This is a genomic window from Nevskia ramosa DSM 11499, assembly GCF_000420645.1.
In the GTDB taxonomy this organism is placed as follows: Bacteria; Pseudomonadota; Gammaproteobacteria; order Nevskiales; family Nevskiaceae; genus Nevskia; species Nevskia ramosa.
Genome location: NZ_ATVI01000013.1, coordinates 1 through 112,959, shown reverse-complemented (window position 1 = coordinate 112,959; position 112,959 = coordinate 1). Strand labels below are relative to the sequence as shown.

Here is a 112,959-nt window from a genome sequence, read left to right as displayed (position 1 = left end):
GTTCGGCAGCGGCAGTCAGCGGGCTCAGATCGAGATCGACCTGGCTGATCGCGGTATCGGCCTGCAGTGCTGCCAGCGCCGCTTCATAGGCGGCAGTCGCCTGGGCATCGGCAAAGAATTCGGGCCGGGCATCGAGACCGATGCGCACGCCGCGTGGCAAGGGCGCGGCCATCGGCAAGCTGCGCGAGCGAGAGTCGTCAGCATCCGGCCCGGCGATCACCGCCAGCACCTGCCAGGCATCGGCAACGCTGCTTGCGAACACCGACACGCAATCGAGACTGCGGCAGGCCGGCACCACGCCGGCCGTCGACACCAGGCCGATACTCGGCTTCAGGCCGACGATGCCATTGAAGCCGGCCGGCACCCGGCCCGAGCCGGCGGTATCGGTGCCGAGCGCGAACACCGCGAGGCCAAGCGCGACGGCAACCGCTGAACCGGAACTCGATCCACCCGACACGTATTCAGGATCGACCGCGTTGCGCACCACGCCATAAGGAGAGCGAGTGCCGACCAGGCCGGTCGCGAACTGATCGAGATTGGTCTTGCCGACATACAGCGCGCCGGCGGCCAGCAGGCGTTCGACGGCGGTCGCCGAGCGCTCGGGCGTATAGGCAAACGCGGGACAGGCGGCGGTGGTCGGCACGCCGGCAACGTCGATGTTGTCCTTGACTGCGAACGGCAGGCCGAACAGCGGCAGGCGATCGAGAATCGCGACGCCATGCTCGGCCAGCAACACATCGAGCCTCGCGGCTTCGGCCAGCAGTGCTTCATCGGAGGGCTGCGAAATCCAGATTTCGGGACGGGCGAGGGTTTCACGCGCAGCCAGCAGGCGCTGAATCAACGCAACGATGCTGAGCGCGCCAGAACGCAGTTCAGCGTGCAGCACCGCTGCCGAAAGCTGCGGGGAATTTGCGATGTCGATTCCTGCGTCTAGCGCCACGATCGCCTGCCGATGGTTTATGTATACAAGTAAGCGTACATGACCTCGCAAGCCATGTGCCAAACGCCCTCATCCCGGCCTTCCCACTCGCGGAAGAAGGAGCGATCACCCAGCTACGTCATCTGACGTACTCAGCTGCCCGTTCCGAGGCTCGGTTCTTGCGCCCGTATTCGGACAATGAGCAGCCGCCCGACCACCACCAGTGCAGCACCGCAGGAGCAGCGGATCATCAAGATCCGTCGCGACTACAACACCTGGGTGGCCAACGAAACGCTGGAGGACTACGCGCTGCGCTTCACCGCGCGCTCGGCGCGCAAGTGGAGCGAGTTCCGGGTTGCCAATACCGCCTTCGGCGCGATTTCCTTCTTGCTGCTGGAAGCGATCGGCGGCTCATTGCTCGTTTCGTATGGCTTCACCAACACTGTCTGGGCGATCGCCGCGGTATCGATGGTGATCTTCCTGACCGGCCTGCCGATCAGCTGGTACGCCGCCAAGTACGGCGTCGACATGGATCTGCTGACCCGCGGTGCCGGCTTCGGCTATATCGGCTCGACGATCACCTCGCTGATCTACGCCTCGTTCACTTTCCTGTTCTTCGCCCTCGAAGCGACGATCATGGCGCTGGCGCTGAAGCTCTGTTTCGGCATCCCGCTGACGCCGGCCTATCTGATCTGCGCGCTGGTGGTGATCCCGCTGGTGACCCACGGCATCACCCTGATTTCCCGCCTGCAGGCCTGGACCCAGCCGCTGTGGCTGGTGCTGCTGGTGCTGCCGTTCATCTTCGTGATGGTCAAGGCGCCGGAGCTGGCCCGCGAGCTGCCCGATTTCGCTGCACCAGGCGGGAGCACGGCGTTCTCGCTGATCCAGTTTGGTGCGGCCGCCAGCGTGCTGATGGCGATGATCACGCAGATCGGCGAGCAGGTGGATTTCCTGCGCTTCCTGCCGGAGAAGACCGCGCACAACCGCAAGCGCTGGATGGCTTCGCTGATCTTCGCCGGCCCGGGCTGGATCGGCATGGGCGCGATCCGCCTGATCGGCGGCGCCTTCCTCGCCTTCATCGCGCTGCGCGCCGGTGTACCGCAGGCCAATGCCCTGGAGCCGACCGAGATGTACCGCATCGGCTTCGGCTACGTGTTCGACTCACCGGCCGTGGCACTCGGCGCGATGACGCTGCTGGTGGTGCTGAGCCAGCTGAAGATCAACGTCACCAACGCCTATGCCGGCTCGCTGGCCTGGTCGAACTTCTTCGCCCGTGTCACCCACAGTCATCCGGGCCGGGTGGTCTGGGTGGTGTTCAATGTCGCGATCGCGCTGATTCTGATGCAGCTCGGCGTCTTCAAGGCGCTGGAGCAGGTGCTGGGGCTCTACTCGAATGTCGCCATCGCCTGGGTCGGCGCGATCGTCGCCGATCTGGTCATCAACAAGCCGCTGGGCTTGAGCCCGCCGGGCATCGAGTTCAAGCGCGCCCATCTGTACGACATCAACCCGGTCGGCGTCGGCAGCATGCTGATCGCGTCGATCCTGTCGATCACCGCGTTCACCGGCGTGTTCGGGCCGCTGGCGCAGGCGTTTTCCTCGTTCATCGCGCTGGTCACCGCCTTCATCTGCGCCCCGGCAATCGCCTATGCGACCAAGGGCCGCTATTACCTCGCGCGCCAGCCGGACGCCTCGCTGAAGGCCGCCGCCGAGCACCGCTGCGTGATCTGCGAAAAGGTCTACGAGCGCGAGGACATGGCTTTGTGCCCCGCCTATCGCGGCAACATCTGCTCGCTGTGCTGCTCGCTCGATGCCCGCTGCCATGACGCCTGCAAGCCTGGCGCAAGCCTGCGCGAGCAGATCGCCGCGACCTTGGCGAAGCTGCTGCCGAAGGTCGTCTCGACGCGACTGGACTCGCGGCTCGGCCACTATCTGCTGCTGCTGACCATCGTTACCGGCGTGCTGACCGCTGCGCTGGTGCTGATCTGGGTGCAGGAATCCTCGCTGCTGATGTCCAGCAACCTGGTGCTGCACGAAGCGCTTCGCGCCGGCTTCCTGAAGCTCTACGCAGTGCTGGTGGTGATCGCCGCCGTGCTCTGCTGGTGGCTGGTGCTGAACGGTGAAAGCCGCAGAGTCGCGCAGGAAGAATCGAACCGCCAGACCTCGCTGCTGATGCGCGAGATCGATGCCCATCGCAAGACCGACATCGAGCTGCAGGCCGCCAAGCTCGCCGCCGATCGCGCCAACCAGGCCAAGAGCCGTTATGTCACCGGTATCAGCCACGAGCTGCGCACACCGCTGAACTCGATCCTCGGCTATGCCGAGATGCTCGATCACGATCCCTCGATTCCGGTGCACCGCCGTGATGCCGTCGCGGTGATCCGCCGCAGCGGCGATCACCTGCTGTCGCTGGTCGATGGTCTGCTCGATATCGCCCGCATCGAAAGCGGCAAGCTGGCGCTGGAGATCGACGAGCTGCGCTTCCCGGAATTCCTCAACCAGACGGTCGGCATGTTTCGGCTGCAGGCGCACAACAAGGGCATCAACTTCGCGTACGACGAGCAGGGCAAGGTGCCGGCCGTGGTCCGCGCCGACAAGAAGCGCCTGGGCCAGATCCTGATCAACATCGTCGGCAACGCGGTGAAGTTCACCGAAGCCGGCGGCGTCAACTTCCGGCTGCGCTGGCGCGGCGACATCGCGACGTTCGAAGTGCGCGATTCCGGCATCGGCATTCCGGCCGACGAGATCGATCGCATCTTCCAGCCGTTCGAGCGCGGCAGCATGGCCTCGGCGCGGGGCGAAACCGGCACCGGCCTGGGTCTCACGATCGCCAAGATGCTGACCAGCCTGATGGGCGGCGAGATGACGGTGGAATCGACCCCGGGCACCGGCAGCCGCTTCGAGATCCGCCTGTTCCTGCCAGAAGTGCGCGAGCCGCGCGCCGCACTGCCGGCGACGATGCCGGAGATCAACGGCTATGCCGGCCCGCGCCGGAAGATTCTGGTGGTGGACAACGAAGCGGTCGATCGCCGCTTCCTGTTCAACGTGCTGGAACCGCTCGGTTTCGAACTCAGCGAAGCGGCTTCCGGCATCGAAGCGCTGCGCATGGTGCCGCACGTGCGGCCCGATCTGGTGCTGCTCGACATCGGCATGCCAGGCATCGACGGCTGGGAAACCGCACGCCTGCTGCGGGCTCATCATGAAAGCCGGGGCGAGCCGCAGTTGCCGATCATCGTCATCTCGGCCGATGCCTTCGAGTCCGGCCGCGATGCCGGCGCCGGCATCGCGCCGCGCGACTATCTGCTCAAGCCGGTCAGCGTCACCACCCTGCTCGGCCGCATTCGCGCAGCGCTGAATCTGGTCTGGATCGCCGGCACGCCGAGCATCGACGGCAACGAGCCGCCACTGCCCGAACATCTGGTGCGGCCGCTGCGCGATCTCGGTGCGCTCGGCCACGTGCGCGGCATTCTCGACAAGCTCGACGAGATCGACCGCATCGACACCCGCTATCGCCAGCAGACCGAACGCCTGCGCAGCTCGGTGAAAGCCTTCCAGCTCAGCGACTACCTGCGCGCGCTGGGCGCGGAGGCGAAATGAAGATGAACAGCAATGCGATGGCCACGATCCTGATCGTCGACGACGTCGCCGAAAATCTCGCCGTGGCCCATGACGCGCTCGACGGCGCCGGCTATCGCGTCCGTGTCGCCACCAGCGGCCTCGCCGCTCTGGAAAGCGCGCGCCTGCAGCCGCCGGATCTGATCCTGCTCGACGCGATGATGCCCGGCGTCGACGGCTTCGAGACCTGCCGCCGCTTCAAGGCCGATCTCGCCACGCGGCCGATCCCGATCGTGTTCATGACCGGGCTCACCGATACCGATCATGTGGTCCGTGGCTTCCAGGCCGGCGGCATCGACTACATCACCAAGCCGATCCGGCCGCAGGAAGTGATTGCCCGCATCGCCTCCCATCTGCGCAATGCCCGGCTGGTCGCCGAGACTCAAGCGGCTTCCGACGCCGCCGGTGATGCGATCGTCTCAATCGACGATGTCGGCCGGGTCAGCTGGGCAACGCCGCTGGCACGCAGCTGGCTGGCCGGCGTCTGTGGTGTCGACCATCGCCTGCCCGAGGCGCTGCTGCGCTGGCTGGCGATCGGCGAAGGTGCTTCGCCCAATTTCAGCCTGCAGGGCAACGGCCAGCGGCTGGCGTTCTCGAAGCTGGGCGAACGCCGCCTGCTGGTGCAGCGCCACGAAGCGGTGCCGGAGCCGGATGCGTTGATGCGCCTGCTACCGCTGACCGCCCGCGAAGCCGAGGTTCTGTACTGGGTGGCGCTCGGCAAGACCAATCCGGAAATCGCCGGCGTGCTGGAAATGAGCCCGCGCACGGTCAACAAGCATCTCGAACACATCTTCACCAAGCTCGGTGTGGAAACGCGGACGGCTGCAGCCACCGTCGCGTTGAACCGCAGCCGCTTGGGCGTCGTGCCGAACTGAGGAACGACACGACCAGAGACCAACAAGAAAAGGAGCAGCAGCAACACGGTGCGCGGCTCTCGAAAGAGAGCAGCAGACGCACCGGATCAGGGCAAATAGTGGGGCAAGCGGCAGAGCGGGGTCACGTCGACCCGGCGGGGCGGAGCTATGTCCGCGATTCGAAACAGGCAATCCCAGTTCAACACTTAACCAGGGGAGTTACACGATGAAAGCGACGACCAACAACAAGGGGCAGCAACAGGGAATGGGGAACAACACGATGCTCAAGCTCACTGCGATGAGCGCCATCGCCGCAGCAGCGACGATCTGCGCCGCGCCGGTCAAGGCAGCCGATCTGAAGCTGCCGCCGATCAGCCTGGGCGCCGGTCTGCGCACCCAGTTCGAAAGCACCAATCCGAGCGGCGGCGGCGACACCGTCAACGACTTCAACGTCAACAACGCCCGCGTCTACATCGGTGGTTCGGTGACCGACAACATCAAGGTCATGTTCAACACCGATTACTCGTCGGCCAGCAACAATCTTCAGGTGATGGACGCCGCCGCCCGCTTCGAGTTCGGCGACAAGTTCAACATCTGGGCCGGCCGCTTCCTGCCGCCGTCCGACCGCGCCAACCTCTACGGCCCGTTCTACGCCAGCAACTGGAACGTCTACGAGGACGGCGTGCAGGACGGCTATCCGGGCATCGTCCAGGGCCGCCAGAACGGCGTCGCGTACTGGGGCACCTTCGGCATCGCCAAGGTTTCCTTCGGCCTGTTCGATGCGCCGGGCACCTTCGGCGAGGGCACCGTGCTGACTTCCGGCCGTGTCCAGCTGAACTTCTGGGATGCCGAGCCGGGCTACTACCTGAACGGCACCTATTACGGTGCGAAGGATCTGCTGTCGGTCGGCCTCGCCGGTCAGACCTCGGCCGGCAAGCACGCCTATACGCTCGACGGCTTGATGGAAAAGAAGCTGCCGAACGGCGGCGTCGTCACCCTGGAAGCGGAAGCGGCGCGCTACGACAAGCTCGGCGGCTACGGCGGCTTCGACGGCAGCTTCACGGACTCCAACGGCTGGTACGGCCTCGCTGCCTACCTGTTCCCGCAGCAGGTCGGCATCGGCAAGGTCCAGTTCCTGGGCAAGTACGGCGCCGCGCGCTTCAACGACTCCACCGGCCTCGGCCCGGAGTACGAGCAGACGACGATGGAATTCAACATCAACTATCTGATCAAGACCTTCGATGCCCGCATTTCGCTGTTCTACAAGGACAGCAAGCTCGATGCCGGTTTGCCGGACACGACCCAGATCGGTGTGGGTCTGCAGGTCCAGATCTGAGCCCCTTCGACTCCACTCCTGAACATCACTCCGTTTCGTAACAAGAGGATCAACCGATGAAGATGCCGATGAAGATGAACCTGATCAAGACCGCACTGCTGGCAACCGCCGCAGCGCTGAGCTTTTCCGCACAGGCTGCCGACGACACCATCAAGGTCGGCGTGCTGCATTCGCTGTCCGGCACCATGGCGATCTCCGAAACCACGCTGAAGGACACCGTCCTGATGCTGATCGAGGAGCAGAACAAGAAGGGCGGCGTGCTCGGCAAGAAGCTGGAAGCCGTGGTCGTCGATCCAGCGTCGAACTGGCCGCTGTTCGCCGAAAAGGCTTCCGAGCTGATCGACAAGGACAAGGTGTCCGTGGTGTTCGGCTGCTGGACTTCGGTGTCGCGCAAGTCGGTGCTGCCGGTGTTCGAGAAATCCAATTCGCTGCTCTTCTACCCGGTGCAGTACGAGGGTGAAGAATCCTCGAAGAACGTGATCTACACCGGTGCCGCGCCGAATCAGCAGGCGATTCCGGCGGTCGACTATCTGATGAAGGATCTCAAGGTGAAGCGCTGGGTGCTCGAAGGCACCGACTACGTCTATCCGCGTACCACCAACAAGATTCTCGAGGCCTATCTGAAGGCCAAGGGCGTGAAGGCCGAAGACATCATCGTCAACTACACGCCGTTCGGCTTCAGCGATTGGCAGAGCGAAGTGTCGAAGATCAAGGCCTTCGGTTCGGCCGGCAAGAAGACGGCGGTGGTCTCGACGATCAACGGCGATGCCAACGTTCCGTTCTACAAGGAACTCGGCAACCAGAAGATCTCGGCCGAAGACATTCCGGTGGTCGCGTTCTCGGTGGGTGAGGAAGAACTGTCGGGCATCGACACCAAGCCGCTGGTCGGCCATCTCGCCGCCTGGAACTACTTCGAGAGCGTCAAGTCGCCCGCCAACACTGCCTTCATCAAGGCCTGGCAGACGTACATCAAGAACCCGAAGCGCACCACCAATGATCCGATGGAAGCGACGTACATCGGCTTCAACCTGTGGGTGAAGGCCGTCGAGAAGGCCGGCACCACCGACACCACCAAGGTCATCGACACCTTGCCGGGCCTGGAAGTGCCGAACCTGACCGGCGGCACCGCCAAGCTGCTGCCGAATCACCACATCACCAAGCCGGTCTACATCGGCGAGATCAAGGAAGACGGCCAGTTCGAAACCGTCTGGCAGACCAAGGCCGAAGTCCCTGGCGATGCCTGGTCCGACTTCCTCGACGGCTCGAAGGATCTGGAATCCGATTGGGTGAAGCTGAAGTGCGGCAACTACAACACCAAGCTGAAGAAGTGCTCGAACTGAGTCTTCGCAGCCCGACGCTCAGGCGCTGAGCGCTCGGGCTGCACCTGAAGCAAGCAGCACCTGCGGGGGGCAAGTCTCCGGGCCGGAATTGGCCCGGCCCGGAGCTTGCTTTGCATCCCCTGTCGTCACCCTCTTTTCAGGAGCATCCCCGCGATGATTCCGCTACCTCCCCTTCTGCGACTACTGATGCGACTGCCGCTGCGACGATGCCTGCTGGCGGCAATCGTGGCCGTGAGCCTGCCGCTGCAGGCGGACGACGCTGTCGCGCCCGCTGCTGACGCTGCCGCCGAGACCACCGCCGAAGCGGCTCCAGCTGCGCCGACCGCGTTTCCGGAGGTCGTCCGCGCACTCGGCACCGCATCTCTCAGCGAACGCACCGCCTTGCTCGAAGCATTGCTGGCAACCAAGAACCCGAACACGGCCGCCATACTGACGGCCTGGCTCGAAGATCACCTGCATGTCCGCGACGCCGATGGCGCCGTGTTCATCACCGCGGAAGCGGAAACGAACTACCAGCTGACCGATCCGCTGACCCTGGCCACGGCCGGCAGCGAGCCGAGCGAAGGCTTCACCAAGATCGGCAGCAACAACAATCTGCGCAAGCTGCTGCGCAGTGCCCTGGCCTCGTTCAAGCTCGGCAACCCCGATGCCGAGGTACGCCTCGCCGCGGTGCAGGAAATGCTCCGTGCGCCGGATGAGCTGACGCTGACCATGCTCCGCGAACACGCCAAGACCGAGCAGGATCCGGCCGTGCTGAAAGCGATCGCCGCCGGCCTCGCCTACGCCGATCTGACCTCAGACAGTGCCGACACACGCCTGGCTGCGGTGAACGTACTTTCCGGTGCGCTTGACGGCGAAACCCTGGCCAAGCTCGAAGCATTGCGCGAAGAAGCCAACGAGCCCGATGAACGAGTCCGCAGCGCGGCCTCGGTGGCGATCTCGTCGATCGCCCTGAAACGCAAGTTCTTCAGCGCCATCGAAACGCTGTTCTTTGGCCTGAGCCTCGGCTCGGTGCTGGTGCTCGCGGCCATCGGTCTGGCGATCACCTTCGGCGTGATGGGCGTGATCAACATGGCGCACGGCGAGCTGATGATGATCGGCGCCTATACCGCCTACGTCGTGCAGCAGTTGATGCCGACGCATCTGGCGGCCTCGATCTTGATCTCGATTCCGACGGCGTTCGTGGTCTCCGGTCTGGTCGGCATCGCCATCGAACGCGGCGTCGTCCGCTTCCTGTACGGCCGGCCGCTGGAAACGCTGCTGGCAACCTTCGGCATCAGCCTGTTCCTGCAGCAGTTGGTGCGTTCGATCTTCTCGCCGCTGAATCGCTCGGTGGCCACGCCGGAATTCATGAGCGGCCAGTGGGTGATCAACGATGCGCTGTCGCTGACCTGGAACCGCATCTACATCGTCGTCTTCACGATGGTCGTGTTCGCCGCGCTGCAACTGATCCTGCGTCGCACCTCGCTGGGCCTGAAGGTGCGTGCGGTGTCGCAGAACCGGGCGATGGCGCGTTCGATGGGCATCAACTCCGATCGCGTCGACGCGATCACTTTCGGCCTCGGCTCCGGCATTGCCGGTGTCGCCGGCGTGGCGCTGTCGCAGCTGACCAATGTCGGCCCGAACCTCGGCCAGAGCTACATCATCGATTCGTTCATGGTCGTGGTCTTCGGCGGTGTCGGCAATCTCTGGGGCACGGTGATCGGCGGCATGACGCTCGGTGTTGCCGGCAAATTGCTGGAGCCGGCGGTCGGTGCGGTGATGGCCAAGATCGCGATGCTGGTGTTCATCATCCTGTTCATCCAGCGCCGCAAACAGGGCCTGTTTCCCCAGAAAGGCCGCGCGGCGGAGGGCCACTAATGAGTACGCAATCGATGACTGGGCAAGGGGTACTAATTCCGGCCCTCAAGGCTGACCGTGGTGGCCAGGTGCTGCTGTTGCTGCTGCTGATCGCAGCGGTGGTGGTGCCGGTCTTCAATCTGCTGATTCCGGAAGGCTCGTTCTTCCACCTGTCGACCTACACGGTCACTTTGTTCGGCAAGTACCTGTGCTACGCGCTGCTGGCGATCGCGGTCGATCTGGTCTGGGGTTATTGCGGAATCCTGAGCCTCGGTCACACGGCGTTCTTCGCGCTCGGCGGCTATGCGATCGGCATGTATCTGATGCGCCAGATCGGCCCGCGCGGCGTCTACGGCAACCCGATCCTGCCGGACTTCATGGTGTTCCTGAACTGGACCGAGCTGCCCTGGTTCTGGGAAGGCATGAACCACTTCCCGGTGGCGCTGCTGATGGTGGTACTGATCCCGGGCCTGCTGGCGCTCGGTTTCGGCTGGCTGGCGTTCCGCTCGCGGGTCACCGGCGTCTATCTGTCGATCATGACCCAGGCGCTGACCTTCGCCCTGCTGCTGGCCTTCTTCCGCAACGAGATGGGCTTCGGCGGCAACAACGGCCTGACCGATTTCAAGGAACTGCTCGGCTTCGATCTGAAGACGCCCGGCATGCGAGTGGCGCTGTTCATCACCACGGTGATCGCGCTCGCCGTTGGCTACATCGGCTGCCGTTACGTGATCGCTTCGCGCCTCGGAAGAGTGGTGCAAGGCATCCGTGATGCCGAAGGCCGCACGCGCTTCATCGGTTATCAGGTGGAGTCCTACAAGCTGTGGATCTGGGTGTTCTCGGCGATGCTCGCCGGCATTGCCGGTGCGCTGTACGTGCCGCAGGTCGGCATCATCAACCCGGGCGAGTTCGCGCCGATCAACTCGATCGAAGTGGTGATCTGGGTCGCCGTTGGCGGACGCGGCACGCTGTACGGCGCAGTCGCCGGTGCCGTGCTCGTGAACTACGCGAAGACCTGGTTCACCGCGGCGTTCCCCGAGATCTGGCTGTATGCGCTCGGCGCGCTGTTCGTCGGTGCAACACTGTTCCTGCCGAAGGGCGTGGTCGGCTTGATCCCTGCGAGAAAGGTGAAAACCGCATGAGCACTTCTCCCGCCACGACGGGCCCGATCGGCCTGCGCACCAAGCCGACCGGCAAGCGCCGCAGCACCAATGCGCCGAGCCCGGATCTGTCGCACAACATCATCCTGTACGTCGAAGGCGTGACCAAGAGCTTCGACGGCTTCAAGGCGCTCAACGATCTCAGCCTGTACATCGAGACCGGCGAGCTGCGCTGCGTCATCGGCCCGAACGGCGCCGGCAAGACCACGATGATGGACGTCATCACCGGCAAGACCACGCCGGACACCGGCTCGGTCTGGTTTGGCCAGACCATCGATCTGCTCGGCATGAGCGAACCGGAAATCGCCCAGGCCGGCATCGGTCGCAAGTTCCAGAAGCCGACCGTGTTTCCCGAGCACAGCGTGTTCGAGAACCTCGAACTGGCGATGGCCTGCGACAAGTCGGTGTGGAAGATCTTGTTCGCCAAGCTCAATGCCGCGCAGCGCGAACGCATCGACGAAGTGCTCGGCATCATCGGCCTCAAGGATCATCGCTTCGGCAAGGCGGGAGCCTTGTCGCACGGCCAGAAGCAGTGGCTGGAGATCGGCATGCTGCTGATGCAGGACCCGCTGGTGCTGCTGGTCGACGAACCGGTGGCCGGCATGACGCCGCAGGAAACCGAACGCACCGCCGAGCTGCTGGTGAGCCTCGCCGGCAAGCATTCGGTAGTGGTGGTCGAGCACGACATGAACTTCGTCCGTTCCATCGCCCGCAAGGTCACGGTGCTGCACGAAGGCCATGTGCTCGCCGAGGGCACGATGGACGAAGTGCAGAACGATCCGCAGGTCAAGCGCGTGTATCTCGGTGAGTAAGGGGGCGAGTGAGATGACAAGCGGAAAGAGCGATTCGATGGTGAAGATCAGCGGCCTGAACCAGTTCTACGGCGGCAGCCACACGCTTTGGGATCTCGATGTCGACGTACCGAAGGGCTCGCGCATGTGCCTGATGGGCCGCAACGGCATGGGTAAGACGACGATGCTGAAATGCCTGATGGGCCTGATCCCGACGGCCTCCGGCAGCATCAGCTATGACGGCGGCAAGGAACTGCGTGGCGTCGCCGCCGACAAGCGCGCCGGCATGGGTATCGGCTATGTGCCGCAGGGCCGGGAAATCTTTTCGCAGCTGACCGTCGAGGAAAATCTCAGAGTCGGCCTCGAAGCCCGTGGCCTGAAAGCCGCGAAGAAGAAGGAACTGACCGACTACGTGCACAGCCTGTTTCCAGTGCTGAAACAGATGAGCCAGCGCCGCGGCGGTGACTTGTCCGGCGGTCAGCAGCAGCAGCTGGCGATCGGCCGCGCGCTGACTCTGGAACCGAAGCTGCTGATCCTCGACGAACCCTGCGAAGGCATCCAGCCGAACATCGTCGCCGACATCGGTGACCTGATCCTGCGGCTGAACAAGGATCTGGGCCTGACGGTCCTGCTGGTCGAGCAGAAGCTGCCGTTCGCTCGCCGGGTCGCCAGCGATTTCGTGATTCTCGACAAGGGCCGCGCCGTGGCCAAGGGCGCAATCGGCGAGCTCACCGATGAGATGGTGAAGCAGCATCTGACCGTGTAGGCGAAACGGGCACACTGCGGCATGACCGCCAACCAACACGGCCCCGTAGGGTGGGCAGGCTTCATCTGCCGACGCGGGCGCGCAGTCCGTCGAAGCTTGGCGAATCGGTGGGCAGGTGAAGCTTGCCCACCCTACGGGTTGCCATGACCGCCGCGCTTCCGGAATCGGCGGTGCCGTCGGCAAGTCGTGGCTGGCAGGCCGAACTTGAGCTTGGCTTCATCGGCGGCGCGGCACGCACCACCCTCGCCCATCGCCGCCATCTCGGCCCGCTGCGGGTACAGCGGCCGTTCTATCCGGACGGCCCGGTCTGCAATGTCTATGTCGTCCATCCACCGGGCGGCGTCGTCGGCGGTGATCGCCTGGACCTGCGCTTCAACGCCAGCGCTGGCGCCCATGCGCTGCTGACGACGCCGGCCGCCGGCAAGTTCTATCGCAGCGCCGGGCCCGAAGCGCGGCAGAAGATCGATATCCGCCTCAACGCCGCAGCGCTCGAATGGCTGCCACAGGAAACCATCTACTACCCGGGCGCCGTCGTCCGTCAGCAAACGGTGATCCGGCTCGATGCCGACTCGCGCTACATCGGCTGGGATCTCGGCGCTTATGGTCTCGCCGCACGCGGCGAGCGCTTCGACAGCGGTGTCAGCCACCAGAGCCTGGAGCTGTGGCGGGATGATCGACCGCTGCTGATCGATCGCCTGCGGCTGGCGGGCGGCGGCCCGGCGTTCAAGGCCGCCTGGGGCCTGGCCGATCTGCCGGTGCTCGGCACCTTCGTCGCGTGCCCGGCAAGCTCGGCGGATGTCGATGCGGCGCTTGCGTCAGTCGCCAGTCATGATGACGTGACCCTCGGCATCAGCCTCGTCGATGGTGTGCTGATCGGCCGCGTGCTGGCGCGACAGACCGACGCGGCGATGCGAACCTTGATGCATCTGTGGCGAACCCTGCGGCCCCGGCTGATGCAGCGCGAAGCGGTGCTGCCGCGCATCTGGGCGACGTGATACGAAACTGTAGGTCGGCCACGGGCCGACCTACAAGAACTTGTGACATCAGAGACGGTGCGAAATGGAACTGAGTCCCCGCGAGAAGGACAAGCTGCTGATCTTCACCGCCGGCCTGGTCGCCGAACGGCGCAAGGCGCGCGGCGTGAAACTGAACTACCCGGAAGCGATCGCCTACATCTCGGCAGCGATCCTCGAAGGCGCGCGCGACGGCAAGTCGGTCGCCGAGCTGATGAGCTATGGCACCACCCTGCTGAGCCGCGACGAGGTCATGGACGGCATCGCCGAAATGATTCCGGACGTGCAGGTGGAAGCGACTTTTCCGGACGGCACCAAGCTCGTGACCGTCCACAACCCGATTCCTTGAGGCGCGACAGATGATCCCCGGCGAACTGCTGCCTCTGGATGGGCCCGACATCGAACTCAATGCCGGCCGCGAGACCGTGAGTCTGCGCGTGGCGAATGTCGGCGACCGGCCGATCCAGGTCGGCTCGCACTATCACTTCTTCGAGACCAATGACTCGCTGCACTTCGATCGCGCCGCTGCGCGCGGCTTCCGGCTGAACATTCCGGCCGGCACCGCAGTGCGCTTCGAGCCGGGCCAGGAACGCAATATCGAACTGGTCGCCTATGCCGGTGATCGCATCGTTCACGGCTTTCAGGGCAAGGTCGAGGGCGCCCTGGAGAAAGCCTCGTGAAGATCAGCAGAGCCGACTACGCCAGCCTCTACGGCCCGACCACGGGCGACCGTCTGCGCTTGGCCGATACCGCGCTGATCATCGAGATCGAGCGCGATCACACGATCTACGGCGACGAGGTGAGCTTCGGCGGCGGCAAGGTGATTCGCGACGGCATGGGCCAGAGCCAGCGGCTCAGCGCGTTCACCGCCGATACCGTCATCACCAACGTCGTGATCGTCGATCACTGGGGCATCGTCAAGGCCGATATCGGCATCAAGGCCGGGCGGATCAGCGGCATCGGCAAGGCCGGCAATCCGGACGTGCAGCCTTGTGTCGACATCGTCATCGGCCCGGGCACCGAGATCATCGCCGGCGAAGGCCAGATCATCACTGCAGGCGCGATCGACGCTCACATCCACTTCATCTGCCCGCAGCAGGTGGAGGACGCGATGATGTCCGGCACCACGACGATGATCGGCGGCGGCACCGGCCCTGCGACCGGCACCAATGCGACCACCTGCACGCCAGGGCCGTGGCATCTCGCGCGGATGCTGCAGGCAGTGGAAGGCTTGCCGATCAACTTCGGTTTGCTCGGCAAGGGCAATGCGTCGTTGCCCGGCGCGCTGGAGGAACAACTCGAAGCCGGCGCCATGGGCCTGAAGCTGCACGAGGACTGGGGCACCACGCCGAAGGCGATCGACAACTGCCTGAACGTTGCCGAGCAGTACGACGTGCAGGTGGCGATCCATACCGACACGCTGAACGAGTCCGGCTTCGTCGAAGCCACGCTCGCCGCGTTCAAGGGTCGTGCGATCCACACGTATCACACGGAAGGCGCCGGCGGCGGTCACGCACCAGACATCATCCGCGCCTGCGGCGAAGCCAATGTGCTGCCCTCGTCGACCAACCCGACGCGGCCGTACACGGTGAACACGGTCGACGAACACCTCGACATGCTGATGGTCTGCCACCACCTCGATCCGGGCATTCCGGAAGACGTGGCCTTCGCCGAATCGCGCATCCGCCGCGAGACCATCGCCGCCGAAGACATCCTGCATGACCTCGGCGCGTTCTCGATGATCTCGTCCGACAGCCAGGCGATGGGCCGGATCGGCGAAGTCATCACCCGCACCTGGCAGACCGCGCACAAGATGAAAACCCAGCGCGGCCCGCTTGGGCCCGATCCGGATCGTCACGACAATTTCCGCGTCCGCCGCTACATCGCCAAGTACACGATCAACCCGGCGATCACCCATGGCGTGGCCCATGAGGTCGGCTCGATCGAAGTCGGCAAGCTGGCCGATCTGGTCATGTGGCGACCGGCGTTCTTCGGCGCCAAGCCGTCGATGATCATCAAGGGCGGCATGATCGTCGCCGCGCCGATGGGCGATCCGAATGCCTCGATCCCGACGCCGCAGCCGGTGCACTACCGGCCGATGTTCGGCGCCTTCGGCCGCGCGATCGCCGAGACTTCGGTGAGCTTCGTGTCGCAAGCCGCACTCGATGCGGGGCTGCGCGACAAGCTGGGCTTGAGCAAGCGCCTGGTCGCTTGCAAGAACACCCGCGCGATCCGCAAGCGCGATCTGATCCTCAACGACTATCAACCGAAGATCGAGGTCGACGCGCAGACCTACGAGGTGCGTGCCGATGGCGTGCGCCTGCGTTGCGAGCCGGCGGCGGTGTTGCCGCTGGCGCAGCGCTATTTCCTGTTTTGAATGCCCATCCATCGATAACTGATGCTCACCATCACCAAACGCCTCGGCGACGGCGCCCACGCCGCGACCATCAAGATCGAACTGCCGTTCGATCTGCGCACTCGCAGCCGCCAGTTGACGAAGCTGTCGACCGGCGAGGAAGTGGGCCTGCGCCTCGAACGCGGCCTGGTGCTTCGCGGCGGCGATCACCTGATCACCGACGACGGCCGCGTGGTCGAGATCGTCGCGATGGACGAGGTGGTGTCGACCGTCACTTGTGATGATCCCTGGCGGCTGGCGCGCGCCAGCTATCACCTCGGCAACCGCCATGTGCCGGTGCAGATCGGCGCCGGCTGGCTGCGCTTTCGCCACGATCATGTGCTCGATGAAATGCTGCGCGGCCAGGGCTACACGGTGACTGTCGAGGAAGCGCCGTTCGAGCCGGAAGGTGGTGCGTATGGTGGCCACGGCCACGGTCATTCGCACGGGCACGGCTGAACGGCATGTACGGTCATGGTGCCGCCGGCGGCACGGCGCTGCTGCGCTTGCTGAATCTGACCAGCCCGGCGCTGCCGATCGGCAGTTTCCATTTTTCGCAAGGGCTGGAGGATGCGGTCGAACGGCGGCTGGTCGTCGATGCGGCGACCGCCGGCGACTGGATCGCCGGCCTGGCGGCGCAGTCGGTCGGCACGCTCGATCTGCCGATGCTGCTGCGCCTGCACAGCGTTTGGAGCGACGGGGCCTGGACCGACAAGCGCCCGGCGCGCGCCATGCGGCTCAGCGCGCGGCTGATCGCCGCCCGCGAAACTGCCGAGCTGCGCGCCGAAGACCGGCATCTGGGTTCGGCCCTCGCGCGAGTACTGATCGAGCACGGCATCGAGGAAGCCAAGGCCTGGATCGGCAATGTCGACGCCAGCCATGCCGCGCTGTTCGCGCTGGCCGCCGTGCGCTGGGATATCTGTGCCCAGGACGCAGCCACCGGCTATCTGTGGAGCTGGTGCGAGAACCAGGTGCTGGCCGCGATCAAGCTGGTGCCGCTCGGCCAGAGCGCCGGCCAGCGCCTGCTCGGCCAGTTGATCGAGCGGATTCCGGAGATCGTCGAAACCGCGGCAACCATCGATGACGACGACATCGGCATCGCCAGCCCGATGCAGGGCATCGCCAGCGCCCGCCACGAATCGCAGTATTCGCGGCTGTTCCGCTCCTGAGCACAGGGCGGGCTGGCAGCCGGGAAATCGGCTGGCACACGAGCCGTTCGGCGCCTACAAAAGCCTTGCAGAACAAAGGAGTGATCCCGGGCCAGCGGGCGTTTCGGCTGTGGCCGTGCACAGATCCCCAGCGCTGCGCTCTTCCCCGAGCGGCCGAAAGCGGGTCGAGGCGTTAGAGTCGGGGCAATAGAATTGAGGGCGCCTCCATGGCCAAGCTGAATCGACATCCACTTCATCATCGCTGCGCGCGACGCGACAAGTTCGTTGCAAGCTTGCGTATTACAGCCGCCTCCTTGATCGCAGGAACACTGATATCGCTGCCCAATGCGGCCTCTGCGCAGCAGGCCGGTTTGCAGCTCCAGCCGAGCGCCGCGGCGCAGATCGCCGTGCTCAATCAGATCAAGGCATCGAAGACCGCGACCCAGCAGAAGATCGACTCGCGCCTGTTCCTGGCCCTGAAGAAGCAGCGTGGTGATGTGGAAACGTCCGCGCTGCCGGACTTTCGTTATGTCACGCCGGAAGCCGATGGCCGCGTGCTGGTCGATCTGATCATCACCAGGCCCGATGCCGTGCGGGCGGTGTGGCAGCAGCTGGTCGAGCTCGACGCCACGATCCTCACCGACAAGGGCCTGGTCTACGGCAGCCGCACGGTGCGCGCCAGGGTGCCGATGAAAGCCGTCGAAGCACTGTCGGCAATGGACGAAATTCTCCGAGTCCGCCTCGCGATCCCAGCGCGGACCCATGCCGCGCCGCAGACGCCAGGCCCGGTCGCCAGTTCGTCGAGCCGCACGCCTGGTGCCTTCACCAATGCGCTGAATCGCTCGCAGGGGCTTCGCGTTCATGACGCGGATACCGCCCGGAACAGCTTCGGCACCACCGGTGCCGGTCAGACCATCTGCGTGCTGTCCGATGGCGTGACCTCGCTGGCGGCATCCCAGGCATCGGGCGATCTGCCGGACGGCGATCGCCTGTTCGTGCTGCCGGGGCAGACCGGCACCGGAGATGAAGGCACGGCGATGCTGGAAATCGTCCACGACCTCGCACCGCAGGCGCGTCTGGGTTTCGCCACCGCCTTCACCAGCGCACCCTCGTTCGCGCAGAACATCCTTGATCTGGCCACGGCCGGCTGCACGATCATCGTCGACGACATCCTCTATCTCGACGAATCACCGTTCCAGGATGGTCCGATCGCCCAGTCGGTGAATACCGTCACCGGCAATGGCGTGCTGTATTTCTCGTCGGCCGGCAACGAAGGCAATCTGAAAGACGGCACTTCCGGCACCTGGGAAGGCAATTTCAAGCCCAGCGTCGCAGCTGTTCCGCCGGTGTTGGCCAGCGCCGGCGTGCTGCATGATTTCGGCGATGGCAGCAACTCGATCCGGGTCGAAAGTGGCAACGCCGGTACGCCGGCCATCCTGATCTGGGCCGAGCACTACAACGCGACTCAGGGCCTGGCCTCGACCGACTACGATCTCTATGACCTGGACGGCGCGCTGACCAAGGTCTTCGACGCCAGCACCGATACCCAGAACGGTTCGGGCGGCGACGACTTTCCGGTCGAGATGCTGGACAAGGGTGCGTTTCCCGGCGAGCGCCTGGTGGTCGCCCGGGTCAGTCAGGGGAACACCAGCAGTGCTCCGGCATTCAATCTGATCCTGTTCCGCGGCCGGCTGGATCGGGCGCTGGCAACCTCCGGCGCCACCCGCGGCCACAGCGCGACGATCAATGCCTTCAGCACCGCCGCCACGCCAGCCGGCGAGGCGTACAGCACGCCACCAGGCGAGGGACCGTTCCCGAATCTGTTCAGCAGCGGCAATGTCTCCGAAACCTTCAGCTCGGATGGCCCGCGCCGGATCATCCTGAGTCCGGGCGGCGCGGAGCTGACGCCGGGCAATCGCACGATCACCGGCGGCCGTGTCCGCCAGAAACCGGATCTGACCGCCGCTGACGGCGTATCGACCGCGGCCCCGGGCTTCTCGACTTTCTTCGGCACTTCGGCCGCAGCCCCTCATGCCGCAGCGATTGCCGGCCTGCTCAAGAGCGCGTTGCCGACATTGTCGATGGCGGAAATCCGCAACCTGATGATCTCCACCGCGATCGATATCGAAGCCCCTGGCGTCGACAACGTCACCGGCGCCGGCATCGTCATGCCGATGCCGGCACTGCAGGCTGGCGGCGCGCAGCCACGGCCCCTGCTGTTGCCGGGCAAGGCGGTGTTCACCCAGGTCAGCGGCGATGGCGATGCCTTCATCGAGCCCAACGAAACCTGGTCCGTGTCGCTGCCGTTGACCAACCAGGGCGGCGCCACTGCCAGCTCGGTAAGGGTCAGCCTGAGCAGCTCGACGTCGGGCGTCACGATTGTCAACGCCGACTCGGCCTACCCGAACATTGCGCCGGGATCCAGCGCCGCGAATACCAGCGGCTTCACCTTCCGCGTCGAATCCACCTTCCCCTGCGGCCGCGTGATCAACTTCTCCGCAGCTTCCAGCTATGCCGGCAGCGTCATCACTCCGCCGGCCTTTCCGCTATCAGCGAACACCGGTGCACCCGGTACGCCGGTGACCTTCCGCTATACCGGCGCTGAAGTCCCGATTCCGGACGGCGGCGCGGCGGGTATCGACATCCCGCTGGCGGTTTCCGGCCTCAGCGGCGCGGTGAACGATATCGACTTCCGCATCGATGGCAGCAGCTGCACGGCGAATCTCGGTGCGACCACCGTCGGCATTGCCCACAGCTTCGTCGGCGATCTGATCGTCCGTCTGGTATCGCCCGCAGGCACGGTGATCCGGCTGATGAACAGCCCGGGCGGCACCGGCAATGGCGGCAACAACTTCTGCCAGACGACGCTGGACGACGAAAGCGCCGGCATCAGCATCCAGAACATCGCCGCCGCCAATGCGCCCTGGCGCGGCTCGTTCCGGCCGGCATCGGCCCTGTCGGGTTTCGATGGCGAGAACGGCAACGGCACCTGGCTGCTGCGGGTGACCGATACCACCACGCAGGACAGCGGCCGCGTGAGAGCTTTCTCCCTGCTGATCGCCGGTGCGGCTTGCGACGTGCAGGCCGCGCCTGGCGGCGCCTTCCGCTTCGTCGATCAGCGTGATGTTGCGCGGAGTAGCCGGATCACCTCCGCACCGGCAAGCATCACCGGCCTCAAGGCTGACGCGACGATCTCGGTCGACGGCGGCAGCTACTCGATCGGTTGCACCGCCACCTACACCACCGAGCCCGGCATCATCGGCAAGGATCAGACGGTATGCGTGCGCCACACCTCATCGGCGCAATTTTCCACCGATACCGACACCCGGCTGACGGTGGGCGGCGTATCCGACACCTTCACCAGCACCACCCGGACACCGCCGGTGGGGCCGGCCATCGAGACCAGTGTTTCGAGCTACGACTTCGGCACGGTGAAAGTCGGCAACAGCAGCGGCCACCGCAATCTGCTCATCACCAGCAGCGGTACCAGCGCGCTGGAGATCCAGGGCATCGTGGTCACTGGTGATTTCTCCGGCACTCACAACTGCCCGCGCTTCCTGGAATCTGGCAAGACCTGCACATTGATCGGAGCCTTCAAGCCCACCGTCACCGGCAACCGCAGCGGCAGCATCACCATCACCAGCAACGCGCCGGGCAGTCCCACGGTCGTCACGCTGACCGGCAAGGGCAGCTGATCAAGTCCGGTTTCCGACCCTCGCCGCTGCCTGGAGGCGGGGGTTTTTCATGGGCGCGCGAAGGGTAGCGGGGCTGATGGCACCTGTTTTGCTCGATCTCCGGACATAGCGACACGGCGATCCGCCGTGTGAGGAGACGCCCATGCACACGAGCAGGAAACGCAGCGCCACGCTGCCGCCGCAACCATGACCGGCCACGTCGACGCCGCCTGGCGTTTCGGCCGCAAGACCGGTCTGGTGCTGACGGCCGGCGGTTCGCGCGGCGCCTATCAGGCCGGCGTGCTGAAGCGGATCGGCGAGATTCCGGCCTTGCGCGGCGGGCCGTCGCCGTTCCCGATCGTCACCGGCGCTTCGGCCGGCGCGATCAACGGCACCCTGATCGCCGGTGGCAGCGAAGACTTCCATGACGCCACGCGCCGCCTGGCCAGGCTGTGGTCGCAGCTGCGCACCGAGCAGGTCTATCGCACCGATGTCCGGGCGCTGCTGCGCAATGGCTGGAAGCTCGGGCTCGACGTGGTGACCGGTGCGAACTTCGGCGCCGGCCGGGTCGCGTCGCTGCTCGATACCTCGCCGCTGCCGGCGTTCCTGAAAGAGCATCTGCCGATCGGCGGCGTCGGCCGGGCCATCGATGCCGGCCGGCTGTATGCCCTGGCGGTCACCGCCACCGGCTATCACTCCGGCAAGTCCTACACCTTCATCGAAGGCCGCAAGGGCCATCCGTTATGGTTGAAAAGCCGGCGGGTGGCGCTGGCGACCAAGATCGGCATCGAGCACGTCTGTGCCTCGGCCTCGATTCCGGTCGTGTTTCCGCCGGCGCCGGTGATGATCGACGGCGTCACTGCCTGGTTCGGCGATGGCGCGCTGCGGCTGACCACGCCGATGAGCCCGGCGATCCGCCTCGGCGCCAACCGGCTGCTGGCGATCGGCATCCGCTGCTCCGCCGCCGCCGACAACCTGACCCGCGCCGAACTGGCGCACGCCGGTGACGACGATGCGATGACTCTGCGCCGGCCGCCGCTGTCGCAGATCTGCGGCGTGTTCATGAACGCAGTGTTCCTCGATCACCTCGACGCCGATCTCGATCACCTGCGCCGGATGAACGAACTGATCGCGGCGATGCCAGAGGCCAGCCGCGAAGCCGTCAACGGCAAGATGCGCGAGCCGATCAAGGTCGTCGAACCGCTGGCGATCGCGCCCTCGGAAGACCTGGCGGTGATCGCCAATGCGCTGAAGCATCGGATTCCGGCCACCGTCCGCTATCTGCTCGACGCGCTCGGCACGCCGGACGCACGCAGCGCCGATCTGACCAGCTACCTGTTGTTCGACGCCGAGTACACCCGCGAACTGATTCGCATCGGCTACCAGGATGCGTCGTCCCGGATCGACGAAATCGAAGCGTTTCTGCGTCAGCCGGCAACGGCGGCGAGCCGCGGCGAGACTGCCGAGGAGTAGTGCCGGTCTCTGCAATCATCGTCATCCCCGCGCAGGCGGGGATCCAGTTCTCTGTAGCCAGCGACGCGCAAACGTCAGAACTGGATTCCCGCCTGCGCGGGAATGACGAATTCCTCGGGCCAGACTTTTTCCGGCTCAGGCTGTGGCTGCCAGCATCCCCTGCCGAACAATGAACGCGACCACCTCGTCCAGCCCCACGCCGGTCTTCAGGTTGGTGAACACGAACGGCCGCTCGCCGCGCATCTTCTTCGCGTCGCGATCCATCACTTCGAGCGACGCGCCGACGTAGGGCGCCAGGTCGATCTTGTTGATGATCAGCAGATCGGATTTGGTGATGCCCGGCCCGCCCTTGCGCGGAATCTTGTCACCGGCGGCGACGTCGATCACGTACAGCGTGAGGTCGGACAACTCGGGGCTGAAGGTCGCGGCGAGGTTGTCGCCGCCGCTCTCGACGATGATCAGATCGAGGTCGGCGAAGTCCTTGTTCAGCTCGTCGATCGCCGCGAGGTTCATCGAGGCATCTTCGCGGATCGCCGTGTGCGGGCAGCCGCCGGTCTCGACACCGCGGATGCGCTCCGGCGCCAGTGCTGCGCTGCGGATCAGGAATTCCTGATCCTCGCGGGTGTAGATGTCATTGGTGACCACGGCGATGTTGTAGTCGGCGCGCATGCGCTTGCACAGGCTGTCGACCAGCGCGGTCTTGCCCGAGCCCACTGGCCCGCCCACGCCCAGCCGCAGTGCTTCGGTCCGTGTCGTCATTGTTCGTTCGTCCTGATTCGGTGCTGAAGAAGTCACTGCAGCTTGCAGCAATGGTCATACCACGGTGGCCGTGCTGCGCGGGGGCGGATGACGTATTGCCCTGCGTCCCTCAGGCTCAAAGCAGCAGCGCGCCTTCATGGCGCAGCAGCCATTCCTTGCGTTCCAGGCCGCCGCCGTAACCGGTGAGATTGCCGTTGGCGCCGATCACCCGATGGCAGGGCACGATGATCGAGATCGGATTGCGGCCGTTGGCGAGGCCTACGGCGCGCGAAGCCTTGGCATCGCCGAGCCGAGTCGCCAGTTCGCCGTAGCTGGTGGTGACGCCGAAGGGAAGCTCCAGCAGTGCGGTCCAGACTCTTTGCTGGAACGCGGTGCCGACCGGCGCCAGCGGCAGATCGAAGCTCGTTCGCTTGCGATCGAAGTATTCGCGCAGCTGCGTGATCACCGCCTTGAACGGCGCCTCGTCCCAGCGCCAGTCCGGCTGCTTCTGTGGCCAGACCTCCTGGCTCTCCATATAAAGGCCCTGTAAAGCCCGACCATTGCCGAACAGCAGCAGCTCGCCGATCGGGCTCGGCGTGATGCAGTAGATCGTTGCCGGCTTCGCTGTCGTCGCGGTCACGCCGGCCACTGCCTGCTTCAGTTCGTGCTTGCTCAGGCTCATCCGCCGGCCTCGGTGTTGGTGCCCATGCGCAGCAAGCGCCACAGATACAGCGCCGCGTAGGCACGGTACGGCCGCCAGGCTTCGGCGGCGGCATCGGCCGCTTTCGGCTTGATGCCGCCGAGGGCGTTGCACAGCGCCAGATCGCCGGTCGGGAACGCGTCCGCATCACGGAGCGCGCGCATCGCGACATAGTTCGACGTCCAGTGGCCAATGCCGGGAATCGCGCGGAAACGTTCCAGCTCGACGGCGTGATCGCAGCCCGGCTCGAGCACCAGTTGGCCGGCGACATAGGCTTTGGCGACGGCGTGGATGCTGGTCGCGCGACGCTGGGTCAGGCCGAGATTGATCAGGGTCTGCAGCTCGGCGTCGGCGATCAGCGCGGCCTTGGGACTGAAGAACTTCAGCTCGGCGAATGGTGTTGCCACCGGCTCGCCGAACGCTGCGGCGAAGCGGCTGAACAAGGTGGTCGCCGCCTTGACCGTGACCTGCTGGCCAACGATGGCGCGCAGCACCAGCTCGAAGCCGTCGAAACCGCCGGGCACTCTCAGGCCAGGTGTTGCATTGATCACCGGCGCCAGCCGCGCATCCCGGCCGAGCACGGCGGCGATTGCGATCGGATCGGCTTCGAGATCGAGCAGCTGGCGCAGCTTCGCGGTCAGCAGCGGCAGCACCGGCTCCAGCGATGGCGACAGCTCGACGGCCAGCTGATCGACCCTTTTCGTGGCCGACACCGCGAGCCAGCCACGCGCGCCGGCCAGATTGACGGTGCGCAGATAACGGCCATCGACCACCGCTTCGACACCGGCCGCACCACGGCCGCCGAGAAAGCCGAGCAGCGCGTCCCAGGCCAGCGGCGGCTGATAGTCGAGCGTCAGCCGCAAGGAGTCACCGCTCACGTCTTCGGCTTGGCCAGGGCTTCGCCGGACAGCAGACGTGCGCGCAGACGGCGCAACAGTTCCGGGTCGGCCTCGTCACCGAACAGCGCGCGGCTGCGGCGCACGCCGTCAGCGAGCTGGAAGTTCAGCAGCATCAGCTGGCTTTTGACGATGCTCGACGGCAGCAAGGTCGCCTCGAAGGACGCGCCGTTGCCGTTCTCGACGGTCCACTTCGCGCTGCCGGTGTGGTCCGCTGCATGCCAGGTCAGCCGGGTCAGCGCCTTCGGCCCGAAGCCGAGCAAGGTATGCCGGCGCAGGCTGAACCAGGACAGCATCAACAGGCCGGACAGCAGCAGGCCGGAGCTGTCCGGCGGCTGCGCGGCAAAGACCAGCGCCGCGGCGACGATATGGACGATCACCAGCCCCTGCAGACCACGCAGGCTGGCGCGCGGACGCAGATCAATCGTTGCGCTGAAGCTGTTCGATGACATGGGCGTATGGGGTAGGAGGCGGGGTCTGGCCGATGATCCAGGCCCAGAGATCCGGGTCTTCGCATTCGAGCAGGCGCAGGAATACCCACTGGTCGTCGGGGCTGGCGGTCTCGTAATGGCGGGCGAGATAGCCGCCGAACAGCACATCGAGTTCCTTCATGCCGCGGCGGCACAGGAAGCGGAGACGGGCGAGATCGCTCATGGATGGGAGGGGTGGAAAGGGGGTGGCGGATTATCGCCTGATGGTGCGGTCGCTACACCAGCACCTGCCGCGTGCGCCGCGCAAACCAGTGAATCTGCTGCTCGACTTTCGGATCGATCATCACTTCCGGCCGCGCGCCATTCGGGCACGGCAGCCGCGGCGTGGTGCCGAACAGGCGGCAGATCAGCGGCCGCTCGTCGTAGACCGTGCAGCCGTTCTCGCCGAGATGCGTGCAACTCAGTTCGGCCAGCGCTGCATCGCGCGCCGCTGAACTCTTGCGCGGCAACCGCGCCATCTCGGTCGACGACGCAGTGACCGGGCCGCAGCAGTCATGGCAGCCGGACCGGCATGCGAATGACGGAATCTGCTTGCGCAGCGTGTCGATCTCACGATCGTCGTCGCTCAGACTCATGTCGATGGTTCCCGCTGCACTTTGGCCCGGGCACAGGCTACCTATTTCGCGGGCCAGGGATCGGCCCAGGCCGGAATCTGCATCAGGCCGTCGAGCCAGCGAACGATGTTGGTGAAGCCGGACAGCGGCATCTGCGATTCCCGCCAGTAGCGCGCCATCGAAGCCAGCTGGAAGTCGGCGATGGTCAGCCGGCCGCAGGCGACATGGCTGCGGCCGGCCAGATGGCCGTCCAGCACTCTCGCGAATTTGAGGACATCCGCAACGCCCGATTTCAGGCCTTCGACATCCGCCGGCCCGATACCAAACGTTGCCTTGACGACGTGCTCGAAGTAGAACGGCCCGACCGCCTGCGCCCAGTGACCGTCGTTCCACGATAGCCAGCGCAGCACTTCCACTTGCTCCGCCGGATCGTTCGCCGGCCACAGATCGGAGCCCGCCCTGATGCACAGCGCCGCCATGATCGCCGACGATTCCCACAGCGCCTGATCGCCGTCGACCAGGGTCGGGGCTTTCAGGTTGGGATTGAGCGCTGCGTAATCCGGCGCCCTGAGCCCGCCGGCCATCATGTCGACTTCGACCAGCTCGGCCTCGATGCCGAGATGCTTGACCAGCGCCAGGACCCGCAGCGGCGCCTGCGCCTTGAACCAGTAGATCTTCATGCTCGTTCTCCGTTCGAATGGTGATGGCTTCCATGACTCGACGAACGGGCAGACCCGAAATCGACAGGGGTGCGCGCTTTTTCTGCGCCAACGAAAAAGGCGGCCCGAAGGCCGCCTCTGAGGGCAACGCATGCTGCTTCTAGCCGCGACGCTCGACCAGCATCTTCTTCGTCTCGGCAATCGCCAGCGCCGGGTTCAGACCCTTCGGGCAGGTCTTCGCGCAGTTCATGATCGTGTGGCAGCGATAGAGCTTGAACGGATCTTCGAGCTGGTCCAGACGCTCGCCGGTGGCTTCGTCGCGGGAATCGACCAGCCAGCGGTAGGCGGCCATCAGCACGGCTGGGCCGAGGTAGCGGTCGCCGTTCCACCAGTAGCTCGGGCAGCTGGTCGAGCAGCAGGCGCACAGGATGCACTCGTACAGGCCGTCGAGCTTGGCGCGGTCTTCCTCGCTCTGCAGGCGCTCGCGGGTCGGCGCTGGCGTGTCGGTCTTCAGCCACGGCTCGACAGACGCGTACTGGGCGTAGAAATGGGTCAGGTCCGGAATCAGGTCCTTGATCACCGGCATGTGCGGCAGCGGGTAGATCTTGACCTCACCCTTCACCTCGTCGCAGGCCTTGGTGCAGGCCAGGGTGTTGGTGCCGTCGATGTTCATCGCGCAGGAGCCGCAGATGCCTTCGCGACAGCTGCGGCGGAAGGTCAGGCTGGCGTCCATCTCGCTCTTGATCTTGATCAGCGCGTCGAGAACCATCGGGCCGCACTTGTCCATGTCGATCTCGTAGGTATCGACGCGTGGATTGGCCTGGGTGTCCGGATCGTAGCGATAGATCTTGAACGCGCGAACGTTCTTGGTGCCGGCCGGCGCCTTGAAAACCTTGCCGGCGCTGCGGTCGATCGTCGAGTTCTTCGGAAGGGTGAGCTGTGCCATGAGGTTGCTCCTAAGTTGAATCTGAATTTGAATCTGATTGGGAATCTGAAAAGAAGTGCTAGTTCAGGACAGCATCTTTGAGCTGGTCATAGGCGGCGGCCGGCAACACGATGTCCACCAGCCGCCAGCGCAGGCCGGCGCGATCCATGACGATGGTCGCCGCGACCTGACCACTGCGGCTCAGCGCGGCGCTGAAACGATTGGCGGATTCGAAGCGGACATCGCCCAGACCACCGTGAATGTCGCAATTGGTCGGCACCGTGCCCTGCACCGTCAGCGCGCCGCCATCGCAGATCGCGGCGACCAGACCAGCCGGTGTCAGCAGGCGTTCGACCAGCGGCTCCACCGGCACCTTGACGCCGGTCTGCGCGTAGCGCGCGTGGATGCGCGCGCCGACGTTGCTGCGCAGACGATCGGCATCGACATGCTCGGCCAGCGCTTCGCCGTTGCGCGACGCCAGGGCATCGCGCAAGCCCTGCAGGCCGAGCAGCGGCGACACCAGGACCGCCATCACGGCGATCAGCAGCACCACGACCACGCCGATGATCAGGCCGCGATTCATGAGTGCTTTCCGGTCATGCTCGTTCGCGGACCTTAGTAGGTGCGCTTCTGCGGCGGGATGACCTTGGCTTCGTCATCGAGCACGGTCATGTGCACCGGGCGATAGCCGAAGGCAACGCTCGTTGCCTCAGGCCGCCAGGCCAGCGTGTGCTTGGTCCACTCGCTGTCGCTGCGATCCGGGAAATCCTCGTGGGCGTGGGCGCCACGCGATTCATGGCGGTTCTCGGCGGAAGCCACCGTGACCAGAGCCTGACCGAGCAGGTTGTCGAGTTCCAGGGTTTCCATCAGGTCCGAATTCCAGACCAGCGAACTGTCGCTGACTTTCACGTCGGCGAACGATTCGATGGTCTTCTTCATCTTCGCCACGCCTTCGGTCAGCGAAGTCGAGGTGCGGAACACCGCCGCGTGGCTCTGCATCGTCTTCTGCATTTCCAGACGAATTTCCGCCGTGCCGCGCGCACCGGTGTTCGAGTGACGCAGCTTGTCGAAACGGGCAATCGCCTGCTCTTCCGACGCGGCCGAAATCTTGCCGTGCTTGGCACCCGGCTTGACGATGGTCGCCGCGTGCAGCGCAGCCGCGCGGCCGAAGACGACGAGATCGAGCAGCGAGTTCGAGCCGAGGCGGTTGGCGCCGTGCACCGACACGCAGGCCGCTTCGCCGACGGCCATCAGGCCCGGGATGATGGTATCGGTCTGGCCGTCATGGCTGGTGACCACTTCGCCGTAGAAGTTGGTCGGGATGCCGCCCATGTTGTAGTGGACGGTCGGCAGCACCGGGATCGGCTCCTTGGTGACGTCGACATTGGCGAAGATCTTCGCCGTCTCGGAAATGCCCGGCAGACGCTTGTGCAGCACGTCCGGACCGAGATGTTCGAGATGCAGATGGATGTGATCCGATTCGGCACCGACGCCGCGGCCTTCGCGGATTTCGATGGTCATCGAGCGCGAAACGACGTCACGCGACGCGAGATCCTTGCGGTTCGGCGCGTAACGCTCCATGAAGCGCTCGCCCTTCGAGTTGGTGAGGTAACCACCCTCGCCGCGCGCGCCTTCGGTGATCAGGCAGCCCGAGCCGTAGATGCCGGTCGGGTGGAACTGCACGAACTCCATGTCCTGCAGCGGAATGCCGGCGCGCTGCGCCATGGCATTGCCGTCGCCGGTGCAGGTGTGCGCCGAAGTCGCCGAGAAATATGCGCGGCCGTAGCCGCCGGTGGCGAGGATGACCTGCTTGGCGCGGAAGCGATGCAGGCTGCCGGTGGCCAGATCCCAGGCCAGCACGCCGTGCACCGAGCCATCGGCATCGGTCAGCAGATCCAGGGCGAAGTATTCGATGAAGAACTCGGCCTTGTTCTTGAGGCTCTGCTGGTACAGCGAGTGCAGCATCGCGTGGCCGGTGCGGTCAGCGGCAGCACAGGTGCGCTGCGCGGTGCCTTCGCCGTAGTTGGTGGTCATGCCACCGAACGGACGCTGGTAGATTTTGCCTTCCGGGGTGCGCGAGAACGGCACGCCCCAGTGTTCGAGTTCGATGATCGCCGGGATCGCTTCGCGGCACATGTACTGGATCGCATCCTGGTCGCCGAGCCAGTCGGAGCCCTTGATGGTGTCGTACATGTGCCAGCGCCAGTCGTCCTCGCCCATGTTGGCGAGTGCGGCGGAGATGCCGCCCTGGGCTGCAACGGTGTGCGAACGGGTCGGGAACACCTTGGTCAGGTTGGCGGTGCGCAGGCCGGCCTGGGACAGGCCGACGGTGGCACGCAAGCCAGCGCCGCCGGCGCCGACGACAACGACGTCGTATTCGTGATGAACAATGTTGTAAGTCATTTGAATCAGGCTCCGAAGGCGATCTTGAGCACGGCGAAGATGGCCGCTGCGCCGAATGCGAACAGCGCGAACTTGGTCACCACGATGCTGACCAGCTTCACGCCTTCATTGCCGACGTAATCCTCGATCACCACCTGAACGCCGAGGGCTGCGTGATAGAACATCGCGAGGAAGAACAGCACCAGCGCCACGGCGACCAGCGGCGCGTGAATCCAGGCAACCATCGTCGCGTGGTCGAGCAGCGGAAAGCGGACCAGGCTGAACACGAACCACAGCGACAGCGGAATCAGGGCGATGGCGGTCATCCGCTGCATCCACCAGTGACCGACACCGTCCTTGGCCGAACCCAGGCCGCGGGCCTGGGACAGCGGGGATCTAAGACTCATAGCACTCTCCCAATAAAGTGATTTTTTGAACATTCCGCGCCGTGGATGGCGCTATCTCGACCAGAATGTTCCATTGAACAGTCCAGGCCATGGATGGCCGGGTCTTGGACAGGAAATTCAAACGTAGGCGGCGATCCAGATCACGGCGGTCAGCACCACCGAGGCGCCGACCACGGCGTAGCCGCTGGCGTAGGCCGATTTCAGCGCGAAGCCGCGGCCGGTGTCCCAGAACAAGTGGCGAATGCCATTGCACAGGTGATAGACCAGTGCCCAGGTGTAGGCGATCAGCAACAGCTTGCCGATGATGCTGTTGGCGGCCCAGGCGAACTGACCGTAAACCTCCGGGCTGGTCGCGGCGGCGGTGACCCAGGCGGCGATGAAGATCGTGCCGAAGGCCAGCGCGAGGCCGGTCAGACGGTGGGTGATCGACAGCATCGACGTCAGCTGCGGCTTGTAATACGGGCCGATCATGAACGGCGACAGCGGGCGATTGGACGACGCGGGCTTCACGGACATGGCATCAAGGTTCCTGTGGGGGATTGGCGTGCGGACGCTGGTATCGATGGTCCGCGGCTAGAAGTCGATGCAACGACCACCCTTTTCCCAGTCACCGAAGCGCGTCGGATCGGTGCCATCGCGGCGCCCTCCGAGTTCGGGAACCACAGCCGGAGGAACGATAGTCGTTCCCTGCGGAGTGGCAGATGCCGATCCCGATACGCTGGACACGTCCTGCGGTACGACGACCGACGCGTTGTCGGTCACGGCAGGGGCAGCGGGTGGGATAGTGGAGGTCACGATCAATGAGGTCTGCTTAACCCCGCTAGTGTGACAAAATTCACGCATTGATGGCAACGAAATGTGTCACTTGAACGCTCTAATGCCCCATGAGACGCCGCCGGTCGCCGCCCCCCTACCCCCGGGTTTGCCCTCGGGGCTGCCCCCCGGTTTCGACTGGCTGAATCAGTTCGGCGCCAGCATCGGCGCCGATGGCCTGCCCGATTTCGGCGATCGCCGTGCCGAAGCGGCGGCCGCACTGAGCGCCGATGTGATCGCCCCGCTCGCCGATCGCGGCACCATCCGGGTTCGCGGTACCGATCGTGATGCCTTCCTGCAGGGCCAGCTGAGCAGCGATATTCGCGAGCTCACCCCGAGCCGCGGCCAGCTCGCCAGCTATTCGACGCCGAAAGGTCGCGTGCTGGCGATCTTCGTGGCCCTTCGCCATGGCGACGACATCTGGCTGGAAACCAGCCGCAGCGTCCTGGCAGAGACCCTGAAGCGCCTGCGCATGTTCGTTATGCGCTCGAAGGTGACGCTGGAAGATGCGGGCGCCGAGGCGATTTCGATCGGCGTCGCCGGCCCGAATGCCGATCGCGTGCTCGAAGCCGCCGGCCTACTGGTGCCGAGCGTGCTGTGCCTGTGTGCGGAGGTCGACGGCATCGTCATCATGCGTCGGCGCGGGCCGCAGAATCGCTATTCGCTGCACGGCCCGTCCGAACGTCTGGCAGCGCTGTGGCCGAAGCTGGCCGCTCATGCGCAGGCGGTCGGCACCGAGGCCTGGCGGCTGACCGACATCCTCGCCGGCTTCCCGGCGCTGCACCCGGAAACCCGCGAGCAGCATGTCGCCCAGATGATGAACATCGATCAGCTCGACGGCATCAGCTTCACCAAGGGCTGCTATCCGGGCCAGGAAATCGTCGCCCGGCTGCACTACCTCGGCAATCTCAAGCGGCGCATGTTCATCGGCCGCAGCTCAGCTGCCACGATCGCCCGCGGTGCGCCGGTGGTGCTTGCCGGCAGCGAAGGCCAGAGCGTCGGCGATGTCCTCGACACCGCCCTGCACCCGGACGGTGGCCAGGCCCTGCTGGTGGTATTGCAGACCAGTCAGCAGGATTCCACCGCCCTGCGCATCGGCAGCGCCGACGGCCCGGAACTCGCGCTGCTGCGCTGATCCGGCCGCGGCGCCCGTTCAGAACGCGCTGAACGTGAACTGCGCGAAGAACAGGTTCGACGTACCGCCCCGGCCGGCGTTCTCGGCGAAGGTGCCGGACTTGAAATAGGCGTACAGCAGCTCGGTCTGGAAGTAGCGCGACGGTGTCCAGACCAGCCGCGTATCGGCCTCATGGCCGACGTAGGTGCCGCTCTGGCCGGTCGGATCACGCAGGCCGGCGTTGTTCCAGCGATCGGTCGCCGAGTTCAGCGAGTACCAGCTGAAACCGGCATCCCATTGCACGGTCTTCGACGGCGTCAGCTCGAAGTGCAGCTTGGTCGCTTCGATGTTCTCGAACTGGAAGTAGTCGTCCTGCGAGAACGGCCGGGCGAAACCGAACAGGCGTTCGAAGCGGCCGCTCTGCTGATCGTTGGGATTGTCGTCGCCGGAACCGTAGTTCCAGGCGGCGCTGAGTCGCGGTTTCCACGGCTGCGCGAAGGTGTAGCCGAGTTCCCCGGTGTAGCCGAGCGCATCGTGCTCGCGCGGGCCATCGTTGCCGACCTGCTTGTTGTACGAGAAGTCGTAGTCGAAGCCGGTCTTGCCGACGATGCCGTAGCCGCGCAGGCCGATCGTGTGGATTTCGCGCTCGATGCCGGTGGAAACCTTCTTGCCGTCCTGCTTCAGCACCAGGTACAGCGGCTGCAGGGTGATGTACTGGGAAATGCCGCGGTAGTCGCCGATCAGGCCAAGCAAAGTGTTGGCCTTGTCACGCTTGTCGAAGCCGTTGTCATCGCGAAGGATCGGCTGCAGCAGCAGCGCGTCGAGCTGCCATTCATCCGACTGCTTGCCGAGGATCGCCCGGATGCCATCGAAGTTGTTGGTGGTGTTGCGGAACTCGTTGCGGGCCAGCAGGCGGCGATCGGTGTACTCGAATGCCTGGCGGCCGAATTTCAGACTGAGTTGCTTGTCTGCGACCCAGGACTGCTTGAAGAACAGCTCGCCGCAGAGCTGGATCGGTTCCTGGAAATTGGAATCGCGGACGTCGCGCGGGAAGTCGCTGTTGAAGCGGCGGGCGTCGCTGATCTCGACCGTGAAGCGCAGCGGATCGAACTTGTTCTTCACTGCCAGGTAAGCGCGCGTGCGCAGCAGGAACGGCTGATCGACCGTGTTGATGTTGCGGCGGAAATCGTTGTCGCGAATCTCGAAGCGGGTGCGGTGATCGAGGCCGATGTCGAGCCAGTCGATGTCTTTGAAGCCGTCGATCTCGCCGAGCCAGGTCTGGTTCAGCTGCTTGACGTACGGCGGCGGTTCGCTGACCCGCTTGGTGCCGTAGCTGCGCCGCTCGACGTAATAGTTATGCGACTCGGGCTGTTCCGCTTTCGCTTCCTGTGCAGGCGCGGTCTCCGCTGGTGGTGCCGCGACGACTTCGGTTGCGGCAGGGGCGTCTCCGGCAACCGGTTCGGCATCCGTGGCCGATGCCGTCAGCGGCGCGAAACCGAGCGCCGAAAAGGCAAGCACCGACACCGTCAGGCGCAGCATGGGCGAGATTTTCGCGAAACTTGCAGAACTCTTCATCGCTTTCCGGAATTAAAGATAAATTCAATATTCATATTTTGCATTTTTTCCAGGTCGATATGCCAGCCCTTCAGTCGGCAATCGCATAAAAAAGCCCGCCCCCGGTGTTTCCGGAAGCGGGCCTCTCGAGCCTCTTGGACCAGCTTCAGAACTCGGCGCGGAAGGTCACGCCGAAGGTGCGCGGATCGCCCGGCTGGCCGACGTACAGACCGGTGCCGCCAAAGCCCGGCGACAGCAGTTCGTAGTAGTGCTTGTCGAACAGGTTGCGGGTCCAGAAGTACAGATCCCAGCCCTTCGAGCTGCGGAAGCCGATCCGGGCGTTGACCAGTTCGTAGCCGTCCACGTTCAGGTAATCCGAAGGCGTGGCCGACGACGAGAAGCCGGAGCGGTAGCTGAAATCGGCGCCCGTGAAGTAATCGCCAGCGCGGCCCAGGAAGCTGCCCGGCGTGAACAGTTCGCCTCCGAGGCTGGTCGCAAACTTCGATATGCCCGGCAGGCGGCTGCCGGAGATGTCCTCGACATCGTTCGGACGCGGCCTTCCCGTGTTCTCGAGTGACAGCGGAGCGTTGGTGAACTTGCGGTACTTGCCGTCGGTGTAGGTCGCCGCCGCGTAAACGCTGACGTGCTCGCCGAAGCGGGCGTTGCTGTCGAACTCGACACCGCGGACCCGCACCTTGTCGGCATTGGCGAGGTAGCCACGCGAGGTCGCCGCCGAGTTGTCCTGCACCTGCGCCTGGAAGTCCTTGATGTCGGTATTGAATGCCGCCAGGTTGACGGTGACTCTACGGAACGGCCGGGTCTTGATGCCGATCTCGTAGTGGGCCACCTTTTCCGGCTTGATCGTGGCCAGGCTCAAATCCGGATTGCTGGTGCCGGGAATGTTCGGAACGCCCGCCGTGTTCAAGCCCACCGTCTTGAAGCTGCGCGAATAGGTGGCGTAAGTGTCGACGTCCTCGATCGGGTTGTAGGCCAGCGTGATCTGCCCCGAGACATTGGTGTCATCGATATCGTCAGCGTAGGTCTGCTGCGGCAGCTGGGCGAGCTGCACGGCACGCAGTGCAGGATCGTTGGAGGTGTCCTGACCGCCGGAGACCTGTGCGTCGTAGTTGATCTTCTTGCGGTCGTAATTCAGCCGGAGGCCAGGCAACACGCGGATCTGGTCGGTCAGCTTCCACTCCAGCTGGCCGAACAGTGCGGCGCTGTCGAACACGGACCGGACGCTGAGACGCTGGGTCAGGCCATCGAGCAGGGCCGAGTTGCTGGCATTGGCAGTGCCGGCCAGCAGCCAGCGTGAAGCGGCCGAGCCGAGCGCGGTGGTCTGCACCGGGTTGGACTTGATGACCTGATGGAAACCGAACAGGCCGACGACGTAGTTCAGATCGTCGTTGATGTCCCCGGCAAAGCGGAATTCCTGCGACAGCTGCTCCTGGTAGGACGTGGCGGCCGAAACGGTATTGACCGGCAGACCGATGAAATCGCGATCATTCGACGGACGCCAATCCCAGACGCGATAGGCGGAGATCGAGGTGAACTTGCCGTATCCCGTGTCCCAGTCGGCGGTCAGCGAGCCGCCACCGAGGTCCTGGTAGGACTGGATCGGCGAGCCGACATCAGTCAGACGATCGAAGGCATTGAAGCTCGGCGGCGTGTAGTTCAACGAGGCCGCGATGGCGGCGTACTGGCGGTTCTCTGCACGCAGGGTCGGCGCGACACCCGCCACCACCTGCGTGTAGCCCTCGGGCCGCTGGCGCGTCCAGTCACCGGCGAAAGTCAGGCTCAGGTTGTCGAGGACGTTGTAGAGAATCTGCCCGCGAATGCCGAGATTGCTGAGGTCGTTGACGTCATCCTGGGTGGCAACGTTGTAGAGGAAGCCGTCGCGCTGGGTGCCGGAGAACGAGATGCGGGCGGCGATATCGTCGGTCAGCGGGCCGGTCAGCGAGGCCTTGCCCTGCACGTAGCCGTAGTTGCCGTATGACAACTCGACCGCCGAACCCGGCGTGAAGCTCGGCTTCTTGGTGGTGACGTTGACGGCGCCGGCCGTGGTGTTCTTGCCGTAGAGCGTGCCCTGCGGGCCACGCAGCACTTCGATCTGCTCGACGTCGATGAAGTCGAGCGTGGCAGCGGCCGGACGGGCGAAATAGACGCCGTCGATGTAAAGGCCGACGCCCTGTTCGATGCCGTCGTTGGTCAAGCCGTACGGCGCACCGAGACCACGGATGTTGAGCGCGGAGTTGCGCGGATTGGTCGAGTAGAACTGCACGCTCGGCAGCGCTTCCTTCAGGCGATTGACGTTGAAGGCGCCGGTCTGGTTGAGGAAATCGCCGTTTATGACCGATACCGCGATCGGCACTTTCTGCAGGCTTTCGGTCTTGCGGCGCGCGGTGACCTGCACCTCGTCGAGCACGGCGGGGCTGTTGCCGGGCGTTACCTCGGCTTTCGCGACCTCGGTCTGCGCCACTTCGACGCCGGCTGCCGATTCCGAAGCCGGCTGGGCGGCGTCGCCAGGCTGCGCGGCAGGCGGCACCACAGCACTCTGGGCGAGCTCCTGGGCAAGGGCCGGCGCTGCCCAGAGATAGAGCAACGCAACCGAGGCGGCTGAGCCCAGGGTCAGGCGCCGGCGGGGCTGGCGAGCGTCCGGCTTGCCGGAATTCGGCGTGGTCGCCGCTGCAATCGAAATCGTTTGGTCTTGGCTTTTCATCGTGGTCAGGGCTGGAGATCAATCGGAGGGGGAACCCGATGGGCGCTGACATTAACGATATTAAAAGCAAAATTTTAATATCCATTATCTCTATATAAATAAGTTCCCTCCTTTCGTCGAAAACTTGACCTTTGCTTGACCTGGCCGGTCGTCATCGGCCCGCCGGACGGACGATCTAGGCAGCCAGCACGGTCTTGCAATGACCGCATCGGGTTTGTCAGCATTATTCGATTGAAAGCTTAAAAAGAACTTTGTAAGTCTTTTGAATTACATAATGGTCTGCGAATAATTCACCGTCTTCCGCTGCCGTCAGCGGCGAACACCCTCGTCCCAGTCCTTACAGAATTCCGGAATCTCCATGACCACCCGCCTGCTGGCGCTCCGCGCCGTCCGCCTCGCTGCCGCTGCCTTTCTGCTGGGCGGCGCGGCCGCTCACGCCGACCTGCTGAATGTCAGCTACGACCCCACCCGCGAGTTCTACAAGGACATCAACGCGCAGTTCGCCGCCGACTGGAAGGCGAAGACCGGCAAGTCGACCACCGTGCAGGCCTCGCATGGCGGCTCCGGCAAACAGGCGCGTGCGGTGATCGACGGCCTCGAAGCCGATGTCGTCACCCTGGCGCTGGCCTACGACATCGACTCGATCTCGGAAAAGGGCGGCCTGTTGCCGGCCGACTGGCAGAAGCGCCTGCCGAACAATTCTTCGCCGTACACCTCGACGATCGTGTTCCTGGTCCGCAAGGGCAATCCGAAGGGCATCAAGGACTGGTCCGATCTGATCAAGCCGGGCATCTCGGTGATCACCCCGAACCCGAAGACCAGTGGCGGTGCGCGCTGGAACTACCTCGCCGCCTGGGGCTACGCGCTGAAGAACAACGGCGGTGACGCCGCCAAGGCCCAGGCCTTCGTTACCAGCCTGTACAAGAACGTGCCGGTGCTCGATACCGGCGCCCGCGGTTCGACCACCACCTTCGTCCAGCGTGGCCTCGGCGACGTGCTGATCTCCTGGGAGAACGAAGCCCTGCTGTCGATCGAGGAACTGGGCCCGGACAAGTTCGACATCATCACCCCCAACTATTCGATCCTCGCCGAACCGCCGGTGGCGCTGGTCGACAAGAACGTCGACAAGCATGGCTCGCGCGCCGAGGCCGAGGCCTACCTGAACTTCCTGTACACGCCGGTTGGTCAGAAGCTGGCGGCCAAGCACTATCTGAGGCCGTTCAAGCCGGAAAGCGCCGCGCCGGCCGATCTCGCCCGCTTCCCGAAGACCACGCTGTTCAAGCTCGACGACGTCTTCGGCTCCTGGGCCAAGGCGCAGAAGACCCATTTCGCCGATGGCGGCGTGTTCGACCAGATCTACCAGGCCAAGTAGGCCCAAAGCCCAAGATCAGGCTTCGCGGCCCCGCAAACGATGAAAACTCTCTCCTCCATTGCCGGGCTGCTGCTCGCACTCGCGACCAGCTCGCCGGGTGCCGCCGAACTGCTCAATGCTTCGTTCGATGTCGCCCGGCCTTTCTACAAGTCGTACAACACCGCGTTCGCCGCTGAATGGAAGCGGCGCACGGGCAGCGAGCCGACCTTGAACGTCTCCCACGGCGGCTCGTCGAAACAGGCGCGTGCGGTGATCGACGGCCTCGAAGCCGACGTGGTGACGATGAACAGCCCGCTGGATATCGACGCGATCGCCGCCAGCGGCTTGCTGGCCAAGGACTGGCAGACGCGCTTTCCGCAGGCTTCCAGCCCGTCGTGGTCGACGATCCTGTTCATCGTCCGCAAGGGCAACCCGAAGGGCATCCGCGACTGGTCCGATCTGGTCAAACCCGGCGTCAAGCTGGTGATCCCGAACCCGAAGACGTCGGGCAACGGCCGCTACAGCTACCTGGCTGCCTGGCAGTACGCCAAGACGCGTCCAGGCGGCAATGACGATGCGGCGAAAGCCTTCGTCGGCAAACTGTTCGCCAACGTGCCGGTGCTCGACACCGGTGGCCGTGGCGCCACCACGACCTTCGCGCAGCGCGGCGTCGGCGATGTGCTGCTGACCTTCGAGAACGAGATCGCGCTGACCCGAGAAGAGTTCACCCAGGACGGTTTCGAAGTCGTGGTGCCCTCGTTGACCGTGCGCGCCGACAACCCGGTCGCCGTGGTCGACAAGGTTGCTGCCAAACACGGCACTGCCGAACTGGCCCGCGCCTATCTCGAATACCACTACAGTCCGGAAGCCCAGGCGCTGTTCGCCGCCAACGGTGTACGCCCGGCCGATGACAAGGTGCTGCAAGCCAATGCGGCCCGCTTCCCGGCCGTGAACGTGTTCACCGTCGAACAAGGTTTCGGCAGCTGGGCACAGGCACAGTCCGTGCATTTCTCGGACGGCGGTCTGTTCGATCAGCTGTTCGCCAAGAAATAAGTCCACTCACCGATGACCGCCACTGCCTTGCCCCGGCCGCGCCGGACCCGGCGCACCATGCCCGGATTGACGCCGACCCTCGGCTTCACGCTGTTCTATCTCGGCCTGATCGTGCTGATCCCGCTGGCCGGCGTGTTCTTCAAGGCCTCGGGACTGGGCTTCGCCGGGCTGTGGAAAGTCATCACCTCCGAGCGCGTGCTCGCAGCGCTCAGCTTGAGCTTCGGTGCCGCCGCGATTGCCGCCGTGCTGAATGCGGTGTTCGGCGCCATCGTTGCCTGGGTGTTCGTCCGCTACGAGTTCCCCGGCAAGCGCCTGTTCGATGCCTTCATCGATCTGCCGTTCGCGCTGCCGACCGCGGTCGCCGGCATCGCGCTGACCGCGCTGTACTCGGAGAACGGCTGGATCGGCTCGGTGCTGGCCTTGGCCGGCATCAAGGTCGCGTACACGCCGCTCGGCATCATCGTGGCGATGACCTTCATCGGCCTGCCGTTCGTGGTGCGCACCGTCGAACCGGTGCTGCGTGAGGTGGAACGCGATCTCGAAGAAGCGGCCGCGACGCTGGGCGCCCGGCGCTGGCAGACGGTGCTGCGGGTCATCGCGCCGGCGGTGTTTCCCTCGCTGGTCACCGGCTTCGCGCTGTCGTTTGCGCGCGCCGTCGGCGAGTACGGCTCGGTGATCTTCATCGCCGGCAACTTCCCGATGGTTTCGGAAATCGCGCCGCTGCTGATCATCATCAAGCTCGAAGAATTCGACTACAAGGGCGCGACTGCCGTCGCCGCGACGATGCTGGTGTTGTCCTTTTTGCTGCTTCTGACCATCAACTTGTTACAGGCGTGGGTGAGGCGACGTGTTTAGCGAGCACCGCTCGCTACGGCGTCGAACGCCCAGCCAGGGATGGCTGGGCCAGCGGTCGTCGATCGCGCGAAGTCGCGGCAGGGACGCCGGGCAGCAGCTCACAAAACCAAGACTGGTCTCGGGAAGCAGGTCATGAATCACACCGTCAAGGACGCGGCGTTTCTGCCATTCGAACCGCTCAAGCAAACCAACTCGGTCATCAATGAACCGCGGCTGGTGCGCTGGCTGCTGATTGCTGCGGCGCTCGGTTTCCTGTCGCTGTTCCTGCTGCTGCCGCTGCTGTCGGTGTTCGTCGAAGCGCTGCGCAAGGGCGCAGGCGCCTACTTCGCCGCGTTCGGCGATCCGGAAACGCTGGCCTCGATCAAGCTGACCTTCATCGCGGCGGCGATCGCCGTGCCGCTGAATCTGGTCTTCGGCCTGTGCGCGGCCTGGGCGATCACCAAGTTCGAGTTCCGCGGCAAGCAACTGCTGATCACCATGATCGATCTGCCGTTCTCGGTCTCGCCAGTGGTTGCCGGCCTGATCTTCGTGCTGATCTTCGGCGCGCAGGGCTGGTCTCAGCCCTGGTTCGGCGATCACATCGGCAAGGTGCTGTTCTCGACGCCCGGCATCGTGCTGGCCACGATCTTCGTGACCTTCCCGTTCATTGCCCGCGAGCTGATTCCGCTGATGCAGGAACAGGGCACCGAGGATGAACAGGCTGCGCTCAGCCTGGGCGCGACCGGCTGGCAGACTTTCACCAAGGTCACCCTGCCGAACATCAAGTGGGCGCTGCTCTACGGCGTGCTGCTCTGCAATGCCCGCGCGATGGGCGAGTTCGGCGCGGTCAGCGTGGTCTCCGGCCACATCCGCGGCCTGACCAACACGATGCCGCTGCACATCGAGATTCTCTACAACGAATACCAGTTCGTTTCCGCATTCGCGGTCGCGTCCCTGCTCGCGCTGCTGGCGATGGTGACCCTGGCGGTGAAGTCCTTCCTCGAATGGCGCTACGCCGATCAGCTCGCGGCCACGCGCCGCCATTGATCACGCCTCAACTCCCGACAAACATGGATATCCAGATTCGCCGCGTGCAGAAACACTACGGCAGCTTCCACGCGCTGCGCGGCATCGATCTCGACATCGCCTCCGGCGAACTGCTGGCGCTGCTCGGACCATCCGGTTCGGGCAAGACCACCTTGCTGCGCGCGATCGCCGGCCTGGAGCCGCTCGACGGCGGCCAGGTGCGCTTCGGGGAGATCGATGCGACGGGCCTCACCGTACAGGAGCGCAAGGTCGGCTTCGTGTTCCAGCAGTACGCGCTGTTCAAGCACATGACCGTGTTCGACAACATCGCCTTCGGTCTCAGCGTCCGCCCGAAGAAGGAGCGCCCGGATACGGCGACGATCAACAAGCGGGTGCGCGAATTGCTGGAACTGGTACAGCTCGGCGGGCTGGAGAAGCGTTATCCGGCACAGTTGTCCGGCGGCCAGAAGCAGCGCGTGGCACTGGCGCGTGCGCTGGCCATCGAACCGCGGGTCCTGCTGCTCGACGAGCCGTTCGGCGCGCTCGACGCCAAGGTGCGCAAGGATCTGCGTCGCTGGCTGCGCAGCCTGCATCGCGAAACCGGCTACACGACGATCTTCGTCACCCACGATCAGGAAGAAGCGCTGGAACTCGCCGATCGCGTGGTGGTGATGAACCGCGGCGTCATCGAGCAGGTGGGCACCACCGACGAAGTCTGGGACGCGCCGAGCACGCCATTTGTCTACGACTTCCTCGGCACGCCGAACGTGCTGCCGGCGCGGGTGGAGCGCGGCGCGCTGCTGCTCAACGGCGCGACGGCGGTGCTGGCCACCGCCGGTGCCGAGCCGGAGGGCCCGGTCAATGTCTACACCCGGCCGAACGAGCTGCGCGTGGTCGGTGACGACGATATCGCCGCGCTCGCCGGCAAGGTCGTCGAGACCCAGCGCACCGGCCTGCTGCTGCGCCTCGGCGTGAAGCTGCTGAGCAGCGGTGACGTCATCGAGATCGAATTGCCGCATCCCGATCCCGATGTGCAGCGCTGGCAGATCGGCGATGGCATCAGAGTCCGGCCATCGCGCTACAGCCTGTTCCCGCGGGCTGTGGCTGCTGTGGCCGAGGAATCCGGCTACGACCCGACCCTGACCGTGACCGAGCGTCGCGAACGCAGCCGGACCTGAAGACGGTACAGCCATGAAAAAGCCCGGTCAGCGATGACCGGGCTTTTTTTGTACGACGTCCTGATCAGACTTCCGGCCGCATCGCGGGGATGACTGTTTAACTTTCCGGCCGCATGGCCGGAAAGAGCAGAACGTCGCGAATCGACGGCGAATCGGTCAGGAACATCACCAGGCGATCGATGCCGATGCCGACGCCAGCGGTTGGCGGCAAACCGTATTCGAGCGCTCGGATGTAGTCGGCGTCGTAATGCATGGCTTCGTCGTCGCCGGCATCCTTGGCTTCCACCTGCTTGAGGAAGCGCTCCTTCTGATCGTCCGGGTCGTTCAGCTCCGAGAAGCCGTTGGCGACTTCGCGGCCGCCGACGAAGAACTCGAAGCGGTCGGTGACCTCGGGATTCGAGTCGGAACGGCGCGCCAGCGGCGAGACTTCCGTCGGGTACTCGATGATGAAGGTTGGCTGCACGAGCTTGGCTTCGACGGTCTTCTCGAAAATCTCGGTCAGCAGCTTGCCCGGGCCCATGTCCGGCTTGACCGGGATGTGCAGCGCCTTCGCCGCAGCCGCCAGATAGTCGCGATCGAACAGCTGGCTGGCGTCGAGATTCGGGTTCTCGGCAGCCACCGCGTCCTTCATCGAAACGCGCGTGAACGGCTGCGCGAGATCGAAATCGACGCCCTGATAAGTCAGCTTCGTGCTGCCGAGCGTGGCCTGAGCGGCATTGCGGATCAGCGCTTCGACCAGATCCATCGCATCGAGATAATCGGCATAGGCCTGATAGAACTCGAGCATCGTGAACTCGGGGTTATGGCGTGTGCTCAGCCCCTCGTTGCGGAAATTGCGGTTGATCTCGTAGACCCGCTCGAAGCCGCCGACCACCAGGCGCTTCAGGTACAGCTCCGGCGCGATGCGCAGGAACAGGTCGCGATCGAGCGCGTTGTGATGGGTCACGAACGGCTTGGCGGTGGCACCGCCGGCGATCGGCTGCAGCATCGGCGTCTCGACTTCGACGAAGCCAAGGCCATCGAGGTGGCTGCGGATCGAACGCACGGTACCGGCGCGGATCTGGAACGTGCGGCGCACGTCCGGATTGACGATCAGATCGACATAGCGCTGGCGATAGCGGATTTCGGTATCGGTGAGGCCGGCCCACTTCTCGGGCAGCGGCCGCACGGTCTTGACCAGCAGCTCGATCGCATCGGCCTTGACCGACAACTCGCCAGTCTTGGTGCGGAACATGGTGCCGGACACGGCGATGATGTCGCCGACATCCCAGGTCTTGAACTCGGCATAGCGTTCGAGGCCAACTGCTTCGTTCTGCACGAAGGCCTGGATGCGGCCGCTCATGTCCTGGATCTGCGCGAAGCTGGCCTTGCCCATCACCCGCTTGGCGATCAGGCGGCCGGCGAGCTTGTGGCGGTTGCCGAAGGCTTCGACGTCCAGCGCTTCGCCTTCGAGCGCGCCGTAGCGCGTGTGCAGCGCTTCGGCCAGCGCATCGCGACGGAAGTCATTCGGGAACGCCTGACCGGCGGCGCGCAGCTTGTCGAGCTTCTCGCGCCTGGTCGCAATGATGTGGTTTTCGTCCTGCGGCTTCTGTTCGTCGGTCATGTTTTTCTTGGAGATTTACAAACCCGACTTCAGGCTCGCTTCGATGTACGGATCGAGGTAGCCATCGAGCACCTTCTGGGTGTCGGCGATTTCCACACCGGTGCGCAGATCCTTGATCCGCGACTGGTCGAGCACGTACGAGCGGATCTGGTGACCCCACTCGATATCGCTCTTGGAGTCCTCGATCTTCTGCTTCGCGACATTGCGCTTCTGAAGTTCCTGCTCGTACATCCGCGAACGCAGCATCTTCATCGCCGCATCGCGATTCTTGTGCTGGCTGCGCTGGGTCTGGCAGGCGACGACGATGCCAGTGGGCACGTGGGTGATGCGGATCGCCGATTCGGTCTTGTTGACATGCTGACCACCGGCACCCGAAGAACGGAAGGTATCGACCTTCAGGTCCGCAGGATTGATGTCGATCTCGATCTTGTCGTCGATCTCGGGCGACACGTAGACGCCGGCGAAACTGGTGTGGCGGCGGTTGCCGGAATCGAACGGCGATTTGCGCACCAGGCGATGCACGCCGGTCTCGGTGCGCAGCCAGCCGTAGGCGTAGTCACCCTCGATCTGCAACGCGGCGGACTTGATGCCGGCGACGTCGCCATCGCTCAGTTCCAGCAGTTCGACCTTGAAGCCCTTGCCTTCCGCCCAGCGCGTGTACATGCGCAGCAGCATCGACGCCCAGTCCTGCGCCTCGGTGCCACCGGCGCCGGCCTGGATGTCGAGGAAGCAGTTGTTGGCGTCGGCTTCGCCGGCGAACATGCGCTTGAATTCCATGTCCTCGGCGGTGGCGCGATAACCGTCGACTTCACGGGCAATCGCGGCAACCGAACCCTCGTCGCCTTCCTCGGCCGCCATCTCCAGCAGCTCGGCGGCATCGATGAGCGCAGTGCGGACCTTGGTCAGCGGCTGGACGATGTTCTCGAGCATCGCCCGCTCGCGGCCCAGGGTCTGTGCGCGCTCGGGGTTGTCCCAGACATCATTTTGTTCGAGTTCCTTGACGACTTCGTCCAGGCGCTCACACTTGACATCGTAGTCAAAGATAGCCCCGGAGCGCGTCGAAACGCACTCGCAGGGCCGTAATCTCACTCTTGATCGGGTTGATTTCCACGCTATGGGCCACAGTTCGGCGATGCTCGACGGGCGCGCAGTATAGTCGGCGACGTCCAAGGGTTGAACCTCACATGCGCCCTATAGTTGTCGCTGCCATCTGGCGCGTGATAAAAACTCGTTCGTACGGCTACTTTCTCAACAGCCGTGGCTCGCACCACCACTAATAAAGCGCAGGGGAGAACGATGATCAATTTTCGCATCCGTCCAAACGGCTTGCTCGTGCTCGCCCTCTGGTCGGGCGTGGCAACGGCAGTCCACGCAGACGACACGGACCGCCGTTTCTACGTATCGCCGATGGGCAACTACACGATCGGCGACAGCGATCGCAGCAAGGATGATGGCGTTGGCGGTAGCATTTCCGTCGGCAAGCGACTGACCAACAACCTTGACCTCGAAGTCTTCGGTCATTTCACCAACTATCCGAACGGCTCTTCCGGCAAGGATGCGAAGCTGTTTGGCGCCGGTGCCGGCGCCAACATCTTCCCGTTCCCGACCCATCCGCTGCTCGATGGCGCCTACATCCGCCTCGCCGCTTCGCGCGGCCAGGGCAAGGATCTGCCGGGTCTGGTCAAGGACTACACGTCGACGATTTTCGACGCAGGCCTCGGTTACCTGTTCACGCTGAGCAATGCCCCGCTGGGTCCGTTCGCACCGGGTATTGCACTGCGCGTCGAAGCACTGTATCGCCATGACGCCCACGGCCGCAGCGATGTCGGCATCAGCCCGTCGCGCGACCAGTACTTCCAGGACATCGCGATCAACGTCGGCCTGCGCATTCCGCTCGGCGGTCGCGGCTCGGCTCCGGCCGTCGAAGCGCCGAAGGAAGAAGTGGCAGTCGTGCCGGTCGAGGAAGCAGCAGCTCCGCCTCCGCCGCCGCCGCCGCCGCCGTGCGAACCGCCGGTCCCTGGCCAGCCGATCAACCTCGACGGTTGCAAGGAAGGCGACACCCTGGTGCTGCGCGGCGTCAACTTCGAATTCGACAAGGCGAAGCTGACTGTCAATGCCAAGGCACTGCTTGATCCGGTGGCCGATGCGCTGATCGCGCGTCCGGACATCAAGGTCGAGATCGACGGTCATACCGACTCGAAGGGCAGCGACGCGTACAACCTGAAGCTGTCCGATGCGCGTGCCGCCTCGGTCGTCGCCTATCTGGTTGGCCGCGGCGTCTCTGCGGACCGCATGACCAGCAAGGGCTTCGGCGAATCGATGCCGGTGGCCGACAACGCCACCGACGAAGGTCGCGAGTTCAACCGTCGCGTCGAACTGAAGATCACTGAAATCAGCGGCGGCGGTGTCAGCGTCGCTCCGGTGGAAGGATCGACGGAAGCCGCGCCTGCTGAAGCAGCACCTGCTGACGCCGCCCCGGCCGAGGCAGCGCCTGCCGAAGCCGCTCCGGCGGAAGCGGCACCTGCTGAAGCTGCGCCGGCCGAAGAAGCACCGGCTGCCGAAGCTGCCCCGGCGGAAGCAGCGCCTGCAGAAGAAGCGCCGGCTGAATCGGCGCCTGCCGAAGCCGCCCCGGCCGAGGAAGCGCCAGCTGAAGCACCTGCTGAAGCCCCGGCCGAAACGCCGCCGGGCTGATGCTTGACGGATCAGCCGGCCTGCACAAAGGCCGGCTGATCAGATTCGAAAACCCCGCATCGGGAAACCGCTGCGGGGTTTTTTATGGCCGACGCATCGGCGCGACTGGCTTAGCTGGCGCGACGGCCAACCACGCGGATCGCCGGCAAGGTGCCGAGATCGGCCACCGTGCCCGACAGCTCGACACTCTGCTGCGCATAGATGCGCTCGGCATCGGTGCCGCTGCGGATCAGCGCCACGGCGAAACTCATGTGCAGGGCCAGCGCGGCCATGATGGCGGCGGTCGTCTGCAGGCCACGGCCTTCTTCACGGGCGGCCAGACGGCGGCTCGCATAGGAAACCGGCTGGGCGGTGGTTGGGGTGGTGATGGGGGTGGTGATCGAATTCATGGTCGTCCTCGCATGCGTCAGTTGAGTGGTGCCGGATCGGCGTGCTTTGCGCCGTTATCGTTTCGGCACCTCTGAGATGCAGCGAGATCGCCATCTGGATTAAAGCGATTGCAAAAAAATTTCCATGCAGACAAACACTTGTCGCACAGAACCTGTCCGCGGACAGAGTCGGACGGGTCCGGACACCTGCGGTCACTCGCGCAAAAGAACCGCCATCCAGGCGTCGCGGATGCGTCCGTTATACTTCGCGCCTCCCAGATCCACGCCCGGAATGACCCAAGCACCGCCCTCCAAGGTCTTCATCAAGACGTTCGGCTGCCAGATGAACGAGTACGACTCGTCGAAAATGGTGGACGTGCTGAAGGCCGCGCGTGGCTACGAGCGGACCCTGGATATCGACGATGCCGATCTGGTGTTGCTGAACACCTGCTCGGTGCGCGAGAAGGCATCGGAAAAAGTGTTCTCCGATCTCGGCCGCCTGAAAGCCTGGAAGGCCGCGAAACCCGGCAGGCTGGTCGGGGTCGGTGGCTGCGTCGCCAGCCAGGAAGGCGATGCCATTGCCAAGCGTGCAACCGCTGTCGATCTGGTGTTCGGCCCGCAGACCCTGCACCGCCTGCCGGAGCTGATCGACCAGACCCGCGCCACCCTGCGCCCGGCGGTCGACGTCCGCTTCCCGGAGATCGAGAAGTTCGATCGCCTGCCGGAGCCACGCGCAGAAGGCCCGACGGCGTTCGTGTCGATCATGGAAGGCTGCTCGAAGTACTGCACCTTCTGCATCGTGCCGTACACGCGCGGCGAGGAAATCTCCCGGCCGCTCGATGACGTGCTCGCCGAAGTCGATTCACTGCTCGGCCAGGGCGTGCGCGAAATCACTCTGCTCGGCCAGAATGTCAACGCCTACAACGGCGTCATGGCCGATGGCTCGCACTGCGATCTGGCGCTGCTGCTGCACATCCTGGCGCGCTTCGATGGCCTGGGACGGGTGCGCTACACCACCTCGCATCCGGCCCATTTCAATGACGCACTGATCGATGCCTTCGCCTCGATCCCGAAGCTCGACAACCAGTTGCATCTGCCGGTGCAGAGCGGTTCCGATCGCATCCTGGCGATGATGAAGCGCGGCTACACGCAGGCCGATTACCTGCGCAAGATCTTCAGGCTGCGCAAGGTTCGCCCGAATATCAGTCTGTCGACCGATCTGATCGTCGGCTTCCCGTCCGAGACCGATGAGGACTTCGAGCAGACGATGGCGCTGATCGAAGCCGCGCGCTTCGATGCCGCCTACTCGTTCATCTACTCGCCGCGCCCGGGCACGCCGGCGGCGAACCTGCGCGATGGCGTGCCGCTGGATGTGAAGCAGGCGCGCCTCGAACGGGTGCAGGCGCGCATCCGCGAGTTCGGTGAACAATTTGCCGCGCGTCTGGTCGGAACCGTGCAGTCGGTGCTGGTCACCGGGCCGTCACGCAAGGGTGGTAGCCAGTTGACCGGCAAGACACCTTGCAACCGCTCGATCAATTTCGATGGCCCGGCTCACGATGCCGCCCGTCTCGTCGGCCAGTTCGTCGACGTGCAGGTGACCGCCAGCATGGCCAATTCCCTGCGCGGCGAAATCGTCACCGCCGACGCTAGGGGTCTGCTGCCATTACTTTGATCGCTGCGTTGCGAGTCAAAAAGCCGCCAGGCAAGGCGCGAGCCGCAGAGAATAGTTGTTCTATTCTCAAGGCTCGCAACGCGGCATGGCGGCTTTTTGGCCGCAACCCTTCGGGGCGGGGCCGTTTTTCCGCATTGCTGCCTTGCTCGTCGCGCCAATGGGTCGGCCATTGGCCGCTCCTCGCAAGTTGCACTGCGGAAAAACGACCTCTGCCGCAGCGACCAAAGTAATGGCAACAGACCCCGGACCCCGCAAACTATTGAATACCTCTGACCCCGTTGCGATCTCCCGGCGCGATTTCTCGCTGGACCCGGACGATGCCCCGCGCATCGCCAATCTGAACGGCAGCTTCGACGCCCATCTGCGTTCGCTGGAAGTCGGCTTCGGCATCGAAATCCGCAACCGCGGCAATCGCTATGTGGTGATCGGCCCGGCTGACGAGGCCGAAGCCGGAGAAAGCGCGATCCGTTCGCTGTTCGACCAGACCGAATACGGCGCGATCGACGGCGAGAACGTGCACATGGCGCTGCACGAGTTCGCGCCGCGCTCGAAGCTCGCCGCGATCCCCGGCGCCCGCAATGGCGACGACGTGGTGATCCGCACCAAGCGCGGCGTCGTGCGTGGCCGTTCGCCGCTGCAGAAGGCCTATCTCGACGATATCGCCAATAACGTGCTGAGCTTCGGCATCGGCCCGGCCGGTACCGGCAAGACCTATCTCGCCGTGGCCAGCGCCGTCGAAGCACTGGAGCGCGATCGCGTGCGCAAGCTGGTGCTGGTGCGACCGGCGGTCGAGGCCGGCGAGAAGCTCGGCTTCCTGCCCGGTGACATGGCCCAGAAGATCGATCCCTATCTCCGGCCGCTGTACGACGCGCTGTACGAAATGCTCGGCTTCGAGAAGGTGGCCCGGCTGATCGAGCGCAGCGTCATCGAAGTCGCGCCGCTGGCTTTCATGCGGGGCCGCACCTTGAATGAAGCCTTCGTGATTCTCGACGAAGCGCAGAACACCACGGTCGAGCAGATGAAGATGTTCCTGACCCGCATCGGCTTCGGCTCAGTGGCCGTGGTCACCGGCGACGTCACCCAGATCGATCTGCCGAAGCACGTCCCCAGCGGCCTGATGCACGCGATGAACGTGCTCAGGGGCGTGCCGGAAATCGGCTTCACGCAGTTCGGCTCCAACGATGTCGTCCGTCATCCGCTGGTGCAGACCATCGTCCGCGCCTACGAGGCTTACGAGGCCAGCGAGCGGGCCGCGAAGGATTTCCGCTAGGGCAATGAGCGTCAGCCACAACATCACCATCCAGCGCCGCGTGCCGCCGGCGGGTGTGCCGGCACCGGCGGCACTGCGCGAATGGGCGCTGGCGGCCCTCGGCCACACGCATGGCGAACTGACCATCCGCATCGTCGACGAAGCCGAAAGTGCCGCGCTGAACAGCCGCTATCGCGGCAAGGACTACCCGACCAACGTGCTGTCGTTCCCGTACGACTCGGAAGGTTTCGAGGAAACCGACGACGGCCCGCCGCTCGGCGATCTGGCGATCTGCGCGCCGGTAGTAATGCGCGAAGCCGACGAGCAGGGCAAGGAAACGCGCGCCCATTGGGCGCACATGGTGGTGCACGGCGTGCTCCATCTGCTCGGCCGTGACCATCTCGAAGATGGCGAGGCGGAAATGATGGAGTCCGAAGAACGGGCGATTCTGGCCGGGCTCGGCTTCCCTGATCCTTATTGACGTCTTGTCGACGCGCCACGGAAGCGCAAAGCGATTGCGCTAGACTGGTCAAAATTCGATCGAAACCTGTAGCGCCTCAAGGAGAGGCCTAGCGGGTCAAGGCTGCGCGCACACCAACACGCTGCGCGCGGCATGGTTCTTGGTACTTTTTTCCTGGTTATGAACGACGGCCCCAGTAGCTCCTACTCCGAACGCGAAACCGAAGCCAGCCCTTCCAGCTGGTGGCGGCGCCTGACCCAGCGCCTCGCTGGCGGCCCGCGGACCCGCGAAGACCTCAACGATCTGCTCGACGGCGCCCACGAATCCGGCCTCGTCGATTCCGATGCCGCCTCGATGATCCGCGGCGTCTTCGAGACCAGCCAGCTGCAGGTGCGCGACATCATGGTGCCGCGCGCGCAGATGGTGATCGTCGAGCGCGACTGGCCGCTCGATCAGCTGATGCGCGAAGTCGTCGAAGCCGGCCACTCGCGCTATCCGGTGATCGGCGATTCCCGCGACGAGATCGCCGGCATCCTGCTGGCCAAGGATCTGCTGCGCTTCACCTCGGCCGACAGCGAACGCTTCGACCTCGCCCGCTGGCTGCGGCCGGCGGTGTTCGTGCCGGAGTCCAAGCGAGTCAACGTGCTGCTCAAGGACTTCCGCAAGAGCCGCAACCACATGGCGCTGGTCGCCGACGAGTACGGCGGTGTGGCGGGCCTGGTCACCATCGAGGACGTGCTCGAACAGATCGTCGGCGAGATCGACGACGAGCACGACGAATCGGAAAGCGCGCAGATCCTCAAGCAGGACGATCGCCGCTTCCTGGTCCAGGGCCTGACGCCGATCGCCGAGTTCAACGAATACTTCGGCGCCGATTTCTCGGATGAAGATTTCGACACCGTCGCCGGGCTGGTCATGCACGAGATCGGCCACATGCCGCGCCGTGGCGAAAGCGTGCAGATCGACCGCTTCCAGTTCATCGTGCAGCGCGCCGACAGCCGCAGGGTGCACCTGCTGCAGGTCACGCTGTCGCAGACCTGAGGTCGGCTGACTCCGCGATGCCCAAGCTTCTTTCGGGTCTGCGCATGAAGCTCGCAGTCGTATTGCTGTTGCTGCTGACGATGGTTGCGCCGCGGCTGCAAGCGGCGCCGTTTGTGCCCAGCGGCCAGCCGGCGGAAAACCTGACGGCCAGCATCGTCACCTTCCAGCCGGGCTCGCTGTACTGGCAGCGCTTCGGCCACAACGCGCTGCTGATCCGCGATACCCGGAGCGGCCGGGCGATCAGCTTCAACTACGGCATCTTCGATTTCTCGGCGCCTAACTTCTTCCTGAACTTCGCGCGCGGTCACATGACCTATCGCGTGGTGCCGAATTACCTCGAACGCGATCTGCTGAACTACCAGGCCGAGGGCCGCTGGGCGCTGGAACAACAGCTGAATCTCGATGCCCGCCAGATCGGCCTGCTGCGCGACTACCTCGAATGGAACGTGCAGCCGGAGAACGCCGAGTACGGCTACGACTACTTCATCTCCAACTGCTCGACGCGGGTGCGTGACGCGCTCGACTACGCGATGGCCGGCGGCCTGAAGCCGCAACTGGTCGGCCACGCTACTGAAGCAACCTGGCGCAGCGAAGCGACCAAGCTGATTTCGCCCGATGCGCTGCTGATGGTGGTCATGGATCTGGCGCTGGGCCCGACCGCCGACAAGCCGATCGATCTCTGGCAGCAAAGCTTTGCGCCGCTGGTGCTGATGCAGGCGCTGCGCGGCGCCACCGTCACCGATGGCGACGGCCGCGTGCTGCCGCTGATCGGTCGCGAAGTGCGGTTGCTGCCCGGTGGTGGCGTCAGCGATCCGCCGGACCATGCACCGGATCTGCGCCTGCAGTTCCTGCTCGCCGGAGTCGCGTTGGCGGCGGTCCTGCTCGGCCTGGCGAAGTTTCGCGGTGCAGTCACTGCACGCTGGCTGCTGATGCCGATCGCCGTCGGCTTCTCTCTGCTCTGTGGCCTCGGCGGTGTGCTGCTGGCGCTGCTCTGGGGCGCGACCGAGCACTGGGCCGGCTGGCGCAACGAAAGCCTGCTGCTGGTCAATCCACTTAGCCTGTGGCTGGCGGGCTCGCTGCTGCTCTATCCGCGGCCGCGCTGGCGGCCGGCGCGGCTGACCCGGCGCATCGCCATGCTGCTGGTGGTCACCAGCCTCATCGCCGTGCTGCTGCGCTTTGTGCCCGGCGTCGCGCAGCAGAACCTGCACTGGGCCCTGCTGTTGCTGCCGGTGCATGCGGCGCTGGCCTGGATCTTCTGGCATGCCAAGTCGCCACCGGACGAGCTCTGATGAACGCTGAAACCGATCCGGCGCTGCCAGCGGTCAGCGTCACGCCGATCGACGAGCTGAACCCGAACGAGCGCGCGCTGGTCGGTGCCGCACTCGCGGCCACGGCCACCGCCTATGCGCCGTACTCGCGCTTCCACGTCGGCGCCACCCTGCTGTTCGCCGACGGCAGCCGGCACAGCGGTGCGAACTTCGAGAACGTGTCCTACGGCCTGAGCCTGTGCGCCGAAACGGTCGCCATCGCCAGCGCCAGCAGTGCCGGACGGCTGCACGAAATCGTCGCCATCGCGATCGCCGCCGTCGGCGAACTGGAAGCCGCAGTGACCGGCGACTTCATCGCGCCCTGCGGCCGCTGCCGCCAAGTGCTCGCCGAAGCGGTGAACATCTGCGGTCACGACATCGAGGTGCTGATGCTCAGCCGCGATGGCCAGCGCGTGCGCAAGACCACGGCCCGGGCGCTGCTGCCGCTGGCCTTCGGGCTTTAGCTTCGGAGCGGAACGAACGTCACCGGGACAAGGCGGTCTGAACTTCAGCCCCTTTCCCTTGCCGGAGCATTCCCTGATGAATCGCCTGTTGCGTCTCGCTACCTCGCTGTGTGCTGCAACGCTGGCTGCCTGCGCTTCCACCTCGCATCTGCCGCCGATCGAACGCGCCGCCAAGGTCGATCTGCCGCGCTTCATGGGCGACTGGTACGTGATCGCCTATGTGCCGACCTTCATCGACAAGGACGGCTACAACCAGATCGAGAACTACAAGCTCAACGACGACGGCAGCATCGCCACCACCTTCACGTTCCGCGACGGCGGCTTCGACGGCAAGCCGAAGAAGTACACGCCGAAGGGCTTCGTCGTCGAAGGGACCAACAACGCCGAATGGGGCATGCAGTTCGTCTGGCCGATCAAGGGCGAGTACCTGATCACCGAACTGGCGGACGACTATTCGAGTGTGATCGTTGCCCGCACCAAGCGTGATCTGGTCTGGCTGCTGGCCCGCAAGCCGGACATGAGCCAGACCGAGTACGACCGCCACCTCGCCAAGATCGCGGCGATGGGCTACGACCTGAAAGAGGTCAAGCGCGTGCCACAGCGCTGGTAATAGAAAAGACGATCAGCGCCGGGTGTCGAGAATCTCGGCACGCGGATCGCGCGGGATGCGCGGTGGCGGGCGGGTCGGTCGCGTGCCCTCACCCGGTACCGGTGCGACCACGGGCGGGCGCGGATTGATGACTGGCGGCCGTGGCCGGAACGGTCCCCGATACGGCACGAAGACCGGATAGATGCGCTCGGACGACCAGCCCCGATCACGGCAGCGCTGATCGGCTTCGACGACGTAGGGATCGTCACAGACTTCATCCCGTTCCTCCGGCTGCGAGTTGGCCGCCGCTTCGGCTCGCAGACGATCGGCAGCGGCGCTATCGGCAGCCGCCTGCTCGCGGCGATCGTTGCCGGCTTGCTCCAGATAGCGGCGATAACGCTCGGCAACGACCGCCGCTTCCTCCGCCGGTGGTGGCGCCGACGGCAGGCGGACGCCTTCGCGGCCATCACGCGCTTCACGAGTGCCGTCCGCCTGGTTGCAGGGCTGGTCCTGGAAGATCGGCGTGCCGTTCAGAGCCTGGCAGCGATAGATGTCACCCCCGGCCGCGACCGGCCGCAGCACGCCGGTCAGCGCCAGCAACAGCAGCGTCGAGACCGACAGGATGGGCAGAGCCTTCATGCCTGTTTCGACCCGTGGCTGCTCGCGACGTTCAAGCCCGGTCGCCCCGCATCGCCCGCACCTTCTCCTCCAGCACCGCCGCAGTCGCGTCCTCGGGCGCGATCGGCGCAGCCGCCAGCAGTTCGATCTCGGCGCGAAAGCGGCGCGGCAGGCGGGCCCGGCGCAGTTGCGAATCGATGCGCGACCACATGCTGCCCCAGAGGCCACGCACCGCCAGCGGGACGACCGGCACCGGGTTCGCGGCCAGAATCTTTTCGATGCCGGACTTGAATGGCTGGATGCTGCCATCCGGCGTCAGCCGGCCTTCCGGGAACAGGCCGATGATCTCGCCATCCTTCAGCGCCTGGTCGATCTCGGCGTAGGCGCGTTCGAGCATTTCCGGGTCTTCCTTCGCTGGTGCGATCGGAATCGCCCGCGCGGTGCGGAACAGGAAGTTCATGCCGGGAATCCTGAAGATCCGGTGATCCATCACGAAGCGCAGCGGCCGGCGCACGCTGCCGCCGACGATCAGCGCATCGACGAAGCTGACGTGGTTGCAGATGACGATCGCCGGGCCTTCCTCGGGAATGTTTTCCAGCCCTGAAACGCGGATGCGATACAGCACGCGGATCATCATCCAGGCGATGAAGCGCATCAGGAATTCCGGCACCAGGCCGTAGATGAATATCGCCACACCGGCGTTGAGGATCGCCGCCGCCAGAAACAGTTGCGGGATATTCAGACCAAGCTTCAGCAGCGCGATCGCCAGCATCGCCGAGGCGACCATGAACGCGGCGTTGAGGATGTTGTTGCCGGCGATGATCCGCGAGCGGTGACTGGCAGCGGAGCGGGTCTGGATCAGCGCGTACAGCGGCACGATGAACAGGCCGCCGGCAACACCGATCAGCATCAGATCAACCAGCACGCGGACGCTGCCGGCTTGCGCCAGCCAGGCCGCCGCACCGAGGCCAATCGTCGTGGCTTCACCCGGTGCCGCGAAGTACAGATCGGCCCCGAACAGGCTCAGGCCGATCGAACCGAGCGGCACCAGACCGATCTCGACCCTATCGCCGGACAAGCGCTCGCAGAGCAGCGAACCCAGGCCGACGCCGAGCGAGAACACGGTCAGCAGCAAGGTCACCACCTGCTCGTTGCCGCCCAGGTTCAGCTTGGTCCAGTTCGGCAACTGGGCGAGGAAGGTGGCGCCGTAGAACCAGAACCAGGAGATACCGAGCACCGACAGGAACACCGTGCGGTTGCTGCGCATGAAGGCGATGTTGCGCCAGGTTTCGCTGAACGCGTTCCAGTTGATCTTCAGATCGGGCGCGGCCGCCGGTGCCGTCGGAATCGCCCGCGCGGTGAGATAGCCGAGCACCGCGATGGCGACGATCACCACACTGACGCCAGGCACGCCATAGCTGCGCGCGATCAGCCAGCCGCCGAGCATGGTCCCGAGCAGGATCGCCAGGAAGGTGGCCGCTTCGACCCAGGCATTGCCGGTGATCAGCTCGGCGGGATGCAGCGCCTGCGGCAGGATCGAATACTTCACCGGGCCGAACAGCGCTGACTGCGCGCCCATCAAAAACAGCACGCCGAGCAGGAACGGCACCTGGCCGAGATACAGGCCGATCACGCCGAGACCCATGATGCCGATCTCGACGAACTTGATGATCCGGATCAGCCGCGATTTCTCGTACTTCTCGGCCAGCTGGCCAGCCGTTGCCGAGAACAGGAAGAAGGGCAGGATGAACAGGCCGGCGGCCAGGTTCACGTACAGGTTGATCTGGTCCTGGCTCAAGCCGGCGATGCCGAAGCTGACCAGGATCACCAGCGCGTTCTTGAACACGTTGTCGTTGAACGCGCCCAGCGTCTGAGTCCAGAAGAACGGGCCGAAGCGATGGGTGCCGAGGAGCTTCTCGCGAGGGGCGTCTTGCATGCGCAGTCTCATCGTTCAGATGCGCCAGCCTCGCATGAAGATTGGGGCACGACCACGTGCAGCCCGATGTGCGTGCGCTTCAAGGGCACGCCCGGTGCCATGGCGCCGCCCTCGCCGCATCGCTATCGTGTCGGCCCAGATTGAGGAGAACCACAATGGATTTCGCCCCCAGCCCGCGTACGCAGGATTACCTTCGCCGCATTCGCGCCTTCATCAAGGACCGCGTGCTGCCGGTGGAAGCGCAGCATCTGCGCGAGATCGCCGAGCGCAAGGTCGGCGGCGACTGGACGCAGTGGACGGTCAGCCCGGAGTTCGAAGCGCTCAAGGCCGATGCCAAGGCGCAAGGCCTGTGGAACCTGTTCCTGCCGGACCCGGATCTCGGCGGCGGCCTGAGCCATGTCGAGTACGCAACGCTGGCCGAAGAGATGGGCAAGAGCCTGCTGGCGCCGGAAGTGTTCAATTGCTCCGCACCCGACACCGGCAACATGGAAGTGCTCTACAAGTACGGCAGCGATGAGCAGAAGGAAACCTGGCTGAAGCCGCTGCTGGCTGGCGAAGTCCGCTCGGCGTTCTGCATGACCGAGCCCGATGTCGCCTCATCCGACGCCACCAACATGCGCGCCACGGCAATCGTCGAAGGCAACGAAGTCGTGCTCAACGGCCGCAAGTGGTGGTCGTCCGGCATCGGCCATCCGAACTGCAAGGTGGTGATCTTCATGGGCCTGTCGCAGCCGGATTCGGCGCGCCACAGCCAGCATTCGATGGTGCTGGTGCCGATGGACACGCCGGGCATCACCATCAAGCGGATGCTGCCCGTGTTCGGCGAGTACGACCCGCCGGCCGGCCATGGCGAGGTCTGGTTCGACAACGTGCGGCTGCCCGCCTCGGCGATCATCAAGGGCGTCGGCAAGGGCTTCGAGATCGCCCAGGGCCGGCTCGGCCCGGGCCGCATCCATCACTGCATGCGCTGCCTCGGCGCTGCCGAACGCGCCCTGCAATTGATGATCGAACGCGGGCTTGATCGCGTCGCCTTCGGCAAGCCGCTGATCAACCTCGGTGGCAACCGCGAACGGATCGCCGATCTGCGCATCGCCATCGATCAAGCGCGCCTGCTGACCTTGTACGCCGCGTGGAAGATTGACAAGGTCGGCGCGCTCGCGGCACTGACGGAAATCTCGGCGATCAAGGTCGTCGCGCCGAACGTGCTGCAGACCGTCGTCGACGCGGCGATCCAGATTCACGGTGGCGCCGGTGTCGCCTACGAAACCATTCTGCCGATGCTTTATGCGCAGGCGCGTGTGCTGCGCCTGGCGGACGGCCCGGACGAAGTCCATCGCGGCATGATCGCCAAGGTCGAACTGGCGAAGTACGGCAGCCGCCTGGCCAAGCTGAAGGAGTCGCAGTCTTGACTCGCGTCTTCATCACCGGCGGCGCCTCCGGCCTCGGCCGCGCACTGGCCGAAGCCTATGCACGCAAGGGCGCGCGGGTCTGTATCGGCGACATCAACGCCGCGCGCTGTGCGGAAACACTGGCGGCCCTGACCGCACTCGGCGCCACCGCGCATGCCCTGCCCTGCGATGTCACCGACGAGGCCAGCCTGCAAGCGGCGGCCGATTGGTTGCAGGCGAACTGGGGCGGTGTCGATCTGGTGTTCAACAACGCCGGCGTTGCCGATGCCGGCGGCATCGATGAAATGCCGATCGCCGACTGGCAGTGGATGATCGACATCAACCTGCTCGGCGTGGTGCGTGGCTGCAAGGTGTTCACGCCGATGCTCAAACGCCAGAAGTCCGGGCATCTGATCAACATCGCGTCAATGGCCGGCTTGATCCATCCGCCGATGATGTCGGCCTACAACGCGACCAAGGCCGCCGTCGTCGCGCTCAGCGAAACCCTGCACGCGGAACTGCATCCGCATGGCATCAAGGTCAGCGTGGTCTGCCCCGCGTTCTTCCGCACCAATCTCGCCGAGTCGGTCCGCACCGCGAATGCCGACATGGCAAGGCTGACCTCGAAGCTGATCAACAAGTCGCAGATCGGTGCCGACGAGATTGCCGCGCAGGTCTTGGCCGGTGTCGCGAAAGGCGATTTCCATGTGCTGACCCACGTGAAGGAAAAACGCATCTGGTTGTTCAAGCGCGCGGTGCCGTTTGCGATCTATGCCGCAGCGATGCGCCGGCAGATGGCGAAGATGATGGCCAAGCGGAAGCCGCTGTCCTGAAGCCAGCGATCGACTCGATCGGCCGTCTTCGTTTTTCCATCGCTATGTAAACCACCTAATATCGGCGCTCCCACATCGCTCCGGTTTCATCCATGCGCCTGTCCTTCGCCTTCGTCGCCCTGTTCGTTCTCAGCTTCACCGCCCGGGCGGAGGAAGCCGTGCGCGTGTTCGCGGCCGCCAGCCTGAGCAGCGCGCTGAACGAGATCGGCAAGCAGTGGCAGCAGGCCGGACATCCGGCGCCGAGCCTGGCCTACGCGGCGTCGTCGGCGCTGGCCAAGCAGATCGAAGCCGGCGCGCCGGCCGATCTGTTCGCCTCGGCCGATCTCGGCTGGATGGACTACGTCGAGCAGAAGACCAAGCTGGCGCCGGGCACGCGCATCAGCCTGCTCGGCAACGCCCTGGTGCTGATCGCGCCGAAAGGCCGCAGCTTCAAGGTCGACATGCGCGCCGGTGGCGATCTGGCCAAGGCCTTCGAGGGCAAGCTGTGCACCGGCGAAACCAGCTCGGTGCCCGCTGGCATCTACGCCAAGCAGAGTTTGACTGCGCTGGGCTGGTGGGACGCGCTGCAGGGCCGCATCGTCGGTGCCGATGACGTGCGCACCGCGCTCGCCTTCGTCGAACGCGGCGAATGTGCGGCCGGTATCGTCTACGCCACCGATGCGGCGATCAGCGACAAGGTCGAAGTCGTCGCGACCTTCCCGGCCGACAGCCACAAGCCGGTGATCTACCCGTTCGCGCTGATCGCCGACGCGCGGCCGGAAGCGGCGGCGTTCCTCGACTATCTGAAAACCTCGTCTGCAGCAGCCACGGTCTTCCAGCGCAATGGCTTCGTGCTGCTGACACCCCGATGACCCCGGCATGACCTTGACGCCGGACGAGTGGCAGGCGCTTGCGCTGTCCGCGAAAGTTGCGAGCTGCGCAACCCTGATCTGCCTGCCGGCCGGCATCGCCCTCGCCTGGCTGCTGGCCCGTCGCGAGTTTCGCGGCAAGCTGCTGGTCGACGCACTAGTGCAGTTGCCGATGGTGCTGCCGCCGGTGGTGCCCGGCTATCTGCTGCTGCTGTTGCTCGGCACCCAGGGGCCGGTCGGTGGCTGGCTGCAGGCGCAGTTCGGCATCGTCCTCGCGTTCACCTGGAAAGGCGCGGTGCTGGCCTCGGCGGTGATGGCCTTTCCGCTGATGGTTCAGCCGGTGCGGCTGGCGTTCCGGATGATCGATCGTCGTCTGGAACAGGCGGCGAGCACGCTCGGTGCAGCACCCTGGCGCGTGTTCCTGAGCGTCACCCTGCCGCTGGCACTGCCCGGCATCATTGCGGGCGCCATGCTGTGCTTCTCGCGCAGCCTCGGCGAGTTCGGCGCGACCATGGCTTTCGTCGGCAACATCCCTGGCGAGACCCGCACCCTGCCGCTGGCGATCTACAGCTTCACGCATCTGCCCGATGGTGAAGCGGCGGCACTGCGGCTGACCTTGCTGTCGATCGCGCTGGCCTTCGCGGCCTTGATCGCCAGCCATCTGATCACCCGTCGCACCGAGCGCCTGCTCGGCCAGCTTGAACCGCGAGGCCGCGATGCTGGCGCTTGATGTGGTGCTGTCGCGTGGCAGCTTCACCTTGCACGCGAAGACCACGATCGGCCCCGGCGTCACCGGCATCTGCGGCCCGTCCGGCGCGGGCAAAAGCACCTTGCTGAGCCTGATCGCCGGCCTGCTGAAGCCACAGCGTGGCTCGCTGCATTTCGGCGATGACTGTCTGGTCGACGTCACCCGCCAGCATTTCCTGCCGCCCTGGCAACGTCACTTCGGCCTGGTGTTCCAGGACGGCCAGCTGTTCCCGCATCTGAGCGTGCGCGACAATTTGCTGTACGGCTGGAAGCAGCTGACGCCCGATGCGCGTCGATTCACCCTGGCGCAGGTTGCGACCCTGCTGGAGATAGACGGCCTGCTCGATCGCCGGCCGCTGCAGCTATCCGGCGGCGAGCGCCAGCGGGTCGCGCTCGGTCGGGCACTGCTGTATTCGCCGCGCCTGCTGCTGCTTGATGAGCCGCTGTCGTCGCTGGACGAACGCCTGAAGCAGCAGATCCTGCCGTTCCTGAAGCGGATCAAGACCGAGACCGGCGTGCCGATGATCTATGTCAGCCATTCGCGCGCCGAGGTCGACTACCTCGCCGATCGCGTGCTGACCGTCGATGCCGGCCTGCTGCACGACTGACGGCGACGTGGCCCTCGTTGGCCCGGCGACCGGATGACACCGCGGATCCGCGATCGCCCCCATTATCACTGCGGCATCGATCCCTCATTTGCGTGAGTGAGAGATTCGCCGATGCTGCGCGGGTAACCTGCCACGGCGCGGGACGATAGATGCGGGCAAGACTCTGCACTGCCCCATCGGGAACCACTCGGCCAGGCGGGGCGTGCAGGCGCAAGTGCGCGCCGCGGCGTCTTCCGCTCGGCTGGTTCTCAAGACTCCTGATCTCCGCGCAGTCATAACAAGACCACCGCAAGGACTTCGAGGAGAGAGGATATGAAGGCAGCGATCTACTTCGGCGCGGGCGATATCCGTTGCACCGACATCGCAGACGCGCGCATGCAGGCCGATCACGAGATTCTCGTTCAGGTCACCGGCACCTCGATCTGCGGATCGGATCTGCACCTCTACCGCGGTGCGCTCGATGCGATCATGGAAAAGGGCAAGTCCCAGACCGGGCATGAGCTGATTGGCGAAGTCGTCGCGGTCGGCAAGGCCGTCACCCGCTTCAAGCGGAAGGACCGGATCAGCATGGGCTACTCGGTATCCTGCGGACACTGCTTCATGTGCGAGGCCGGTCAGACCGCCCATTGCGAGACCACCCACAGCGCTGTCTACGGCTTCGGTGTGCCGTTTGGCAACATCAATGGCACACACGCCGAAGCCCTGGTCATCCCTTACGCGGAAGGGCACGCGATGCGGATCCCGGACGGCATATCCGACGAGGCGGCCGTGACGCTGTCATGCAACCTGCCGTCGGCCATCATCGCCAACCGTCTGGCCAACATCGGCATCGGCGAGACCGTCGCCCTGATCGGCTGTGGACCGACCGGCCTGATGACCCTCGACATCGCCCTGCAGCGTGGGCCCGGCCGCCTGGTCGTGCTCGACAAGCTGGAGTACCGCCTCGATATAGCGAGGCGCAAAGGCGCGATCGGCATCAATACCGGCGACGAGGACTGGAAGGAACGGGCGCTCGCCGAAACCGGCGGCCGCGGCTTCGACAAGGTGATCGAGGTCGTGGGGCTTCCGGAATCCCTGCAGATGAGCCTCGACCTGGTGCGCGCCGGCGGCATGGTGGCCGCGATCGGCGTGTTCTGCGATTCCACCTTCAACCTGGACCTCGCCAACGTCTTCCTGCGCAACATCAGCCTGCACATGAACGGCTTTGCCTCGGTGCAACCGTTCATGGCGGAAGCGCTGGGCCTGATCGAGTCCGGTGTGATCCAGCCGGAACACTACTTCTCGCACAGCTTTCCGCTGATGCGGATCGATGAAGCCTTCCGTGTGTTCCACGACAAGCAGGACTCGGCGATGAAGATGCTGATTCGTCCCTGAGCCACTGGGTGGGCGCGGTGGAACATCGTCGAGGCCATCTGGTCAACGGCCGCGACCTCACATCACGCCGGACGCAACCTCCGGCATCTGCTCCAGCGCGTCCTCGATGATCTCCAGCGAATGCCGGCATTCCTGCTGGCTGGAGATGCCGCCGAGGCAGACGCGCACCGCTTCCGGCGCCGGACCGGTGACGGTGAAGGCATCGGAGACCACCACGCCGACACCGCTCGAACGCAGATGGGTGGCGAACTCGATGCGGTTCCATGGCGCCGGTACCCGCAGCCAGAGGTGGAAGGCTTCGGGCTGCGCCGAATAGTCGGCGCGCTTCAGCACTTCGGTGGCGATCGCCTGTCGCGCCCGGGATTCTTCGCGGATCGCTTCGGTGGCCAGTTTCACGGTGCCGTCGTTGATCCATTGCGTGGCCAGCATCGTGGTGATCGGCGAAGCCATCACGCTCGAGGTGCGCAGGCTCGACGACAGCCGCGCCGTGTAGCGCGTGTTCGGCGCCGCCAGATAGCCGACTCGCAAACCGGCGCCGACGCACTTCGCGAAACCGGTGACGTGGAACACCAGTTCCGGCGCCAGCACGGCGAGCGGCACCGGCGCGATGCTGGGCAGGAAACCGTAGGCATCGTCCTCGATGATCGGCACCGAGTAGCGGCGGGCAATCTCGACGATCGCTTCGCGGCGCGCCTGCGACATGGTCGCCGTCGTCGGGTTCAGGAAGGTGGGATTGCAGTACAGCGCCTTCGGCAGCAACGAGGCGCAGGCAGCACCGAAGGCTTCGGGGTCGATGCCTTCATCGTCGCTGGGCAGGCCCATCAGGCGAATGCCGAGCTGCGCTGCCAGGCCTTTCACGCCGGGATAGGTGATCGCTTCGCAGCAGATCGTTTCGCCGGGCCGCGCCAGCACCGAGAACAGCGCCAGCAATGCCGACTGCACGCCGGGCACCACCAGCACGCGGTTCGGCTGCAGATCCGGGATGCGCTCGCCGAGCCAGCGCGCACCGGCCTCGCGATCCGCCGGGCCGCCGCCGAACTCCTGATAGCGCAGCAGCGCGTGCAGATCCGGCACTTCGCGCAGCGCGGCGAAACCGGCGCGCAACCGCTGCTGGGTGATGCCGTCCTGTGGCTCCGGCGGCATGTTCATGGTCATGTCGATCAGACCGACCGCGGCTGGCGAGCGGACCACGGTCGGCGTCGGTGTCGCCGGAAGCACGAAGGTGCCACGGCCGGCCTGGGAGTCGATCAGCTTGCGGCGCTGGGCTTCGGCGTAGCCGCGCGAGACGGTGGTGAAGTTGAGATCGAGATGCTTGGCCAGCGCGCGCAATGGCGGCAGACGCTGCTCGGCGGCGAGCCGGCCGGCCTGGATGTCATCGGCAATCGCATCGGCAATCGCCAGATAGGCCGGCTTGCTGCTGGCCCGGACCATCGCAGCCCAGCGGTTCGGCGTCGTGCTCATCGAAAGGGATCTCGGTTTCGGTGCAGCCGGGTCATTCGTCGCTCGGATCGTGCAAGGGGCAAGCCACAGCGACTGTCCAGCGCCGTGATACGACGAAGGCATGCAACAGCGCCTCATCGGGCTACAAGTAAATTTCTCATCAATTCATCAGCCTGCGGTGATGATCGCACGGTGATTGCATCGTGGAAAGCCGGTAATGGCATATCGATTGCTGCAGCTTCCGGGACTGCGCCGTACGGCGTGGCGGCGGTCTGCATCAACCACGGAGCCGGGTCATGCCCGAAGTCCACTTTCGCGTTCGCTGGCCGGATCAGTCGGCCACGCGCTGCTACTCGCCATCGACCACCATTCGCCGCGCGCTGGGGCCGGGGAAGAGCTATCCGCTCGGCGAGTTCGTGGCGATCAGCCGCGCAGCGCTGGAACGTGGCAGCGAGCGGGTGCGCCGCAAGCATGGCTTTGCCTGCGGCCATGCCGAAATGCAGATCGCGATCATCGAAAGCTTCGCCGCTCGCTTCGCCGACCAGCCGGATGCGCAGGTGACGATCGAGGCCTACGAGGATTGATCGTTGACGCAAAAAGCCGGACACCTGCAGCGGCCATTTCGCAGCAGGTGTCCGGGTACCGCGACAAGCTTGTGGACAGCGATCAGAACGAGATGAAGAAGCCGACGTTGTAGTTCGAGGTATTGATCGTCGCGCCGCTGTTGGCTTTCGACTTGGCGTCGGTGTACTCGGTGGTCAGGGTCAGGTTGTCGAGCAGCTTGTGATACAGGCCGATCGTGTACTTGCTGTTTGCCTTGAGCAGATCGCCGCCATCGGCATCGCCATCGGTGGTGTTCAGGCGGCTGATGCCGTAGTTCGCGCCGAGCGTGGTCTTGGCATAGGTGTAGGTCGCCTGGATGTAGCCGCCCTGGGAGACGCGTGCCTTGCCGGTCGGCGAAAAGCCTTCGATGAAGTACGAATACGCGCCCAGACCTTCGCCGTAATAGTAGTGGCCGACCAGCGCGGCACCGGCGTAAGCGACCTTGCTGGTGACATCGAAACCGAGTGCCACCGGATTGCGGTCGGTCAAGGTAGCGCCGGCACCGGCCACTGTCAGTTCCTGCTTCTGGTAGAGGCCGTCGGCGGACACGAAGCCGTTGAGGCCCGTGGTCGCGCCGAACTTGTACTTGACCTGCCCCTGGATCTGCGGCGCTGGCTTGGCCGACGCAGTGGAACCCGCGCCGATGCCGGTCAGCGCGATCGCATCGAGCGGCTGATAGATGCCGGCCGATACGGTCAGGCCGCTGAAGCTCGGCGTGGTGTAGGTGATGCCGGCGTTCGGCGTCGAGAACAGATGGCCGAAGCCGATCGTGCCGAGCGTGGTGTTGGCCGGCGAGGTCGCGGTGCGCACGCTGGCGACACCGACGGCGATCAGCGTGATGTCGTTGACGATCGCGTCGAAGCCGAGCATCGAGTAATCGCGGCCGACTTTCAGCGTGCCGAGTTCGGCGGTGCTGAACGTGGCGTAGACCTGTCTGATGTCGAGGTTCGGACTGCCGAGCGCAACGTTGCCGGCACCGCTGCCCAGATTCGGGCCGTTGCCGAACGCGAAGTCGTTGTTCGCCACACCCGGATAGAAGCCATAGAACACGGCGGTGTCGACGCCGGAAACCTGGGTCTTCACGCCGAGCACGATGCCATTCGGCAGATTGCCGGAGTTCAGGCTGGAAGCCTTGCCCGAGGCGCCCGCCGGCGCTGCGCACAACAGACTGCCAGCCACCACGCCGGGGTTCTTGTCGCAGTTGGTGAAGGTGTAGTTGGTGTTGACGTTGCCGGACACGCTGAAGGTGATGCCGCCGGTTTCAACGGCAAATGCCTGCGCGGCGCCGCTGCCCAGGCTGGCGCCGAGAAACATCAGTGCGGCGCTGCCGCGCGCCAGAATGCGAGTGTTGCTGGTCATGGTGTAGCTCCCTAGTTGATCGATCGAACGCCGCGAGACGGCTGGGAACCCGAAGCGCTCGCTGGCGGGTTCGGCGATCGCAGGAGCAAACGATATGCCAACTGTTGCAAATAATTAGCGATCAATTTATCTGATTGTTCTGCAATGTGTTGCTCTTCAAGGGAATTCCTGCACGCGACAATTTTTCGCGGCATCGGCGGCGTCTGGGTTCACGAAAACCGGCCGCAAAGGATGCGATCACTCAGCCAGACCGGTTGAAGATCGATATTTAGCCATTGTTTTTGATCGATTTTATTCGCCAGCCAGCAATCGAAAAGCGCTTCGATGCAATGCGATCACTGCTGCAGAAGACCAATCGGGGCCGACCGGAATCCCCAAAATCACTGCGCAACAGTTCTGATCGTTCGAGCCAGATGCACCTTTTCGCAGCATTCACTGCGCTGATCTGTCGAATCCAGGCCCGATAGAGCAATACAATTCCGAAACATCACAAACACTTGCAAGCAGTGTTTCGAACTGGTGCAGACATTCCGCGATCACCGGGCATCTGCCGAAGCGGCGCCTGAAGCGCTTGAGAACCCGGAAAGAATCGATAGCCGCCGCGCAGGTCGCCATCAAAGAACGGTCTTTTCGCTTCCGATAGGCCATGAACAAGGCCTCTTACTCGGCACACATCATGAGAATCGAATCGGCACGGAAAGCTTCTGCAACGCTGTCCGCACTGTTCTGGCGCGCTGAATCAGGGCGCGCGCCCTGATTTCAGGCGAAAAATTCCTGCCCTAGCAGCACTCACTGTGGCGATCTCAGCCGAGGCTTCTGCGCCGGCTGATCGAACTGCCAATCAAAACTTCAGGGAAACCAACAATTTCCCATACTGATTGCACAGTGATCGCATTTTTTTGCCGATCTATGGCACGTGGATTGCGATACCCCTGGCGTGACGCCGCCCTCTGGCGCACTGCCCTTCACCCGCTTTCCACCGTTCCCATTGCGTCGCTCATTCGCGCCGCCATCAGCCAGGAGTCGATCCATGCCAGCAGTCACCACCACCCCGACCAAGAAAGGCGATTTCTTCGTCGATTACGAAGAGAAGGTCTTTGAAGACGTGAAGGCCAAGCCAGGCGAGAAAGCGCTGGTGACCTTCCACACCGTGGCTTTCGAAGGCTCGATCGGCCTGGTCAACATTCTTCAGGCCAAGCGCCTGCAGCGCAAAGGCTTCGAGACCTCGATCCTGCTTTACGGTCCGGGCGTCACCCTGGGCATCCAGCGCGGCTTCCCGACCATCGGCGATGAAGCCTTCCCGGGCGCGCAGAACTTCGCCGGCCAGCTGAACGCGTTCATGGCCGAAGGCGGCAAGGTTTATTGCTGCCGCTTCGCGCTGCAGATGCTCTACGGCCACGGCGAGCATTCGCTGCTGCCGGGCATTCGGCCGATCAACCCGCTCGACGTGCTGGACCTGTGCCTGCTGCATCGCGAAGGCGCGTTCGTCATCCACACCTGGACGGTCTGATTCCCGCCGAACGCTTTTGCTCCAGCCCCACCCGCTGACTGCCGAGCTGCGAGCGCCTCCTCAACGCGCGCAGTTCCCGGTCAGCCGGGTGGTGGCGTTTTCAGCTCACACCGCATCCTGATGCACCCAGAACGGATCTCCGTCATGCCCGCCAAGAACATCGTCCGAGTCGCCGCCGCCCAGCTGAACCCGGTGCTCGACTCCGCGACCGGCACTGTCGACAAGGTGCTGAAAGCGATCGCCGACGCCGCCATCGAGGGCGCGCAGCTGATCGTGTTTCCGGAAACGGTGGTGCCGTATTACCCCTATTTCTCGTTCGTCATGCCCGCGGTTTCGATGGGCGCGACGCATCTCAAGCTGTACGAAGATTCGCCGACCATTCCCGGCCCGGTCACCGATGCGATTGCCGCCGCCGCGAAAGCCGCCGGCATGGTCGTGGTGCTCGGCGTCAACGAGCGCGATCACGGCACGCTCTACAACGCCCAGGTGATCTTCGACGCCGACGGCACCCTGCTGCTCAAGCGCCGCAAGATCACGCCGACCTATCACGAGCGAATGATCTGGGGCATGGGCGATGGCTCCGGCCTGAAAGTCGTCGAATCGGCTGTCGGCCGCATCGGCGCGCTGGCCTGCTGGGAGCACTACAACCCGCTGGCTCGTTATGCACTGATGGCGCAGCACGAGGAAATTCACTGTTCGCAGTTCCCGGGCTCGCTGGTCGGCCCGATCTTCGCCGACCAGATGGAAGTGACGATGCGCCACCACGCGCTGGAATCCGGCTGCTTCGTGGTCAACGCCACCGCCTGGCTGACGCCGGAACAGAAACGCTCGCAAGCGCCGACGCCCGAGCTGGAAAAAGCCTTCGCCGGCGGCTGCTACACCGCGATCATCACGCCCGAAGGCCGCCACGTGGTCGAACCGCTGCGCGGCGGCGAAGGCCTGCTGATCGCCGACTGCGACATGAATCTGATCACCAAGCGCAAACGGATGATGGATTCGGTCGGCCACTATGCGCGCCCCGAACTCCTGAGCCTGGTGCTCGATTCCCGCGCCACGGCTCCTGTTTCAGGCTTGCCGACGCCGGAGGTTTCGACGCCGCTGAGCGGTCCTGAAACGCAGCCGCTCGATGCACCAAGTTCAGACCGCGTCATCCCCCTGCCCGACGCTCGCAAGGCGGCGCTGCGCTGATTCTTGCTTGAAGCCCTTATTCATTCGTCATCCAGGAGCCGTCCATGGAAACCGCCAACACTTCTCAGCTGCTGACCGAACTGCAATCGCAGGGTCTGCGTCTGGCGGATGCTTCCGCCGGCGCGCCCAGCCGCCGCGGCGGCGCCGGCCCGAGCGACCACAAGGCGGTGACCGTCGACGGCCGCACGATCATGGTGCCGGTGCACTCGGCGGGCGCGATGGCATCGGCCTACGAAGTCAGCGCGCCCGGTGCTGACGGCAAGGCCACGCTCAAGCGCAACGCGATTCCGATCAAGGAAATCTCCTTCCCGAAGCAGCCGCGCTTCTACAAGATGCAGACCTTCGACGGCATTCCGTACTGGAAGATCGCCACCCTGCACGGCGCCGACGTGCTGGCGACGACAGTGCTGCAGACCTGCGTGCGCTATGGCCGCCGCGCCACGTCCTGCCAGTTCTGCGCGATCGGCGAATCACTGGCCGGCGGCCGCACGATCAATCGCAAGACGCCGGAGCAGCTTGGTGAAGTGGCCCGCGCCGCGATGCTGCTCGACGGCATCAAGCACATGGTGATGACCACCGGCACCCCGAACTTCACCGATCGCGGCGCCGAGATTCTTTGCGAGTCCGCGTTCGGCGTGAAGGCGGCCACCGTCGCTCACGCCGGCTTCGCCAGCGGGCTGCCGATCCAGGCGCAGTGCGAGCCACCGGACGACGCGCGCTGGTATCAGCGCATGAAAAACGCCGGTGTCGACACGCTGGGCATGCACATCGAAGCGGTCACCCAATCGGTGCGCGAGCGGATCATGCCGGGCAAGGCCACGGTCGACATCGAGCAGTACCTGACTGCCTTCGACGACGCCGTGCAGGTGTTCGGCCGCGGCCAGGTTTCGACTTATATCCTGTACGGCCTCGGCGATACCCGCGAAGCCGTGCTGGAGATGAGCGCGAAGCTCATCGCCCTCGGCGTCTATCCCTTCGTGGTGCCGTTCGTGCCGATCCAGGGCACGCCGCTGCAGGACCAGCGCTCGCCGAATCCGGTCGAGATGCGCGAGCTGCTGGAACCGCTCGGCAAGATGCTGGTTGCCGGCGGATTGAAGTCCGCGGACATCAAGGCCGGCTGCGGCAAGTGTGGCGCTTGCTCGTCGTTGTCGGCCTATGAAAAGGCTTGACGCCATGATGACCGCCGACTGGATTCCCGCCTGCGCGGCCAGCGAAACAGTCGCCGCGTATCGGCCAGTGGAATACCGCGTGAAGCTGGCGACCGACGGCTGGGAGCTGCGTGAAGCGCTGGCGCTGCGCCGTGCCGTGTTCTGTGCCGAGCAGCGCTTGTTCAACTTCACCGATGCCGACGACATCGACGAGGCCGGCGCGCTCACGCTCGTCGCCGTGTCCTGCATCCACAGCATGGCCGAGGACGTGGTCGGCACGGTGCGCGTCCATGCCTTGGGCAACGGCGTCTGGCAGGGCTCGCGGCTCGCCGTGCGGCGTGACTACCGCGGCCAAGCCTGGCTCGGCAGCGAGCTGATCCACCTCGCCGTCAGTCTTGCGCATGCGCGCGGCGCGACGCGCTTTCTGGCCCAGGTGCAGCAGCAGAACGTGGCGCTGTTCGAGCGCCTGCACTGGCGCGCGATCGAAGCCATCGAGCTGCGCGGCCGGCCGCACATGCGCATGGAAGCGGACCTCGCCCATTACCCACCGTGCACCACCTTCGAGCTGGGTTTCCTGACCACCTTGCGGAGTGCTGCGTGAGCGACAGCCTCGACAGCCTGATCGCCGAACTGCGCAATGGCCGCGGCGTGGCCCACAAGCGCGACATCGGCGCGGTGGTCGCCGCGCTTGGCGTCGGTGGCGACAGCGCGATTGCCGTCGGCGATGACTGCGCGGCGATTCCCGATCCTTCCGGCAGCGGCTGGTTGCTGCTGGCGATCGAAGGTTTCCTCAGCGAGTTCGTCGAACGCGAGCCGGTGTTCGCCGGCTGGTGCGGCGTGATGGTCAACGTGTCGGACATCTACGCGATGGGCGGCCGGCCGATCGCCGTCGTCGATGCGATCTGGAGCCGCGATGCCGTACGCGGCGGCGCGATCCTCGAAGGCATGGCGGCGGCCGCGAAGGTCTACGGCGTGCCGGTGGTCGGCGGGCACTCGAATGCGCGGGCCGGCAACGAACAACTGTCGGTTGCCATCCTCGGCCACGCCAACGCCTTGTTGAGCAGCTTCGAAGCGAAGCCCGGCGACGTGCTGATCTCGGTCGTCGATCTGCGTGGCGGCTATCGCCAGCATTTCTCGAACTGGGATGCCGCCAGCGGCAGCGATCCGGAACGCCTGCGCGGCGATCTGGAAATCCTGCCCAAGCTCGCCGAAGACAAGCTCTGTTGTGCGGCGAAGGACATCAGCAATGCCGGCCTGCTCGGCACCTTGCTGATGCTGCTCGAATGCTCGGGCGTCGGCGCAGAAATCGATCTCGACCAGGTGCCGATGCCGGCCGATGCCGACCCCGCACGCTGGCTGCTGCACACCTTCCCCAGCTACGGCTTCGTGCTGGCGGTGCGGCCGAGCCGGGTCGATGAAGTGCTGGCCCGCTTTCAGGCGCGCGATCTCTCGGCGTCGGCCATCGGCCGCTGCACGGCGTCTCGTCAACTCCACTTGAGCGAAGACGGCGACACCGCGCTGGCTTGGGATTTCAACGAGGAAGCGCTGATTGGCTGCGGGCCGGATGCCGCGCCCCACGGTCCAACCGAATCACTCCTTTCCAACCTGGCGCCCACTCATGCCTGAAGTCCGCTTCGAAGTCCGCTGGCCCGACGACTCCACTTCGTTGTGCTACTCGCCGTCATCGACGATCCGCGATTACTTCAATCCCGGCCAGCCATATCCGCTCAAGGACTTCGTGCGCCTGAGTCAGGCCGCGCTGAATCACGCCAGCGAGCGCGTGCGCCAGCGCTACGGCTTTGCCTGCTCGAGCGCGGCGCAGCAGCTTTCCGAAATCGAACGTCGCGCCCTGGCCTACGAAGCCAGCGCTGGCGCCACCGTCACTGTGCTGCGCTTCGAATAAGCGCCAGCACCTATCCCGTCCGGAACACGATGAACGACATGAACCGCCATCTTCCCCCCAATCCCCAGCCCAACCCCCAGCCGAACCACTACCCCGTCATCGTCATCGGTGGCGGCCAGGCCGGCCTGTCGGCAAGCTGGCATCTGAAGCAGCGCGGTATCGCGCATGTGGTGTTCGAGAAGAACCGCATCGCCTACGAATGGCGCGAACGGCGCTGGGACTCGTTCTGCCTGGTGACGCCGAACTGGCAATGCACCCTGCCGGGCTTCCCGTATCAGGGCAACGATCCCTACGGCTTCATGCTCAAGGATGAGATCGTCGCCTACCTCGAAGCCTTCGTGGCCAGCTTCGACCCACCGGTGCTGGAAGGCGTTGGCGTGACCAAGCTCAGCCGCAATGACAACGGCGGCTATCTGGTCTCCACCTCGATCGGCGAATACTCCGCCGACGAGGTGATCATTGCCGTCGGCGGCTATCACCTGCCGACCAAGCCGAAGGCTGCCGAGCGCTTGCCGGCCGACATGCTGCAACTGCATGCGCCGCAATACCGCAATGCCGACGCGCTGCCGCCGGGCGCGGTGCTGGTGGTCGGCACCGGCCAGAGTGGCTGCCAGATTGCCGAGGATCTGCATCTTGCCGGTCGCAAGGTTCATCTCTGCGTCGGTGGTGCGCCGCGCGCACCACGCCAGTACCGCGGCAAGGATGCCGTCGAATGGCTGAACCAGATGGGCTATTACGACATCGGCATCCACGAGCATCCGAACAAGGAACGAGTCCGCGCCAAGGCCAATCACTATCTCACCGGCCGGGACGGCGGCCGCGAGATCGACCTGCGCAAGTTCGCCAGCGAAGGCATGGAACTGTATGGCCGCCTGAACGACATCGTCGGCACCAGGATGAGTCTGAAGCCGGACCTCGAACAGAATCTCGATGCCGCAGATCTCACGCTGGAATCGATCAAGGACACTATCGACGCATTCATCGCCAAGAGCGGCATCGATGCACCGGTGGAACCGCGCTACGTGCCGCTCTGGAAGCCGGCTGCGGAACGCACGGAACTCGATTTCGCCGAAGCCGGCATCACCAGCGTGATCTGGTGCATCGGCTACAAGGCGGACTTCACCTGGGTCGACGTGCCGGTATTCGACGGCCGTGGCTACCCCGGTCACGACCGCGGCATCACTACCGTGCCCGGCCTCTACTTCCTCGGTCTGCCCTGGCAGTACACCTGGGGCTCGGGTCGCTTCTCCGGCGTGGCGCGCGACGCGGCGCATCTGGTCGAGCGCATTGCATCGCGGCTGTACACCGCACCTCGCGCGACGGCCGGGCTCAACGCGCTGGCCCTGGGTTCCTAGGCGGCAGCCGCGCGTGGAAGCGCAGGAAGGCGTCCAGCACCACCTCCGGCGCTTCGGTCTGCGGGTAATGCCCGATGCCTGACAGCAAGCTGACGTCTGGATTCGGAATCAGCTGTTTGTAGCGCTCGACCATGTGCGCGCCCGAGATCGGATCGAGCGCGCCGTCGATCAGGTGGAGCGCCACCGTGGTGGTCTGCAGCGCGCCGACCCAGCGGTCGCGGTTGGCGCGTCGTTCGAGGATGTAGCGGATCAACCAGTGCAGCTTGCGATGACCGTTGTCATGCGCGAGCAGCGACCAGAACACCTTCGACTCTTCGGCTGAAGGCTTGGTCTGCGGCCCGAACACCAGCGCGAAGCTGGGCATGAAGCGCTGCTCAGTCATTACTGCAGCCACCAGCGGGCCGAGCATCGACAGCAGCAGTTTCTGCGCGCGCGAAGCGCGATGGGTTTCCGGAAACAGGCCGCCGTTGAGCAGCACGCAGGAGGCAATTTCCAGCGAGGCATCGCCGGCGGCGCGGCGTGCGGCATCGCGCGCCAGCAGTTCCTGCGCCACGGTATCGCCGACGTCATGGGCAAGCAGATGCACGCGCCGGACGCCGCGATCACGCAGCAGCGCTTCAGCGATATCGGCCTGCACCGCGATCGGATAATCCTGACCCGAAGGCTTCGCGGAGAACCCGTAGCCGAGCATGTCGAAGGCCAGCAGATGCCCGAAGCTCATGTTCAGGCCGGCCCAGATCGGGTACCAGTCGAACGACGCGGTCGGGAAACCGTGCAGGCACAGCAAGGAAGCATCCTCGTCGCTTGCCGTACCGGCTTCGCGAACGAAGATCGGCTGGCCCCGGTGATCGAAGCGCAGGCCATCGCTCCGCCATTGCGCCAGCGCGGCGAGGCTCAGACCCGGGCAGGCGGTCACGTGCGGTACGAGGGATCAGCCTTGTCGAGCTTGCGCAGCAGCCCCGGCCAGACCAGGCCAGCGCCCTGCCCACGCGTCGCTTCCTTGAGCTGGCGCATGCCGCCATCGAGGATGTTCTGCGGAATCATCAGCAGGTTGTCGACATTGGCGCCACCGGCGCCCATCGCCCGCACCTGGATGTTGCAGGCGCTCTCGAAGATGTACATCGCCACCCAGGCTTCGGCCACCGAGGTGCCGACGGTCAGCAGGCCGTGGTTCTTCAGCATCAGATAGGTGTTGGTGCCGAGATCGCGGACCAGGCGCGGCCGCTCGTCCTCGAGCAGGGCCACGCCTTCGTAGTCGTGGTAGCCGAGATTCGACATCACGAAGATCGACTGCTGCGAGATCGGCAGCAGGCCTTCCTTGCGTGCCGACACGGCCACGCCGTTCGCCGAATGGACATGCAGCACGCAGTGCGCATCCTCGCGCGCCGCGTGCACGGCGCTGTGGATGACGAAGCCGGCCGGGTTGATCGGGTAAGGCGACTCCATGACCTTGTTGCCTTCAAGATCGACCTTGACCAGGCTCGACGCGGTGATCTCGTCGAACAGGAAGCCGTAGGGGTTGATCAAAAAATGATGTTCCGGCCCCGGCACCCGCGCCGAGATATGGGTGAACACCAGATCGCTCCAGCCGAACATCGCGACCAGCCGGTAAGCGGCGGCGAGATCGACTCTTAGCTGCCATTCCTCGGGCGATACCTTGCTGCGGACTTCAGGGATATCGAGTTTTTCGTGAGCGGTCATGGCGGTCTCCTCCCTCATTGCCGTGCGTTGCCAATTGCCGTGGACGATGCCACAGCCAACGAGAAACGGGCAGCCGGGTCATCCCCGTGCTGCCCGTCGGCAAGCGCGCCGAATCTAGATTTACGCATTGACTTCCAGCACGCGGCGAATCGAACGGCTGCGGCCGCTGACCTTGGCCAGTGCGTTCAGCAGCAGTTCGACGTGGCGCTCGCTGCAGCTCTGACCCATCAGGCCGATGCGCCAGACCTTGCCGGCGAAATCGCCGAGGCCGGCGCCGATCTCGACACCGTGATCGTTCAGCAGCTGGCCGCGGCCGGCGGCGTCATCGACACCTTCCGGAATCCAGACGCTGTTCAGCTGTGGCAACCGCTCGCCCTGCGGCACCACGTAGCGGAAGCCGAGATCTTCCAGACCTTCGGCGAGCAGCGCATGCACGCGCGCATGGCGCGCCCAGCTCGCTTCCAGACCTTCCTCGTGCAGCATGCGCAGCGCTTCATGCAGACCGAACAGCGCATTCACGGGGGCCGTATGGTGGTAGGTGCGGCGCGCTGTTGCATTGCCGCCGCTGCCCCAGTAGCTCATCACCAGCGCCAGATCCTGGAACCAGGAGACCACCGGGGAATTGCGCGTCTTCAGGCGTTCGACGGCAGCCGCCGAGTAAGTGACCGGCGACAGACCCGGCGGTGCCGACAGGCACTTCTGGGTCGCCGAGTAGGTTGCGTCGATGCCCCAGGCATCGACTTCCAGCGGTACGCCGGCCAGCGAGGTCACCGCGTCGCAGAGGCTGAGAGCGCCATGGGCGCGGGCAATCGCCGCGATCGTCTTGGCATCGCTGAGCGCGCCGGTGGAGGTTTCCGCGTGTACGAAGGCGACGACCCGGGTGCCCGGGTTGGCCTTGAGCGCGGCTTCGACATCGGCCGGATCGACCGCGCGGCCCCAAGGGGTATTGACCTTGACGACCTTGGCACCCGCGCGCTCGGCCATCGAGCAGATGCGGCCGCCGAACACGCCGTTGACGCAGACGATGATGGTGTCGCCCGGCTCGACCAGATTGATGACGCTGGTCTCCATGCCGATCGAACCCGGTGCGGAGATCGCGAAGGTCAGATCGTTCTCGGTACGAAACGTTGCGCGCAGCAGCAGCTTGATCTCGTCCATCAGGCGGACGAACTCAGGATCGAGATGGCCGATCGTTCCCTGGCTGGCGGCAGCGAGGACACGCGCATGGACGTCGGATGGACCCGGGCCCATCAGCACCCGCTTCGGCGCCACGAAGCCGCCGACCATCGGCACGGCGGCGCTCACGACGCGCGCTCCGTGGTCGGGAGGAAGGCCACATCGAAATATGGATTGCTGGGGAATTTGCTCATCGGATGACCACCGCTGTCTGGCGCCCGGATATAGGCTTTTATTTGCCGAAATAATCGCGTACAGCGCGTTTCGGACGCGCAGTACATGCGCGCCGCTGCTTGGCGTCAAGACCCCTCGTGGAATCCTGTGGCCTGCGGACGGTTTCACCATCGGCTGTCTTCAGCCAGATCCAACGGCAATGGCGCTTGGAATGGGGCCGCACATCCGGCATCGTCGCGGCACTCCCGGAGACCGATCCCGATGGCCAAAGCCGCCCCGTATTTCTCGACCCAGACCTTCGCCTTCCTGCGCGCGCTCGATGCCAACAACAGCCGCGAATGGTTCCTCGCCCACAAGCCCGAATACGAGCAGCACGTGAAGCTGCCGTTCCTGCGCCTGATCGGCGATCTCGATGCGCCGCTGAAGGAGATCAGCCCGCATTACGTGGCCAATCCGAAGCCGGTCGGCGGCTCGATGTTCCGCATCCATCGCGACACCCGCTTCGCCGCCGACAAGACACCGTACAAGCCCTGGGCCGGCGCCAGCTTCTACCACCAGGCAACCCGTGCGGTGATCCGTGGCGGCGATGCCGATCAAGGCACGATGGGTCGGCTCGATGCGCCCGGCTTCTACCTGCACATCAAGCCCGGCGACAGCTTCCTCGGCGGCGGCATCTGGCATCCGCAACCGGAGACCTTGAAGCGCATCCGCGCCTATATCGTCAACAACCCGGCGAGCTGGAAATCGGCAACGCGCTCGGCTGCTTTCAAGAAGGCTTTCGGCACGCTGGGCGGCGACAGCATGAAGCGCGTGCCGCTGGGCTACGACCCGGCCCACGAGCTGATCGAGGACATCAAGCGCAAGGACTACATCGCTTCCGCTGCGCTCGACGACGAAACGCTGCTGGCGCCCGATCTGCCGAAGCGGATCATCAGGCAATACCAACTCGCCAGCCCCTTGATCGACTGGCTGTGCGGGGCGCTGGATCTGGATTACTGAGCGGCGAGCACGACGCGACTGTTAGTGGCGCGCCGTGCTCGCCGTTGCTGCTGCGACCTCAAGCCGCCATCTGCAGCGCCGGATTGAACAACGCGAGGAAGCGACGACGCGCCGACGACGGCACGGCGGACTGCTGCAGGGCGTCGTCGAGGCCATCGGCGAGCACGGTCAGCACGTGGAGATCGGCCTTGTCTTCGCGGCGCTCGCTGCGCGCCGGCACGAACAGCACATTGAGCTGCGGGCCACCGGCCAGCCAGCTGAAATGGCGCACCAGCATCAGCCGCAGGCGGACGATATTGATGCCGCTGAAGTGATGGTTGATGCGGCTATCGGCAGCGACGATGCCGATGTAGCGCTCGACGATTCCGGCGATGCCGGATTCGCCACCGAGCGCGGCGTGCAGCGTGGCATCACCGCGATGACCGGCGGCGCGGGCAGCGGCGCACAGCGAATCGAAGCCGTAGATGGCGTGACGGGTGTTGCTGGACCTGTAGTACATGACGATTGCTCCTGGCATGCGCACCACTCAGGGCACGCAGCTTCCACGACAAACATGAACGAACGGCGACGCTCCGCGGGCCGTCATCGAATGCATTGCAAAAGCTGCGCCGGGTGGCGGCAGCCCTTGCGTCAGCTTGCGCAGCGCGCAGACCGACATCGGGCGCCGCAACAGCGGCGCAACGACATTCGGCAGCGAACGGGCAAGAGGTTCATGGGCGGATCGAGCTGGGAATCGGCGGTAGCGGCTTCGCTTGCGCAGAGCCACAAGGACTGCACGCATGCTGCCGATCACGAGCCGCGGCGGGAAGTGGTTTTGCGATCAAAGCTCAGATCGTTTTCGTGCCTTCACAATCAAGCGCGACGACGTTCACAGAGCGCCGGTGAAAGGACGGTGCAAGGCGCGAGCGACTGGCGTATCACTTCACTCCCCTGCCGAGGACTGCTGACATGCCTGCCAAGATCGATCTGATGTCTCTCGAACGCGCGCTGCGCAATACCGACGATTTTCCGAAGCTCGCTCGCCAGTACTTCAAGGAAGTGGAAGGCAGCGCCGGCAAGCTGAGCTTCGATCTCGTCGATCCCGGCCTGATCATTCCGCCACCTGCCGGCACCGATCGGCGCGAGACGCACTACGAGTTCAAGGACATTCCCGGCGGCATTGCCGGCTGGCTGATCCGCTGCGAGGTCAATAACCGGCTGGATCGCTACGACGAAAGGAAACTGACGCAACCGAACGCGATTCGCGTCGTCGCCGAAGGCGATTCCTGGTTCCAGCATCCGCTGATCCACGATCTGATCGATCACATCAACAACGACCCCGAATTCAACGTGCTGAGCCTGGCCAGTGCCGGTTCCGAACTGAGCCAGATGGTCGATCCCGCGGACTACCTGAAAGCAGTCAGAAAAGAGCAACCGAAACTGTTCCTGCTCAGCGCTGGCGGCAACGATTTCCTGGGCGACATCCGCCCGTTCGTGCGGCCGGACCGCGCACCGTTTCCAGACACGCCGGCCGGCTACATCAAACAGCAGCCATACCGCGCTTTACTGGAGAAGCTGCGCGGTTGGCTGCAGGAAGTCTTTGCCGCGGTGCTGAAGAAGGGCACGAGTGTGGAGCGGGTGCTGATGCATACCTACGCTCATGTGATTCCGGTGCCGCCGGCCAATCCGTCGACGCCGGTTCCGCACAACGATGATCGCGCCGGGCCCTGGCTGGGCCTGCGCTTCGACGAACTCGGCTTCCGGGACGACAACACTCGTTACGAAGTCGCCAAGGCAATGCTCGACCAGTACCGCTCGCTCTGTGCGGAAGTGGCGGCCGAGGCGCGCTGGGGCGGACGAGTCGAGGTGTTTTCGTTCAAGACCGATCTGAGCAAACCCTCTCAATGGTTCGACGAGATTCATCCGAAGAACGGCCCCGCCGGAAAGCTGGCTGCCGAGTACCTGAAGCGGATGAAGGCCGCCTGAGCCTGGCCTGAATGGCTGGCGCTCAGCTCAAGCGCAGCGCCAGCAGATCCTTCGAGCGCCGCCAGACGCCGGCGACGATCGCCAGGGTGATCGTGCCGCCGATCAGCACGGAACGAGTGGCGCCAAAGATCGCCGCCGAGGTACCGGCCTGGAAGGCGCCGAGTTCGTTCGAGGAGCTGATGAAGATGCTGTTCACCGCGAGCACGCGTCCACGCAAGTGATCCGGCGGCATCATCTGCAGGATGGTGCCGCGGATCACCACGCTGATCGAATCGAAGGCGCCGCTGGCGCACAGCGCCGCCGCTGACAGCCACAGACTGCGCGAGAAACCGAACACCAGGATCGACACGCCGAAGCCGGCGACCGCGATCAGCAGATTGCGCCAGGCCTTGAACATCGGCGGATAACGGGTGCACAGCAGCACGGTGACCATCGCGCCAACCGCGGGTGCAGCGCGCAGTACGCCGAGGCCCTGGGCGCCGATCTTCAGCACGTCCTCGGCGAACACCGGCAGGACCGCGACGACGCCGCCGAACAGCACCGAGAACAGGTCCAGCGAAATCGAATACAGGATGATCTTCGACTGGAACACGAAGCGGATGCCGACCGCGAGACTTTCCCAGACCGATTCCAGCTGCTCGGCTTCGCTCAACTGCGGCGGCCGCGGCTTGATCCGTGCGTACATCACTGCTTGCAGCAACAACAGCGTGCAGACGCCGAGCAGACTCGCCGACAGGCCAACGCCGGCGTAGAGGAATCCACCGGTCACCGGGCCGAGAATCGCGCCGGCCTGCCACAGGGTGCTGCTCCAGGCGGTAGCGTTGGCGTAGTGCTCGCGCGGCACCAGAAAGCCTTTCAGAGAACTCACTGCCGGCGTCAGAAAGCCGCGCGCCAGGCCGAGTGCTGCGACCACGCCGTAGCAGCAGGCCAGCAACATGTTCTGGCTCAAGCCGCTGCGGATATGCGGCTGCAGCAGCCAGGTCAGGAACATCGAGCCGACCAGAATGAAGCTGAGCGCGAAAAGCATGATGCTGCGCTTGTCGCGGCGATCGGCAACATGGCCGCCGAACAGGGCCACGGCCATGAACGGCAGCGCTTCGGCGAGGCCGAGCAGGCCGAGCACGAACGGATCATGGGTGATCAGGTACAGCTCGTAGGCGATGGCGATTTCCTGCACGGTCATCGCGATCGTGAACAGGAAATTGCCGACGATCAGATTGCGGTACTCGGGGAAACGCAGGGCGGCAAAAGCATCGGCGCGCAGCGGCGGTGTGGCGGGCGTTTCGGTCAAGGCAGGCTCAGGCAGATTCGTTGTCGTCGCGATCGCTGTCGCCGGCAAGCTTCAGCGCCAGTTGGTACAGCGGCTTTCTGGCCGCGCCGGTGATTTCGACTGCCAGTCGGACCGCGCGGGACGCCGGCAGTTCGGCCAGCAGCAGACGCAGCACGCGCTCGGCCTCGGCATCGACCCGGTCATCGTTCTCGGCTTCCGGCGCACCTTCGACGATCAGGACGAACTCGCCGCGGCCACGGTTCGGATCTTCGCGTTGCCAGGTCCGCAGTTCTGCAGCCGGCAGGGTGATGCTCTGCTCGAAGCGCTTGGTCAGCTCGCGCGCCAGGCAGACCCGGCGCTCGGAGCCGAGCACGGCGACCAGATCATCGAGACTGTCCTCGATGCGATGCGTCGATTCGTAATAGATCGCCGTGCGCGGCTCGGCCTTGATCCGCTCGAAGGCAGCGCGACGGGCGCCCGATTTGGCCGGCAGGAAACCGGCGAACACGAAGCGATCGGTCGGCAAGCCCGAAACCGACAGTGCCGCGATCGCCGCACAGGGCCCAGGCACGGTGTAGACCGCGCGGCCGGCCGCACGTGCGGCACGAACCAGCGCATAGCCGGGATCGGAAATCAGCGGCGTGCCGGCATCGGAAACCACGGCCAGCGTGGCGCCATCGGCCAGTTCAGCGATCAGGCCTTCGGCGATCCGCGTCTCGTTGTGATCGTGCAGCGCCACCAGTCCGCCGGGCGGCGTGCGGATGCCGAAGTGCGCGAGCAACGCCGAGGTGGTGCGGGTGTCCTCGGCGGCAATGCGGCTGACCGCGCCGAGTACCGCTTGCGCACGCGGCGACAGATCGCCGAGATTGCCGATCGGTGTTGCCACGACATATAGAGCGCCGGGTTCGAGACCAGGGTCACCGGGGAGGTTCACGGGCATCCCCCGGCGGAGGTCAACTGCAAAAAGGCCATGTCATACTTTACTTGATGACTTCCCAAGACTCTGTTTCTGCCCCGGCCCAAGCACGCCTGCGGCGCGCGCTGCCGGCGCTGATGCTGCTCGGCTTGACGGCCTGCTCGACCAGCACTGGCATCGTCAAACGCTATCCAGGCAACTACGGCAGCGAGCCGGCGGCGTCGACGTCGCCGAGCTATGGCAGCAGCACCGCGGCCGATGCCGACGCGGCGCTGGCGCGGGGCGATGCCGCCGCAGCCGCACGCAGTTATCAGGCTGCTGCCGCCGATGCGACGCCGGAGCAGGCCGCTGACCTGCGTCTGCGTGCCGCCGATGCCTCGCTGGCCGCGCGCGATCCATTCCGTGCCGACCAGATCCTCGACCAGATTCCGGCGCAGACCAGCGATCCGGTCCTGCAGACCCGTTACCGCCTGCTGCGCGCCCAATCGGCATTGATGCGCAACGACTCGGCCCGGGCCTTGCGCCTGCTGCCGGCCGGCGATCCGGGTGGCGATCCGCAACTCGCCGAACGCCAATTGCTGGTCCGCGCCCAGGCCCAGGCGCGCGGCAACGATCCGATTGGCTTGACCCAGAGCCTGGTGCTGCGCGAGCACTACCTGAACGGCATCGTCGCCCTCAACGCCAATCGCGAAACCCTGTGGAACCTGTTGCAGGGCGCCACGCTCGACGCCGCCACCCTTGGCCGTGCGGCCAGCCAGCCGCCGCTGGTCCGAGGCTGGCTGGATCTGGCGGCGCTGCATCGCCGCCGCGCCACGCTGGGCGAGTTCGATCTCTGGCGCAAACGCTATCCGCGTCATCCGGGCGAGGAACGCCTTGCCGCGCTGTATGCCCCATCGCCCTCGCTGACCATGGCACCGGCGTTGACGCCGGCCGAAGCCGCGCAGCAGCCGCTGGCGCCGTATGCGCCGCTCGGCACCGCGCCAAACAACGGCTTATTCCCGGACGTGACCGCCGGCGCGCCGCTGGCCCACGGCCGCAGCATCGCCCTGCTGCTGCCACAGACCGGTCCGCAGGCCGCCTTCGCCGACGCGCTGCGCGCCGGCTACGCGAGTGCCGCTTCGGCGGGTTCGGCTCCGCCAGCCCGCATCTACGAGCCGTCCGCCTATGGGCAGGCGGTCAGCGACGGCGCCGGCGTGGTGGTTGGCCCACTGCTCAAGGAAAACCTCACCGTGCTGGCCCAGTCTCCGGCGCTGCCGGTGCCGGTGCTCGGCCTGAACTATCTGGATGGCAACCGCATCGCCCCGCCGGGCCTGTACCAGTTCGGGCTGGCGCCCGAGGACGAGGCCCGTGCCGCTGCCGAGGACGCCGTGTCGCGTGGCCTGCGGCGGGCGCTGTCGATGACGCCGTCCAGCGACTGGGGCAACCGCGTGCAGTCCGCGTTCGAGACCCGCCTGCGCGAACTCGGTGGCGTGGTCGTCGACTCCGGCCGCTACTACGGCGAGCCGCAGGCCTGGGCGGATCCGGTGCGCAAGCTGCTGCGCTACGTCGCCATCGACGACAAGAAGAAAGCTGCCGAAGCGCGCGCCAAAGCCGGGCCCGACATCGACCCGCAGCGCCGCAACGATTTCGACTTCGTGTTCATCGGTGCCCGAGCCTCGCAGGCGCGAGTGCTGTGGCCGCTGTTCCGCTACTACCACGCCGACCGCACGCCGGTGTACGCCACCTCGGCGGTCAACGAAGGCCCAGGCGATGGCGATCTCAGCGGCATCCGCTTCTGCGACGTGCCCTGGCTGCTGGACGGCATCAGTGGCGCCCTGCAACCGTTGCGCGATGCCGCCCAGAACGGCCGCAGCAGGGAAGCGGCGCGCTTCTATGCTTTCGGCGCCGACGCCTGGCTGCTGGCCAACCGCATCGCCCAAAACGCCCTGCGGCCGGGCGATCTGGTGCAGGGCGCGACCGGCGCGCTGGCGGTCGAGACCAATGGCGCGATCCGCCGCAAGCTGGTCTGCGCCCGGATGACCAACGGCGGCGACCCTTCCGTGATGGCGCCAGGCATCGAACCCGCGCTGAATTCGCTCAGCCCACCGCCGTGAACTGGTTGCGCGGTGCCGACGCCGAAACGCGGGCACTGCGCCACCTGGAACGCCAGGGTCTGAAGCTGGTCGCGCGCAACTGGCGCTGCAAGGGCGGCGAGCTGGATCTGGTGATGCGCGATGGCGACGCGCTGGCGATCATCGAAGTGCGCAGCCGTGGACGCAGTGATTACGGCTCGGCGCTCGAATCGATCGATGCCCGCAAACGCGGCCACCTGGTACACGCCGCGCAACTGTTCCTTGCCGCTCACGCCGAACACGCGCAGCGCGAAATCCGCTTCGATGTCGTCGCGCTCGACGGCGATCAACTGCACTGGCTGAAGGCGGCGTTCGATGTCGACGCCTGAAACCGTCGGTCCCGAAGTCGAACTGCCGGCCGGCGTCGCTCGCCAGTTGCGTGCGCTGCTGCCACCGGATCGGCTGCTGCTCGATCCGGCCGATCGCCTCGCCTACGGCTACGACAACAGCCGCCGGGTGGCGATGCCGCAGGCGGTGGCGCTGGCCGCTACCGTCGATGAAGTACAGGCGCTGATCGACTGCTGCCGCGAGCACGCACTGCCGCTGATCGCCCGCGGCCGCGGCACCAATACCACCGGCGCCACGGTGCCGATCCACGGCGGCGTGGTGCTGTCGCTGGAGCAGATGAACAAGGTGCTGCGGGTGTCGCCGGGCGATCGCCTGCTCGAATGCGAAGCCGGTGCGCTGAACGGCGACGTCCAGCGCGAGGCCGCGAAGCACGGCCTGTTCTGGGCACCGGATCCCACCAGCAGCGGCTTCTCGACGGTCGGCGGCAATCTCGCCTGCGGCGCTGGCGGACCACGCGCAGTGAAGTACGGCACGGCACGCGACAACGTGCTCGGCCTGCGCGCGATTGCCGGCACCGGCACCCGGCTGAAGACCGGCTGCTACACGACCAAGGGCGTGGTCGGCTATGACCTGACGCGCCTCTTGATCGGCTCCGAAGGCACGCTGGCGGTGATCACCCAGGTGGCGCTGAAGCTGCTGCCGAAACCGGAAACGACACGCACCTTGCGTGCGGCCTATCGGAACGTCGAAGCCGCTGCCGCTGCCGTCGCCCGGCTGATGGCGCAGCCGGAAACGCCGAGCGCGCTGGAATTTCTCGATGGCGATGCCGTTCAACTGGCGCAGGCACATCGCGACTGTGGCCTGACCGCCGACTGCGGCGCGTTGCTGCTGATCGAATGCGATGGCAGCCATGCCGGCATCGCCGCCGTCGTCGCGGCGGTCAGCGCAGCGGCGAGCGGCGATGGCCTGATCGATCTGCGTGCCGCGCAGTCGGAAGCCGAGGCCGAAGACCTGTGGGCGGCGCGCAAGGCGCTGTCGCCAGCACTGCGCAGCCTGGCGCCGAAGAAGGTCAACGAAGATGTCGCGGTGCCGGTGTCGCGATTGCCGGAACTGATCCGCGGCGTCGCGGCGCTGTCGCAGCAGCATGGCATCCGCATCGTCTGCTTCGGCCATGCCGGCAACGGCAACATCCACGTCAACCTGCTCGCCAATCCGGACGATCCGCTGCAGATGGTGGCGATCGAAGCCTGTCTGCATGCGGTATTTCGCCTTGTGCTGAGTCTCGAAGGCACCTTGTCCGGCGAGCACGGCGTCGGCATCGACAAGCGCGCTTTCGTTGCCTGGGAAATCGATGCTGCGACCTTGTCGATGATGCATGCGGTGAAGCGCGCCTTCGATCCCGCCGGCATTCTCAATCCGGGCAAGGCGCTGCCGGCGCCGCCGGCCTGACCGAGCGAGAAAGATGGCTGCGAGCTTGAAAGACTTGATGAACGGACCGATGCGTGCCGGCCGCCTCGACTGGATCGGCCTCAGACCAGCACGCCGCGAGACCTTGCAATCCGTGTCGACTGCCAGTGTCGAGATCGGTGGCGGCCTGGTCGGTGATCACTACACCGGGCCGCTCGATGGCAAGCGCATGGTGTCGATGATCCAGGCCGAGCATCTGGCGGCGGTCGCCGGCATCCTCGGTCTGCGCCAGGTCACGCCGTTGATGACGCGGCGCAATCTCGTCGTCTCGGGCTTGAATCTGCTGGCTTTGAAAGGCCGGCAGTTCACCATCGGTGACGCGCTGTTCGAGTTCACCGGCCCTTGCGCACCCTGCTCGCGGATGGATGAGAACCTGGGACCCGGCGGCTTTCAGGCGATGCGCGGCCACGGCGGCATCATCACCCGCGTGCTGCGTGCGGGGCCGATCAAGGTGGGTGATGCGGTGGTGGTGCTTGACGTCAGTCAGCACCTGTCGAACGGCGCGACGCTGCCGTTATTTGATGACTCGTAGCTTCGGCCGGCCGCTCGGCTTCGGCGGTTCGGGCGGCAATTCCGGCGCATCGGTCGCTGGCTCGCCGGTTTCAGGCTCGCCGAAGACGATGCCTTCGCCGTTCTCTCGCGCGTAGATCGCCAGCACCGCGCCGCTCGGCACGACGATCTCATAGGGACGACCACCGAAACGCGCCGAGAAGAAGATCGGATCGTTCTCGATGTTCAGTTCGCGCACCGCCATGCCGCCGATATCCAGCGCGATGCGGCCGTCCTTGACGAACGGCAGCGGCACGGTGACGCCGGGCTGATCAGCCGCCACCAGCAGATACGGCGTGAAGCCGTTGTCCAGGGTCCACTGATAAATCGCGCGGATCAGGTAGGGGCGGCGCGATTTGGACGGATTGGCCATCGGTCAGCGAACTCAGCTGCGACGACGGCCAGTGGCCGGCGCGATCGTCGACGGATGGAAGCAGCGCTGGAAACCCGGGCGTGCGAACAGCCGCGCACCGTAGGCACCGACGCTCGCCGCTTCGGGCGGCAAGGCCAGCTTGGCCATCTGCACCCGGCGCAGCAGCACCGCCCAGGCAGTATCGGCGAGCGAGCATTCCGGGCCGAGGATATGACCGCGCGCCGGGAAGAAACGGGCTCCGGCCTTGAGGCCTTCGATCAACTGCTTGCGCGCCGCATTGGCTTCCGCGCCGGTGCCGGTCATCGCGACGGCGAGCGGAAACAATTCGTGCTCGATGCGATGCAGGCTCATCCGGACGCGCGCACGGCCGGCAGGTTCCTGCGGCATCAGCGGTGGATGCGGGTAGCGTTCGTCGAGATATTCGACGATCACCCGGGCGCTGGAGATCACGCCTTCGCGATCCGCCAGCGTCGGCAAGGTCTGCGCCGGATTGAGCACCAGAAAATCTTCATCGACCTTGCCGGGCGTGATGATCTTGACAACGGCAGTGTCGACGTCCTTTTCGGCGAGGACCAGACGAGCCCAGTCGCCATGCAGCGAGTCAGGGCCTACGTAGAGGGTCAAACCCGCGTTGGCGGCGGGCTTGATCGGGGGCATCGGAACTCTTGCTCGCAGACGCAGGGCCATGTCAGACCCTGCGTGCTGCGTGAACTGAAAGGCAGTGCGTCAAGGTGATCAATGAATGTCGCGCCAGAATTCCTTCTTCAGCAGATAGGTCAGACCCAGCAGCACGAACAGGTACAGCATGACTTTCAGACCGGTGCTGATGCGCGCCTGCTTGCCCGGCTCGGAAGCGTAATCCAGGAAGTTGACCAGATCACCGACGAAAGCCTGATATTCGGCCGGCGTCAGGCTGCCCTTGGTGACTTGCTCGAAACCACTGCCTTCGTGATGGCCGCCACCGTGTTCACCTTCCTTGGCACCTTCAGCAGCATGCTCGGCCTTCTTCTGCCAGCCCTGAAGTTCCCAGAGCACGTGCGGCATCGAAGCGCCCGGCAGCACCGGATTGTTGACGCCGGTCGGACGGGTATCGTCGAGGTAGAAGCTCAGCAGATAGGTGTAGACCCAGTCGGCACCGCGAGCGCGGGTTTCCAGCGACAGGTCCGGCGGCACTCGGCCGAACCAGTCACCTGACGCTGCCGGCATCGCGATCTTGATCTGGTCGCCGAGCTTGTCGCTGGTGAACATCAGGTTCTGCTTGAGCACATCCGCCGGGATCTTCAGATCCGCGCCCATGCGCTCATAGCGCAGGTACTTCAACGAATGGCAGCCCGAGCAATAGGCCATGAAGTTGCGCGCGCCGCGCTGCGCCGATGGCAGGTTGCCGGAGTTCGCCGAGAAGTGCTGCAGCGCCACGCCGGTGTTGGCGTTGACGGCCTGCGGCAGCAGTGCGACGGCCGCCAGGGCTGAAACCTGGGCCAGACGAGTGATGAGACGAGTCATGGTGCGATTCGAGCGGGATGTCATTCGGTCACCCGTTCTGGCACGGGCTTGGTCTTGTCGATCTTCGAGTACCACGGCATCAGCAGGAAGAACGCGAAGTACAGGATCGTGCCGATCTGCGAGATCAGCTGCACGGTGGCGCTCGGCGGCTGCAGGCCGTAGTAGTTCAGTACCACGAAGTTGATCGCGAAGATGGTCAGCGCAATCTTCGACAGCGCACCCTTGTAGCGGATCGACTTGACCTTGGACTTGTCGAGCCAGGGCACGAAGAACAGGATCACCACTGCAGCGCCCATCACGATCACGCCCCAGATCTGGGTGCCGGCGAAGCTCGGCGTGGCGCGCAACATCGCGTAGTAGGTACCGAAGTACCAGGCTGGCGTGATGTGTTCCGGCGTGTTGGTCTGGCTGGCCGGCGTGAAGTTCGGCGCTTCCAGGAAGTAGCCGCCACCGTCCGGCATGAAGAACAGCACGGCGCAGAAGATGATCAGGAAGCCGGCAACGCCGACCATGTCCTTGACCGTGTAGTACGGGTGGAACGGAATGCCGTCGAGCGGAATGCCGGTCGCCGGATCCTTCTTCTTCTTGATCTCGACGCCATCCGGGTTGTTCGAACCGACTTCATGCAGCGCCAGGATGTGGGCGACCACGAGGCCGACCAGCACGAACGGCAGCGCGATGACGTGGATCGAGAACAGGCGGTTCAGCGTCGCATCCGACGGCACGAAATCGCCCTGGATCCAGGTCACCAGGTCCGGACCGATGAACGGAATGGTGCCGAACAGGTTGATGATCACCGCCGCGCCCCAGTAGCTCATGTTGCCCCAGGGCAGCACGTAACCACAGAAGGCTTCGGCCATCAGCACCAGGAAGATCAGCGCGCCGAACACCCAGATCAGTTCGCGAGGCTTCTGGTACGAGCCGTACATCAGGCCGCGGAACATGTGCAGGAACACGACGACGAAGAACGCCGAGGCGCCGGTCGAGTGCATGTAGCGGATGACGTTGCCCCAGGGCACGTCGCGCATGATGTATTCGACCGAGTCGAACGCCGTTTCGGCGCCCGGCTTGTAATGCATGGTCAGGAAGATGCCGGTCAGCAGCTGGTTGACCAGCACCAGCAGTGCCAGCGAGCCGAAGAAGTACCAGAAGTTGAAGTTCTTCGGCGCGTAATACTCCGACAGATGCTCCTTCCACATCTTGGTGAGCGGGAAGCGATCGTCGATCCAACCGAGCGCGCCGGTTGTCTTGTACGGGTTTGGCGTGATGGCCATGGAGAACTATCCGTAGATAAGGGAAGCGGGTGTCGAACTCAGGCCGTCTTCGGGTCTTCGCCGATGACGACGACGGTATCGGTCTCGTAGCGGTGCGGCGGCACGACGATGTTGGTCGGTGCCGGCACGCCCTTGTAGACACGTCCCGCGAGATCGAACTTCGAGCCGTGGCAGGGGCAGAAGAAACCGCCCTGCCAGTTCGCCGCGATCTCCGGTGCCGGGTGATCGGTACGCAGGATCGGCGAGCAGCCGAGGTGCGTGCAGACGCCCTTCATGACCATGTATTCCGGCTTCAGCGCGCGCGACTTGTCGGTGATGTACTTCGGCTGCTGCGCGACCTTGGAATCCGGATCGACCAGATCGCCGGTGACCTTGTCGAGACCGGCCAGCATCTCCGGCGTGCGACGCACGACCCAGATCGGCTGACCGCGCCAGAGATAGGTTGCGCGCATGCCCGGTTCGAGCGTGCTGAGATCGGCGATGACCGGCGCACCAAGCGCCTTGGCGCGGGCACTGGGCTTCAGCGATGCGAGGAACGGCCAGGCGACGGCAGCGGCACCAGCAGCGCCGACTACCGAAGTCGCTGTGGTGAGGAAGCGACGACGGTTGCCGTCGACACCTTCATTGCTCATGTATATGCGACCTTTTGAGTGCTTGCAGGCAAGCGGATTCGGGGCAGATTCGGGGGCATGTTCTGAGGCTGTCCGAGGACGGCCGCAAAACCCGGCCATTATACCGGCCGCCGAACGGGATCGTCATCAAGACTGATGCCATCTTCGTCGAACTTGCTGTCGAAAGTTTCTGCCGACGCGGGCCGGCCCAGCAGATGACACTCGAATCAGGGTTACAGAGTCAGTCTTTCGCAGGCTGCGGAGCGCTCGCCGGCCAGGTCTTGCAGCACCGGCACACGCTTGCGGCACACCGGCAACACTAGGGTGCAACGCGGTGCAAAGGCGCAAGCAATCGGGCGCTGCGCCGGATCGGGCGGCTGACCCGCGATCGATGGCAGCCGTTCCAGGCGTGGCCCAAGCAAGGATGGCCGTGAGGCCAACAAGGCCGCCGTGTACGGATGCGAGGGACTCGCGAGCACCGCCGTCGATGGCCCCGCTTCGACGATCCTGCCGGCATACATCACCGCCACGCGATCGCAGTGGCCAGCGACGACGCCGAGATCGTGGGTGATCAGCAGCAGGGCCAGATTCAGCTCGCGGCGCAGTTCATCGAGCAGATCGAGAATCTGCGCCTGGATGGTGACATCGAGCGCAGTGGTCGGCTCATCGGCGATCAGCAACTGCGGCTTGCAGAGCAGCGCCATCGCGATCATCACCCGCTGGCGCTGACCGCCGGACAGCTCATGCGGATACTGCTGCAGCCGCCGCATCGCATCCGGGATACGCACGGCCTCGAGCATGCGCGCGGCTCCGCGCAGCGCATCACGGCGACTGGCACCGCGATGCACTTCGAGCACTTCGGCCAACTGCAGCCCGATGTTCAGGCTCGGATTCAGGCTGATCATCGGATCCTGGAAGATCATCGCGATCCGGCTGCCGCGCAGGCGATCCATCTGCTGGCGACTCGCGCCGAGCAGTTCATTGCCATCGAAAAGGATCGAGCCTTCGGCCGCTGCACTCGCCGGAAGCAGGCCGAGAATGGCAAGCGCCGTCTGACTCTTGCCGGAGCCGGATTCGCCGACCAATCCCAGTGATTCGCCGGCAGCCAGCGACAGGCTGACACCATCGAGCACGGTGACCGGCACGGCTGCCCTGCCCCGTCCCGGATGGCGAACCCGCAGGTCCTTGATCTCGAACATCGCTAGCTTCGCGTGCGGCGCAACGCGCCGCCATCGAAGACTTCACGCAGGGCATCGCCGAGCTGGTTGAAGCACAGCAGGGTCAAGCCCAGAAAGCCGGCCGGGAAGATCAGCCCCCAGGGGGTGACCTCCATCGCCCGCGCGCCGTCGTTGACCAGGGCGCCCCAACTGGTCGCCGGCTCCTGGATGCCGAGGCCGAGAAAGCTGAGGAACGATTCGACCAGGATCGCCTGCGGGATCGACAAGGTCGCACAGACGATCACCACGCCGATCAGGTTCGGCACGATGTGCTGGCGAATGATCGCCGCCGGACCCAGTCCCGCAATCACTGCGGCGTCGATGAACTCGCGCCGCCGCAGCGCCAGAGTCTGGCCACGAACGATGCGCGCCATGTCCAGCCAGTTGACCGCGCCGATCGCGACGAAAATCAGCAGCCAGTGGCGACCGAACAGCACCATCAGCAGGATCACGAAGAACATGAATGGCAGCGCGTACAGGATGTCGACGATGCGCATCATCAACGCATCGATCCGGCCGCCGAGATAACCCGCCACCGCGCCCCAGGCGATACCGATCAACAGCGCGACGAGCGTCGATACGAGGCCGACCGCCAGCGACAGCCGACCGCCGACGCAGACCCGCGCAAACAGATCGCGGCCGAGCTCATCGGTACCGAACGGATGCGCCAGGCTCGGCCCACGACCCCAGTCGGCTTCGAAGTCGATCGCATCAAAGGGCTGCGGCGCGAACCACGGTCCGATGATCGCCAGCAGCAGGATCAGCATCAGCAACAAGGCCGGCATCGCCACACCGGGTTGCTTCAGCAGTTCGCGCAGCTTCATGCGAGCCGCGCCCGCGGATCGAGCGCGCCGTAAGCGAGATCGACGATGAAGTTGAAGGCGATCACCAGCGCGCCGTAGAGCAGCACCACGCCGAGCACCAGCGTGTAATCGCGATTCAAGGCGCCCTGCACGAAGTAGCGGCCGATGCCGGGAATGCCGAATACCTGCTCGACCACCACCGAGCCAGTCATCAAGCCGGCGGCTGCCGGACCGAGATAGGACAGCACCGGCAGCAGCGCCGGCTTCAGCGCGTGGCGCAGAACGATCAGGTGCTCGGGCAGGCCTTTCGCACGCGCGGTTCGGATCCACGGCGCATCGAGCGCTTCGGCCAGCGCGCCGCGCGTCAATCGTGCGATCGCCGCCAGTTGCGGCAAGGCCAGTGCAATCGACGGCAGCACAGCGGCCGCGATGCTGCCGTCCCAGCCACCGGCTGGCAGCCAGGCCAGGCCCAGCGCAAAGATCAGGATCAGCAGCGGAGCGACCACATAAGAGGGCACCGACAAACCGGTCAGCGCGATCAGCATCAGGCCGCGATCAATTCGGCTGCCGGGCCGCATCGCGGCGATCGCTCCCAGGGCAACGCCGCCGCTCAAGGCCAGCAGCATCGCGGCCGCACCGATGGCCGCCGATACCGGCGCGCCGCTCGCGATCAAGCCGCTCACGGTCTGGCCTTCGTACTGGAACGAGGGGCCTAGATCACCGTGCAGCAGGCCACCGAGATAACGTCCGAACTGACGCCACAGCGGTTCATCGAGATGGAACTCGGCCGCCAGCCGCGCTTCGATCTCCGGTGGCAGGCTGCGCTCGCTGTCGAACGGCCCGCCGGGCGCGGCGTGCATCAGGAAAAAGCTCAGTGCGATGAGCACGAACAAGGTCGGCACCGCCGTCAGCAGACGGCGGCCGGCGTAGCTCAGCATCGAGCGAACTCAGTGCGCATGTAGCCGCAGATCCTTCGTGTAATGCCAGTCGAGCAGGTTGTCCTGCCAGCCCTCGACGTACGGCTTGACCAGGTGCTTCGAAGCATAGAAGTAGATCGGAAGGATTGGCGCGTCTTCCAGCAAGCGTCGCTCGGCAGCTTCGAGCGCAGCGCGGCGTCGTTGTGGATCGGCCTGCTCGGCCGCAGCTTTCAGCAACTGATCGTAAGCCGGCTCGGCATAACCGGAATCATTGCGTGGATGCCGAGTGCCGAACAGCTCGACGAAGCCCAGCGCGTCATCGACATCACCGATCCAGGTGTTGCGGAAGGCTTGCGTGACGACTCGGCTGCGGCGGTGCTGCAGGAACACTTTCCACTCCTCGTTGACCAGCTTCACGCGCACGCCCAGTGTCTGCTTCCACATCGCCGCGATCACCACGGCAAGGCGCTTGTTGTCGTCGGACGTGTTGTAGCGAATCTCGACCTCGAGCGGGTGCTCCATCGAATAACCGGCTTCCGCATACAAGCGCCTTGCCTCAGCCAATTGCTGCACGCGCGGCAACGCGGCCCAGGCAGGCAATTGCACGGAATAGTGGCTGATGCCAGGCGGCACCAGACTCCAGGCCGGCGTCGCCAAACCATGCAGCACCTTGTCGACAATGAGTTCGCGATCCACCGCCATCGACAAAGCCAGTCGCAGCTTGGGCTGAGCCTTGAACGGCGGCTGCGTCAGGTTGTAGCCGTAGAAGTAGCTGCCGAGATAGGTCGCCACATGCAGTTCGCTGCCCAGCTGCTCGCGTATCCATTTCGCCTGTGCCGCAGGAACGGTCGAGGTGATGTCGAACTCACCCGCCCGATAGCGCTTCAGCTCCGAGTTCAGGTCCTCGGTCGGAATGAACTCCACGCGTTCGATCGTCGTGGCAGCGGCGTTCCAGTACAGCGGATTGCGCGCCAGCACGACGCGCGACTGCGGCGTCCATTCGACGAGCCGATAAGCACCATTGCCGATGCGTGCCTTACCAGGCTTCGCAAGCCGATCGGCCGGATGCAGCGGCGATGCGGCTGGATGCGCGAGCAAGCCCGGCAGGCTGGCCAGCGGACGATCGAGCCGGATCCGCAGACTGCGCGCGTCATCAGCCATCACGCCCAGATCGCCCGAGGGACGACGTCCGGCGATGATCTCCGCGCCGTGCTCGATTGCCGCAAACAAGCTTGCATAGCCAGAATTGGTCGCCGGATCGAGCAGATGCTGCAGCCCCGCCGCATAGTGCTCGGCGAGCAGCGGATCGCCGTTGGACCAGCGCAGCCCTTCACGCAACTGGAGACGCAGCTCGCGACCATCGGCCGACCAGGTCCAGGATTCAGCCGCCGCAGGAATCAGCTCGCCGCTCGGCGACACGCCGGTCAAGCCTTCATACAGATCCCGCAGCACATTGCCGGCGCTGACGCTGGTGGCTTTCTGAGGATCCAGCGATTCGGGTTCGGGGCCGTTGCCGATACGGATTGCTGCCGCGGGCTCTGTGGTGGTCGCCGGAGTACTTATTGTTCCGGCTTGACCGCTGGCGAGTACCAGACCTAACACCGCCCCGAGACAACGCCGAGTCAAATCGGACGAGCGCGGGCGACAGCCATTCTTGATGTCGTTCAGATTTATTTGATCCGTCTGGCGCGGATGCGAATACCTGAATTCGGGAATGCCATCCAGTAAGTGCCGATAACGTTGCGATCAATGGTGACTTCGGGGCTATCGGCCTCGTAGTCGTAATCGCGGTCATCGACAGATCGCCACTGCTGGCCATTGTCGAGTTGGATCAACAGGCCTTTGCGAATACCGCGGATGTTGCCGAGTACTTTCGCTTTCAAGCTTTTCGGCTGATCGACAATCGCCTTGGGTACCGATTCCGCACCGAAAGCCGTAGCCCCGGACAGCGGTTGCTGACGGACAGTAGTCGACGCTTTCGGCTGAACGCTGGCCGCTCGTTCGTCGATGGCGCTTGTCGGTGCCACCGGCGCATGGTCCGACGGCAACGTTAATGCGTCGAAGCAGGAAAGCCGGGTGCCGTTGTCGACGATGCCCTTACAGACAGCGAATTCGTCAGGCAAATCGGCGTGGACTGTCGCCATCATGCCTGTTGCAGCCACTGACGCCAGCACCGTGATCAACAAGTTCCGCCAACTTGATGTTGGATATCTCATAGCTGCGACTCAGGTGAGAGCGAAACCTCATTAAAGCGATCCATGGCGGACATGACTTCGGCGATCATCGATCGTTCAGAAGCGCTGAGACGCGGATTCCAGATATCGAAAATCAGCACGACGCGGTCCTCGTCACTGTCATTCCAGGCTTCGTGTTCGATGGTGTCATCGAACACCCATGCTTCGCCAACTTTCCATTCGCGCGTCTCGTTGCCGACACGGAACCCGCATCCGGGCGGAACCACCAGCGGCAAATGAACAACCAGACGAACGTTGGCCACGCCCGTGTGCGGAGGGATACGGGTGTTCGCACGCAATACCGAGAACATCGCTGCCGGCATACGTCCAGCCACCTGAGGCTGGGGAAGCTGGGCAAGCAGCGCGACGGTTTCCGGGCACCGCCCGCAGTTCGCAGGGTATCGGCGTCCGTAATGATAGAAGTGGAAGGCCGTCCATCGCCGAGAACGATTCAAGTCCTGCCATTGATCTAGTGGTGCGCCATCCGGATAAGCGACGTAGGGCTCGAATCCTTCATCATGAGCCATGACCTTTGCCAATTCGCGCTGGAAAACTGGAGTCGCAGCTTCCAGGGTCGATAACCAGGCGAACTCCGAACGCTCGTAAAACTCAATCGCTGGCAGGCCGGGAAACTCGAACGCGGTGGGTTGCTGCCGAAAAATTCGACGCTTCCCCAGAATTGCGTCGACAAACAAGCTCACTTTGCGCGCTTCCGAGTTTGCGGAAGGATCGCCAAGACCGACTTCTTGCAGAACAAAGCTCTGAAGCTCCGTTGTGTAAGCATGATGGACACTGCGAGCCTTGATAACAGCGCGGCGTGTCGGCTCGTCCATGCGATCGTCTGGCGGCAACTGGGTAAGGGCCGCCCCATAAGTTCTTGCCGCCTTGTGACGCTCACCCTGTTGCTCTTCCAAAGAACCTTTCAAGAGCAGCGCCAGAAAGTGACGCGGATTCAAGGCAATCGCCGAGTTGACTGCATCGATAGCAGCGGCTGGTTCGGAGACCGCCCGCAGAGATGCGGCAAGGTTCAGCCAGGCTGAAGCGTCCTGGTTGTCGAGCGCGACAACCCGTCGAAGATTCTGTACGGCAATAGATGGCTTTCCGCTTCGAATCGCAAGCGCGGCAGCCGATTTCAAGGCATCGATCTCAGACGATCGAGATCTCGCTTCTTCGGCCTGTCCTTCTTTCGCCATGATGCCCTCGCATACAAAAAAACGGCGGGCCAGCACTGGCCCGCCGTTCATTACCCTTTCGGGGCCATCAGCAGCTTCAGAAGTCGACCGTCACACCTGCAAACACATAACGTCCCAGAGCGTCATAGACCTGCGGATAGGTATTGCCGTTACCCAAGGTCGCCGACAGTGCCGTCGAGCCGATGACCGGAGGATTGTTGTCGAACACATTTTGGACACCCAAGCGGAAGGTGTAGGCGCCACTGACCGTTACCGACGCGGTCATGTCGATATAGCTTTCAGCAGAGACATGCTTATCGAGATCGTTGGCGCCTCCGGCGGAACCAGAATCAATGTTCACGCCGGAGAGATAACGCCACGCACCCGAAAAGCTGACCAAGCTGTCCTGCAACGGAACCGGAACGCTGTACGTTGCACGGAGCTTGTGGCGGTACAGCGGAGCAGGCGTTCCGCAGATCGGCCCGTACTGCCCATTGCAAGATCTGCGCGTATCAGGGAGTTCAGCAAAAGCCTGCGTATCCTGCTTGAGAGAACGCGTTGCCACCATGTCGAAGGCAAGCGAACCAGCCTCATTGCTCAAGCCGATCTGTGACAGCTTGATCCGGTAGGCGCTGACGAGATCGATACCTCTGACCAGCAAGAAGCCCTGATTCGAGATCGGATCGTCAGTAAAGCCAGCGCTCGGCCCAAACAAACTACCGAAAGCACCGCCAGCCTGATTCGGATTGCGGTTGATGCGATCGCAGAGCAGACCGCTGGTGTAGCAAAGACCCAGAGTCGTGTCCGCCCCAACACGCCCAATAATGTTGTCGACCTTGATGTCAAAGTAATCAACGCTCAAGGTGAAGTTGCGGATGAACGTCGGGGTCAGCACCACACCAGCAGTGTAGGTCTTTGCGGTTTCAGATTTGAGTCCACCAGTACCACCACGAGCGTTGTACTGTGCAGCCGGATCGGCATCGATCGCCCCATAAAGGCCAGGGTTCTGTGCAATCAATGGGTCGTTCAGACATTGAGCGCGAGTAGCTCCACCTTCCACGACTCCCGTCTCGGGATCAATGAGTCCAGCGCAAGGATCTGACGAACCACCGAGGAAAACAGTCGTCGGGTCACTGATATCGCCAATCGACGGCGCCCTGACCGCACGATTGAAGCCGCCACGGAAACGAATATCCTTGGTCGGCGCCCACTCTCCGGCAATCTTGTAAGTGTTGGTCGAATTGACGCTGCTGTAATCCGAACGGCGATATCCCGCTTCAGCACTCAACTCTTCAAAGAACGGCTGGCGTTCGATCAAGGGAATCTTGATTTCGGCAAACACTTCCTTGACTGCAAAGCCGAGATCGAATGCAGTCGCTGCACCGCCCGCACCTGCAAGGTCACCACTTCTGGATGCTTCATCGGTCGAGAAACGAGCGGTTTCGCGGCGATACTCACCACCAAAGGAAACACCTACGCCATTCTCGGCAAACGGCGACTTGAGACCGTAATCGCCCAGTGAACCGGTGATCGCACCTGTTGCTACTTGCTCCGTCGTCGAACCACTGGAGAGGCTGCCCAGACTCAAGTAGTTGAGAGCTTCAGGACTGACGGTACCAACACCGAAAATGTTGTAAGGCACACAACCCGCAACGCCGCTGGCGCATTGCGCAACACCATCAACCGTTGTGATGTTGATCGCATTGCTCAACCTTGTGAGGGAAAAATATCCGCCCTGTTCAGCCTGATAGGTTGCCGAGCCAAACTGAATCGAGGCGTCATAACTCCAGTTCTTCAGGAAGTCGCCGCGGAGACCAGTAATGATCCGGTATTGATAACGATCGTAATCCTGCGTACGTCCACCACCTTCGACATTGCGGCGCGCGATGCTGAAGGTCTGCCGGTCCGTATCCTCGGTCAGACCACGGCTGGTGCAAAGCTCGGCCCGTTGACCAGCGCTCAGCAAAGGATTGCCGCAATCGATACTGCCCGTACCGTCGAATGGGCCGCCAGCAAAGGTCCTGTCGGCGCGGCCAGCGTCTGCGTCTTGTAATCGCTGAACATCACCTGGGTGTAAGCATCAACCGCATCGTTGACCTGGTAGTGCGCGTTGCCACCGACGGAATAGCGCTCGGCGGGCCGCTGGTAATAGTTCAGTGGATTGAAGTTGTAGAGATCGGTTGCGCCATTGAAAAGCCGGAACTCACCGGCCGCAAGTGCCGGGTCAAAACCAGGCGTGCCGGGCACATTGACCGTCAGGTCGCGACGTGGATTAGCGGCGCCTGCCGGCCCAACTCTGAAACGGCCTGGGAATGAGGTACCCGAGCCGCCGCAGGCGTACGAAGTATCGTCAACCGCTGATAACTGACAGTTACCGAAGTCTCGAGCGCTCTGAAAAACCGGATCGAGCTGCAGGTAGGTGGCATAAACAGTCGCGTTGCCTTTCTTGTCGCCTGAGTTGACGCCAAACAGAATCGAAACATCGTTGCCACCACCGTCGAATTTCTGCTTTGACGGCAACGCATATCCGGCGTCGGAGTTATACCCGCGAAGCGTGTCTTGCGTGTTTTCGTGAATATAGCCGCTGCGCTGATAGTCGACGCGGAAGCCTTCAAAATCCTTCTTGAAGATGAAATTGACAACACCGGCTATGGCGTCGGAACCATACACGGCAGATGCGCCGCCGGTCAGCACGTCGACTCGTTCGATCAGCTGTGACGGAATGAAATTCAAGTCGACGTTCGGATCTCCGGGAGTACCTGGAGCCACACGCTTTCCGTCAATCAGCACCAGGGTACGAGAGGCACCCAAGTTCCGGAGATTGACCGTGGACGTTCCATCCGAACCATTGTTGATATTGCCCCCGAAGTCGCCGAAAACCTGCGGCAGATTATTGAGCAGATCTTCGACTCGGGTCGTACCCTGATAATCAAGTTCCTTCGAGTCAACGCTCAGCACCGGACTTGTGCTGGTCAAGTTGACCGACTTGATGCGTGAACCCGTGACCTGAACACCACCCAACTGCTTGGCCGAACCGTCAGCCGGCGCCGCTTCTACTGTGCTCGCCGGAGCGGCGTCTTGGGCCGCAACGTTTCCCGCAACCGAACCTAATCCAGCAACAAAGACCAAACGCGCTGCAAGCCGCAGCCTACCGTCTGCACTCAGATTCATTTTGAAGCTCCCTTACGCAAGTTTTTTTAACAGGACCCGACGGAATGGCCCCAAGCCATTCGTTTCGGATTTGTGACCAGCCGAGAATAGTCACGGGGTCTTAACAACGTCAAGGAATCGAAAGCCTGTTGTCAGAAGCCTCGAAAAGCCTTGAAAAGTATGGCTTCAAACCGCAAGAGGCATGCCATACAACGAGGCAGTCAAAGCGGCAGCTAGAACCGGGCATCAATCACGGACATGCGATCCACGCGGACGCACATCGCTGACTAGGCAAGACTAAGCGCGACCAAGCCGAGTGAGTCTGTTCAGGAGCGTCGAGAGCGGAAACAAAAAGGGCGCCGAAGCGCCCTTTCCCTACAACTTACTTCTCGTTCCGCCGATCAGGCGTCCGCGCCTTCCGCAGCAGCCGGACGGCCAACGAGTTCGACGTACGCCATCGGCGCATTGTCGCCAGGGCGGAAGCCGCAGCGCAGGATGCGCAGGTAACCACCCGGGCGCGTCGAGTAACGCGGACCCAGTTCCAGGAACAGCTTCTGGGTCATGGCGCGGTCGCGCAGACGGTTGAACACCAAACGACGGTTGGCAACGCTGTCATCCTTGGCACGGGTGATCAGCGGCTCGGCAACACGGCGCAGTTCCTTTGCCTTCGGAACCGTGGTACGAATCAGTTCGTGCTGGAACAGGGACACGGCCATGTTCTGCAGATCGGCCTTGCGGTGGCTGGTGGTGCGGCCGAGACGGCGGCCCGCGACTTTATGGCGCATGTTTTAACTCTGTTATCAGTGGCTAGCGGCCAGTGGCCATTCGCTCGGTTGTTTGCGGTTACTGGCCCGCGGTCTTGACCGCAAGCCTCGGGAACTCAGGCTGCAGCGTTACGCAGCAACCTTGGGCGACGACCAATTGTCGAGCTTCATGCCGAGTTCGAGGTCGTGCGCCTTGAGCGCTTCCTTGATCTCGTTCAACGACTTCTTGCCCAGGTTCGGCGTCTTCATAAGCTCGGTCTCGCCGCGCTGCACGAGGTCGCCGATGTAATAGACGTTCTCGGCCTTGAGGCAGTTCGTCGAACGCACGCCCAATTCGAGGTCGTCGATCGGGCGGAACAGGATCGGGTTCAGATCCTTCTTGCCGACGGTGCCGACAATCGGCTCTTCGCCTTCCGCGAAATCGACGAACACGGCCAGCTGATCGCGCAGGATGCGGGCCGCAAAGCGGACTGCATCACCGGCATCGATACCACCGTTGGTGTCGACATCGAGGATCAGCTTGTCGAGGTCGGTCCGCTGTTCGACACGAGCACGCTCGACCGAATAGCTGACCCGGCGAACCGGGCTGTACGACGCGTCGAGCTGCAGCGCGCCGATCGAAACGCCTTCGTCCTCGTTGTTCTGAGCACGAGCGGCTGCCGGCTGATAGCCACGACCGCGCGTGACCTTGAGGGTCATGCTGATCTTGCCGCCAGTCAGGTTGGCGATCACCAGTTCCGGGTTGACGATTTCGACATCGTGGTCGAGCTGGATATCGGCCGCCGTGATCGGGCCCTTGCCACTCTTCTCGAGCTTCAGCACGGCCGACTCACGCGCGTTCATGCGAACGGCGATGTTCTTGATGTTCAGCAGGATGTCGATGACATCTTCCTGCACGCCTTCGACGGCGCTGTACTCATGCACCACGCCTTCGATCTGCGCTTCGGTGATGGCCGAGCCTGGAACCGAAGACAGAAGAATGCGGCGCAGCGCGTTGCCCAGCGTATGTCCGAAGCCGCGTTCCAGCGGTTCCAGAGTGATGCGCGCGCGATTCGAGGAAATCTGCTCAACATCGACAACACGCGGCTTGAGGAAACTGGCGACGGAACCCTGCATGTAAACACCTCTTGAAACTTGAGACTGGAAGCCGAAACCGCGGGGCGCCAGCAGAACAGAACTTCTGTACGCATCGAGGGCCGGCGCGAGCCGACCGAAGACCGTTGCTTACTTCGAGTAAAGCTCGACGACCAGGTTTTCGTTGATGTCCTGGACGATCTGGTCGCGTTCCGGCAGTGCCTTGAACACGCCCTTCAGCGCTTTTTCATCAACTTCGACCCATTCCGGCAAACCGATCTGCGCAGCCACCGACAGAGCCTGGGTGATGCGCGTCTGGTTGCGCGACTTCTCGCGAACCTGGATTACATCGCCGACCTGCACGCTGTACGAAGGAATGTTGACGCTCTTGCCGTTGACCGTGATGGCCTTGTGGCTGACCAGCTGACGGGCTTCGGCGCGAGTGGCCGAGAAACCCATGCGGTAAACCACATTATCCAGACGACGCTCCAGGAAGCGGAGCAGGTTCAGACCGGTGGCGCCCTTGGTGCGCGTAGCCTTCTGGTAGTAATTGCGGAACTGACGCTCGAGCAGACCGTACATCTGCTTCAGCTTCTGCTTCTCGCGAAGCTGCAGCGCGTAGTCCGACAGACGCTGCTTGCGCGCGCCATGCTGGCCAGGAGGGGTATCAAGCTTGCACTTGGTGTCCAGCGAGCGACCACGGCTCTTGAGCAGGAGGTCAGTGCCGGCGCGGCGGGCGAGTTTGCAGGTGGGACCGATATAACGTGCCATTTCGATCTCTCCTTACACGCGGCGACGCTTGGACGGACGGCAGCCGTTATGCGGAATCGGCGTCACGTCAGTGATGTTGGTGACCTTGAAGCCGGCGGCGTTCAGCGAACGCACTGCCGATTCACGACCTGGGCCTGGGCCCTTGATACGAACTTCGAGATTCTTGACGCCATGCTCGGCAGCAGCGGTGGCAGCACGTTCGGCGGCAATCTGCGCGGCGAACGGAGTCGACTTGCGTGAGCCCTTGAAACCGCAGGCACCCGAGGTCGACCACGACAGAGCGTTGCCCTGGCGATCAGTGATCAGGACGATCGTGTTGTTGAAAGAAGCATGAACGTGAGCGATCGCGTCGGTCACGTTCTTCTTGACGCGCTTGCGAGCCTTGGCGGCTGCAGCGGCGGCGGAGGTATTGGCCATGAGTCTGGGTGTTCCTGCGAGCTAAGCTTTACTTGCGGATGGCTTTGCGCGGACCCTTGCGGGTACGGGCATTGGTACGGGTGCGCTGGCCGCGAACCGGCAGGCCGCGACGATGGCGCTGACCGCGGTAGCAACCCATATCCATCAGGCGCTTGATGCTCATCGACACTTCGCGGCGCAGATCGCCTTCCACCGCAAACTTCGCGATTTCGGCACGCAGCAGATCGAGTTCGCCTTCGGTCAGCGTTTTCAGCTGAACCGCCGGATTGATGTTGGCCGCGTCACAGATCTTGCGCGCACGAGTCGCGCCGATGCCGTAGATCGACTGCAGCGCGATCACGGTGTGCTTGTTGGCCGGGACATTGACGCCCGCAATACGTGCCATCGATAACCTCTTAGAGCTTTGAACCGCTGCGGCGCAGGGAGCCGCAAAGTATACCGGACTCGCCACAGTTCTTTCAAACCAGTGGGTGAGCTGCCAAGGTCGGCGCTATGCGCGCCGTTCCTCTCCGTAACCGACAGCATTCCGTTGAAGCTGGGATGCAACGTGCAGACCGATGAAGCATCTGCACTGAAACTTTCAATCAGCAGCCGAGCAATGTCGGCCGCCGAAATACAAATCTTTAACCGTTCCGCTGACTGCGGACCGAGGGCGCGTATCAGCCCTGGCGCTGCTTGTGACGGAGATCCGTGCACAGCACGCGAACGACGCCATTCCGGCGAACAACCTTGCAGTTACGGCAAATCTTCTTGACGGAAGCACGAACTTTCATGGCGCGATCTCTACAACCGGTTGCCCGGCCTATTCAGTGATGGGTTGAAAATCAGCTCGGACGAACCACGCCCGGACGACCGGCGTTGTTGCTCAAGGATTTCAGGTTCGCCTTCTTCAACAGACCTTCGTACTGATGCGACATCAGGTGGGCCTGAAGCTGCGCCATGAAATCCATGACGACGACGACAGTGATCAGTAGCGATGTGCCACCGAACGTGAAGGGCACGTTGAAATACGTGACCAGGAATTCCGGCGTCAGACACACCGCCGTGATGTAGATCGCACCAGCCACCGTGAGGCGGGTCAGCACGTTATCGATGTACTTGGCAGTCTGCAGGCCAGGACGCACGCCCGGCACGAAGGCACCCGACTTCTTCAGATTCTCAGCCGTCTCCCGCGAATCGAAAACCAGCGCGGTGTAGAAGAAGCAGAAGAAAATCATCATGAACGCGTACAGGATCGTATACAGCGCCTGACCCGGCGACAGTGCATTGGCCAGCGACTGCATGAACCCGCTACCACCTTCGCCGCCGAAGAAACGAACCATCGACGCCGGAAACAAAATGATGCTCGATGCGAAGATCGGCGGAATCACGCCCGCCATATTCAGTTTCAGCGGCAGATGCTGCGTCTGCGCGGCGAACAGCTTGCGACCCTGCTGACGGCGCGCATGGTGGATCGGAATGCGGCGCTGGGCACGCTCCACGAAAACCACGAACGTGGTCACCACTGCCACCAGAATCAACACTAGAATCGCGACCAGCGGATTCAGAGAACCTTCACTGATCAACTGTGCGGTGGATCCGATCGCCTGCGGCATCGAAGAAACGATGCCCGCGAAAATCAGCATCGACATACCGTTGCCGATGCCGCGCTCGGTGATCTGCTCGCCCAGCCACATCAGGAACATCGTGCCGGTGACCAGACTCACTGCGGCCGTGAAGATGAAGCCAAAGCCCGGTGACAGTGCGACGCTACCCTGCAGCGCATACGACGCACCGACCGCCTGGAACAGCGCCAGACCCAAGGTGCCGTAACGCGTGTACTTGGTCAGCTTGCGCCGACCGGCTTCGCCTTCCTTCTTCAGCTCTTTCAGCTGCGGCGTCGTTGCCGCCATCAGCTGCACGATGATCGACGCCGAGATGTAAGGCGTCACACCGAGCGCGAAGATCGACAAACGAGAAAGCGCACCACCCGAGAACATGTTGAACATGTCCAGGATCGTGCCCTTCTGCTGATCGAACAGCTGCGCGAGCTTCGCCGGATCGATTCCCGGAACCGGAATGAACGATCCGATGCGATAGACGATCAGCGCACCGATCAGGAAGAAGATGCGGTTACGCACTTCTCCGATCTTGCTGAGGTCCGGCATCATGCCGCCTGCGCCGGGAGTCTTGGCCATGGAATACGCCTAACGGTCAGATGCGACGAATTACTCTGCGACGCTGCCGCCGGCGGCGGTGATCGCTTCGCGGGCGCCCTTGGTGACGCCAACGCCCTTGATCGTGATCTTGCGGGTCAAGGTGCCCGACTTGATCAGCTTCGCCTGCAGGATCTGCGACTGGATCACGCCAGCAGCCTTGAGCACGCCGAGATCGATCTCGGTCTCGGTCATCCGCTCGATGTCCGACAGACGCACTTCAACGGTCAGCTTGCCGATCGCGGAAGAAAAGCCGCGCTTCGGCAGACGACGCTGGATTGGCATCTGACCGCCTTCAAAGCCGATCTTGCCGCGGCCACCCTTGCGGGCGCGCTGGCCTTTGTGACCACGGCCAGCAGTCTTGCCCATGCCGGAACCGATACCGCGGCCGACGCGAACGCGAGCCGTCTTGGCACCAGCAGCAGGCTTGATCGTATTCAGTTTCATGACAACAGTTCCCAGTGATCAGTGGCCAATGGCCAGTAACAACAGTTCAGCGAATTCGAAACAGACAACAGGTCACTGGCGCAAGCCACCGACCACTGCTGCTTCAGACTTCTTCAATCTTCAGCATGAAGCCGATCTTGTTGACCATGCCCATGTTTTCTGCCGTCGCCGGAACGACGACCGAGGAATGCATCCGGGTCAGACCGAGGCCGCGCACGCAGGCGCGATGAGCCTGGAGACGACCGAACACGCTCTTGACGAGCGTGATTTTGACTTGCTTGGTAGCGCTCATGGCGATTTCCTAGTCCTTAACCGAGGATTTCTTCAAGAGTCTTGCCACGCTTGGCGGCAATCTCCGACGGCATGTTGAGCTTGCGCAGCGCGTCGACAGTTGCACGCACCATGTTCATCTTGTTGCGCGAGCCGAACGACTTCGCCAGCACGTTCTGCACGCCGGCAACTTCAAACACTGCACGCATCGCACTGCCAGCAATGACGCCGGTACCGTCGGATGCAGGCTTCATGAACACCCGCGAAGCACCGTGGATGCCCCAGATCTCGTGCTGCAGGGTCGCGCCCTTCAGCTCGATCGAAATCATGTTCTTGCGCGCCTTCTCCATCGCCTTCTGGATGGCAACCGGCACTTCACGCGCCTTGCCGTAACCGAAGCCGACCTTGCCAGCGCCGTCACCAACGACCGTCAGTGCCGTGAAAGTGAACTGCTTGCCGCCCTTGACCGTCTTCGACACACGGTTCACGGCGACCAGCTTTTCCTTGAAATCGCCGCTCTGCGAGTCGTCGAAATTGTAGTTGGGGTTAGCCATTTAATTAAAACTCCAGTCCAGCTTCGCGAGCGGCGTCGGCCAGCGCCTTGATGCGGCCGTGATACTGAAAGCCCGAACGGTCAAATGCGACCTTCGTGATGCCGGCGGCCTTGGCGCGCTCGGCGATCGTGGCGCCAACCTTCTTCGCGGCTTCGACGTTGCCGGTGCCTTCCAGGCTCTCGGCGACGATCTTCTCGACCGTCGATGCAGCAACCACGGTATGACCAGCGTCACCCGCAATGATCTGCGCGTAGATGTGGCGCGGCGTGCGATGCACGGACAGCCGGTGGGTGCCCAGCTCGGCAATCTTTGCACGCGTCCGGCGCGCACGGCGCAGACGGGATTCTTTCTTCGGGCTCATAAAACGATTTCCAGTGACAGATGCCAGTGACCCTTCGAGTAGCCGGGTGGCCGGAGGACTAAACCTGCGCCGACCACTGACCACTGCTTCACTACTTACTTCTTCTTCGCTTCCTTCAGGACGACCTTCTCGTCCGAGTAGCGAACGCCTTTGCCCTTGTAAGGCTCCGGCGGACGATAGCTGCGCAGCTTCGCGGCGACCTGGCCGACCATGTGTTTGTCGGCACCCTGAATCAGCACTTCGGTCTGCGTCGGCACGGTGATCGTGATGCCATCCGGCACCATGAAATCCACCGGATGCGACAGACCCACCGCCAGATTCAGCTTCTTGCCGGTCAGCGTGGCGCGGTAGCCGACGCCGACCAGAATCAGCTTCTTCTCGTAACCCTTGGTGACGCCAAGGACCATGCTCGCCAGCAGGGCGCGCACAGTACCAGACATCGCAGGCGACGACTTGATCGAGGCCTCGGCAATGGTGACGACACCATTGTTGAGTTCAACCTGCACTTCCTTCGGCAGCGGCAGCGACAGGGTTGCCTTGGCACCCTTCACGCTCAACTCCGAGGCCGAGCTCTTGAACTCGACACCCGCCGGGATGATGACCGGCATTTTTGCGACACGAGACATGTTCGATCTTCCTCTTTAGGCGACGATGCAGACGACTTCGCCGCCCTGACCGGCAGCACGCGCCTTGCGGTCGCTGAGCATGCCCTGGGACGTCGAAATGATCGCCACACCCAGACCGGCCAGCACGCGCGGCAGCTCGTCGCTGCCCTTGTAGATGCGCAGGGACGGCTTGCTGATGCGGTCCAGACGCTCGATGACCGGCTTGCCCTGGAAGTACTTCAGGGTGACGTTGATCGTCTTCTTCTGGCCTTCGGTCGTAACCGAATACTCACCGATGTAACCCTCGTCCTTCAGCACGGCCGCAATGGCCTCGCGCTGCTTCGACGACGGCGACGTGATGAACTTCTTGCGGGCGGACTGACCGTTACGGATACGGGTCAGAAAATCGCCGATTGGATCGTTGATGCTCATTGAATGATGTCCAGGGGGTTGGCCGGTGGTCCGCCACGTTGCCTTTCAGCGTTGTGGTGCCTCGCCGACAACTGGTTTCAGAAAGTGCTTACCAGCTGGCCTTTTTCAAGCCAGGGATTTCGCCGCGCGTTGCTGCTTCGCGAAGCTTGGTGCGCGACAGACCGAACTTGCGGTAGACACCGCGCGAACGACCGGTCACGTTGCAACGGTTGCGCTGGCGAGTCGGGCTCGAATCGCGCGGCAGCTTCTGCAAACTGTCGACAGCCGCCATGCGCTCGTCATACGAGGCGGTCGGGTCAACAATCGTCGCCTTCAGCGCATTGCGCTTCTTGGCAAATTTCTTGACGAGTTCGGCGCGGTTCTTCTCGCGCTCCAGCATATTGGTCTTGGCCATGGATCAGACTCGTCTTACTTGCGGAACGGGAAGCTGAAAGCGTCGAGAAGGGCGCGGCCTTCCTCGTCGTTCTTCGCGGTGGTGGTGATCGTGATGTTCATGCCGCGGATGGCGTCGACCTTGTCGTAGTCGATTTCCGGGAAGATGATCTGTTCGGTGATGCCGAAGTTGTAGTTGCCCTGGCCATCGAAGCCAGTTGCCTTCAGACCACGGAAGTCACGGATGCGCGGCAGCGCGATCGCGATCAGGCGCTCGAGGAACTCGTACATCTGCTGGCTGCGCAGGGTGACCTTCACGCCGACCGGGTAGTTCTCGCGAACCTTGAACGCGGCGATCGAGATGCGGGTCTTGGTGACCACCGGCTTCTGGCCAGCGATCGCGACCATGTTCGCAACGGCATGTTCGATGACTTTCTTGTCGGAAGTCGCCTCACCCACGCCCATGTTCAGGGTGATCTTGGTGATCTTCGGAATCGCCATCACGTTGCACTGCAGCTTCTCGCGAAGCGCCGGCGCAACAGTGTTCTGGTAGTACGTCTGCAAATTAGCGGCCATGACCTGTTCTCAATACCAAATACTGACGCAGTGCCCCGGACTCAAGCGTCCAGAACATCCTGGTTCGACTTGAAGTAACGCACCTTGCGACGGGCTTCGCCTTCGCCGAGGAACTTGAAACCCACGCGATCGCCCTTGCCGGTCTTCGCGTTGAACAGCATCACGTTGGACGCGTCGAGCGGCATTTCCTTCTCGACGATACCGCCGCTGATACCAGCCTGCGGGTTGCCCTTCTGATGCTTCTTGGCCAGGTTCAGGCCTTCAACAATGATCTTGCCGTCATCCTGGACGACGGACACAGTGCCGCGACGGCCCTTGTCTTTGCCAGTGATGACGATGATTTCGTCGCCTTTTTTGATCTTGCGCATGATTTTCTCTACGACTTCAGAGGACTTCGGGGGCCAGCGAAATGATGCGCATGAAACGTTCGCGCAGCTCACGGGTCACCGGTCCGAAAATACGGGTACCGATCGGTTCCAGCTTGGTGGTCAACAGCACCGCCGCGTTGCTGTCGAAACGGATGGTCGAGCCATCCGGACGGCGCACGCCCTTCTTGGTACGAACCACGACGGCGTCATGCACTTCGCCCTTCTTGACCTTGCCACGCGGGATTGCATCCTTGACGGTGACCTTGATCAGATCGCCGACGCAGGCGTAACGACGATGCGTCGAACCCTTGACCTGGATGACCTGGACCACCTTGGCGCCGCTGTTGTCAGCGACCACCAGCATTGATTCCTGTTGGACCATGGCGCTTAGACTCCGGCCTTGGCGGCAGCTTCACGCTGCTGCAGTTCGCTGGCGCTCTCGAGCACTTCCACGAGGCGGAAGAACTTCGAACGCGAAATCGGGCGCGTCTCGACGATGGCAACGAGGTCACCCTCGTGGCACTGGTTGTTTTCGTCGTGCGCGTGCAGCTTCGTCGTCTTGCGCAGCAGCTTCCCGTACAGCGGATGCTTGACCGTGCGCTCGACGGCGACCGTGATGGTCTTGTTCATCTTGCTGCTGAGAACACGACCGACGATGCGGCGCGCTGCCGGGACCACTTCAGTAACTTCGCTCATGACGCCTTCGCCTGCTTTTGGGCCTGCTGCTGCATGAAGGTCTTGACGCGGGCGATCTTCTTGCGCACGTCGTGAACCAGATTCGACTGGGTGAGCTGGCCAACAGCTGCCTGCATGCGCAGGTTGAACTGCTCCTTGCGTAGCGCCGCCAGTTCAGTCTTCAGATCGGCTGGGGACTTGTCCCGCAGCGTCTTCACAAATTCGGTGGTCTTCATAACTCGGTATCTAGTGACAAGTGGCTAGTGATTAGTAAACGCGGAGACTTTTGACTAGCCACCAGTCACTAGTCACCGACCACTGTAGTTACAGGATCGTGCGATGCACGAAGGTCGTCTTGACTGGCAGCTTTGCGGCTGCAAGGCGGAACGCCTCGCGCGCATCGACTTCGGTCACGCCTTCGAGCTCATACAACATCTTGCCCGGCTGGATCTTGGCGACCCACCACTCGACGTTGCCCTTGCCGGAGCCCATGCGGACTTCCAGCGGCTTGCGGGTGACGGGAACGTCCGGAAAGATGCGGATCCACATCTTGCCGCCACGCTTCACGTAACGCGTGATGACACGACGGGCCGCTTCGATCTGGCGAGCAGTGAGCGCACCGCGCTCGGTCGACTTCAGGCCGAACTCGCCGAAGCTGACCTTGTTGCCATTCTGCGCAAGTCCGCGGTTATGGCCCTTCTGCTGCTTTCTAAACTTGGTTCGCTTGGGCTGCATCATGGCAGCACTCTCCTAATTTCTGGCGTGAAGGAAAATCAGGCAGATGCCGGCTCGCCGGCCTCTTCCTTCTTGCCTGCGTGACGATCGGTCTCGAAGACTTCGCCGTTGAAAACCCAGACCTTGACGCCAATGACGCCGTACGTGGTCTTCGCTTCAGCGGTGCCGTAATCAATGTGGGCGCGCAGCGTATGCAGCGGCACGCGACCTTCGCGATACCACTCGGTACGAGCGATTTCAGCGCCGTTCAAACGGCCGCCAACCTGAATCTTGATGCCGCCTGCGCCGAGGCGCATGGCATTGGTCACGGCGCGCTTCATCGCACGACGGAACATGATGCGGCGCTCGAGCTGTTGGGCAACGCTTTCGGCAATCAGCTTGGAATCGAGTTCCGGCTTGCGGATTTCCTCGACCGAGATATGCACCGAGTCAGGCTTGAGCGTCATCAGCTTCGACACTTCCTGACGCAGCTTCTCGATGTCCTCGCCCTTCTTGCCGATGACGATGCCCGGACGCGCGGTGTGGATCGTGACGCGCGCCGACTTCGCCGGACGGTCGATCTGCACGCGGCTGACCGAAGCCTGCGCCAGCTTCTTGAACAGGAACTCACGCACGAGGCGATCCTTGTTCAGGTTGTCGGCGTAGGCACCGCGCTCGGCGTACCAGTTCGACGTCCAGGCCGTCGAAATACCAAGACGGAACAGATTCGGATTGATCTTGTGACCCATGAATACTCTTCCCGTTAACCCTTGGTGCCGTCGGAGACGCGAATCGTCACGTGACTCGTGCGCTTCAGGATGCGATCCGCGCGGCCTTTGGCACGCGGACGGATACGCTTCATCGTCGGGCCTTCATCGACGAAGATCTCGGAGATCTTCAGCTCGTCGACATCGGCACCGTTGTTGTTTTCGGCATTGGCAATCGCCGACTCGAGAACCTTGAGCAAGATTCCCGATGCGCGATTGCGCGAGAACTTGAGCAGGTTCAGCGCCTGATCGACCTTCTGGCCGCGAACCTGGTCAGCGACCAGACGCGCCTTCTGGGGCGAGAGACGAACGAACTTGAGAACAGCCTGGGTCTGCATGTCTGTCTCCTTAGCTCGACTTCTTGTCGCCGGCCGTGTGGCCTTTGAACGTACGGGTCGGCGAGAACTCGCCCAGCTTGTGGCTGATCATGTTCTCGGTGATGAAGACCGGCACGTGGAGACGGCCGTTGTGCACCTGCATGGTCAGACCGACCATGTCCGGCGAGATCATCGAACGACGTGACCAGGTCTTGATCGGCTTCTTGACGCGGCTGCCCTGGGCATCGCTCACCTTCTTTGCGAGATGGTGATCGATGAACGGACCTTTCTTGACGGAACGCGACATGACGGGCTCTCGAATTACGTGAGTTACTTCTTGTGACGGCTGCGCACGATGAACTTCTGCGTGCGCTTGTTATTGCGGGTCTTGAGACCCTTGGCCTTCTGGCCCCATGGCGAAACCGGGTGCGGATTGCCCTGACCGGACTTTCCTTCACCACCACCATGCGGGTGATCGACCGGGTTCATGACGACACCGCGGACGGTCGGACGAATGCCCTTCCAGCGCTTGGCGCCAGCCTTGCCGTAATGGCGCAGGTTGTGCTCGCTGTTGGAAACTTCGCCGAGGGTGGCGCGGCATTCGGTATGCACCAGGCGCATTTCGCCCGAACGCAGACGAACCGTCGCGTACTCACCTTCGCGAGCGACCAGCTGCACGGCGGCACCGGCCGAGCGCGCTAGCTGGGCGCCCTTGCCGATACGCAGCTCGATGCAGTGAATCGTCGAACCGACCGGGATGTTGCGGATCGGCAGGCTGTTGCCCGGCTTGATCGGCGCATCCGAACCGGACTGGATCGCATCGCCAACGCTCACGCCCTTCGGCGCGATGATGTAACGACGCTCGCCATCCTTGTACAGCAGGAGCGCGATGTGCGCGCTGCGGTTCGGATCGTATTCAATCCGCTCGACCTTGGCCGCGATCGAATCCTTGTCACGCTTGAAATCGATCAGGCGATAGTGCTGCTTGTGACCGCCGCCCTGATGACGCGTGGTGATGTGGCCGTGGTTGTTGCGACCACCGTTCGAGTGCTTGGACTCGAGCAGCGGCGCATACGGACGGCCCTTGAACAGCTCCGGGTGCGTCACTGAAACCACGTGACGGCGACCTGGGCTGGTCGGTTTCATTTTCTGGAGTGGCATTTCTCGTCGCTCCGATTAGCTGTTGGCGCCAGCCAGGAAATCAATTTCCTGACCTTGGGCGAGCGTCACGTAGGCTTTCTTCCAGTCGGAACGAACGCCGGTGGCACCGCCGAAACGCTTGACCTTGCCCTTCACGTTCAGCGTCCGAACCGCTTCAACCTTGACGTTGAAAAGCTTTTCGATCGCCGCCTTGATTTCCGGCTTCTTGGCATCGCGCAGAACCTTGAACACGGCTTCGTTGCTCTTTTCGGCAGCGCGCGTGCTCTTTTCCGAGACGACCGGCGCCAGGATCAGCTGGTGCAGGCGTTCGCCCGAGATCTTGATCTTGCTCATGACAGCCAGGCCTCCAGCTTCTTGACGGCCGGAGCGGTCAGAAGCACCTTCTTGAATGACAGCAGCGAGACCGGATTGATGCCGTTGACATCAACCACGTTCACGCGGTGCAGGTTGCGCGCCGACAGGAACAGGTTGTGATCGAGGGTATCGGTCACGATCAGGATGTCGTTGGCACCGACCACGTTCAGCTTCTCGATCAGCGTCTTCGTCTTCGCGGCTTCCACCGTGAATGAATCAGCGATGATCAGCGAGCCATTGCGGTTCAGTTCGGAGATGATCGAGCGGATTGCACCGCGATACATCTTCTTGTTGACCTTCTGGCTGTGATCGCGCGGCACGGCGGCGAACGTCTTGCCACCACCACGCCACAGCGGGCTGCGGATCGAACCGGCGCGAGCCTGGCCCGTGCCCTTCTGCTTCCACGGCTTCTTGCCGCCACCACGCACCATCGCTTTCGACTTCTGCGCCTTGGTACCGGCGCGGCTGCCATTCAGATAGGCAGTCACAACCTGGTGCACGAGCGCTTCGTTGTAGTCAACGCCGAAAACGGCGTCGGCCACGTTCAGCGTGGTGTTGCTTGAATGTAGTTGGAGATCCATGTCGCCCAGTCCAATGAACTACTTACTTGACCGTCGGATGCACGACGACGTCGGCACCCTTGTGTCCGGGCACGGCGCCCTTGACGAGCAGCAGATTGCGCTCGACGTCGATGCGGACCACGTCCAGATTCAGGGCACTGATGTTGTCCGAACCCATGTGGCCGGCCATCTTCTTGCCCTTCCAGACCTTGCCCGGGCTCTGGCGCTGACCAATGGAGCCCGGCACGCGATGCGACAGCGAGTTACCGTGGCTGGCACGACCGCCGCCGAAATTCCAGCGCTTCTGAACACCTGCGAAGCCCTTGCCGATGCTCACACCTGCCACGTCGACGGCCTTGACACCTTCGAACGAAGTCACGGTGATCTCCGAACCCGGGACCAGATCGGCACCCTGGCTGTCATCGAGACGGAATTCCCAGAGCCCGCGACCCGCAGCAACACCGGCCTTCTTGTAGTGGCCCGCGAGCGGCTTGGAAACGTGGCTAGACTTCTTCTCGCCTGCGGTGACCTGAACGGCGCGATAGCCGTCGGTTTCCACAGTCTTGACTTGAGTGACGCGATTCGGAGTGCATTCGATCACGGTGACCGGGATGGACTCACCCGCCGCCGTGAACACGCGGGTCATGCCCGCCTTGCGCCCAACAATACCAATAGTCATTAGTCTGATCCTCGCCTTAGTTGACGCGAATCTGGACTTCGACACCGGCCGGAAGATCGAGCTTCGACAGGGCGTCGACGGTCTTCTCGGTGGGGTCGATAATCTGCATAAGACGCTTGTGCGTACGAATTTCGTACTGGTCACGAGCAGACTTGTCTGCGTGCGGCGACACCAGGATGGTGTAGCGCTCCATGCGGGTCGGCAGCGGAATAGGTCCGCGGACGACGGCACCGGTGCGCTTCGCGGTTTCGACGATCTCGCGAGCCGATTTATCGATCAAACGATGATCGAAGGCTTTGAGCCGAATGCGAATCGATTGGCTGGTTGCGGCCATGCTCTCACTCAAGTCTTAAAGAACGACCCGGTAGCCGGATGGCTAACGGGGAACTAAGGGGCGCGAATTATATCGACCCCATCACCCTGCTGCAACACTGTTTAGAAAGTATTTCTGGAAACCCAGAAAATAAACAATGAAACCTTCCAGACCGCGGAACCACCAGGGAAAACAAACCCCAGCGAACCCTTCCGGGGCTCGCTGGGGCCGGTACAGACTTACTTCAGGATCTTGGTAACGACGCCGGCACCGACAGTGCGGCCGCCTTCACGAATGGCGAAGCGAACCTGCTCTTCCATTGCGATCGGA

Annotated in this window: 121 protein-coding genes (1 of these 121 only partly in view); 50 read left to right on the top strand and 71 right to left on the bottom strand. The window is 63.9% G+C overall.

Annotation, left to right across the window (positions count from 1 at the left end):
- Positions 1-922 carry the 5' portion of an allophanate hydrolase gene (gene atzF / locus G513_RS0120340; protein ID WP_436197948.1) on the bottom strand. Its footprint begins 908 nt before the window's first position, so 922 of the gene's 1,830 nt are visible here — the first part of the coding sequence; it begins with the start codon at positions 920-922; its stop codon lies beyond the left edge, outside the window.
- A gap of 195 nt (positions 923-1,117) precedes the next feature.
- Between atzF and G513_RS0120335 the strand changes: the two genes are divergently transcribed.
- From G513_RS0120335 to G513_RS0120260, 16 genes are all read left to right on the top strand, one after another.
- On the top strand, positions 1,118-4,513 hold the full coding sequence (locus tag G513_RS0120335; RefSeq protein ID WP_022978702.1) for a hybrid sensor histidine kinase/response regulator: 3,396 nt from the start codon (positions 1,118-1,120) through the stop codon (positions 4,511-4,513).
- On the top strand, positions 4,510-5,406 hold the full coding sequence (locus G513_RS0120330) for a response regulator transcription factor (protein ID WP_022978701.1): 897 nt from the start codon (positions 4,510-4,512) through the stop codon (positions 5,404-5,406). Before G513_RS0120335 ends, G513_RS0120330 begins: the two co-directional genes overlap by 4 nt.
- 205 nt (positions 5,407-5,611) lie before the next feature.
- Positions 5,612-6,721 (top strand): porin family protein, encoded by a 1,110-nt coding sequence (locus G513_RS24405; RefSeq protein WP_022978700.1) that lies wholly within the window; start codon positions 5,612-5,614, stop codon positions 6,719-6,721.
- Between the two features lie 74 nt (positions 6,722-6,795).
- The gene (urtA, locus tag G513_RS0120320; protein WP_301331371.1) at positions 6,796-8,061 is read left to right on the top strand and encodes an urea ABC transporter substrate-binding protein; all 1,266 of its coding nucleotides are present in this window, start codon (positions 6,796-6,798) and stop codon (positions 8,059-8,061) included.
- Between the two features lie 186 nt (positions 8,062-8,247).
- A complete protein-coding gene (gene urtB, locus G513_RS0120315; protein ID WP_022978698.1) occupies positions 8,248-9,921 on the top strand; it encodes an urea ABC transporter permease subunit UrtB in 1,674 nt (557 codons plus the stop codon).
- A complete protein-coding gene (urtC, locus tag G513_RS0120310) occupies positions 9,921-11,039 on the top strand; it encodes an urea ABC transporter permease subunit UrtC (protein ID WP_245563153.1) in 1,119 nt (372 codons plus the stop codon). Before urtB ends, urtC begins: the two co-directional genes overlap by 1 nt.
- Positions 11,036-11,869, top strand: coding sequence for an urea ABC transporter ATP-binding protein UrtD (gene urtD, locus G513_RS0120305; RefSeq protein ID WP_022978696.1), 834 nt, complete (start codon positions 11,036-11,038; stop codon positions 11,867-11,869). Before urtC ends, urtD begins: the two co-directional genes overlap by 4 nt.
- A 37-nt stretch (positions 11,870-11,906) precedes the next feature.
- Positions 11,907-12,614: an urea ABC transporter ATP-binding subunit UrtE gene (urtE, locus tag G513_RS0120300; protein WP_022978695.1), complete on the top strand. Its 708-nt coding sequence runs from the start codon at positions 11,907-11,909 to the stop codon at positions 12,612-12,614.
- Between the two features lie 143 nt (positions 12,615-12,757).
- On the top strand, positions 12,758-13,609 hold the full coding sequence (locus G513_RS0120295; protein WP_022978694.1) for an urease accessory protein UreD: 852 nt from the start codon (positions 12,758-12,760) through the stop codon (positions 13,607-13,609).
- Positions 13,610-13,673: 64 nt separating this feature from the next.
- On the top strand, positions 13,674-13,976 hold the full coding sequence (gene ureA / locus G513_RS0120290; protein ID WP_022978693.1) for an urease subunit gamma: 303 nt from the start codon (positions 13,674-13,676) through the stop codon (positions 13,974-13,976).
- 10 nt (positions 13,977-13,986) lie between these two features.
- Positions 13,987-14,307, top strand: coding sequence for an urease subunit beta (locus G513_RS0120285; protein WP_022978692.1), 321 nt, complete (start codon positions 13,987-13,989; stop codon positions 14,305-14,307).
- A complete protein-coding gene (ureC, locus tag G513_RS0120280) occupies positions 14,304-16,004 on the top strand; it encodes an urease subunit alpha (RefSeq protein WP_022978691.1) in 1,701 nt (566 codons plus the stop codon). The genes G513_RS0120285 and ureC overlap by 4 nt, the downstream gene beginning before the upstream one ends.
- 21 nt (positions 16,005-16,025) lie before the next feature.
- On the top strand, positions 16,026-16,481 hold the full coding sequence (gene ureE / locus G513_RS0120275) for an urease accessory protein UreE (RefSeq protein ID WP_022978690.1): 456 nt from the start codon (positions 16,026-16,028) through the stop codon (positions 16,479-16,481).
- A gap of 5 nt (positions 16,482-16,486) precedes the next feature.
- Positions 16,487-17,191 carry an urease accessory protein UreF gene (locus tag G513_RS0120270; protein WP_022978689.1) on the top strand — a complete coding sequence of 235 codons (705 nt, stop codon included), beginning with the start codon at positions 16,487-16,489 and terminating at the stop codon, positions 17,189-17,191.
- 293 nt (positions 17,192-17,484) lie between these two features.
- Positions 17,485-20,865 (top strand): choice-of-anchor D domain-containing protein, encoded by a 3,381-nt coding sequence (locus G513_RS24400; protein WP_169560703.1) that lies wholly within the window; start codon positions 17,485-17,487, stop codon positions 20,863-20,865.
- Positions 20,866-21,051: 186 nt separating this feature from the next.
- Entirely contained in the window at positions 21,052-22,317 is a 1,266-nt protein-coding gene (locus G513_RS0120260) for a patatin-like phospholipase family protein (protein ID WP_022978687.1), read from the top strand.
- A 135-nt stretch (positions 22,318-22,452) separates the two neighbouring features.
- Here the strand turns inward: G513_RS0120260 and ureG are convergent, their stop codons facing one another.
- From ureG to G513_RS26510, 13 genes are all read right to left on the bottom strand, one after another.
- Positions 22,453-23,076, bottom strand: a complete 624-nt coding sequence (gene ureG, locus G513_RS0120255; protein WP_022978686.1) for an urease accessory protein UreG — start codon at positions 23,074-23,076, stop codon at positions 22,453-22,455.
- 115 nt (positions 23,077-23,191) lie between these two features.
- A complete protein-coding gene (locus G513_RS26405; protein ID WP_022978685.1) occupies positions 23,192-23,737 on the bottom strand; it encodes a methylated-DNA--[protein]-cysteine S-methyltransferase in 546 nt (181 codons plus the stop codon).
- A complete protein-coding gene (locus G513_RS24395) occupies positions 23,734-24,633 on the bottom strand; it encodes a DNA-3-methyladenine glycosylase family protein (RefSeq protein WP_022978684.1) in 900 nt (299 codons plus the stop codon). The genes G513_RS26405 and G513_RS24395 overlap by 4 nt, the downstream gene beginning before the upstream one ends.
- Positions 24,630-25,103: a protein YgfX gene (locus G513_RS0120240; protein ID WP_022978683.1), complete on the bottom strand. Its 474-nt coding sequence runs from the start codon at positions 25,101-25,103 to the stop codon at positions 24,630-24,632. Before G513_RS0120240 ends, G513_RS24395 begins: the two co-directional genes overlap by 4 nt.
- On the bottom strand, positions 25,072-25,305 hold the full coding sequence (locus G513_RS0120235; protein WP_022978682.1) for an FAD assembly factor SdhE: 234 nt from the start codon (positions 25,303-25,305) through the stop codon (positions 25,072-25,074). Before G513_RS0120235 ends, G513_RS0120240 begins: the two co-directional genes overlap by 32 nt.
- Before the next feature lie 52 nt (positions 25,306-25,357).
- A complete protein-coding gene (locus G513_RS0120230) occupies positions 25,358-25,711 on the bottom strand; it encodes a YkgJ family cysteine cluster protein (protein WP_028475808.1) in 354 nt (117 codons plus the stop codon).
- A 47-nt stretch (positions 25,712-25,758) separates the two neighbouring features.
- Entirely contained in the window at positions 25,759-26,376 is a 618-nt protein-coding gene (locus tag G513_RS0120225; protein WP_022978680.1) for a glutathione S-transferase family protein, read from the bottom strand.
- A 139-nt stretch (positions 26,377-26,515) separates the two neighbouring features.
- A complete protein-coding gene (locus tag G513_RS0120220; protein WP_022978679.1) occupies positions 26,516-27,301 on the bottom strand; it encodes a succinate dehydrogenase iron-sulfur subunit in 786 nt (261 codons plus the stop codon).
- A gap of 58 nt (positions 27,302-27,359) precedes the next feature.
- Positions 27,360-27,863 carry a DUF2939 domain-containing protein gene (locus G513_RS0120215; protein WP_022978678.1) on the bottom strand — a complete coding sequence of 168 codons (504 nt, stop codon included), beginning with the start codon at positions 27,861-27,863 and terminating at the stop codon, positions 27,360-27,362.
- A 32-nt stretch (positions 27,864-27,895) separates the two neighbouring features.
- Complete coding sequence (gene sdhA, locus G513_RS0120210; protein WP_022978677.1) at positions 27,896-29,683, bottom strand: succinate dehydrogenase flavoprotein subunit; 1,788 nt, start codon at positions 29,681-29,683, stop codon at positions 27,896-27,898.
- Between the two features lie 5 nt (positions 29,684-29,688).
- A complete protein-coding gene (gene sdhD / locus G513_RS0120205; RefSeq protein WP_022978676.1) occupies positions 29,689-30,069 on the bottom strand; it encodes a succinate dehydrogenase, hydrophobic membrane anchor protein in 381 nt (126 codons plus the stop codon).
- A gap of 117 nt (positions 30,070-30,186) precedes the next feature.
- On the bottom strand, positions 30,187-30,585 hold the full coding sequence (gene sdhC, locus G513_RS0120200; protein ID WP_022978675.1) for a succinate dehydrogenase, cytochrome b556 subunit: 399 nt from the start codon (positions 30,583-30,585) through the stop codon (positions 30,187-30,189).
- A 57-nt stretch (positions 30,586-30,642) separates the two neighbouring features.
- Positions 30,643-30,912 (bottom strand): DUF1674 domain-containing protein, encoded by a 270-nt coding sequence (locus G513_RS26510; RefSeq protein WP_156891822.1) that lies wholly within the window; start codon positions 30,910-30,912, stop codon positions 30,643-30,645.
- A gap of 34 nt (positions 30,913-30,946) precedes the next feature.
- Here G513_RS26510 and ygfZ point away from each other — a divergent pair, with 34 nt between their 5' ends.
- Complete coding sequence (gene ygfZ, locus G513_RS0120195) at positions 30,947-32,017, top strand: CAF17-like 4Fe-4S cluster assembly/insertion protein YgfZ (protein WP_169560701.1); 1,071 nt, start codon at positions 30,947-30,949, stop codon at positions 32,015-32,017.
- An 18-nt stretch (positions 32,018-32,035) separates the two neighbouring features.
- On the opposite strand, the gene G513_RS24390 is transcribed toward ygfZ, so the two are convergent.
- Positions 32,036-33,535 (bottom strand): alginate export family protein, encoded by a 1,500-nt coding sequence (locus G513_RS24390; RefSeq protein WP_033418291.1) that lies wholly within the window; start codon positions 33,533-33,535, stop codon positions 32,036-32,038.
- 181 nt (positions 33,536-33,716) lie between these two features.
- A complete protein-coding gene (locus G513_RS24385; RefSeq protein ID WP_022978672.1) occupies positions 33,717-36,269 on the bottom strand; it encodes a TonB-dependent receptor in 2,553 nt (850 codons plus the stop codon).
- A 358-nt stretch (positions 36,270-36,627) separates the two neighbouring features.
- On the opposite strand from G513_RS24385, the gene G513_RS0120180 reads away from it, so the two are divergent.
- From G513_RS0120180 to G513_RS24380, 5 genes are all read left to right on the top strand, one after another.
- Positions 36,628-37,641: a sulfate ABC transporter substrate-binding protein gene (locus tag G513_RS0120180; protein ID WP_022978671.1), complete on the top strand. Its 1,014-nt coding sequence runs from the start codon at positions 36,628-36,630 to the stop codon at positions 37,639-37,641.
- 39 nt (positions 37,642-37,680) lie between these two features.
- Positions 37,681-38,673, top strand: a complete 993-nt coding sequence (locus tag G513_RS0120175) for a sulfate ABC transporter substrate-binding protein (RefSeq protein WP_022978670.1) — start codon at positions 37,681-37,683, stop codon at positions 38,671-38,673.
- A 12-nt stretch (positions 38,674-38,685) separates the two neighbouring features.
- Complete coding sequence (gene cysT, locus G513_RS0120170) at positions 38,686-39,528, top strand: sulfate ABC transporter permease subunit CysT (RefSeq protein WP_022978669.1); 843 nt, start codon at positions 38,686-38,688, stop codon at positions 39,526-39,528.
- 132 nt (positions 39,529-39,660) lie between these two features.
- Positions 39,661-40,554 (top strand): sulfate ABC transporter permease subunit CysW, encoded by an 894-nt coding sequence (cysW, locus tag G513_RS0120165; RefSeq protein WP_022978668.1) that lies wholly within the window; start codon positions 39,661-39,663, stop codon positions 40,552-40,554.
- A gap of 23 nt (positions 40,555-40,577) precedes the next feature.
- Entirely contained in the window at positions 40,578-41,711 is a 1,134-nt protein-coding gene (locus tag G513_RS24380; RefSeq protein ID WP_022978667.1) for a sulfate/molybdate ABC transporter ATP-binding protein, read from the top strand.
- Between the two features lie 97 nt (positions 41,712-41,808).
- Here G513_RS24380 and lysS read toward each other — a convergent pair whose 3' ends face one another.
- Positions 41,809-43,314, bottom strand: coding sequence for a lysine--tRNA ligase (gene lysS, locus G513_RS0120155; protein ID WP_022978666.1), 1,506 nt, complete (start codon positions 43,312-43,314; stop codon positions 41,809-41,811).
- A gap of 15 nt (positions 43,315-43,329) precedes the next feature.
- A protein-coding gene (gene prfB, locus G513_RS0120150; RefSeq protein WP_156891821.1) for a peptide chain release factor 2 occupies positions 43,330-44,425 on the bottom strand; the annotation gives its coding sequence in 2 pieces (ribosomal slippage) (positions 43,330-44,352 and positions 44,354-44,425; 1,095 coding nt in all).
- A gap of 185 nt (positions 44,426-44,610) precedes the next feature.
- On the opposite strand from prfB, the gene G513_RS25245 reads away from it, so the two are divergent.
- Positions 44,611-46,005, top strand: a complete 1,395-nt coding sequence (locus G513_RS25245; protein ID WP_022978664.1) for an OmpA family protein — start codon at positions 44,611-44,613, stop codon at positions 46,003-46,005.
- Between the two features lie 110 nt (positions 46,006-46,115).
- Here the strand turns inward: G513_RS25245 and G513_RS0120140 are convergent, their stop codons facing one another.
- The gene (locus tag G513_RS0120140; RefSeq protein ID WP_022978663.1) at positions 46,116-46,394 is read right to left on the bottom strand and encodes a hypothetical protein; all 279 of its coding nucleotides are present in this window, start codon (positions 46,392-46,394) and stop codon (positions 46,116-46,118) included.
- A gap of 229 nt (positions 46,395-46,623) precedes the next feature.
- Here G513_RS0120140 and miaB point away from each other — a divergent pair, with 229 nt between their 5' ends.
- The 7 genes from miaB (at position 46,624) to G513_RS0120105 (ending at position 53,176) form a co-directional block, all read left to right on the top strand.
- The gene (gene miaB, locus G513_RS0120135; protein ID WP_436197947.1) at positions 46,624-48,045 is read left to right on the top strand and encodes a tRNA (N6-isopentenyl adenosine(37)-C2)-methylthiotransferase MiaB; all 1,422 of its coding nucleotides are present in this window, start codon (positions 46,624-46,626) and stop codon (positions 48,043-48,045) included.
- A 259-nt stretch (positions 48,046-48,304) separates the two neighbouring features.
- The gene (locus G513_RS0120130) at positions 48,305-49,315 is read left to right on the top strand and encodes a PhoH family protein (protein ID WP_022978661.1); all 1,011 of its coding nucleotides are present in this window, start codon (positions 48,305-48,307) and stop codon (positions 49,313-49,315) included.
- A 4-nt stretch (positions 49,316-49,319) separates the two neighbouring features.
- The gene (gene ybeY / locus G513_RS0120125; RefSeq protein WP_022978660.1) at positions 49,320-49,775 is read left to right on the top strand and encodes an rRNA maturation RNase YbeY; all 456 of its coding nucleotides are present in this window, start codon (positions 49,320-49,322) and stop codon (positions 49,773-49,775) included.
- 159 nt (positions 49,776-49,934) lie between these two features.
- Positions 49,935-50,795, top strand: a complete 861-nt coding sequence (locus G513_RS0120120; RefSeq protein WP_022978659.1) for a CorC family transporter — start codon at positions 49,935-49,937, stop codon at positions 50,793-50,795.
- Between the two features lie 44 nt (positions 50,796-50,839).
- Positions 50,840-52,084 (top strand): lipoprotein N-acyltransferase Lnb domain-containing protein, encoded by a 1,245-nt coding sequence (locus tag G513_RS24370; protein WP_022978658.1) that lies wholly within the window; start codon positions 50,840-50,842, stop codon positions 52,082-52,084.
- Complete coding sequence (locus tag G513_RS0120110; RefSeq protein WP_022978657.1) at positions 52,084-52,566, top strand: cytidine deaminase; 483 nt, start codon at positions 52,084-52,086, stop codon at positions 52,564-52,566. The genes G513_RS24370 and G513_RS0120110 overlap by 1 nt, the downstream gene beginning before the upstream one ends.
- Positions 52,567-52,651: 85 nt before the next feature.
- Positions 52,652-53,176, top strand: coding sequence for a lipocalin family protein (locus tag G513_RS0120105; protein WP_033418313.1), 525 nt, complete (start codon positions 52,652-52,654; stop codon positions 53,174-53,176).
- A 12-nt stretch (positions 53,177-53,188) separates the two neighbouring features.
- Here G513_RS0120105 and G513_RS0120100 read toward each other — a convergent pair whose 3' ends face one another.
- Together G513_RS0120100 and G513_RS0120095 are read right to left on the bottom strand one after the other, a co-directional pair.
- Positions 53,189-53,794, bottom strand: a complete 606-nt coding sequence (locus G513_RS0120100) for a DUF4124 domain-containing protein (protein WP_022978655.1) — start codon at positions 53,792-53,794, stop codon at positions 53,189-53,191.
- Between the two features lie 31 nt (positions 53,795-53,825).
- Positions 53,826-55,709, bottom strand: coding sequence for an MFS transporter (locus G513_RS0120095; protein ID WP_028475802.1), 1,884 nt, complete (start codon positions 55,707-55,709; stop codon positions 53,826-53,828).
- A gap of 155 nt (positions 55,710-55,864) precedes the next feature.
- Here G513_RS0120095 and G513_RS0120090 point away from each other — a divergent pair, with 155 nt between their 5' ends.
- The 6 genes from G513_RS0120090 to G513_RS0120065 all read left to right on the top strand — a co-directional run bounded on the left by G513_RS0120090 (position 55,865) and on the right by G513_RS0120065 (position 61,507).
- Positions 55,865-57,118 (top strand): acyl-CoA dehydrogenase family protein, encoded by a 1,254-nt coding sequence (locus G513_RS0120090; protein ID WP_022978653.1) that lies wholly within the window; start codon positions 55,865-55,867, stop codon positions 57,116-57,118.
- Positions 57,115-57,930 carry an SDR family oxidoreductase gene (locus G513_RS24365; RefSeq protein WP_022978652.1) on the top strand — a complete coding sequence of 272 codons (816 nt, stop codon included), beginning with the start codon at positions 57,115-57,117 and terminating at the stop codon, positions 57,928-57,930. Before G513_RS0120090 ends, G513_RS24365 begins: the two co-directional genes overlap by 4 nt.
- 92 nt (positions 57,931-58,022) lie before the next feature.
- Positions 58,023-58,781, top strand: coding sequence for a molybdate ABC transporter substrate-binding protein (modA, locus tag G513_RS0120080; RefSeq protein ID WP_022978651.1), 759 nt, complete (start codon positions 58,023-58,025; stop codon positions 58,779-58,781).
- A 7-nt stretch (positions 58,782-58,788) separates the two neighbouring features.
- Positions 58,789-59,508 carry a molybdate ABC transporter permease subunit gene (gene modB, locus G513_RS0120075; protein ID WP_022978650.1) on the top strand — a complete coding sequence of 240 codons (720 nt, stop codon included), beginning with the start codon at positions 58,789-58,791 and terminating at the stop codon, positions 59,506-59,508.
- Positions 59,495-60,133, top strand: coding sequence for an ATP-binding cassette domain-containing protein (locus tag G513_RS0120070; RefSeq protein ID WP_028475801.1), 639 nt, complete (start codon positions 59,495-59,497; stop codon positions 60,131-60,133). The genes modB and G513_RS0120070 overlap by 14 nt, the downstream gene beginning before the upstream one ends.
- Before the next feature lie 312 nt (positions 60,134-60,445).
- Positions 60,446-61,507, top strand: a complete 1,062-nt coding sequence (locus tag G513_RS0120065) for an alcohol dehydrogenase (RefSeq protein WP_022978648.1) — start codon at positions 60,446-60,448, stop codon at positions 61,505-61,507.
- A gap of 57 nt (positions 61,508-61,564) precedes the next feature.
- On the opposite strand, the gene G513_RS0120060 is transcribed toward G513_RS0120065, so the two are convergent.
- Complete coding sequence (locus G513_RS0120060; RefSeq protein WP_022978647.1) at positions 61,565-62,968, bottom strand: aminotransferase-like domain-containing protein; 1,404 nt, start codon at positions 62,966-62,968, stop codon at positions 61,565-61,567.
- A 275-nt stretch (positions 62,969-63,243) separates the two neighbouring features.
- Between G513_RS0120060 and G513_RS0120055 the strand changes: the two genes are divergently transcribed.
- Entirely contained in the window at positions 63,244-63,531 is a 288-nt protein-coding gene (locus G513_RS0120055) for an MSMEG_0570 family nitrogen starvation response protein (protein ID WP_022978646.1), read from the top strand.
- A gap of 82 nt (positions 63,532-63,613) precedes the next feature.
- Here G513_RS0120055 and G513_RS0120050 read toward each other — a convergent pair whose 3' ends face one another.
- Positions 63,614-64,909, bottom strand: a complete 1,296-nt coding sequence (locus G513_RS0120050; RefSeq protein WP_022978645.1) for a porin family protein — start codon at positions 64,907-64,909, stop codon at positions 63,614-63,616.
- A gap of 1,030 nt (positions 64,910-65,939) precedes the next feature.
- Here G513_RS0120050 and G513_RS0120045 point away from each other — a divergent pair.
- The 7 genes from G513_RS0120045 to G513_RS0120015 all read left to right on the top strand — a co-directional run bounded on the left by G513_RS0120045 (position 65,940) and on the right by G513_RS0120015 (position 72,013).
- Entirely contained in the window at positions 65,940-66,419 is a 480-nt protein-coding gene (locus G513_RS0120045) for an MSMEG_0572/Sll0783 family nitrogen starvation response protein (RefSeq protein WP_022978644.1), read from the top strand.
- 144 nt (positions 66,420-66,563) lie between these two features.
- On the top strand, positions 66,564-67,607 hold the full coding sequence (locus G513_RS24360; protein WP_022978643.1) for a Nit6803 family nitrilase: 1,044 nt from the start codon (positions 66,564-66,566) through the stop codon (positions 67,605-67,607).
- Positions 67,608-67,651: 44 nt separating this feature from the next.
- Entirely contained in the window at positions 67,652-68,776 is a 1,125-nt protein-coding gene (locus tag G513_RS0120035; RefSeq protein WP_022978642.1) for an MSMEG_0568 family radical SAM protein, read from the top strand.
- Positions 68,777-68,780: 4 nt separating this feature from the next.
- Positions 68,781-69,356, top strand: coding sequence for an MSMEG_0567/Sll0786 family nitrogen starvation N-acetyltransferase (locus G513_RS0120030; protein ID WP_022978641.1), 576 nt, complete (start codon positions 68,781-68,783; stop codon positions 69,354-69,356).
- Positions 69,353-70,381, top strand: a complete 1,029-nt coding sequence (locus tag G513_RS0120025; protein WP_022978640.1) for a sll0787 family AIR synthase-like protein — start codon at positions 69,353-69,355, stop codon at positions 70,379-70,381. Before G513_RS0120030 ends, G513_RS0120025 begins: the two co-directional genes overlap by 4 nt.
- The gene (locus G513_RS0120020; RefSeq protein WP_022978639.1) at positions 70,374-70,658 is read left to right on the top strand and encodes an MSMEG_0570 family nitrogen starvation response protein; all 285 of its coding nucleotides are present in this window, start codon (positions 70,374-70,376) and stop codon (positions 70,656-70,658) included. Before G513_RS0120025 ends, G513_RS0120020 begins: the two co-directional genes overlap by 8 nt.
- Positions 70,659-70,696: 38 nt before the next feature.
- On the top strand, positions 70,697-72,013 hold the full coding sequence (locus tag G513_RS0120015; RefSeq protein ID WP_051144522.1) for an MSMEG_0569 family flavin-dependent oxidoreductase: 1,317 nt from the start codon (positions 70,697-70,699) through the stop codon (positions 72,011-72,013).
- Here G513_RS0120015 and G513_RS24355 read toward each other — a convergent pair.
- The 3 genes from G513_RS24355 to G513_RS24350 all read right to left on the bottom strand — a co-directional run bounded on the left by G513_RS24355 (position 71,988) and on the right by G513_RS24350 (position 75,001).
- Positions 71,988-72,929, bottom strand: coding sequence for an alpha/beta fold hydrolase (locus tag G513_RS24355; RefSeq protein ID WP_022978637.1), 942 nt, complete (start codon positions 72,927-72,929; stop codon positions 71,988-71,990). The two genes, G513_RS0120015 and G513_RS24355, sit on opposite strands and share 26 nt — an antisense overlap.
- Entirely contained in the window at positions 72,926-73,714 is a 789-nt protein-coding gene (locus G513_RS0120005; RefSeq protein WP_028475796.1) for a class II aldolase/adducin family protein, read from the bottom strand. Before G513_RS0120005 ends, G513_RS24355 begins: the two co-directional genes overlap by 4 nt.
- Before the next feature lie 120 nt (positions 73,715-73,834).
- Positions 73,835-75,001, bottom strand: a complete 1,167-nt coding sequence (locus tag G513_RS24350; protein ID WP_033418307.1) for a pyridoxal-phosphate-dependent aminotransferase family protein — start codon at positions 74,999-75,001, stop codon at positions 73,835-73,837.
- A gap of 324 nt (positions 75,002-75,325) precedes the next feature.
- On the opposite strand from G513_RS24350, the gene G513_RS0119995 reads away from it, so the two are divergent.
- A complete protein-coding gene (locus G513_RS0119995; protein WP_022978634.1) occupies positions 75,326-76,063 on the top strand; it encodes a DUF2461 domain-containing protein in 738 nt (245 codons plus the stop codon).
- 58 nt (positions 76,064-76,121) lie between these two features.
- On the opposite strand, the gene G513_RS0119990 is transcribed toward G513_RS0119995, so the two are convergent.
- The gene (locus tag G513_RS0119990; protein WP_022978633.1) at positions 76,122-76,562 is read right to left on the bottom strand and encodes a globin family protein; all 441 of its coding nucleotides are present in this window, start codon (positions 76,560-76,562) and stop codon (positions 76,122-76,124) included.
- Positions 76,563-77,011: 449 nt separating this feature from the next.
- Between G513_RS0119990 and G513_RS0119985 the strand changes: the two genes are divergently transcribed.
- Positions 77,012-78,028, top strand: coding sequence for an SGNH/GDSL hydrolase family protein (locus G513_RS0119985; RefSeq protein WP_022978632.1), 1,017 nt, complete (start codon positions 77,012-77,014; stop codon positions 78,026-78,028).
- A 22-nt stretch (positions 78,029-78,050) separates the two neighbouring features.
- Here the strand turns inward: G513_RS0119985 and G513_RS0119980 are convergent, their stop codons facing one another.
- Both G513_RS0119980 and rsmI read right to left on the bottom strand, forming a co-directional pair.
- Complete coding sequence (locus G513_RS0119980; RefSeq protein WP_022978631.1) at positions 78,051-79,319, bottom strand: MFS transporter; 1,269 nt, start codon at positions 79,317-79,319, stop codon at positions 78,051-78,053.
- Between the two features lie 7 nt (positions 79,320-79,326).
- Complete coding sequence (gene rsmI / locus G513_RS0119975; protein ID WP_245563152.1) at positions 79,327-80,184, bottom strand: 16S rRNA (cytidine(1402)-2'-O)-methyltransferase; 858 nt, start codon at positions 80,182-80,184, stop codon at positions 79,327-79,329.
- 101 nt (positions 80,185-80,285) lie between these two features.
- Here rsmI and G513_RS0119970 point away from each other — a divergent pair, with 101 nt between their 5' ends.
- From G513_RS0119970 to G513_RS0119955, 4 genes are read left to right on the top strand one after another with little or no spacing between them, the layout of a single operon-like run.
- The gene (locus tag G513_RS0119970; protein WP_084711656.1) at positions 80,286-82,307 is read left to right on the top strand and encodes a penicillin-binding protein activator; all 2,022 of its coding nucleotides are present in this window, start codon (positions 80,286-80,288) and stop codon (positions 82,305-82,307) included.
- Between the two features lie 5 nt (positions 82,308-82,312).
- Entirely contained in the window at positions 82,313-82,654 is a 342-nt protein-coding gene (locus G513_RS0119965) for a YraN family protein (protein WP_028475793.1), read from the top strand.
- Positions 82,641-84,062 carry an FAD-binding oxidoreductase gene (locus G513_RS0119960; protein ID WP_022978627.1) on the top strand — a complete coding sequence of 474 codons (1,422 nt, stop codon included), beginning with the start codon at positions 82,641-82,643 and terminating at the stop codon, positions 84,060-84,062. Before G513_RS0119965 ends, G513_RS0119960 begins: the two co-directional genes overlap by 14 nt.
- 37 nt (positions 84,063-84,099) lie before the next feature.
- The gene (locus G513_RS0119955; protein WP_211219720.1) at positions 84,100-84,612 is read left to right on the top strand and encodes an MOSC domain-containing protein; all 513 of its coding nucleotides are present in this window, start codon (positions 84,100-84,102) and stop codon (positions 84,610-84,612) included.
- Here the strand turns inward: G513_RS0119955 and G513_RS0119950 are convergent.
- The 42 genes from G513_RS0119950 to G513_RS25595 form a co-directional block, all read right to left on the bottom strand.
- The gene (locus tag G513_RS0119950; RefSeq protein WP_022978625.1) at positions 84,595-85,002 is read right to left on the bottom strand and encodes a ClpXP protease specificity-enhancing factor; all 408 of its coding nucleotides are present in this window, start codon (positions 85,000-85,002) and stop codon (positions 84,595-84,597) included. The two genes, G513_RS0119955 and G513_RS0119950, sit on opposite strands and share 18 nt — an antisense overlap.
- Before the next feature lie 12 nt (positions 85,003-85,014).
- The gene (locus tag G513_RS24345; protein ID WP_022978624.1) at positions 85,015-85,659 is read right to left on the bottom strand and encodes a glutathione S-transferase N-terminal domain-containing protein; all 645 of its coding nucleotides are present in this window, start codon (positions 85,657-85,659) and stop codon (positions 85,015-85,017) included.
- A 78-nt stretch (positions 85,660-85,737) separates the two neighbouring features.
- Positions 85,738-86,505, bottom strand: a complete 768-nt coding sequence (locus G513_RS0119940) for a cytochrome c1 (protein WP_022978623.1) — start codon at positions 86,503-86,505, stop codon at positions 85,738-85,740.
- 20 nt (positions 86,506-86,525) lie between these two features.
- The gene (locus G513_RS0119935; protein ID WP_022978622.1) at positions 86,526-87,779 is read right to left on the bottom strand and encodes a cytochrome b; all 1,254 of its coding nucleotides are present in this window, start codon (positions 87,777-87,779) and stop codon (positions 86,526-86,528) included.
- A gap of 38 nt (positions 87,780-87,817) precedes the next feature.
- Positions 87,818-88,411, bottom strand: coding sequence for a ubiquinol-cytochrome c reductase iron-sulfur subunit (petA, locus tag G513_RS0119930; protein ID WP_022978621.1), 594 nt, complete (start codon positions 88,409-88,411; stop codon positions 87,818-87,820).
- A gap of 212 nt (positions 88,412-88,623) precedes the next feature.
- The gene (locus G513_RS0119925) at positions 88,624-89,589 is read right to left on the bottom strand and encodes an ABC transporter ATP-binding protein (protein WP_022978620.1); all 966 of its coding nucleotides are present in this window, start codon (positions 89,587-89,589) and stop codon (positions 88,624-88,626) included.
- A gap of 2 nt (positions 89,590-89,591) precedes the next feature.
- Positions 89,592-90,431 carry an ABC transporter permease gene (locus G513_RS24340; protein WP_022978619.1) on the bottom strand — a complete coding sequence of 280 codons (840 nt, stop codon included), beginning with the start codon at positions 90,429-90,431 and terminating at the stop codon, positions 89,592-89,594.
- Positions 90,428-91,348: an oligopeptide ABC transporter permease OppB gene (gene oppB / locus G513_RS0119915; protein ID WP_022978618.1), complete on the bottom strand. Its 921-nt coding sequence runs from the start codon at positions 91,346-91,348 to the stop codon at positions 90,428-90,430. Before oppB ends, G513_RS24340 begins: the two co-directional genes overlap by 4 nt.
- A gap of 9 nt (positions 91,349-91,357) precedes the next feature.
- The gene (locus G513_RS0119910; RefSeq protein WP_022978617.1) at positions 91,358-92,929 is read right to left on the bottom strand and encodes a peptide ABC transporter substrate-binding protein; all 1,572 of its coding nucleotides are present in this window, start codon (positions 92,927-92,929) and stop codon (positions 91,358-91,360) included.
- A 68-nt stretch (positions 92,930-92,997) separates the two neighbouring features.
- Positions 92,998-93,510 carry a hypothetical protein gene (locus G513_RS0119905; protein WP_156891820.1) on the bottom strand — a complete coding sequence of 171 codons (513 nt, stop codon included), beginning with the start codon at positions 93,508-93,510 and terminating at the stop codon, positions 92,998-93,000.
- 29 nt (positions 93,511-93,539) lie between these two features.
- Positions 93,540-94,805 (bottom strand): aspartyl/asparaginyl beta-hydroxylase domain-containing protein, encoded by a 1,266-nt coding sequence (locus G513_RS24335; protein ID WP_022978615.1) that lies wholly within the window; start codon positions 94,803-94,805, stop codon positions 93,540-93,542.
- A 25-nt stretch (positions 94,806-94,830) separates the two neighbouring features.
- A complete protein-coding gene (locus G513_RS25240; protein WP_051144516.1) occupies positions 94,831-96,699 on the bottom strand; it encodes a TonB-dependent receptor in 1,869 nt (622 codons plus the stop codon).
- Complete coding sequence (locus G513_RS25235) at positions 96,693-97,904, bottom strand: TonB-dependent receptor plug domain-containing protein (protein ID WP_084711653.1); 1,212 nt, start codon at positions 97,902-97,904, stop codon at positions 96,693-96,695. The genes G513_RS25240 and G513_RS25235 overlap by 7 nt, the downstream gene beginning before the upstream one ends.
- 380 nt (positions 97,905-98,284) lie before the next feature.
- Positions 98,285-98,668 (bottom strand): 50S ribosomal protein L17, encoded by a 384-nt coding sequence (gene rplQ / locus G513_RS0119890; RefSeq protein ID WP_022978614.1) that lies wholly within the window; start codon positions 98,666-98,668, stop codon positions 98,285-98,287.
- A gap of 108 nt (positions 98,669-98,776) precedes the next feature.
- Positions 98,777-99,763, bottom strand: a complete 987-nt coding sequence (locus tag G513_RS0119885) for a DNA-directed RNA polymerase subunit alpha (RefSeq protein WP_022978613.1) — start codon at positions 99,761-99,763, stop codon at positions 98,777-98,779.
- A 108-nt stretch (positions 99,764-99,871) separates the two neighbouring features.
- A complete protein-coding gene (gene rpsD, locus G513_RS0119880) occupies positions 99,872-100,492 on the bottom strand; it encodes a 30S ribosomal protein S4 (RefSeq protein ID WP_022978612.1) in 621 nt (206 codons plus the stop codon).
- 12 nt (positions 100,493-100,504) lie between these two features.
- Positions 100,505-100,909, bottom strand: coding sequence for a 30S ribosomal protein S11 (rpsK, locus tag G513_RS0119875; RefSeq protein ID WP_022978611.1), 405 nt, complete (start codon positions 100,907-100,909; stop codon positions 100,505-100,507).
- 28 nt (positions 100,910-100,937) lie between these two features.
- Positions 100,938-101,294, bottom strand: coding sequence for a 30S ribosomal protein S13 (rpsM, locus tag G513_RS0119870; protein ID WP_022978610.1), 357 nt, complete (start codon positions 101,292-101,294; stop codon positions 100,938-100,940).
- A 274-nt stretch (positions 101,295-101,568) separates the two neighbouring features.
- Positions 101,569-101,682 carry a 50S ribosomal protein L36 gene (gene rpmJ / locus G513_RS25600; RefSeq protein WP_084711652.1) on the bottom strand — a complete coding sequence of 38 codons (114 nt, stop codon included), beginning with the start codon at positions 101,680-101,682 and terminating at the stop codon, positions 101,569-101,571.
- A gap of 51 nt (positions 101,683-101,733) precedes the next feature.
- On the bottom strand, positions 101,734-103,086 hold the full coding sequence (gene secY / locus G513_RS0119865; protein WP_022978609.1) for a preprotein translocase subunit SecY: 1,353 nt from the start codon (positions 103,084-103,086) through the stop codon (positions 101,734-101,736).
- Positions 103,087-103,116: 30 nt separating this feature from the next.
- Positions 103,117-103,551 (bottom strand): 50S ribosomal protein L15, encoded by a 435-nt coding sequence (gene rplO / locus G513_RS0119860; protein ID WP_022978608.1) that lies wholly within the window; start codon positions 103,549-103,551, stop codon positions 103,117-103,119.
- Positions 103,552-103,654: 103 nt separating this feature from the next.
- Positions 103,655-103,843 (bottom strand): 50S ribosomal protein L30, encoded by a 189-nt coding sequence (gene rpmD, locus G513_RS0119855; RefSeq protein ID WP_022978607.1) that lies wholly within the window; start codon positions 103,841-103,843, stop codon positions 103,655-103,657.
- A gap of 16 nt (positions 103,844-103,859) precedes the next feature.
- Positions 103,860-104,375 (bottom strand): 30S ribosomal protein S5, encoded by a 516-nt coding sequence (gene rpsE, locus G513_RS0119850; protein ID WP_022978606.1) that lies wholly within the window; start codon positions 104,373-104,375, stop codon positions 103,860-103,862.
- Positions 104,376-104,379: 4 nt separating this feature from the next.
- Complete coding sequence (gene rplR, locus G513_RS0119845; RefSeq protein ID WP_022978605.1) at positions 104,380-104,736, bottom strand: 50S ribosomal protein L18; 357 nt, start codon at positions 104,734-104,736, stop codon at positions 104,380-104,382.
- 95 nt (positions 104,737-104,831) lie between these two features.
- The gene (rplF, locus tag G513_RS0119840; RefSeq protein WP_028475790.1) at positions 104,832-105,362 is read right to left on the bottom strand and encodes a 50S ribosomal protein L6; all 531 of its coding nucleotides are present in this window, start codon (positions 105,360-105,362) and stop codon (positions 104,832-104,834) included.
- Between the two features lie 15 nt (positions 105,363-105,377).
- Positions 105,378-105,773, bottom strand: a complete 396-nt coding sequence (gene rpsH, locus G513_RS0119835; protein WP_022978603.1) for a 30S ribosomal protein S8 — start codon at positions 105,771-105,773, stop codon at positions 105,378-105,380.
- An 88-nt stretch (positions 105,774-105,861) separates the two neighbouring features.
- Positions 105,862-106,167, bottom strand: coding sequence for a 30S ribosomal protein S14 (gene rpsN / locus G513_RS0119830; protein ID WP_022978602.1), 306 nt, complete (start codon positions 106,165-106,167; stop codon positions 105,862-105,864).
- A 14-nt stretch (positions 106,168-106,181) separates the two neighbouring features.
- Positions 106,182-106,721, bottom strand: a complete 540-nt coding sequence (gene rplE, locus G513_RS0119825) for a 50S ribosomal protein L5 (RefSeq protein ID WP_022978601.1) — start codon at positions 106,719-106,721, stop codon at positions 106,182-106,184.
- A gap of 41 nt (positions 106,722-106,762) precedes the next feature.
- Positions 106,763-107,089 (bottom strand): 50S ribosomal protein L24, encoded by a 327-nt coding sequence (gene rplX, locus G513_RS0119820; protein WP_022978600.1) that lies wholly within the window; start codon positions 107,087-107,089, stop codon positions 106,763-106,765.
- Positions 107,090-107,105: 16 nt separating this feature from the next.
- Positions 107,106-107,471, bottom strand: coding sequence for a 50S ribosomal protein L14 (gene rplN, locus G513_RS0119815; RefSeq protein ID WP_028475789.1), 366 nt, complete (start codon positions 107,469-107,471; stop codon positions 107,106-107,108).
- 5 nt (positions 107,472-107,476) lie between these two features.
- A complete protein-coding gene (gene rpsQ / locus G513_RS0119810; RefSeq protein ID WP_022978598.1) occupies positions 107,477-107,785 on the bottom strand; it encodes a 30S ribosomal protein S17 in 309 nt (102 codons plus the stop codon).
- Positions 107,782-108,000: a 50S ribosomal protein L29 gene (gene rpmC, locus G513_RS0119805; protein WP_022978597.1), complete on the bottom strand. Its 219-nt coding sequence runs from the start codon at positions 107,998-108,000 to the stop codon at positions 107,782-107,784. Before rpmC ends, rpsQ begins: the two co-directional genes overlap by 4 nt.
- An 88-nt stretch (positions 108,001-108,088) precedes the next feature.
- A complete protein-coding gene (gene rplP, locus G513_RS0119800) occupies positions 108,089-108,502 on the bottom strand; it encodes a 50S ribosomal protein L16 (RefSeq protein WP_022978596.1) in 414 nt (137 codons plus the stop codon).
- 35 nt (positions 108,503-108,537) lie between these two features.
- Complete coding sequence (gene rpsC / locus G513_RS0119795; protein ID WP_022978595.1) at positions 108,538-109,227, bottom strand: 30S ribosomal protein S3; 690 nt, start codon at positions 109,225-109,227, stop codon at positions 108,538-108,540.
- A gap of 14 nt (positions 109,228-109,241) precedes the next feature.
- A complete protein-coding gene (gene rplV, locus G513_RS0119790; protein ID WP_022978594.1) occupies positions 109,242-109,583 on the bottom strand; it encodes a 50S ribosomal protein L22 in 342 nt (113 codons plus the stop codon).
- Between the two features lie 10 nt (positions 109,584-109,593).
- A complete protein-coding gene (gene rpsS / locus G513_RS0119785) occupies positions 109,594-109,869 on the bottom strand; it encodes a 30S ribosomal protein S19 (RefSeq protein WP_022978593.1) in 276 nt (91 codons plus the stop codon).
- 23 nt (positions 109,870-109,892) lie between these two features.
- The gene (gene rplB / locus G513_RS0119780) at positions 109,893-110,723 is read right to left on the bottom strand and encodes a 50S ribosomal protein L2 (protein WP_028475788.1); all 831 of its coding nucleotides are present in this window, start codon (positions 110,721-110,723) and stop codon (positions 109,893-109,895) included.
- A gap of 15 nt (positions 110,724-110,738) precedes the next feature.
- Positions 110,739-111,041, bottom strand: coding sequence for a 50S ribosomal protein L23 (gene rplW, locus G513_RS0119775; protein ID WP_028475787.1), 303 nt, complete (start codon positions 111,039-111,041; stop codon positions 110,739-110,741).
- A gap of 11 nt (positions 111,042-111,052) precedes the next feature.
- A complete protein-coding gene (rplD, locus tag G513_RS0119770) occupies positions 111,053-111,658 on the bottom strand; it encodes a 50S ribosomal protein L4 (protein WP_022978590.1) in 606 nt (201 codons plus the stop codon).
- A gap of 22 nt (positions 111,659-111,680) precedes the next feature.
- A complete protein-coding gene (gene rplC, locus G513_RS0119765) occupies positions 111,681-112,316 on the bottom strand; it encodes a 50S ribosomal protein L3 (protein WP_022978589.1) in 636 nt (211 codons plus the stop codon).
- 16 nt (positions 112,317-112,332) lie between these two features.
- Positions 112,333-112,650: a 30S ribosomal protein S10 gene (gene rpsJ, locus G513_RS0119760; RefSeq protein ID WP_022978588.1), complete on the bottom strand. Its 318-nt coding sequence runs from the start codon at positions 112,648-112,650 to the stop codon at positions 112,333-112,335.
- Between the two features lie 218 nt (positions 112,651-112,868).
- The coding region (locus tag G513_RS25595) for an EF-Tu C-terminal domain-related protein (RefSeq protein ID WP_022974900.1) at positions 112,869-112,959 on the bottom strand (91 nt) is incomplete at its 5' end.

Coding starts and splice junctions, on each gene's coding strand:
- G513_RS0120215 (WP_022978678.1), bottom strand. CDS start 27,863: ATGAATCGCGGCCTGATCATCGGCGTGGTCGTGGTGCTGCTGATCGCC.
- G513_RS0120235 (WP_022978682.1), bottom strand. CDS start 25,305: ATGAGCGATCTCGCCCGTCTCCGCTTCCTGTGCCGCCGCGGCATGAAG.
- G513_RS0119885 (WP_022978613.1), bottom strand. CDS start 99,763: ATGCAGGGTTCCGTCGCCAGTTTCCTCAAGCCGCGTGTTGTCGATGTT.
- G513_RS0120035 (WP_022978642.1), top strand. CDS start 67,652: ATGGAAACCGCCAACACTTCTCAGCTGCTGACCGAACTGCAATCGCAG.
- G513_RS24345 (WP_022978624.1), bottom strand. CDS start 85,659: ATGCCCCCGATCAAGCCCGCCGCCAACGCGGGTTTGACCCTCTACGTA.
- rpsJ (WP_022978588.1), bottom strand. CDS start 112,650: ATGGCCGCAACCAGCCAATCGATTCGCATTCGGCTCAAAGCCTTCGAT.
- G513_RS24405 (WP_022978700.1), top strand. CDS start 5,612: ATGAAAGCGACGACCAACAACAAGGGGCAGCAACAGGGAATGGGGAAC.
- G513_RS0119995 (WP_022978634.1), top strand. CDS start 75,326: ATGGCCAAAGCCGCCCCGTATTTCTCGACCCAGACCTTCGCCTTCCTG.
- rplB (WP_028475788.1), bottom strand. CDS start 110,723: ATGCCACTCCAGAAAATGAAACCGACCAGCCCAGGTCGCCGTCACGTG.
- G513_RS0120225 (WP_022978680.1), bottom strand. CDS start 26,376: ATGAAGATCTACTGGTTCAAGGCGCAGGCGCCGCTGCGGGTCCTGGCG.
- ygfZ (WP_169560701.1), top strand. CDS start 30,947: ATGCCCCATGAGACGCCGCCGGTCGCCGCCCCCCTACCCCCGGGTTTG.
- G513_RS0119940 (WP_022978623.1), bottom strand. CDS start 86,505: ATGACTCGTCTCATCACTCGTCTGGCCCAGGTTTCAGCCCTGGCGGCC.
- G513_RS24370 (WP_022978658.1), top strand. CDS start 50,840: ATGAAGCTCGCAGTCGTATTGCTGTTGCTGCTGACGATGGTTGCGCCG.
- G513_RS0120240 (WP_022978683.1), bottom strand. CDS start 25,103: ATGTCATCGAACAGCTTCAGCGCAACGATTGATCTGCGTCCGCGCGCC.
- sdhA (WP_022978677.1), bottom strand. CDS start 29,683: ATGACTTACAACATTGTTCATCACGAATACGACGTCGTTGTCGTCGGC.
- G513_RS0120060 (WP_022978647.1), bottom strand. CDS start 62,968: ATGAGCACGACGCCGAACCGCTGGGCTGCGATGGTCCGGGCCAGCAGC.
- G513_RS0119960 (WP_022978627.1), top strand. CDS start 82,641: ATGTCGACGCCTGAAACCGTCGGTCCCGAAGTCGAACTGCCGGCCGGC.
- G513_RS25235 (WP_084711653.1), bottom strand. CDS start 97,904: ATGAATCTGAGTGCAGACGGTAGGCTGCGGCTTGCAGCGCGTTTGGTC.
- modA (WP_022978651.1), top strand. CDS start 58,023: ATGCGCCTGTCCTTCGCCTTCGTCGCCCTGTTCGTTCTCAGCTTCACC.
- ureA (WP_022978693.1), top strand. CDS start 13,674: ATGGAACTGAGTCCCCGCGAGAAGGACAAGCTGCTGATCTTCACCGCC.
- ureE (WP_022978690.1), top strand. CDS start 16,026: ATGCTCACCATCACCAAACGCCTCGGCGACGGCGCCCACGCCGCGACC.
- rplF (WP_028475790.1), bottom strand. CDS start 105,362: ATGTCTCGTGTCGCAAAAATGCCGGTCATCATCCCGGCGGGTGTCGAG.
- G513_RS0120065 (WP_022978648.1), top strand. CDS start 60,446: ATGAAGGCAGCGATCTACTTCGGCGCGGGCGATATCCGTTGCACCGAC.
- rpmD (WP_022978607.1), bottom strand. CDS start 103,843: ATGAGCGCTACCAAGCAAGTCAAAATCACGCTCGTCAAGAGCGTGTTC.
- rpsK (WP_022978611.1), bottom strand. CDS start 100,909: ATGGCCAATACCTCCGCCGCCGCTGCAGCCGCCAAGGCTCGCAAGCGC.
- rpsS (WP_022978593.1), bottom strand. CDS start 109,869: ATGTCGCGTTCCGTCAAGAAAGGTCCGTTCATCGATCACCATCTCGCA.
- G513_RS0120090 (WP_022978653.1), top strand. CDS start 55,865: ATGGATTTCGCCCCCAGCCCGCGTACGCAGGATTACCTTCGCCGCATT.
- G513_RS26510 (WP_156891822.1), bottom strand. CDS start 30,912: ATGCGTGAATTTTGTCACACTAGCGGGGTTAAGCAGACCTCATTGATC.
- G513_RS0119970 (WP_084711656.1), top strand. CDS start 80,286: ATGACTTCCCAAGACTCTGTTTCTGCCCCGGCCCAAGCACGCCTGCGG.
- oppB (WP_022978618.1), bottom strand. CDS start 91,348: ATGCTGAGCTACGCCGGCCGCCGTCTGCTGACGGCGGTGCCGACCTTG.
- urtA (WP_301331371.1), top strand. CDS start 6,796: ATGAACCTGATCAAGACCGCACTGCTGGCAACCGCCGCAGCGCTGAGC.
- modB (WP_022978650.1), top strand. CDS start 58,789: ATGACCTTGACGCCGGACGAGTGGCAGGCGCTTGCGCTGTCCGCGAAA.
- ybeY (WP_022978660.1), top strand. CDS start 49,320: ATGAGCGTCAGCCACAACATCACCATCCAGCGCCGCGTGCCGCCGGCG.
- cysT (WP_022978669.1), top strand. CDS start 38,686: ATGACCGCCACTGCCTTGCCCCGGCCGCGCCGGACCCGGCGCACCATG.
- G513_RS0119925 (WP_022978620.1), bottom strand. CDS start 89,589: ATGTTCGAGATCAAGGACCTGCGGGTTCGCCATCCGGGACGGGGCAGG.
- G513_RS0119935 (WP_022978622.1), bottom strand. CDS start 87,779: ATGGCCATCACGCCAAACCCGTACAAGACAACCGGCGCGCTCGGTTGG.
- G513_RS0120140 (WP_022978663.1), bottom strand. CDS start 46,394: ATGAATTCGATCACCACCCCCATCACCACCCCAACCACCGCCCAGCCG.
- G513_RS0120050 (WP_022978645.1), bottom strand. CDS start 64,909: ATGACCAGCAACACTCGCATTCTGGCGCGCGGCAGCGCCGCACTGATG.
- petA (WP_022978621.1), bottom strand. CDS start 88,411: ATGAGCAATGAAGGTGTCGACGGCAACCGTCGTCGCTTCCTCACCACA.
- G513_RS0120260 (WP_022978687.1), top strand. CDS start 21,052: ATGACCGGCCACGTCGACGCCGCCTGGCGTTTCGGCCGCAAGACCGGT.
- G513_RS0120045 (WP_022978644.1), top strand. CDS start 65,940: ATGCCAGCAGTCACCACCACCCCGACCAAGAAAGGCGATTTCTTCGTC.
- rpsQ (WP_022978598.1), bottom strand. CDS start 107,785: ATGAGCGAAGTTACTGAAGTGGTCCCGGCAGCGCGCCGCATCGTCGGT.
- rpmJ (WP_084711652.1), bottom strand. CDS start 101,682: ATGAAAGTTCGTGCTTCCGTCAAGAAGATTTGCCGTAACTGCAAGGTT.
- G513_RS0120095 (WP_028475802.1), bottom strand. CDS start 55,709: ATGCAAGACGCCCCTCGCGAGAAGCTCCTCGGCACCCATCGCTTCGGC.
- G513_RS0120335 (WP_022978702.1), top strand. CDS start 1,118: ATGAGCAGCCGCCCGACCACCACCAGTGCAGCACCGCAGGAGCAGCGG.
- rpsM (WP_022978610.1), bottom strand. CDS start 101,294: ATGGCACGTATTGCGGGCGTCAATGTCCCGGCCAACAAGCACACCGTG.
- G513_RS0119955 (WP_211219720.1), top strand. CDS start 84,100: ATGAACGGACCGATGCGTGCCGGCCGCCTCGACTGGATCGGCCTCAGA.
- rplQ (WP_022978614.1), bottom strand. CDS start 98,668: ATGCGCCATAAAGTCGCGGGCCGCCGTCTCGGCCGCACCACCAGCCAC.
- rplD (WP_022978590.1), bottom strand. CDS start 111,658: ATGGATCTCCAACTACATTCAAGCAACACCACGCTGAACGTGGCCGAC.
- rplP (WP_022978596.1), bottom strand. CDS start 108,502: ATGATGCAGCCCAAGCGAACCAAGTTTAGAAAGCAGCAGAAGGGCCAT.
- rplN (WP_028475789.1), bottom strand. CDS start 107,471: ATGGTCCAACAGGAATCAATGCTGGTGGTCGCTGACAACAGCGGCGCC.
- sdhD (WP_022978676.1), bottom strand. CDS start 30,069: ATGAGTCTTAGATCCCCGCTGTCCCAGGCCCGCGGCCTGGGTTCGGCC.
- G513_RS0119985 (WP_022978632.1), top strand. CDS start 77,012: ATGCCTGCCAAGATCGATCTGATGTCTCTCGAACGCGCGCTGCGCAAT.
- G513_RS0120285 (WP_022978692.1), top strand. CDS start 13,987: ATGATCCCCGGCGAACTGCTGCCTCTGGATGGGCCCGACATCGAACTC.
- G513_RS24380 (WP_022978667.1), top strand. CDS start 40,578: ATGGATATCCAGATTCGCCGCGTGCAGAAACACTACGGCAGCTTCCAC.
- rpsE (WP_022978606.1), bottom strand. CDS start 104,375: ATGGCTAACCCCAACTACAATTTCGACGACTCGCAGAGCGGCGATTTC.
- miaB (WP_436197947.1), top strand. CDS start 46,624: ATGCGTCCGTTATACTTCGCGCCTCCCAGATCCACGCCCGGAATGACC.
- G513_RS26405 (WP_022978685.1), bottom strand. CDS start 23,737: ATGAGCCTGAGCAAGCACGAACTGAAGCAGGCAGTGGCCGGCGTGACC.
- G513_RS24340 (WP_022978619.1), bottom strand. CDS start 90,431: ATGAAGCTGCGCGAACTGCTGAAGCAACCCGGTGTGGCGATGCCGGCC.
- G513_RS0120070 (WP_028475801.1), top strand. CDS start 59,495: ATGCTGGCGCTTGATGTGGTGCTGTCGCGTGGCAGCTTCACCTTGCAC.
- G513_RS0120015 (WP_051144522.1), top strand. CDS start 70,697: ATGAACCGCCATCTTCCCCCCAATCCCCAGCCCAACCCCCAGCCGAAC.
- rplO (WP_022978608.1), bottom strand. CDS start 103,551: ATGAAACTGAATACGATCAAGCCTGCTGCTGGTGCCAAGACGGCTCGC.
- lysS (WP_022978666.1), bottom strand. CDS start 43,314: ATGACCGACGAACAGAAGCCGCAGGACGAAAACCACATCATTGCGACC.
- G513_RS0119990 (WP_022978633.1), bottom strand. CDS start 76,562: ATGTACTACAGGTCCAGCAACACCCGTCACGCCATCTACGGCTTCGAT.
- rpsD (WP_022978612.1), bottom strand. CDS start 100,492: ATGGCACGTTATATCGGTCCCACCTGCAAACTCGCCCGCCGCGCCGGC.
- G513_RS0120110 (WP_022978657.1), top strand. CDS start 52,084: ATGAACGCTGAAACCGATCCGGCGCTGCCAGCGGTCAGCGTCACGCCG.
- G513_RS25245 (WP_022978664.1), top strand. CDS start 44,611: ATGATCAATTTTCGCATCCGTCCAAACGGCTTGCTCGTGCTCGCCCTC.
- urtB (WP_022978698.1), top strand. CDS start 8,248: ATGCGACTGCCGCTGCGACGATGCCTGCTGGCGGCAATCGTGGCCGTG.
- G513_RS0119950 (WP_022978625.1), bottom strand. CDS start 85,002: ATGGCCAATCCGTCCAAATCGCGCCGCCCCTACCTGATCCGCGCGATT.
- G513_RS0120055 (WP_022978646.1), top strand. CDS start 63,244: ATGCCCGAAGTCCACTTTCGCGTTCGCTGGCCGGATCAGTCGGCCACG.
- urtE (WP_022978695.1), top strand. CDS start 11,907: ATGGTGAAGATCAGCGGCCTGAACCAGTTCTACGGCGGCAGCCACACG.
- ureG (WP_022978686.1), bottom strand. CDS start 23,076: ATGACGACACGGACCGAAGCACTGCGGCTGGGCGTGGGCGGGCCAGTG.
- G513_RS0120030 (WP_022978641.1), top strand. CDS start 68,781: ATGATGACCGCCGACTGGATTCCCGCCTGCGCGGCCAGCGAAACAGTC.
- G513_RS24390 (WP_033418291.1), bottom strand. CDS start 33,535: ATGCTGCGCCTGACGGTGTCGGTGCTTGCCTTTTCGGCGCTCGGTTTC.
- rplR (WP_022978605.1), bottom strand. CDS start 104,736: ATGAGCCCGAAGAAAGAATCCCGTCTGCGCCGTGCGCGCCGGACGCGT.
- rplX (WP_022978600.1), bottom strand. CDS start 107,089: ATGCGCAAGATCAAAAAAGGCGACGAAATCATCGTCATCACTGGCAAA.
- rpsN (WP_022978602.1), bottom strand. CDS start 106,167: ATGGCCAAGACCAATATGCTGGAGCGCGAGAAGAACCGCGCCGAACTC.
- G513_RS0120175 (WP_022978670.1), top strand. CDS start 37,681: ATGAAAACTCTCTCCTCCATTGCCGGGCTGCTGCTCGCACTCGCGACC.
- G513_RS24335 (WP_022978615.1), bottom strand. CDS start 94,805: ATGAACGGCGGGCCAGTGCTGGCCCGCCGTTTTTTTGTATGCGAGGGC.
- G513_RS0120120 (WP_022978659.1), top strand. CDS start 49,935: ATGAACGACGGCCCCAGTAGCTCCTACTCCGAACGCGAAACCGAAGCC.
- urtC (WP_245563153.1), top strand. CDS start 9,921: ATGAGTACGCAATCGATGACTGGGCAAGGGGTACTAATTCCGGCCCTC.
- G513_RS0120100 (WP_022978655.1), bottom strand. CDS start 53,794: ATGAAGGCTCTGCCCATCCTGTCGGTCTCGACGCTGCTGTTGCTGGCG.
- G513_RS24385 (WP_022978672.1), bottom strand. CDS start 36,269: ATGAAAAGCCAAGACCAAACGATTTCGATTGCAGCGGCGACCACGCCG.
- G513_RS0120005 (WP_028475796.1), bottom strand. CDS start 73,714: ATGACCGCTCACGAAAAACTCGATATCCCTGAAGTCCGCAGCAAGGTA.
- G513_RS24360 (WP_022978643.1), top strand. CDS start 66,564: ATGCCCGCCAAGAACATCGTCCGAGTCGCCGCCGCCCAGCTGAACCCG.
- G513_RS0120295 (WP_022978694.1), top strand. CDS start 12,758: ATGACCGCCGCGCTTCCGGAATCGGCGGTGCCGTCGGCAAGTCGTGGC.
- rpsC (WP_022978595.1), bottom strand. CDS start 109,227: ATGGGTCACAAGATCAATCCGAATCTGTTCCGTCTTGGTATTTCGACG.
- urtD (WP_022978696.1), top strand. CDS start 11,036: ATGAGCACTTCTCCCGCCACGACGGGCCCGATCGGCCTGCGCACCAAG.
- G513_RS0120180 (WP_022978671.1), top strand. CDS start 36,628: ATGACCACCCGCCTGCTGGCGCTCCGCGCCGTCCGCCTCGCTGCCGCT.
- G513_RS0120330 (WP_022978701.1), top strand. CDS start 4,510: ATGAAGATGAACAGCAATGCGATGGCCACGATCCTGATCGTCGACGAC.
- rplC (WP_022978589.1), bottom strand. CDS start 112,316: ATGACTATTGGTATTGTTGGGCGCAAGGCGGGCATGACCCGCGTGTTC.
- rplE (WP_022978601.1), bottom strand. CDS start 106,721: ATGGCCGCTAATTTGCAGACGTACTACCAGAACACTGTTGCGCCGGCG.
- rplV (WP_022978594.1), bottom strand. CDS start 109,583: ATGCAGACCCAGGCTGTTCTCAAGTTCGTTCGTCTCTCGCCCCAGAAG.
- rpmC (WP_022978597.1), bottom strand. CDS start 108,000: ATGAAGACCACCGAATTTGTGAAGACGCTGCGGGACAAGTCCCCAGCC.
- secY (WP_022978609.1), bottom strand. CDS start 103,086: ATGGCCAAGACTCCCGGCGCAGGCGGCATGATGCCGGACCTCAGCAAG.
- cysW (WP_022978668.1), top strand. CDS start 39,661: ATGAATCACACCGTCAAGGACGCGGCGTTTCTGCCATTCGAACCGCTC.
- G513_RS0120270 (WP_022978689.1), top strand. CDS start 16,487: ATGTACGGTCATGGTGCCGCCGGCGGCACGGCGCTGCTGCGCTTGCTG.
- sdhC (WP_022978675.1), bottom strand. CDS start 30,585: ATGTCCGTGAAGCCCGCGTCGTCCAATCGCCCGCTGTCGCCGTTCATG.
- G513_RS0120020 (WP_022978639.1), top strand. CDS start 70,374: ATGCCTGAAGTCCGCTTCGAAGTCCGCTGGCCCGACGACTCCACTTCG.
- G513_RS0120220 (WP_022978679.1), bottom strand. CDS start 27,301: ATGGCACAGCTCACCCTTCCGAAGAACTCGACGATCGACCGCAGCGCC.
- rpsH (WP_022978603.1), bottom strand. CDS start 105,773: ATGAGCATCAACGATCCAATCGGCGATTTTCTGACCCGTATCCGTAAC.
- G513_RS24350 (WP_033418307.1), bottom strand. CDS start 75,001: ATGGTCGGCGGCTTCGTGGCGCCGAAGCGGGTGCTGATGGGCCCGGGT.